Below are 83,855 nucleotides of genomic sequence, written 5' to 3'. Positions count from 1 at the left end.
GCACCGGCGTCCAGCGGCGCTTGGGAGTCGGCGGGCAGCGCCAGCTTTCGCCCGACGCCGGCGGCGGTCAGCGGTCTGGACTCCGGCCCGGGCCGGCGCGGGCCGCTGAACAGAGCGGAGGCCGGTGACGACCACTGTTCTGGCCGCGCTGGTCTCCCTGCACCACCCGCCAGCCTGGGGCCCAGTTCGAGGCAGACGGCCGAGCGGCGCTTCGAGCTCGGATGCTGAGTCGGTGGAGCCGCCCGCCGGTCAGCAGCGCCTGTGGACGCAGCGCCAGCGTCTTCTGGCCGTCACGACGTCGCCGGAACCGGTCGACGACCTCGCGCAACAGGGCGCCCCGCCCGGCGCCGGGCGTCGCGGAAGCGCATGGGAGCCCGAACTTCAGCCACAGGCGGTCGCCGAAGGCTGCAGGCATGCAGATCCGCATGGGGCGGCCGCCAGACGTCGATGTCGCCGCCGAATGTAGCGATCATCCAAGCGCCGGCTGGCGGAGACGCAGCGGCGTTGCCGTCGGCGGGGATCGAGACGGTATGGCCCGAGTTCGGCGAGGTCACCAGCGGCTTCAGCGAACAGGTGGGCGTTGGCCGGGCTGGTGGTAGCGCCTTTGATCGCCGGGCCATGCTGCTCGACCGCCACCCGTGGCGGAGAAGCGGCGTAGCGGTGGTTTCGTGGGGTCATGCACGGCATCGCCGCCGCAGCCAGAAGCTGGCTGTTGGTTTTACGTCGATGAGGGACACGATGTCGATACGCGGGGCGCTGGCCTCTCTCGGACGATTCGTTGATGCCCAGGTGCCGCCGACGACCGCGTCAGTCGGCGTTGACGACGTCCACCGACGCCAGCTTGCTCTCCGCGACGGAGTACGCAGTGCTCGATGGGTCTGAGCAAGCCTCTGACTGCTCTGGGTCAAGTCGAGAAGCCGATCCGGTCACGAGGTTGAACCCAGAGGCAGGCGGTCAGAACTGGCCAGCTGGCGGTGCGCAGGAACGCCGTCGCCGCCAAGACTATGATGATCTCGGAATGCGCGTGGCGTGCGCGTCGGCGTGGGCAATGGATTCTGGAGCGCCGGGCCGATGTGAAGCTGCGGTGCTTCGTCCGAGGTATTGATGTGCTGGCTCGGCAGCCGGGCAGTGGAGTTGCGGGCCAGCTGGACGACGTCGTGCCGGGCTGGTACGGTCAGCAGCATCGCCGTGGCTGCGGGCGGTGCCGCCCTCGCTGGTCGGACTCACCGCGGTCCCTCCTGGACTCGACGGACGTCGTGCTCCTGCACCGGCCCCGCGTCGCGGCGCAACCACAGGAAGAACTCCCGTTCCGGCCGGCCCGGGCAGCGGGCTGGCGACCATGCGCGTCCTCAGCAGCTCGGCCGCGCCACCTCGAGGACGGCCTGCACCCATGCTCGGTCCCGGACGACGCCGCCGGCGCCGGAGAGCCGTTCCGCCCGACCTCGAACTGCGGCTTCACCATCGGCAGCAGGTCGGCCCCGGGGCCGGCGCACGCGGTGGCGCGGGCAGCACCAGCCGCAGCGAAGCGTGAACGACAGGTCGGCAACGGTCGACGGGACCGTCGATCGCCTCGGGGGTCAGCGTCCGCACGTTGGTGCCGCTCGTGGACCCGGTGCACCCGGTCGTCGGTGCGCAGCGACCAGGCCAGCTCGCCGTAGCCGACGTCGACGGCGACCCTCGGCGGCACCGGCTGGTCGAAGCCCCCGGTGAGGCGCCGGCGTCCAGGGCGCGGCGGCCCTCGACGGCGACCAGGAACGCCTCGAGCTGCCGAGCAGCCGGTGTGCGCGCTGCGGAGACCCAGCTGGGCTGGCCGATCGGTGGGACCACGACGGGTTCGCCGCGTCCACGCTCGTGGCGGGCTTGGTAGCCGCGCGCCCGGAGACGGCGACGCGGCCCTCGGCGATGAGCGCGACCGCGTGCTCGCGAGGAGCGGGCCGGACCGCGGCGCACGAGCTCGGCATCGAGCCGGCGACGCACCATCAGAGCTGGTCGATCGTGCCGAGCTCGCGCTGCAGCCGGCCGTGCTCGGCCTCGAAGACGGCCACGTGCTCGGCGACGGGGCGCTGCTCGAGCTCGAAACCGGTCCGCCCCGGTGCGCTCCGCGTCGACCGCGGCCGGGCGCGGCGGACCCGGGACGGGGCGCTGCGTGCTCAACGGTCATCGTCATCGCTTCCCTGCGCTGGAGGTGGTGGCGGCTCCGTCGTCGGGGCGGACGCCGGACTGCGGCCGGGTGCCGTCGCACCGGCCGCGTGCCCGCCGAGGTTACCGGTCACCGGCGACGGGGCACGGCGCGACGGGGCAGGCGATAACGTCTGGCGCCCGGTACGTCCCGACATCGGCAGGAGAACCGCCCCGTGGCCACGATGGACGAATGCCTCACCGCCCTGCGGGGCATCCTCGGCGACCTCGCGGCGAACCCCGCGGCCGCCGGCCTCGACCGCAGCCTGTCGTGCCGGTTGACCGATCTGCAGCAGGTGGTCGTCGGACGGCTGAGCTCCGGCAGCGTCCGGGACCTCGAGGTGCTTCCCGACGGCCCCGCCGTGGAGAAGGCCGACATCCGGCTGACCATGACCAGCGACGACCTCGTCGCCCTGACCGGCGGCCGGCTGTCCTTCGGCTCGGCGTGGGCGTCGGGCCGGGTGAAGCTCGAGGCCGGCCTGCGCGACATGCTCCGGCTGCGCAAGCTGCTCTGACCGCGCTCGCACCGTCCGGGCCGCGCGCCCGACCCTGACCGCACGGCGTCCCGCCGCACGCCGGCACGCGTGGTCCGTCCCGTCCGCGTGGTCGCGCGCCGTCTCCCGTGGTCCTGTTCCGTCCGCGTGGCCGCGCGCCGTCTCCGTGGTCCCGGGCCGTCGTGGCCCAGTCAGCCGGTGCCGATGCCCCAGTTCCGCAGCGCGGTCGATGCCTCGACGCCCTCGCCGAGCACCCTGGCCGGGGCACCGCCGTCGGGGTGCCGGATCCAGTGCGCCACGCACAGCGCCCGCAACCCGTCCAGCCCGTCGAAACCCCGCACCGCGCCGTCGGACCCCTGAGCGGCCCCGTCCGGATCGCGCTCCGCGCCGTCGGCGCGCGCTCTCCGTCGCCGGCCGGCTCGTGCACCAGCAGGAGCCCGTCCGACTCGGCCGGCCGCACGACCCAGTCGCCGCACCGCCACCCCACCGCGTCAGCTTGCACCGACGGGTGCACGTCGAGCAGGGCGGCGAGCAGCGTCGCGGCATCGGTGACGCCGGAGAGCACGAGCAGGCTGGCCGCGCCCGCCGCTGCGCGCCCTCGATGTCGGTGTCCAGCCGGTCCCCGACGACCAGGGGCCGCTGCGCTCGGGTGCGCCGCACGCACTCGGCGTGCATGGCCGGGTCGGGCTTGCCGGTGACCAGCGGCGGACGCCCGGTGACCGCGCTGACGACCCCCACCATCGCCCCGTTGCCCGGCAGCGGACCGCGCGGGAGGGGATCGTGGCGTCGGCGTTGGTGGCCACGTGCCGCGCACCGTTGCGCACCGCGACGACCGCCTCGGCCAGCTGCGCCCAGCCGACCTCCCGGCCGTAGCCCTGCACGACGGCGTCCGGCTCGTCCTCGGCCCGCTCGACGACCTCCAGGCCGGCCGCGCGCACGGCGGCCGCCACCCCGGGCCCGCCCACGGGCAGGATCCGCGCCCCCGGCCCCAGGAGCTCGAGCACCACCGTCGCGGCCGCCTGGGAGCTGGTGATGACGTCGGCCGCGGCCGCCTCGACCCCCAGCTCGGTCAGGTGTGCGGCCACCTCCTCCGGCGTCCGGGCGGCGTTGTTGGTGACGAAGCCCAGCCGCATGCCGCTGCGGCGGACCTGCTGCAGCGCCCCGGGGACTCCGGGTACCGCCTCGGAGCCGACGTAGACCACGCCGTCGAGGTCCAGCAGCGCGACGTCGTGCTGTTGGGCGAGGGGGCCGGGCGAGCCGGCCGCGAGCGGGCTGCGGCGCGGGTCGGGCATCGCGTGGCCTCTCCTTCTCGATCTGCTGTCGTGGATGTGCTGTCCTGCGGGTCCGACGGCCGGTACCGCGGGCGCCACCGGCGCATCCGCGCGGCGCTCCTACGATTCCCTGGTGCCCTCGTCGTCGCCGGACCACCGCCCGTCCGATACCGCGACGGGCCTGGAGGTACGCCCCTTCCGGGCGCTGACCTACCGCGTGCACGACCCGGACCACCTGGCCCGGGTGAGCTCGCCCGCCTACGACCTGGTGACCGCCGCCGGCCGGGAGCGCCTGGCCGGCGCCGATCCGCACAACATCGTGCGGCTCATCCTGCCCGAGCCCGGCGTCCCCGCCGATCCCGCACCGGCGGGCGGAGCCGGGACGGCGCCGGCCTGGGCAACCCGGGCGGCGCGGATGCTCGCCGCGTGGGAGGACGAGGGCGTCCTGGAACGGGACGAGCGATCGGCGCTGTGGGTCTACGAGCTGCAGCCCGCCGACGGCGACGCCGCGACGGTGGGCTGGCTCGGCGCCGTCGGGTTGCCGGTGCCGGGCTCGACCGCGGTCCTCCCCCACGAGGACACCTTCCCCGACGCCGTCGAGGGCCGTCGCGCGCTGCTCGCCGCCACCCGCACCGACCTCGAGCCGATCGTGCTGGCCCACGACCCGGATCACGAGGTCGCCGTGCTCACCGACCGCGCCCGCCGGAGCGAGCCGACGCTGCAGGTGCTCGACGACGACGGCGTCCGCCACCGGCTGTGGCGGGTGACCGACCCCGCGCTGATCGGCGAGCTGGCCGGGGCGTTCGGGCGCACCGGCGCCGTCATCGCCGACGGCCACCACCGGTTCGCCGCCGCCCGTGCCCACCAGCGCACCGACCCCGGCTGCCCGGGGTGCGACGCCGTCCTCGCGCTGCTGACGCCGATGGGCCCGGGCGGGCTGCGCGTGGCCGCGATCCACCGGGTCCTACCGGACCTCCGCTCGACGACGCTGCCCGCCGGGCAGCGGTCGGCTTCGCCGTGAGCGAGCTCGCGCTGGACCCCGACCGGCCGGCGGCGGTCGCCATCACCGCGGCTGTCGACGCCTGGCTGGCCGAGCCGGACGCTCTGGGCTTCCTGGTCACCGACGGCTTCCGCCTGCTCTGCCTGCGCGATCCGGGAGCCCCCGTGCGCGACCGGGTGCCGGCCGAGGCACCGGCCGCCTGGCGCGGACTCGACGTCGTGCTGGCGCACAAGGGGCTGATCGAGGGGTTGTGGGCGCGGGCGGACGAGCCGGGCAGCGTGCTCATCGCGCACACCGTCGAGGAGGCGCTGCGGACGGCGGGCGAGCGCAACGGCGTCGCCCTCCTGCTCCGCCCGCCCTCCCCCGCCGACGTCGCCGCCGTGGCGCGCGCCGGGGCTCGGATGCCGCGCAAGTCCACCTTGTTCGTGCCCAAGCCGCGGACCGGCCTCGTGCTCCGGCCGCTGGACGACTGATCGCGCCTCACGCGATGCGCTCGGTCGCCGGCCCCGAGGCGCGGGGCACCTTGCGCCCACGCCGGCAGTTGACCTCGCACACCGAGGCGGTGCCGGATCCGGTGCGCCAGAACCGCTGCTGGAGCGCACCCTCGATCTCCACGACGTCACCGGGCTGCCAGGCCGCCACGCGCCGCTGCAGCGACTTGTCGTAGGTGATGCAACTGAGCACGTCGACCGTCTGACCGCGTGGCCGGGGCTCGGGCCGGCGCACCACCAGCCGGAAGGTCACCAGGGTGTCCCCGCTCGGCAGGGTGCGGACCTCTGCCGGTGCGGACAACCGTCCCCGTAGCACCACGTCGTTCCGGTCGATCACAGCCACGCTCATGCTCAGAGCCTGGATCGGCCGGGGGCCCCGGCACAGGGGCGTGCCCCATCTGTGGACGCGGGCGGCGGGTGTGGACACCCGCCGCCCGGTTGTCAGCTGTCCGTGCTGCCGGCTCCGGAGTCCGCGTCGTCACCGGTCTCACCCAGGAGCTCGGCCACCTCGGCCTCGACCTCGTCCTGGAACGACCGGCCGCCGGTCGGGAATGCGCCGGCGTCGGCTGCTGACTCCTCGGCTCCCGGCTCCTCGTCGTCGGACCGCTCGAACTCGGCCTCGATCGCTGCCTCGAGTGCCTCGGCGTCGTCGAGCTCGGCGTCCTCCGGGTCGATCGCCGCGTCGGTCTCCTCCGGCGCGGCGTCGCCACCTGACAGGGTCTGATCCTGGTCGGCGCCCTCGGTCTCGGCCTCGAGGTCGTCGTCCTCGTCGTCGTCGATGAGGTCGTCGAGGTCGGTGAACTCGACGGAGTCCGCGAGCGCCTCGGGGTCGAGTCCACCCAGCGCCGCCTCGAGGACGAGCCGGGCGGCGGCGTCCTCGCCGAGGTCGCGGCGCGCGCCGGCCTCGACCAGACGCAGCTCGGCCGTCTCCTCCTGGTCCGGCTCCTCCGTCAGCGCCTCGGCGACGAGCCGCAGGGCGACCTCGGGCCGACCGAGGGCCCGCTCGCAGTCCGCCAGCACCGCGCGGTAGCCGTGGTCGCCGCTCATCCGCCGGTAGGCACGGAGCTCGCGCGCCGCCTCGGCGTAGTCACCGGCGTGGGAGGCGGCCACGCCGACCGCCTCCCGGACGACGGCGACGCGGGAAGCCCGGTCGCGCGCCGCGCGGGCGTGCGCCAGGGCGGTCTCCGGGTCCTCGTCGATCAGCGAGCCGGCAGCGACGAGGTGCGCGGCGACCTTGTCCACGCCGCGGGGGTCGAGACCCTTCAGCGCGGTACGCACCGCGGGGTCGAGCTCGCGAGGGTCGGCCCACTCGGGGAGCTCGGGACCGGGCGGCAGCGGCGGACGACGGTCCTGCCGGTCGTCGGGACGCGGACCCCGCGCGGGGGCGCCGCGGCGGTCGTCGCCGGGACGGCGGTCCCGCCAGTTCCCGGCACCGCCCTCCGGACGGCCGGACCGCTGCGGCCGGTCGCCGGACGGGCGCCGGTCCTGCCAGTCGCCGCGCTGCGGGCGGTCACCGGAGGGGCGGTTCTGCCAACCACCACCCTGGGGACGGTCACGCTGGGGGCGGTCCCCGGCGGGGCGACGGTCCTGCCACTCGCCACGCTGCGGGCGGTCACCCGGGGGGCGACGGTCCTGCCAGTCCCCGCGCTGCGGGCGGTCGCCGGACGGACGGCGGTCCTGGTAGCCGCCACCCTCGCCGCGCTGCGGGCGGTCACCCGAGGGGCGACGGTCCTGCCAGTCCCCGCGCTGCGGGCGGCCACCGGACGGACGGCGGTCCTGGTAGCCGCCACCCTCGCCGCGCTGCGGGCGGTCACCCGAGGGACGACGGTCCTGCCACTCGCCACGCTGCGGACGGTCACCCGAGGGACGGCGGTCCTGCCAGCCGCCACCCTGCGGGCGGTCGCCTGCCGGACGACGGTCCTGCCAGCCACCACCCTGGGGGCGATCACGCTGCGGACGGTCACCCGAGGGACGACGGTCCTGCCAGCCACCACCCTGGGGACGGTCGCGCTGGGGACGGTCCCCGGACGGGCGGCGATCCTGATAGCTGCCACCCTGCGGGCGGTCAGTCGAGGGACGACGCTCCTGCCAGCCACCGCGGTCGTCACGTGACGACCCGGCGCCGCGAGCACCACCGCTCGTCGGCCGGCCACCCGGACGTCCGCGGGCATCGCCCCGGTCGTCTGCACCGCGACGCGGGCTCGAGTCGTTGCCGCGCTCGGCGAAGTAGCGGGCGTCCCGGTCGCTCTGCGGACGCGGAGGCCCGGCGCTCGCCGTCCCCGCCGTTCCCACCGCGGCCGCCGGCGACGTTGCGCGGGGCGCCGGGTCGACCGGAAGCGCCGGCCGGGCGCTGGGCGCGGGAGCCCGGGCGGCCGGAGCCGGCGCCGGAACGGCCGCTACCGGAGCCGCGCGGGCCGTCAGAACCGCGTCGCGGAGAAGTCATCGTCGGGGTACCTCATCACATAGCGGCGCACTCACAAGCCGCCGAAAGCTGAACAACGGACAACGCGAACGGGGGCCAGAGCACGTGGCTCTGACCCCCGTTCGTAATGGTTGTCCGGCGGCGTCCTACTCTCCCACCCCGTCTCCAGGGCAGTACCATCGGCGCTGAGAGGCTTAGCTTCCGGGTTCGGAATGTTGCCGGGCGTTTCCCTCTCGCCATGGCCGCCGTAACTCTGTGAACTTGAACCATGCCTGGTTCGTGCGTTCAGAACCGCACAGTGGACGCGAAGCAATCTTGTTATCCGGCTCTTACTCACACAGGCCCGAGTGGGTGTGTGTGGTCAAGCCCTCGGCCTATTAGTACCGGTCAGCTCCACACCTTGCGGTGCTTCCACTTCCGGCCTATCAACCCGCTGGTCTGGGCGGGGGCCTTACCCGGTTGACCCGGTGAGAGACCTCATCTTGAAGCGAGCTTCCCGCTTAGATGCTTTCAGCGGTTATCCCTGCCGAACGTAGCTAACCAGCAGTGCACCTGGCGGTACAACTGGCACACCAGAGGTTCGTCCGTCCCGGTCCTCTCGTACTAGGGACAGCTCTTCTCAAGTCTCTTACGCGCACGGCGGATAGGGACCGAACTGTCTCACGACGTTCTAAACCCAGCTCGCGTACCGCTTTAATGGGCGAACAGCCCAACCCTTGGGACCTACTCCAGCCCCAGGATGCGACGAGCCGACATCGAGGTGCCAAACCATCCCGTCGATATGGACTCTTGGGGAAGATCAGCCTGTTATCCCCGGGGTACCTTTTATCCGTTGAGCGACACCGCTTCCACATGCCGGTGCCGGGTCACTAGTCCCAGCTTTCGCTCCTGCTCGACCCGTCGGTCTCACAGTCAAGCTCCCTTGTGCACTTGCACTCGACACCTGATTGCCAACCAGGCTGAGGGAACCTTTGGGCGCCTCCGTTACATTTTGGGAGGCAACCGCCCCAGTTAAACTACCCACCTGACACTGTCCCTGATCCGGATCACGGACCGAAGTTAGACATCCAATTCGACCAGAGTGGTATTTCAACGATGACTCCACGAACACTGGCGTGCCCGCTTCACAGTCTCCCACCTATCCTACACAAGCCGAACCGAACACCAATATCAAGCTATAGTAAAGGTCCCGGGGTCTTTCCGTCCTGCCGCGCGTAACGAGCATCTTTACTCGTAGTGCAATTTCGCCGAGCCTGTGGTTGAGACAGCTGAGAAGTCGTTACGCCATTCGTGCAGGTCGGAACTTACCCGACAAGGAATTTCGCTACCTTAGGATGGTTATAGTTACCACCGCCGTTTACTGGCGCTTGAGTTCTGAGCTTCGCCTTACGGCTAACCCGTCCCCTTAACGTTCCAGCACCGGGCAGGCGTCAGTCCGTATACATCGTCTTACGACTTCGCACGGACCTGTGTTTTTAGTAAACAGTCGCTTCTCACTGGTCTCTGCGGCCACCCACCGCTACCCCGCGCAAGGCGGTTGACAGTAGATGGCCCCCCTTCTCCCGAAGTTACGGGGGCATTTTGCCGAGTTCCTTAACCACAGTTCGCTCGATCGCCTTGGTATTCTCTACCTGACCACCTGAGTTGGTTTGGGGTACGGGCCGCTCGGAACTCGCTAGAGGCTTTTCTCGGCAGCATAGGATCATCCAATTCGCCTCATTCGGCTATGCGTCAGGTCTCACCCTGTATGCGGGACGGATTTGCCTACCCCGCGGGCCACACCCTTGCACCGGTACTACCACTCACCGGTAGGACTACCTTCCTGCGTCACCCCATCGCTTGCCTACTACCAGTCCGGGTCCCAGCCTCCCCACACTCGCCTCACAAGTGAGGACCGGTGGATCGGGTGGTTAGCATCGCTGGGTTCAGCATGGGCGTTCCTTCGCGGGTACGGGAATATCAACCCGTTGTCCATCGACTACGCCTGTCGGCCTCGCCTTAGGTCCCGACTCACCCTGGGCGGATTAGCCTGGCCCAGGAACCCTTGGTCTTCCGGCGGGGGAGTTTCTCACTCCCCTCTCGCTACTCATGCCTGCATTCTCACTCGCGTGGCGTCCACGGCTGGATCACTCCGCCGCTTCGACCGCCACACGACGCTCCCCTACCCATCCACACACCTGGCCGGCCCACACAAGGACCGACAGGAAAAGCATGAATGCCACGGCTTCGGCGGTGTGCTTGAGCCCCGCTACATTGTCGGCGCGGAATCACTTGACCAGTGAGCTATTACGCACTCTTTCAAGGGTGGCTGCTTCTAAGCCAACCTCCTGGTTGTCTCTGCGACTCCACATCCTTTTCCACTTAGCACACGCTTAGGGGCCTTAGCCGATGATCTGGGCTGTTTCCCTCTCGACTACGAACCTTATCGCCCGCAGTCTCACTGCCACGCTCTCACTTACCGGCATTCGGAGTTTGGTTGACGTCAGTAACCTTGTGGGGCCCATTAGCCATCCAGTGCTCTACCTCCGGCAAGAAACACGTGACGCTGCACCTAAATGCATTTCGGGGAGAACCAGCTATCACCGAGTTTGATTGGCCTTTCACCCCTACCCACAGCTCATCCCCTCAGTTTTCAACCTAAGTGGGTTCGGTCCTCCACGCGGTCTTACCCGCGCTTCAACCTGGCCATGGGTAGATCACTCGGCTTCGGGTCTAGGGCACGCGACTGTATCGCCCTGTTCGGACTCGCTTTCGCTACGGCTACCCCCCACGGGTTAACCTCGCCACGTACCACTAACTCGCAGGCTCATTCTTCAAAAGGCACGCAATCACCCCGGACCGAAATCCTAAGGCTCTCACGGCTTGTAGGCACACGGTTTCAGGTACTATTTCACTCCCCTCCCGGGGTACTTTTCACCTTTCCCTCACGGTACTTGTCCGCTATCGGTCACCAGGGAGTATTCAGGCTTAGCGGGTGGTCCCGCCAGATTCACACCGAATTTCACGGGCTCGGTGCTACTTGGGATGACGCTCGGGAGAGCACATGTTTTCGTGTACGGGGCTCTCACCCTCTACGGCGACCCCTTCCAGAGGCCTTCCACTAACACGTGCTTTTCTCACTCCCTGAGTGCTCGGCAGAACACTCGGAACGGTCCCACGACCCCGACCACACAACGCCTGCCGGCTATCACATGCGATCGGTTTAGCCTCATCCGCTTTCGCTCGCCACTACTCACGGAATCACGGTTGTTTTCTCTTCCTGTGGGTACTGAGATGTTTCACTTCCCCACGTTCCCTCCACACGCCCTATGTGTTCAGGCGCGGGTCACACCACATGACTGGTGCGGGGTTCCCCCATTCGGAAATCCTCGGATCAACGCTCGGTTGACAGCTCCCCGAGGCTTATCGCAGCCTCCTACGTCCTTCATCGGCTCCTGGTGCCCAGGCATCCACCGTGTGCCCTTAACAACTTGGCCACACAAAAATCCCACACAACAGCGCCCGGAAGGACACCCGTCGTGCGGGCCTACAAGAACTCTCATGCAAATAAGAGTCAAAAAGATGCTCGCGTCCACTGTGCAGTTCTCAACGTACGACCAGACACCCTCCACACGACCCCGCCAGACCCGGCACCCCCACGAGGGGCCGGCGGTACGAGAAACAGGAAGGCCCTGACACGAGATCACGCCACACCCCCGCGCACGGGGATGGTCCGCTCCCTCAGGACCCAACAGCGTGCCTACGACCAACCCACCACCACCACCCCGTTCCCCACACCCCCCGAAGGAAGCGTCGTACTAGGAGCAGCACCAGCTGCCGGCCGAACTGGTCAGCGTTCCACCCTCGAGCACCACCCAGGCACGCCGCGCACCCCCCGAAACTGGAGGGCACATCCTGGCCTGGCATGGCTCTGCACCGACAAGCTGATGCTTGCCGGCGAGTTGCTCCTTAGAAAGGAGGTGATCCAGCCGCACCTTCCGGTACGGCTACCTTGTTACGACTTCGTCCCAATCGCCGATCCCGCCTTCGACGGCTCCCTCCACAAGGGTTGGGCCACCGGCTTCGGGCGTTACCGACTTTCGTGACGTGACGGGCGGTGTGTACAAGGCCCGGGAACGTATTCACCGCAGCATTGCTGATCTGCGATTACTAGCGACTCCAACTTCATGGGGTCGAGTTGCAGACCCCAATCCGAACTGAGACCGGCTTTTTGGGATTCGCTCCACCTCGCGGTATCGCAGCCCTTTGTACCGGCCATTGTAGCATGTTTGCAGCCCTAGACATAAGGGGCATGATGATTTGACGTCATCCCCACCTTCCTCCGAGTTGACCCCGGCAGTCTCCTATGAGTCCCCACCATGACGTGCTGGCAACATAGAACGAGGGTTGCGCTCGTTGCGGGACTTAACCCAACATCTCACGACACGAGCTGACGACAACCATGCACCACCTGTGCACGGCCCTTACGGACCCACCATCTCTGGAGGATTTCCGTGCATGTCAAGCCTAGGTAAGGTTCTTCGCGTTGCATCGAATTAAGCAACATGCTCCGCCGCTTGTGCGGGCCCCCGTCAATTCCTTTGAGTTTTAGCCTTGCGGCCGTACTCCCCAGGCGGGGCGCTTAATGCGTTAGCTGCGGCACGGAACTCGTGGAATGAGCCCCACACCTAGCGCCCAACGTTTACGGCGTGGACTACCAGGGTATCTAATCCTGTTCGCTCCCCACGCTTTCGCTCCTCAGCGTCAGTTGTTGCCCAGAGACCCGCCTTCGCCACCGGTGTTCCTCCTGATATCTGCGCATTTCACCGCTACACCAGGAATTCCAGTCTCCCCTGCAACACTCTAGTCTGCTCGTATCGACTGCAGGCCTGAGGTTGAGCCTCAGGTTTTCACAGCCGACGCAACAAACCGCCTACGAGCTCTTTACGCCCAATAATTCCGGACAACGCTTGCACCCTACGTATTACCGCGGCTGCTGGCACGTAGTTGGCCGGTGCTTCTTCTGCAGGTACCGTCACTTTCGCTTCGTCCCTGCTGAAAGAGGTTTACAACCCGAAGGCCGTCATCCCCCACGCGGCGTCGCTGCGTCAGGCTTTCGCCCATTGCGCAATATTCCCCACTGCTGCCTCCCGTAGGAGTCTGGGCCGTGTCTCAGTCCCAGTGTGGCCGGTCACCCTCTCAGGCCGGCTACCCGTCGTCGCCTTGGTAGGCCACTACCCCACCAACAAGCTGATAGGCCGCGGGCCCATCCTCAGCCGATAAATCTTTCCACCACCAGACCATGCGGTCAGCAGTCACATCCGGTATTAGCCCCAATTTCTTGGAGTTATCCCAGAGCTGAGGGCAGGTTGCCCACGTGTTACTCACCCGTTCGCCACTGATCCCCCACCGAAGCGGGTTCACCGTTCGACTTGCATGTGTTAAGCACGCCGCCAGCGTTCGTCCTGAGCCAGGATCAAACTCTCCGTAGATGAATTTGAACCGGCTGAGAACCGAGAGCTAGCACTCTCGATATCAATCAACCAAAGGAATCCCAGCCGGAAACACAAAGCCCCCGGCACGGGGTATTACTTGGCACTGACTTTCGGCACGCTGTTGAGTTCTCAAAGAGCGGACGCGCACAAACTCGACCCTTCCGGGCTCCGTCTGCGGCTGGATGTCCAACACTACGCCGGTTTCCGTTGCCCCCACCAGCGGCGGGTCCCGGTCCGGCGGCCCCTCAGGGCCGCGCGGCGCAAAGAGAAAGTTACGTGGCCGTGTCGGCCGTGTCAAACCCGGGGTGCGTGACGCCCGCCACCGGGTCGTCCCACCCGGCACATCCACGTCCACGTGGGCGCGGACGTGCAGGTCAGCGCCCCGTCAAGCGCCGCGCCGCACCCCGGCGATCGACCGCTTGCCCCGGCGCAGCACCAGCCAGCCCCCCGCCAGCCAGGCGTCGTCCCCCGGGACGGCGTCGGCGTCGGCCACCCGCTCGTTGTTCAGGTAGGCCCCGCCCTCCTTCACCGTGCGCCGGGCCTCGGACAGGCTGGCCACCAGACCGGTGCGCTGGAGCAGCACCGCGATCGACGGCACCTCCCCCTCGACGTCCACGCTGCCGGCCTCGCTCAGGGCCGCGCTCAGCGTTCCGGCGTCCAGGGAGGTCAGGTCGTCCCGGCCGAACAGCGCACGGCCGGCGGCCTCGGCCTGGCGCAGCTGCTCCGGGCCGTGCACCAGCAGGGTCAGCTCCTCCGCCAGCGCCCGTTGCAGGCCCCGCGCCGCCGGGCGCTCCACGCTCTCCGCGATCAGCGCCTCGACCTCCTCGGCCGGCCGCTCCGAGTACAGGGGCAGCCAGGCGCGGGCGTCGGCGTCGTCGGCGTTGAGCCAGAACTGGAAGAAGGCGTACGGCGAGGTGAGCGCGGGGTCCAGCCAGACCGCGCCGCCCTCGGACTTGCCGAACTTGGTGCCGTCGGACTTGGTCACCAGCGGCGTCGAGAGCGCGTGCACCCGCGCACCCGAGGTCCGCCGCACCAGGTCGATGCCGGCCGTGAGGTTGCCCCACTGGTCCGAGCCGCCGGTCTGCAGCGTCACCCCGTGCCGCTGGTGCAGCTCGCGGAAGTCGTTGGCCTGCAGGATCTGGTAGCTGAACTCGGTGTAGCTGATGCCGGCCTCGGAGTTCAGCCGGGCCGACACCGCCTCCTTGGCCAGCATCTGGCTCACCCGGAAGTGCTTGCCGATGTCGCGCAGGAAGTCGATGGCCGACACCGGTGCGGTCCAGTCCAGGTTGTTCACGTAGACCGGCGCCGGCAGGCCGTCCCGCTGGGCCGGCACGTCGAGGAACGGGGCCACCTGCTCGCGGATCCGGTCGACCCAGCCCGCGACGGTCCCCCGGTCGTTCAACTGCCGCTCGGCGGTCGGCCGGGGGTCACCGATCAGACCCGTCGCCCCGCCGACCAGCACCACGGGCTGGTGCCCGGCCCGCTGCAGGGCGCGCAGCACCATGAACTGCAGCAGGTGCCCGACGTGCAGGCTCTGCGCGGTCGGGTCGAACCCGGCGTAGTAGGCGACCGGCCCCTCAGCCAGGTGCGCGCGCAGCGCCTCCTCGTCCGTGCTCTGGGCGATCAGCCCGCGGCGGTGCAGCTCGGTGAGGACGTCGTTCGCAGTCACGGGGGACCATCCTGCCCGGTGCCCCGACGTCGCGACTTCCCGCCCGCCCGGAACGCGCTCACCGACGGCGCACCGGCCTCCCAGAACCGCCAGGGCAGCTCGGTGGCCACGCTGATGCCGACGCGTGGTCCGGCCGACACGGCGGACGGCGGCGCCCCCCGGTGCAGCCGGACCGGGGACGACGGGTCGAGCAGGTCGGCATCCCGGTCGTCGGGGCCGATCCCGAGCGCCTGGGTGAGCCGGGCCGGGCCGCGGGCGAGGTCGCGGGCAACGCGGGCGGCGGGTCGCCGGGTGCGGGCCAGCGGCTCCCCCACCACGACTTCACCGGCGCGCATCAGCACCGCCGAACCGCGCCCCTCGGGGCCGACGACGACGTTGGCGCACCAGTGCACGCCGTAGCTGAAGTAGACGTACAGCCGGCCGGGCGGGCCGAACATGATCGCCGCGCGTGGCGTCGGGCCGCGGTGCGCGTGCGAGGCGGGGTCCTCCCCCGCACCCGAGTAGGCCTCCACCTCGGTGAGCCGCAGCGCGACCTGCCCCTCGGGGCGGTCGGTCACCACCCAGCAGCCCAGCAGCGCGGGCGCCACGACGTCGACCGGCCCGAGCAGGTCCTCCGCGCGGACGAGGGGACCCGGCCCGGGCCGGTCGGGGTCGGGTGCGGTCAGAGCGCGCCCGCCACCGGTGAGGCCGTGGCCCAGTCGGCGTGCTGGCGGGCCAGCTCGGCCAGCGAGACCAGTTGCTCGGCGACCCGCTCGGGGGCGGTGCCGCCACGGGCCTTGCGGGCGGCCAGGGCGCCCCGGACGGAGAGGACCGCGCGGACGTCGGGGGTGAGCCGCTCGTCGATGCCGGCGAGCTGGTCGTCGTCGAGCTCGTCGAGCTCCAGGCCGGCGTCCTCGCAGAAGGCGACCATGGCGCCGCTGATCTCGTGCGCGGAGCGGAACGGCACCCCCTGGCGGACCAGCCACTCGGCGACGTCGGTGGCCAGCGCGAAGCCCTGCGGGGCGGCGGCCTCCAGCACCTCGGGGCGCAGGGTGAGCGTGGCGACCATGCCGGTGACGGCGGGCAGTAGCAGCATCAGCTGGGAAAGCGAGTCGAAGACCGGCTCCTTGTCCTCCTGCAGGTCGCGGTCGTAGGCCAGCGGCAGGCCCTTGAGCATGGTGAGCAGCCCGGTCAGGTTGCCGACGAAGCGGCCCGACTTGCCCCGCGCCAGCTCGGCGATGTCCGGGTTCTTCTTCTGCGGCATGATCGACGACCCGGTGGCCCAGGCGTCGTCCAGCCGCGCCCAGCCGAACTCGGTCGACGTCCAGAGCACGACCTCCTCCCCCAGCCGGGAGAGGTGCACGCCGATGAGCGCTGCGACGAAGCAGAACTCGGCGGCGAAGTCGCGGTCGCTGACGCCGTCGATCGAGTTGTCGGTGGCCCGGTCGAAGCCGAGCTCGGCGGCGACGGCGTCGGGGTCCAGCGGCAGCGACGAGCCGGCCAGCGCCCCCGATCCGTACGGGCTCACCGCGGTGCGGCGGTCCCAGTCGCGCAGCCGGTCGACGTCGCGGGCGAACGAGTGCGCGTGCGCCAGCAGTTGGTGGGCGATGAGCACCGGCTGGGCGTGCTGCAGGTGCGTCATGCCGGGCGCGGCGACGTCGGCGTACCGCTCGGCCAGGCCGACGATCGCGTACTCCAGCGACGAGAGCTCCCCGACCAGCGCGCGGACGTGGTGGCGCAGGTAGAGCCGCAGGTCGGTGGCGATCTGGTCGTTGCGGCTCCGGCCGGCCCGCAGCTTGCCGCCGAGCGCGCCGAGCTTCTCGGTGAGGCCGCGCTCGAGGGCCTCGTGCACGTCCTCGTCGCTGTCGATCGCGGTGAACGTGCCGGCCGCCACCTCGTCGGACAGCTCGCGGAGCGCGCCGAGCATCTGCTCGAGCTCGTCGTCGGCGAGCAGCCCGGCGCGGTGCAGCACGCGGGCGTGCGCGCGCGAGCCGGCCAGGTCGAAGGGGGCCAGCGCCCAGTCGAAGTGGGTCGACTTGGACAGCGCGGCCATGGCGGGCGACGGGCCGCCGCCGAAGCGGCCGCCCCAGAGCCGGGTCTGCGATCCAGGGGGCGTGGTGGTCACGGGCCGGCGTCCTCTTCCAGGTCGTCCTGCAGTTCGGGGTAGACGGCAGGGGTGCGCTCGGCGAGCGACCGCAGCCGGTCGGCCAGCGCGGCCCCGCCGTCGGGGTCGCGCGAGACGACCAGCAGAGTGTCGTCCCCGGCGATCGTGCCCAGGACGTCGGGGAGGCCGACCTTGTCCAGGGCCGAGGCCAGGAACTGGGCGGCACCGGGAGGGGTGCGCAGCACCGCCAGGTTGGCGCTGCCCTCGGCACCCGTCAGCAGGTCGGCCAGCAGGCGGGTCAGCCGGGCGGGCGCGGTCTGCGCCGGGCGCAGCGGGGCGTTCTCCGGCGGCAGCACGTAGGACGCCGGAGCGCCGTCCGAGCCCCGCATCTTGACCGCGCCGAGCTCGTCGAGGTCGCGGGAGAGCGTCGCCTGGGTGACCTCGATGCCGGAGCCGGCCAGCAGCGCGGCCAGGTGGGTCTGCGACGTCACCGACTGGGCCTCGATCAGCTGCCGGATCCGGGCCTGGCGCGCGCTGCGGCTCGGCGAGGTCATCGTCGCTCCGTCACGAGTGCTCCAGGAGCCACACCAGCAGAGCCTTCTGCGCGTGCAGCCGGTTCTCCGCCTCGTCCCACACCGCGCTCTGCGGGCCGTCGATCACGTCGGCGGCGATCTCCTTGCCGCGGTAGGCGGGCAGGCAGTGCAGGACGACGGCGTCGTCGGCGGCGCGGGCCAGTGCGGCGTCGTCGACGGCGTAGGGCAGGAACGGGGCGATGCGGGCGTCGTACTCGCCCTCCTGACCCATCGACACCCAGGTGTCGGTGACCAGGACGTCGGCGCCGTCGGCGGCAGCCGCGGCGTCGGCGGTCCAGGCGACCGAGCCGCCGGTCTCGGCGGCGATCTCCGCGGCCTTCTTCAGCACCCCCGGATCGGGCTGGAAACCCTCGGGCGAGCCGACCCGCACGTGCATGCCCGCGGTGGCGCCGCCGAGCAGGTAGGAGTGCGCCATGTTGTTGGCGCCGTCGCCCAGGTAGCTCAGCGACCGGCCGGCCAGCGAGCCCTTGCGCTCGATGACGGTCTGCAGGTCGGCCAGGATCTGGCAGGGGTGGAACTCGTCGGTGAGCGCGTTGACCACCGGCACCCGGCTGGTCGCGGCCATCTCCTCGATCCGCTCCTGGCCGAAGGTCCGCCACACGATCGCCGCGACCTGCCGGTCGAGCACGCGGGCGGTGTCCGCGATCGGCTCGCCGCGGCCCAGCTGGCTGGTCGCCGCGTCGATGACCAGCGGATAGCCGCCCAGCTCCGCGACGCCCACCGAGAAGGAGACGCGGGTGCGGGTGGAGGGCTTGTCGAACAGCACGGCGACCGCCCGCGGGACGCCGTTGGCCGCGCGCAGCGGCACCGGGGCCTCCGCGGTGTGCCGGGTGGCCTTGAGCGAGGCGGCGAGCGCCAGCACCTCGGCCTGCTCGGCCGGGCTGAGGTCGTCGTCCCGGAGGAAGTGGCGGGTCACGAGTCGGACTCCTGGAGTGCGGCGTCGAGGGCGGCGGGCAGCGCGGCGACGAAGGCGTCGATCTGGGCGTCGGTGAGCACCAGCGGCGGGGCGAGCCGGAGCACGCCCGGTGCCACGGCGTTGGTGAGGAAGCCGGCGGTGCGCAGGGAAGCCTCCAGCCCGGCGGCGACGTCGGCGGTGAGGACGACGCCCAGCAGCGCGCCCTTCCCCCGGACGCCGCTGATGCCGGCGTGGCCGAGGCCCTCGATGCCGGCGGTGAACCGGTGCTCGATCTCCTTCGCCCGCTCGAGCAGGCCCTCGTCGCGGATGGTGTCGAGGACGGCGAGCGCGGCGGCCGCGGCGATCGGGTTGCCCCCGAACGTCGAGCCGTGCGAGCCGGCGGTCATCAGCTCGGCGGTCTCGCCGAACGCGAGCATCGCGCCGATCGGCAGGCCACCGCCGAGCGCCTTGGCCAGCGTGATCACGTCGGGCTGCAAGCCGTCGGCCTGGTGGGCGAACCAGTGCCCGGTGCGGCCCATGCCGGTCTGCACCTCGTCGAGCGCGAACAGCGCGCCGGCACCGGCGGCGGCGTCGGCCGCGGCGGCCAGGTAGCCGGCCGGCGCGGGCAGCACGCCGCCCTCCCCCAGCATCGGCTCGAGCAGCACCATCGCGGTCTGCTCCGACACGGCGGCGGTCAGCGCGCCGGCGTCGCCGTAGGGCACGTAGGCCACGCCGCCGGGCAGCGGGGCGAACGCGGCGGCCTTGGACGGCTGGCCGGTGAGCGCCAGCGCGCCCATGGTCCGGCCGTGGAAGGCGCCCTCGGCGGTGATCACCTGCGGCCGGCCGGTGAGCCGGCTGACCTTGAACGCGGCCTCGTTGGCCTCGGCGCCGGAGTTGCAGAAGAAGACCCGGCCGGGCCGGCCCACGAGCTCCAGCAGCCGCTCGGCCAGCGCGACGCCGGGCTCGTGCATCGCCAGGTTGGAGACGTGCCCCAGCGTGGCCGCCTGGGTGCTGATCGCCTCGACGACCTTCGGGTGCGCGTGGCCCAGGATCGTCGTCGCGATGCCGCCCAGCAGGTCGGTGTACTCGACCCCGTCGACGTCGCGGACGACCGCGCCGGAGCCGGACGCCAGCGCGACCGGCGGCGTCCGGTAGTTCCCCATCATCACGGCCGACCAGCGGCGGGCCAGCTCCTCGGTGTGCGTCATGGTGCTCAGCCCTCCCCGGGGGTCGTGAGGTCGGGGACGACCATCGTCCCGGTGCCCTCGGTCGTGAACATCTCCAGCAGCAGGGCGTGCGGGGTCCGGCCGTCGACGACGGTCGCCCGCTTCACCCCGCCCTGGACCGCCCGCAGGCAGGCGGCCATCTTCGGTGCCATCCCGGCGTCCAGCTCGGGCAGGATCTCGGCCAGCTCGGCGGCGTCGATCTGCTGCACCAGGGAGTCGCGGTCGGGCCAGTCGGCGTAGAGCCCCTCGACGTCGGTGAGGACGACGAGCTTGACGGCGTCCAGCGCGACGGCGACCGCCGCGGCGGCGGTGTCGGCGTTGACGTTGTGCACGATGCCGTGCCGGTCGGGGGCGACGGTGGCGATGACCGGGATGTGCCCGGCCTCCAGGAGCGCCAGCACCGGCGCCGGGTCGACCGAGACGACGTCGCCGACCAGGCCGATGTCGACCGGCTCGCCGTCCACGACCGCGTGGGTGCGCTCGGCGGTGAACAGCCCGCCGTCCTCACCGGAGAGGCCGACGGCCAGCGGCCCGTGCTGGTTGATCAGCCCGACCACCTCGGGGGTGACCTGCCCGGTGAGCACCATGCGGACGACGCCGATCGTCTGCTCCGTGGTGACCCGCAGGCCGCCGCGGAACTCGCTCTCGATGCCCAGCCGACCCAGCATCTCGGTGATCTGCGGGCCGCCGCCGTGCACGACGACGGGCAGGATCCCGCAGGTCCGCAGGAACACCATGTCGTCGGCGAAGGCGCGCCGGCACTCGTCGTCGACCATCGCGTGGCCGCCGTACTTGATCACCACGACGTTGCCGTGGAACTCCTTGAGCCACGGCAGCGCCCCGGTGAGGACGGCGATCCGGCGGGCGTCGCCCTCGGGGTCGTGGGTGCGCATGACGCGGTGGGTGCCGATCCGCCGCGGCGGCACCGCCTGGTCGACGGCGACGTCCGGGGGCGTCGGGTCCTGGGCGTCGTCGTCGTGGACGGTGGTCACGTGCGGCTCCGGCTCGGTGGGGCTCACGTCGAGTACGCCGAGTTCTCGTGGACGTAGGCGATCGAGAGGTCGTTGGTCCAGATGGTGGCCTGCTCGGCGCCGGCCTTCAGGTCGACGTCGATGGTGATGGCCCGGCCGGTGAGGTCGACACCCTCCCGCGGGTCGCCGATCGCGCCGCCACGGCAGACCGTGACGCCGTTGATGGTGACGTCGACCTGGTCGGCCTCGAACGCGGCGTCGGTCGTGCCGATGGCCGCGAGCACCCGGCCCCAGTTGGGGTCGTTGCCGAACAGCGCCGTCTTGAGCAGGTTGTTGCGGGCGCACGCCCGGCCGGCGGTCAGGGCGTCCTCGACGGAGGCGGCGTTGCGGACGGTGATCGCGATGTCCTTGGTGGAGCCCTCGGCGTCGGCGAGCAGCTGCATCGCGAGGTCCGTGCACGCCGCGGTGAGCACCTCGGTGAGCTGCTCCTCGCTCGGGGTCACGCCGGTCGCGCCGTTGGCCAGGGCGATGACGGTGTCGTTGGTGGAGAGGCACCCGTCGGAGTCGACCCGCTCGAAGCTGACCCTCGTGGCCGCCGCCAGCGCGCGTTGCAGGACCTCGGGCTCGACGACGGCGTCGGTGGTGAGGACGACGAGCATCGTGGCCAGGCTCGGGGCGAGCATCCCGGCGCCCTTGGCCATGCCGCCCAGCGCGAAGCCCTCGCCCTGCTGCGCGGTGGTCTTGGGCACGCTGTCGGTGGTCATGATCGCCCGCGCAGCGTCCGCCCCGCCGTCTGCGGAGAGCGCCTGCGCCGCGGCGGTGACGCCGGCGGTCAGCTCGTCCATGGGCAGCCGCGTGCCGATCAGCCCGGTGCTGGCCACGGCGACGTCGATCGCGCCCAGGCCCAGCGCCTCGGCGACGTGCTCGGCGGTGCGGTGGGTGTCGGCGAAGCCGTCGGCGCCGGTGCACGCGTTGGCGCCGCCGGAGTTGAGGACGACGGCCCGGCAGCGCTGCCCGGCCAGCACCTGGCGGCTCCAGATGACCGGGGCGGCCGGGAACCGGTTGGTGGTGAAGACGGCGGCGGCGACGTCGTCGGGGCCGGTGTTGAGCACCAGCGCGACGTCGGGGTCGCCGCTGGACTTGAGCCCGGCGGCGACGCCCGCGGCGGTGAAGCCCTGCGGGGTGGTGACGCTCATGGTGCGACTCCTACGAGGGGGAGACCGGTGGTCTCCGGGAGGCCGAGGGCGAGGTTGGCGCACTGCAGCGCGGCTCCGCCGGTGCCCTTGGTGAGGTTGTCGACGGCGGCGACCACGACCAGCCGGCCGGCGTCGGGGTCGACCGCGATCTGCAGCGCGACGGTGTTGGCGCCCAGCACCTGCGCCGTCGTCGGCCACTGGCCCTCGGGCAGCAGGTGCACGAACGGCTCGTCGGCGTAGGCCTGCTCGTACGCGGCGCGGGCGGTCGCGGCGTCCGTGCCGGGCGCGAGCTTCGCCGAGCAGGTGGCGAGGATGCCCCGGCTCATCGGCACCAGGGTCGGGGTGAAGCTGACGCCGACCGGCGACCCGGCGGCCTGGGAGAGGTTCTGGATCATCTCCGGCGTGTGCCGGTGCACCCCGCCCACGCCGTAGGCGCTGACCGAGCCCATGACCTCGCTGCCGAGCAGGTGCGGCTTCGCCGACTTGCCCGCGCCGCTGGTCCCGCTGGCGGCGACGACCACGACCTCGGGCTCGACCAGGCCGGCGGCGAGCGCCGGTGCCATCGCGAGGGTGACCGAGGTCGGGTAGCAGCCGGGGACGGCGATCCGCCGCGCGCCGGCCAGCTGCTCCCGCTGGCCGGGCAGCTCGGGCAGGCCGTAGGGCCAGGTGCCGGCGTGCTCGCTGCCGTACCAGCGCTGCCACGCGGCCGGGTCGCTCAGCCGGTGGTCGGCGCCGCAGTCGATGACCAGGGTGTCGTCCGGGAGCTGGGCGGCCACCGCGGCGGACTCGCCGTGCGGCAGCGCGAGCACGACGACGTCGTAACCGGCGAGGTCCGCTGCATCGCTGGGCTGGACCACCATGTCGGCGTACGGCAGGAGGTGGGGCTGCAGCTCACCCAGGCGTCGGCCGGCGCTCGAGTTGGCATGCACCCCGGTCAGCCGCAGGTTCGGGTGCGCGGCCAACAGGCGGCACACCTCTCCCCCGGCGTACCCGGTGGCGCCGGTGACCCCGACCGTCCACGTCTGCCCTGTGCTCACGATGCATGACCATACACGCCCATGCATGACTGTTCACTCGGATACCCGGCTCCGGACTTTCGGTACCGAAAGTCCGCCGTCGCCCGGGACTTTCGGTACCGAAAGTCCCGGCTGGACGGGGACTTTCGTTACAGAAAGTTCCTGGGCGGGCAGACGATCGACGGCATGCGTGCCCGGCTGCACCACCTGGTCGTCGACTGCCGCCGCCCCGCACTGGACCGCGGAACCCGGCTGAGCGACGGGGTCAGGCGAGGGGGTCGGTGTCGCCGTAGGGGCGCAGGCGGAGCATCCGGGCGGCGTCGGCGGGTGTGGTGGCGCGGAGGACGTCGAGGTCGTCCGCGCCGGCCCGCACGAAGCGGCCCGTCCACTGGTCGAGCTCGCCGGCGGCGATCGCGGCGACCAGCGCGACGACCCGCTCCGGCGGCGTCCAGTCCTCGAAGCCCTGCCACACGCGCATGGCGCGGGTCATCGGGGTGTCGACGACGCCGGGCGCGACGTCGAAGGCGCGCACGTCGGTGCCCTCGAGCGCGCCGGCCAGCGACTCGGTGAGCCGCATGAGCCCGGTCTTCGCGACCGAGTAGGCCGAGTAGTCGGGCGCGCCGCGGGTGCCCATGCCGCTGGCGAGGTTCACGATCCGCCCGCTGTTGCGCAGCACCATCCAGGGCACGACGGTGCGCACGGTCAGCAGCGCGCCGCGCACGTGGCTGGAGACGACGTCCCACCACTGGTCGGGGTCGGCCTCCCAGACGGGCACCTCGAACTCGTCGATCAGGCCGGCGTTGTTCACCAGCAGGGCGATCGGGCCGAGCTCCTCGCGGACGAGCCCGACCGCCTCCTCCACCGAGGCGCGGTCGGTGACGTCGGCGGCCACGGCGAGGGTGCGCCCGCCGGTGGCGGCGGCGACCTCGTCCATCGCCGTCCGCAGCCGGTCCTCGGTGCGGGCGAGGCCGGCCACGGCCATGCCGCGGGCGGCCAGCCCCTCGACCAGGTGCCGCCCGATGCCCGAGGACGCCCCGGTGACCAGGGCGACGCCGGACAGCTCAGGCACGGAGCTCCGCCCCGGTCGCGGCCCGGGCGGCGGCGACGGCGGCGTCGCGCACGCCGGCCGCCTCCTCACCGGTGAGGGTCCGGTCCGGCGCCCGCAGCGTCAGCGCGAACGCCAGCGACCGCGACCCGGCCGGCACGGGGGCGCCTGGTGTAGACGTCGAACAGCCGCAGCGACTCCAGCAGCTCGCCGGCCCCCTCGCGCAGCGCCGCGGCGACCGCGGCGGAGGGGACGTCGTCCCGCACCACGAGCGCGAGGTCCTGGAGCACCGGCGGGAACGCCGAGATCGGCGGACCGACGGCGACCGGGGATGCGGGCAGCGCGTCGACGTCCAGCTCCATCACCGAGGTGCGGGCCGGCAGCTCCAGCGCGGCGCACACCCGGGGGTGCAGCTCACCGGCATGCCCGACGACGACGTCGCCGACCAGCAGCTCGGCGCAGCGGCCCGGGTGCCAGGGCGCCCGCTCCCCCGCCCGGACGGTCAGCTCGACACCGGCCGCCGCGGCGACCCGGCGCGCGGCCTCGACCGCGTCGGCCCAGGTCGCGGCGCGCCCGGCGCCCCACCAGCCGCGCGGCTCGCGGGAGCCGGTGAGCGCGACGGCGACGTGCCACGGCTGCGCCGGCACCGCGCCGAGCAGCGCGGCCAGGGTCTCGTCGTCCGGCCGGCCCTCGACGCCGGGGAGCGGCGCGGGGGTGCGCACCCCGCCGGGGAAGACCGCGCCGTGCTCGAACAGCGCCAGGTCGCGCTGCCCCCGGGAGAGGTTGCGGGCCAGCGTGGCGAGCAGGCCGGGCAGCAGCGTCGTCCGCAGCGCCGGCTCCTCCTCCGACAGCGGGTTGCGCACCAGCACGACCGCGCGGCGCTCGTCGTCCTCGGGCAGGCCGAGCGCGTCCAGGGCCGGCGTCCCGACGAACGGGTAGGACGGCGCCTCGACGTAGCCGGTCTCGGCCAGCGCGCGACCGATCGCGCGGCGCCGGCGCTGCACGTCGGTGAGCCCCCGGCCGGGCGGGGCCGTCGGCAGCACCGAGGGGATGTCGTCGTAGCCGGCGAGCCGCACGACCTCCTCGATCAGGTCCGCGGGGTCGGTGAGGTCCGGGCGCCAGGACGGCGGGGTCACCTGCAGGTCGGTGCCGTCGCCGTCGACCGAGCAGCCCACGGCGGTGAGCAGCTCGACCACCTGGCCGGGCGTGTAGGCGACGCCGGCCACGCGCGCGGGCCGGCCGGCGTCCAGCGGGATCTGCGGCCGCGGGCCCCGGGTGTCGAGGTCCACGACGCCGCCGACGACGCGCGCGCCGCCGTACTCGCAGAGCAGCTCGGCGGCGCGAGCCAGGGCGACGACGGTCAGCTCGGGGTCGACGCCGCGCTCGAAGCGCTTGGCCGCCTCGCTGGGCAGCCGGTGCCGGCGCGCCGTGCGGGCCACACCGGTGGGCTCCCAGTGCGCCGCCTCCAGCAGCACCGAGGTCGTGCCGTCACCGATCTCGGTCGTCGCGCCGCCCATGACCGCGGCCAGACCGATCGGCCCGGAGTCGTCGGTGATGAGCAGGTCGTCGCCGGCGGCGAGGGTGCGGGTGCTGCCGTCGAGGGTCTCCAGGCGCTCGCCCTCGCGGGCCAGCCGGACGGTGATCGGCCCGCTGACCTTCTCGCGGTCGAAGGCGTGCATCGGCTGGCCGAGCTCGAGCATCACGTAGTTGGTCACGTCGACGGCCAGCGAGATGCTGCGGATGCCGGCCTGGGTGAGCCGGCGCCGCAGCCACCACGGGCTGGGCGCGGTCGGGTCGAGACCCTCGAGGGCCAGCATGGAGAACCGGTCGCAGCGCTCGGGCGCGTCGACCCGCACGTCCCAGGCGGGGGCGCCGGACCACGCCGGCGGGGTGACCGCGCCCGGGTCGCGCCACGGCGCGGCCAGGCCGGTGCCCATCTCGCGGGCGATGCCGCGCATGGACAGGCAGTAGCCCCGGTCGGGGGTGACGGCCAGCTCGATGACGACGTCGTCCAGGCCGGTGACCGGGCCGGCGGGCGTGCCCGGCGGCGGGACGTCGGCGCCCTCGCTCCCCAGCACCAGGATGCCGGCGTGGTCCTCGCCGAGGCCGAGCTCGCGGACCGAGCAGATCATCCCGTCGGAGATCCGGTCGTAGGTCTTCCGGGAAGCGATCGCGAACCCGCCGGGCAGCACCGCGCCGGGCAGCGCGACGACGACGGTGTCGCCGACGGCGAAGTTGCGCGCGCCGCAGACGATGCCGCGCGGGGCCGCTTCCCCCACGTCGACCGAGCAGAACCGGATCGGCTTCTTGAACCCGGTGAGCTCCTCGATCCCGAGGACCTTCCCGACGACCAGCGGGCCCTCGACCGGCTCGGCGCGGTGGATCTCCTCGACCTCGAGGCCCAGCCGCACGGAGGCGGTGTCGAGGTCCTCGACCGTCGTCCCGGCGGGGACGTCGACGTACTCGGCCAGCCAGCCGATGGGGACTCTCACTGCTGGACCTGGGGGGCCACAGAGGTGACCTTCGGTGCCCGACCGGAACCAGTCACTGCTCGACTCCAAAAGCTGTAGTGAAGCGGACGTCGCCCTCGACGATGTCGCGCATGTCGCCGACGCCGGAGCGGAACTGCAGGGCGCGCTCGATGCCCATGCCGAACGCGAAGCCCGAGTACTCGTCGGGGTCGATGCCGCAGGCGACCAGGACCCGCGGGTTGACCATCCCGCAGCCGCCCCACTCGACCCAGCGCGGCCCGTCGCGGTGCTCGGGGAACCAGACGTCGAACTCCGCCGAGGGCTCGGTGAACGGGAAGTACGAGGGCCGCCAGCGGGTGATGGCGTCGGCGCCGAACAGCGAGCGCGCCAGGTGGTCCAGCGTGCCGCGCAGGTGCGCCATCGTCAGGCCGCGGTCGACCGCCAGCCCCTCCACCTGGTGGAAGACCGGGGTGTGCGTCGCGTCGAGCTCGTCGGTCCGGTAGACCCGGCCCGGGGCGACGACGTAGATCGGCGGCGTGCGCGCCAGCATCGTCCGGGCCTGCACGGGGCTGGTGTGCGTCCGCAGCACCAGTCCGGAGTCCTCCGGCGCCACGAAGAAGGTGTCCATCATCGTGCGCGCCGGGTGGTCGCGGCCGATGTTCAGCGCGTCGAAGTTCAGCCACTCGGCCTCGAGCTCCAGGGCCGTCGGCGACCTCGTAGCCCATGCCCACGAAGATGTCGGCGATCCGGTCGGTGAGCGTCGTCAGCGGGTGGCGGGCGCCGCGCGGCGTGCGGTCCCACGGCAGCGTGACGTCGACCCGCTCCTCGGCGAGCACCCGGGCGTCGCGCTCGGCCTCGAGCTCGGCGAGCCGGGCGTCGTAGGCCTCCTGCACGGCGACGCGGGCGGCGTTCACCCGCTTGCCGGCGTCGCTGCGGGCGGCCGGCGGCAGCGCGCCGAGCTCGCGGCGGGCCAGCAGCACCGGGGCGCGGTCGCCCAGGTGGGCCGGCCGCACGGCGGCCAGCGCCTCCAGGTCGGCCGCCCCGGCGAACGCCGTCCGGGCGGCGTCGACGGCGTCGTCGAGGGCCTCCGGGGAGAGGGCGGCGACCTGCTTGGGGTCGTAGGGATCGTTGGCGCCAGACACGGGAGGCCATTCTGCCCGCCGTCCGCCCCCGTCCGCGCCTGGGTTCGGTCGTGCGCCGCCGCGTCCCGCCCAGATCGGCGATGTGGGGCCCATGGGACGTCGGAGAACCCCACGTCGCCGATCTGGGCCCAAGGGCGCGACCTGACCCCTCGGGGTGACCCGGGCCGGATCGGCTCTCCGCCGGGGGCCGACCGGCCGATGCGGGAGCGTGGACCTCATCCCGGAGCACTCCGACAGCGATCTCGCCGCGGCTCTGAGCGACGGCGGCGTGCGCAGCGTCTTCCAGCCGATCGTGGAGCTGGACACCGGCCGGGTGGTCGCGTACGAGGCGCTCGCCCGCGGCCCGCAGGGCCCGCTCGAGCGGCCCGACCGGCTGTTCGCCGCGGCCCGGGCGGCCGGCCGGCTGGCCGAGCTCGACGAGCTGTGCCGGGCGGCGGCGTTCCGGGGCGCGGTGGAGCAGGGCCTGCTGGCGCCGCTCACCGTCTTCGTCAACGTCGAGCCCGAGGTGCTCGACAGCGCGCCGCTGGACGACCTGCTGGCCATCGCCGAGCGCGCACCGCGCGACCTGCGGGTGGTCCTGGAGATCACCGAGCGCGCGCTCGCGGCCCGCCCGGCCGAGCTGCTGCGCACCGTCGAGCGGGTCCGCAGCCTGGGCTGGGGCGTGGCCGTCGACGACGTCGGCGCGGACTCCATGTCGCTGGCCTTCCTGCCGCTGCTCTCCCCCGACGTCATCAAGCTGGACCTGCGCCTCGTGCAGGACCGCCCCGGCCCGGCGGTCGCCGAGATCATGAACGCGGTCAACGCCCACGCCGAGCGCACCGGCGCGCTGGTGCTCGCCGAGGGCATCGAGAACGAGGCGCACCTGGCGACGGCCCGGGCGCTCGGGGCCACCCTCGGCCAGGGCTGGATGTTCGGCCGTCCCGGCCCGGGCGCCGCCCCCGGCCTGCCCACCGGCGAGCTCGCGGTCGCCACGGTTCCGAACGCCGCCCTCGTGGACATCTCGCCCTTCGGCTGCCTGCCCGCGAGTGTCCCCCTGCGCCGCTCGGTCAAGTCGCTGCTGATCGAGCTGAGCAAGCAGCTCGAGCGCGAGGCGATGCGGCTGGGCGACACCTGCGTCGTCGCCTCCACCTTCCAGGAGGCGCGGCACTTCACGCCGTCGACCATCCAGCGCTACCGCGACCTCGTCGAGCGCACCGGCTTCGTCTGCGCGCTGGGCGAGGACCTGCCCGTCGAGCCGCTGCCGGGCGTCCGCGGCGCCGCGCTGGACCCAGCCGACCCGGTCCGCGGCGAGTGGGACGTCGTCGTCCTCAGCCCGCACTTCAGCGCCGCGCTGCTGGCCCGCGACCTCGGCGACGACGGCCCCGACCTGGAGCGCACCTTCGAGTACGCGCTCACCTACGACCGCGCGACGGTCACCCGGGCCGCGCACGCACTGCTGACCCGCGTGGTCCCCCGGAGCACCGCCGCGCTGCCGGCCGCGCCGCAGCGCCCGGCGCTGCCGGTGCCCGCCCCGGGCGTGGCGCCGGACGGGCTGCGCACCGGGCCGGACGGCGACGCGCTGCTGCGCAGCGCCCTGTCGGCCACGACCAGCGGCGTCGCCATCGCCGACATGCGGCTGCCCGACCAGCCGCTGATCTACGTCAACGACGCCTTCGAGGCCCTCGCCGGGCTGTCCCGCGAGGAGGTGCTCGGCCGCAACTGCCGGTTCCTCCAGTCGCCGGACACCGACCCCGCCGCGGTCGCCCGCATCCGCGCGGCCATCGACCGGGGCGAGGAGTGCCGGGAGACCGTCCTCAACCTGCGCGGCCCGGACCGCGAGCCGTGGTGGAACGAGATCCACCTGGCGCCGGTGTTCGACGCCGACGGCGTGCTCGCCCAGTACATCGGCGTGCAGCACGACGTCACCGCCCGGGTGACCGCCGAGCGCGCGCTGCTGCAGGAGCGCGACCGCAACCGCGCCTTCCTCGCCCGCATCGAGGAGCTCGCCTACACCGATCCGCTCACCGGGCTGCCCAACCGGCGGCGGCTGGAGGAGCAGGTGGAGGCGGCGCTGTGGACCGCGCGCACCGGCTCGGACACCGTCGCGCTGCTCTTCGTCGACCTCAACGGCTTCAAGGCGGTCAACGACGACCTCGGCCACGCCGCCGGCGACGAGGTGCTGCAGACCGTCGCCCGCACGCTGCGCGGCCGGCTGCGCCGCGGGGACCTGCTGGCCCGGCTGGGTGGGGACGAGTTCCTCGTCGCGCTGCCCGGCCTGGACCCTCGCGAGGCCGCCGGCGAGGCGCGGCGGGTGGCCGACGACCTGGCCGCGGCCGTCGCCGTGCCGACCGAGGCCGGCGGCCGGGAGGTCCGCATCGGCGCGAGCGTCGGCGTGGCGGTCTACCCGGCCGACGGCGAGGAGTTCGACGCGCTGCTGCACCGCGCCGACATGGACATGTACGCGCAGAAGACCGCGCGGCGGGGCCGGCTGGTCCCCCAGCGCTGAGCCGTCGACGGGATCTGCACACTCGGGGGTACCAGCGCCTGGAAGGCCCCGAGTGTGCAGATCTCGCGGACGGCGCGGGGCGACGGTCCGGAGGCTGACGTGGCGGTGCAGCTCGCGCTGGGTTCCGCGCTCGTCTACGGGGCCAGCGACTTCTGCGGCGGCCTCGCCAGCCGGCGGGCGCCGGCCTACGCGGTGGTCGCGGCCTCCCAGCTCGCCGGCTTCGCCCTGCTGGTCGTGCTGCTGCCCGCGCTCGGCGGGAACCCGAGCGCCGCCGCCCTCGGCTGGGGGGCCGCCGCCGGCACGGCGGGCACCGCCGGCATGGTGCTCTTCTACCGGGCGCTGGCCGTCGGCGTGATGAGCGTCGTCGCCCCGGTCACCGCGCTGGCCGGAGCCGCCGTGCCGGTGCTCGCCGGGCTCGCCCTGGGCGAGCGGGTCGGCGCGGCCGCCGCCGTCGGCATCGGCCTGGCGCTGGTCGCGGTGGTGCTGGTCGCCGCCGAGGGCGGGCCGCGCTCGCTGCGCGCCGTCAGCCTCGGCGCCTCCGCCCCCGCGCTCGCCGCCGGGGCGGGCTTCGGCGTCTTCTTCGTCCTCCTCGACCGCGCCCCGGCCGACGCCGGGCTCTGGCCGCTGGTCGGCGCCCGGGTGCTGTCGCTGGTCCTCGTGCTCGTCGTCGCCGTCTGCGCCGGCCGCTCGCTGCGCGTCCCCCGCGCCGGCCTGCCCGCGGTGCTGCTGGCGGGACTCGGCGACATGGCGGCCAACGCGCTGTTCCTGCTCGCCACCCAGCAGGACGGCCCGCTGGTCATCACCGCGGTGCTGGCCTCGCTCTACCCGGCGACGACGGTGCTGCTGGCCCAGCTGCTGCTGCGCGAGCGGCTGGTGCCCGCCCAGCTGGCCGGGGTGGGCGCGGCGGCCGCCGCCGTCGTCCTCATCGCGCTGCCGGGCTGAGCCTCCTCCCTTCGGGGCAGGACGGGTCGGCTCGGGTGTGGCGGCCGTGGTCGCGGGCCGATGGGACCAGGTGCTCCCCGACCTGCCCGCGCCCCTCGCCGCCGCCCTCGACCAGGTGCTCGACGGCGGCCTGCACAGCCTCTTCCAGCCGATCGTCGACCTCGACACCGACCGCGTCGTCGCCTACGAGGCGCTCGCCCGCGGGCCGGAGGGGCCGCTGGCCGCCCCCGACGCGATGTTCGCCGCGGCGCGGGCCGCCGGCCGGCTCGCCGAGCTCGACGGGGCCTGCCGGGCCGCGGCGTTCCGGGGCGCGGTCGACCAGGGCCTGCTGGCGCCGACGACGGTCTTCGTCAACGTCGAGCCCGAGGTCCTGGACACCGCGCCTCTGGCGGACCTGCTCGCGATCGCGGGCTCCGCGCCCGGCGAGCTGCGCGTGGTCCTCGAGGTCACCGAGCGCGCCCTCGCATCCCGCCCGGCCGAGCTGCTGCGCACGGTGGAGCGGGTGCGCCGGCTGGGCTGGGCCATCGCCCTGGACGACGTCGGCGCCGACCCGATGTCGCTGTCGTTCATGCCGCTGCTGCGCCCCGACGTGGTCAAGCTGGACCTGCGCCTGGTGCAGGGCCGCCCCGGCGCCGCCGTCGCCCGGATGATGAACGCGGTCAACGCCTACGCCGAGAGCACCGGCGCGCTGGTGCTGGCCGAGGGCATCGAGACCCCTGCGCACCTGGAGGCGGCGCTGTCGCTGGGCGCCGTCCTCGGGCAGGGCTGGTTCTTCGGCCGGCCGGCCGCGGGACGCGCCGCCGACCGCCCGGCCGGCGAGCTCGTGCTGCCCGCTCCCCAGGCCGGGACCCCGGTCGACGGCACCGACTCGCCGTTCGGCTGCCTGCCCGGCGGCACGCGGCTGCGGCGCTCGCCCAAGTCGCTGCTCGTCGAGCTCAGCAAGCAGCTCGAGCGCGAGGCCGTGGGAGTCGGCGAGACCTGCGTCGTCGCCGCCACCTTCCAGGAGGCCCGGCACGTCACGCCCTCCACCGAGCGCCGGTACGCCGAGCTGGCCGCCGCCACGGGGTTCGTGTGCGCCGTCGGGGAGGGGCTGGACGCCGAGCCGCTGCCCGGCATCCGCGGCGCCACCCTCGCCCCCTCCGACCCGGTCCGGGACGAGTGGGACGTCGTCGTCCTGGGGCCGCACTTCGCCGCGGCGCTGCTGGCCCGCGACCTCGGGTCGACCGGCCCGGACGCCGACCGGCAGTTCGAGTACGCGCTCACCTACGACCGGGCGACGGTCGTCGAGGCGGCCCGCGCGCTGCTCTCGCGGATCGCGCCCCGGCCGACCGTCCCTGCACCGGTCACCCTCCCGGCGACCGACCCGGCCATCCCGCAGCCGCGGACCCCGGCGAGCGAGCACCGGGCACACCTGGCCGAGCTCGCCGGCACCGATCCGGCGACCGGCCTGCCGGGCCGGGTGCGCACGCAGGAGGTCCTCGACGTCGCCGCGTGGAACGCGCGGACCGGCGGGGACGTGCTCGCCGTGCTCACCGTCGACCTCACCGGCGTCGGCGTGGTCGCCGAGCGGTTCGGCGAGCTGGCGGCCGACGACGTGCTGCGCGCCGCGGTCCACCGGCTGGGGCGCCGGCTGCGGCACGGCGACGTGCTCGGCCGGCTGGGCGCCACCCGCTTCGCCGTCGGCGTCCCGGGGCTGGCCCCGGCCACCGCGGCCCGGGAGGCCGCCCGCATCGCCGACGGGCTCGCCGACGCGCTGGGCACGCCGTTCGTCGTCGCGGGCGAGCAGCTCGTGCTGGGCGTGCGGGTCGGCTCGGCGCTGTGCCCGGACGACGCCGACGACGTGGCGGGCCTGCTCGGCATCGCGGCCGGCGGCGGGGGCGGCGTCCGGCGCTGAGCCGCGGTCAGACCCCGGCGGCGCCGTCGAGCAGCTCGACCGGGAACGGCGGCCGGTCCAGGCCGGTGACGCGGGTGTTCCCCCACGGATCGGTCTCGGTCGCCTCGGCGCGACCGCTGCCGTGCGGCGTCGTCAGCTCCAGGCGGGTGCGCGCGGGCAGCGTCAGCGCGATCCGGCCGGACCACACGACCGAGCCGGCGAGCGGGTCGAAGCGGGCGCCCAGGACGGCGCGCGCGGTCCGCGCGGGCTCGCCGTCGACGACGACGGTGACCTCGCCGTCGTAGCCCTCGGGCTCCTCGTGCTCGCTCATCGCTCCTCCTGGGTGGGTCGGTGGGTCAGCGCGTCGGGGGCAGCAGGGTGCCCAGCCCCCCGTGGGCGAGATCGGTCAGCTGGTCGACCAGCTGCGCGGCGGGGACGGTGCGCGCCGCCGACCACCAGTGCGCGGCCAGCTGGACCATCCCGACCACGCCGTAGGCCCAGGTGAGCGCGGCGTCGGGCGAGCGGCCCGCAACCGACAGCCGCTCCCCCATGAGCACGCCCAGCGACTCGGCGATCTCGCGCTCGGTGGCGGCCACCAGGTCGGCCCGTCCGGAGCGGCCGGCGTGCGCGTAGGCGAACCGGTAGAGCGCGGGCTCGTCCTCGATCAGGGCGACGAACGCGGCGATGACCGCGTGCAGCTGGGCCCGGTCGTCGGCCCGCTCCGCGGCGAGCTCGCCCATCAGCCGGGGCAGCAGGATCGCCTCGGAGATCCGGTTGAGGACGGCGTCGACCAGCTCGTCCTTGTCGCTGAAGTACCGGTAGATGACGGTCTTGGACACCCCGGCGCTGCGGGCGACGTCCTCGACCGCGAACTCGGGGCCGGCCAGCCGCACCGCCTCCACGGCGGCGGTGACCAGGTCCTCCCGGCGGGCGCGCCGGTGCTCGGTCCAGCGGGCACGGCGTCCGTCCGTCGGCGCCTCGGAGGCGGCGCCCGACGCGACGTCGAGCGCTGGGGGTTGCATGTGTTTCACCGTAACAGCTACCTTTCGGGACAGCCCCGCTCGACGTTCGAGGGAGACCGCTGATGACCGCCACCCTGCCCTCCGGCACCGCCGGCCACGAGTCCGCCACGCGCAAGGCGCCGGTCGACCGGCAGGCGCTCTCCGCGCGGCTGCTCGGCTCCGCGGCGAAGAAGTCCTACGACCCCGTCGTCGACATCGACTGGGACGCGCCCATCCCCGACTCCCTCTACGGCCTCTCGCCGGAGTGGTCCAGCCTCTACGGCACCCCGCTGTGGGAGGGGCTCAACGAGGAGCAGCGCGTCACGCTCACGATCCACGAGTACTGCTCCATCTCCGGCGTCGGCATCTGGTTCGAGTGCCTGCTGATGCAGCTCATCCTGCGCGATGTGTACGGCGACGACCCCGCCCAGCCGCACGTGCAGTGGGCGCTGACCGAGATCGCCGACGAGTGCCGCCATTCGGTGATGTTCGCCCGTACCGCGGAGACGTTCGGGGCGCCGTCCTACCAGCCGCCCGCGCGCATCCTGCGGCTCGGCAAGGCGTTCGCCGCGAAGGGCGGCGGGCCGGCGGCGTACGCGGCCATCCTCGTCGCCGAGGAGATCCTCGACATCTTCCAGCGCGACCTGATGAAGGACGACCGCGTCCAGCCGCTGACCCGGGCCACCAGCCAGATCCACGTCGTCGAGGAGGCCCGGCACATGCGCTTCGCGCGCGAGGAGGTCGCCCGGCGCACCCCCGAGCTCTCCCGGTGGCAGCTGCACCGGCACCGGACCGTCGTCGCGGCGGTGGCCGCGATCGTCGCGGAGAACCTGGTGCAGCCGGAGGTCTACGCCTCCGTCGGCCTGGACCCGGCGACGGCGAGGGCCGCGGCCCGGGCCAACGAGCACTACGCGGCCAAGCTGCGCGGGGCGTCGACCGGCCTGGTGGAGTTCCTCCGCGGCGTCGGCCTGATCGGCGGCTCGTCCGAGCGGCTCTGGAAGCGCGCCCAACTCCTCTAGGGACTTCCGGTACCGAAAGTCCCTCCTCGCCGCGAACTTTCGGTACCGGAAGTCCCTCCTCGCCCCGGACTTTCGGTACCGAAAGTCCCCGTCAGCGCTGGGCGAGCTGGGTCGTGTAGAGGCAGATCGCGGCGGCCGCGGCGAGGTTGAGGCTCTCGGCGCGGCCGCGCATCGGGATGCGCACCCGGGCGTCGACCAGCCCGGCGAGGTCGGCGGGGACGCCGCGGGCCTCGTTGGCCGAACAGCCACAGCACCGGCCCGTCGAGCCCGCCGGCGTCCGCGGCCTCGTCGAGGGCGACCTCTCCCCCGCCGTCGGCGGCCAGCACGGTGCCGCCGGCGGCGCGCCAGGCGGGCAGGAACTCCGCCAGCGGGACCCCCCGGACGACGTCGACGTGGAACAGGCTGCCCGCGCTCGAGCGCACCGCCTTGCCGCCGTAGGGGTCCGCGGACCCCGCGCCGAACACCACCGCGCCGGCGCCGCACGCGTCCGCCGTCCGCAGCACCGTGCCGGCGTTGCCGGGGTCGGCCAACTCGGCCAGCGCCACGGCCAGCGCCGGCGGTGCGGCGAGGACGTCACCGGCGGGCACGTCGCGCAGCGCGCAGACGGCTACCAGGCCTTGCGGCGTGACCGTCTCGGACAGCCCGGCCGCGGCCTTGTCCGTCACCAGCCGGACGGGGACGGCGGTGGCGGCCAGCAGGTCGCGGTGCGCGGTGGCGGCGGCCTCGGTGGCGAAGACCTCGACGGCGCCGTCGGGGTCGGCGAGCGCCTCGGCGACGGCCTGCCGCCCCTCGGCCAGGAACAGCCCGGCGGCGTCGCGGCCGGCCCGCCGCACCAGCTTGCGCGCCGCGGCGACCCGCCCCGACCGCTCGGTCAGCAGCTCGCTCATCCCGACTCCTCCTCGCGCCCACATCGGCGATCTGGCGGCTTCCCCGCCCCCATGGCGCCCACATCGGCGATGTGGGGCCGATCGTGGGCGCGCAGACGACGGCGCCGCCGCGGGGAGGTCTCCCCACGGCGGCGCCGGTCAGCCCTCCGGACGGAGGGCCCGTGCTCAGGCGGCCTGACCGGTCGCCTGCGGGTTCGCGGCGAGCGCGGCGCGGGCGGACTCGACGAGCGAGGCGAAGGCCGCCGGCTCGTTGACGGCCAGCTCGGCCAGGACGCGGCGGTCCAGCTCGATGCCGGCCAGCTTCAGACCCTGCATGAACCGGTTGTAGGTCATGTCGTTCTGACGCGCCGCGGCGTTGATGCGGGTGATCCACAGCTTGCGGAAGTCGCCCTTGCGGACCTTGCGGTCGCGGTAGTTGTAGGTGGCCGAGTGGAGGATCTGCTCCTTGGCCTTGCGGTACAGCCGCGAACGCTGACCGCGGTAGCCGCTGGCCTGCTCGAGGACTGTGCGGCGCTTCTTCTGGGCGTTGACCGCCCGCTTCACGCGTGCCACGTGAGTGCTCCTGTCTTTCTAAAGGGTGAGGGGGGAGGGGGCGCTCAGAGGCCCAGGAGCTTCTTCATCCGCGGCGCGTCGGCCGGGGACAGGACGCCGATCCCGCTCACGCGGCGCTTGCGGCTCGAGGACTTGACCTCGAACTTGTGCTGGTTGTTCGTGTGCTCGCGCACCAGCTTCCCGGAGCCGGTCACGCGCACGCGCTTGGCCGTGCCCTTGTGGGTCTTCTGCTTCGGCATGTCCCTCGTCCTGTTCGTCTGGATGTCGGTGCGTGCGGCAGCACGGAGCTGCCGCACGCGCCGGCCGTCTTCGGTCGTGCGGTCGATCGAGGCGAGCGATCAGGCCTGTGCGGTCTGCTCGTCGTTCGCCTGGTCGGACGCCGAGGCCTTCTCCGCCTTCGCCGAGCGTCGCGCGGCGTCGGTGGCGGCCTGGTTCCGGTGCGGTGCGATCACCATGACCATGTTCCGTCCGTCCTGCTTGGGGTTGGACTCGACGACGCCCAGCTCGCTGACGTCGGCGGCCAGCCGCTGGAGCAGCCGGTAGCCCATCTCCGGTCGCGACTGCTCGCGCCCACGGAACATCACGGTGATCTTGACCTTGTCGCCGCCCTTGAGGAAGCGCTCGACGTGGCCCTTCTTGGTCTCGTAGTCGTGCGGGTCGATCTTGAGGCGCAGCCGCATCTCCTTGATGACGGTGAGCGCCTGGTTCCGCCGGGCCTCGCGGGCCTTCTGAGCGGACTCGTACTTGAACTTCCCGTAGTCCATCAGCTTGGCGACGGGCGGCCGGGCCATGGGAGCGACCTCGACGAGGTCGAGCTCCGAGTCCTGGGCCAGGCGCAGCGCTTCGCCGATCGACACGACGCCGACCTGCTCGCCCTCGGGTCCGACGAGACGGACCTCGGGGACGCGGATGCGGTCGTTGATGCGGGGCTCGGTGATGGCCTCTCCTCTGCTCTTGCCTGTGAGGAGCTCACCCGATCCGGTCCGGGATGTCGAAGGCCCCGTGAGCGTCTGCTCACGGGGCCCACTCACCGGGGTCCGCAGCCGTCCGGGGGACGGTTGCGGGACGCGAGCGCCGGCAGGGCCGGTCCTCGCGATCCGGGGACCTGGTCGCCTGGACGGCGTCAGGTGGGAGCGGGCTCCTCTTGGATCAACGGCCCGGGGTGGGGCCGCTGGTTGGTTCGCGCGCCTCGTGTAGCGGGGGGAGGCACGCCCAGTCTACAGCGTCGTGCCTCCGCCGGTCATTCCCGGGCTGCGCGCCCCGTCCTCAGTTGTCGTAGAGCAGCGGCGGGGGCACCGGGTCGGTGGCCCGGGCGGCGGCGTGCAGTGCCCGCATCCCCTCCACGGCGCGGACCGCGTACTCGCCGTCCGCGGCCTGCAGACCCCAGACCGAGACCTCGTCGCCGTTCTCCAGGGCCAGCGACCCCCAGGCCGACTTCCGCTCGAACCGGACCGCCCGGACCGCCTGCCACGGCAGCACGTGCTGCACGAACAGGTTGCGCACCCGCACCCCCGAGGCGTCGGCGTCGACGCGGGACCGGCCGAGCAGCAGCACACCCGCGGCCAGCAGCACGCCCAGCCCGGCGAGCGCGACCTGGTCGACGACGCCGTACTCGACGACGGTGTTCGTCGTCGACGGCAGGGTCAGCACGACCACGGCGGCGACGACGAGCACGGCTCCGGCGAGGACGGCGAGCAGCAGCCGCAGCCGGCGCGGGACGGCCGAGACCGCGGCCGGGGTGGCGGTGGTGGGGCCGGACATGCCCCCATGGTGACAGCAGGTGCGGCGGCCGTGACCGGCGCGGCGGTCGTGGCTGGCAGAGTGCCGGGGCGTGGAGATCTCCGGCACCGCCCAGCACGCCGCGTGGCAGGCCCGCGCCCTGCCCCCCGTCGAGCAGTTGCGCGACGACCTCTGGTCGATCCCGGTCCCCATCCCGCACAACCCGCTCCGCTACAACAGCATCTACGCCTTCGCCCTCGACGGCGGCGGGCTCGGGCTGATCGACACCGGCTGGGGCAGCGACGAGTCCTGGGACGCGCTCACCGCGGGGCTGGCGGCGATCGGCGGCGACGTCTCCGACGTCCGCGGCGCCCTGGTCACCCACCTGCACTTCGACCACCTGGGCCTGGCCGGCCGGGTCCGCGAGGCCAGCGGCGCGTGGATCGCCATGCACCCGGCCGACGCCGGCGTCGTCCGGGAGCTGACGACGGCGGGCGCGCAGCACGCCGTCGACACCGAGGTGGAGTTCCTCGTCGGGCTGGGCGCCGACCGCGACGAGGCGGTGTCCGACGTCGGCGCCGCCGAGAACTTCGGCGCCTGGACCAGCATGGCGGTGCCCGACCGGATGCTCGAGGACGGCGACCACGCCGACTTCCCCGGCTGGCGGCTGCGCGCGGTGCACACCCCCGGGCACACCCCGGGCCACCTGTGCTTCGCGGAGCAGGAGACCCGGCTGTTCTTCTCCGGCGACCACGTCCTGCCCCGGATCAGCCCGAACATCTCCACCAACGCGCGCGGCGGCGATCCGCTGCGCGACTTCCTGGACTCGCTGGCCGCCGTCCGGGACCTGGACCCGGCCGAGGTGCTCCCGGCGCACGAGTGGCGCTTCCGCGGGCTGGCCGACCGCGTCGACTCGCTGACCGCGCACCACGAGCACCGGCTCGCCGAACTGCTCGCCGCGATCGCCGCGCACCCGCACTCGACGCCGTGGCAGCTGGCCGCGCACCTCACCTGGTCGCGGCCGTGGGAGCAGTACGAGCGGCGGATGCGGATCTTCGCCGTCACCGAGACCGACGCGCACCTGCGGCTGCTGGCCAGCCGCGGGCTGGTGGTCGGCAGCAGCGGGCCGGTGCCCACGTGGACGATCGCCGCCCGCTGACCGCCGCCGGCCTGGCCGCCGACCTGCTCACCGCTCCCCCGCTGCTGGGGGCGACGCGGCTGGTCTGCGTCGACGGGCCGGCCGGGTCCGGCAAGACGACCCTGGCCGGCCGGCTGGCCGCGGAGCTGGGCGCGGCCGCCGAGCTGGTGCACATGGACGACCTCTACGCCGGCTGGACGCTGACCGGCGCCGTCGCCCGCCTCGAGGCGGGGGTGCTGCGACCGCTGGCCGCGGGCCGGCCCGGCGCCTACCACCGCTTCGACTGGCACGCCGGCCGGTTCGCCGCGGAGCCGGTGCCGGTGCGCCCGGCACAGGTGCTGGTCGTGGAGGGCTGCGGCAGTGCGCCCCGCCGGCTGGACCCGTGGACGACGCTGCGGGTGTGGGTCGAGGCCCCGGGTCCGCTGCGGCTGGAACGCGGGCTGGCGCGGGACGGCGCGGCGATGACCGACCACTGGCTCCGCTGGCTGGCCACCGAGGCGGCCGAGTTCGCGCGGGAGGACACCCGCCGGCGCGCGCACCTGCGGGTCGACGGGGCGCCGGCGACCCCGGTCCCGCCCGGGGTCTTCCTGCCCCTGCCCGACACACAGCGGTAACGCGGAGCACGCACGATGGGCCGACCGCCGGCCACGAGGGGGACGACGTGAGCGACACCGGTACCGAGCCGGACGCCGGGCTGCCGCTGGCCGGCTACACCGTGGCGGTGACCGCCGCCCGCCGCAAGGAGGAGCTCGGCGCCCTGCTGGACCGCCGCGGCGCCCGGGTGGTCTACGCACCGGCCATCCGCATCGTGCCGCTGTCCGACGACACCGAGCTCGTCGCGGCCACGCGCCGGGTGCTGGCCGAGCCGGTCGACCTGGTCGTGGCGACCACCGGCGTCGGGTTCCGCGGGTGGCTCGAGGCGGCCGACGCGTGGGACCTGCCCCTGGTCGAGCACCTGCGGGGCGCCCGGGTGATGGCCCGCGGCCCCAAGGCGCGCGGCGCGATCCGCGGGGGCGGGCTGGTCGACGCGTGGTCGCCGGAGTCGGAGTCCTCCGCCGAGGTGCTCAGCCACCTGCTCTCCGGCGCGGAGGGCCCGCTGGAGGGACGGCGGATCGCCGTCCAGCTGCACGGCGACCCGCTGCCCGACCTGGTCGAGGGGCTGCGGGCGACCGGCGCCGAGGTGCTCACCGTGCCTGTCTACCGCTGGGTGCTGCCCGAGGACGTCGGCCCGGTACGCCGCCTGGTGGCGTCGGTCGTCGCCGGCGCGGTGGACGCGGTCACCTTCACCAGTGCCCCGGCGGCCGCGAGCCTGCTCGCCGTCGCCGGGGAGCTGGGCCGGCGCGAGGAGCTGGTCGCGGCGCTGCGGGACCGGGTGCTGGCGGTCGCCGTCGGCGCGGTGACCGCCGGTCCGCTGGAGGCCGAGGGCATCCCCACCCGCCAGCCCGAGCGGGCCCGGCTCGGCGCGCTGGCCCGCGAGGTGGTCGCCCGGCTGCCCGAGCGGGACCCGGTGCTGCAGGTGGGCGCGCACACGCTGCAGGTGCGCGGGTACGCCGCCGTCGTCGACGGGCGGGTGGTGGAGCTCCCGCCGGGGCCGATGGGGGTGCTGCGCGCGCTGGCCCGCCGGCCGGGCGACGTCGTCCCCCGCGCCGAGCTGGTCGACTGCCTGCCCGGCGGTGGGGACGGCCACGCCGTGGAGATGGCCGTCGCCCGCCTGCGCGCCGCCCTCGGAGCGCCGCTGGTGACCACCGTGGTGAAGCGCGGCTACCGGCTCGCGGTCTGAGCCCGGGTCACCGCAGGTCCAGCCGCATGAGCACCCGCGGGAAGCCGTTGAGGACCGACGTCGTGTCCGCTGCCTTGGTGAAGCCGGCCCGCTCGAACAGCGCGCGGGTACCGACGTAGGCCATCGTCAGGTCGACCTTCGCGCCGTCGTTGTCGACGGGGTAGGCCTCGACCGCCGGCGCGCCCGAGGCCCGCGCGTACTCGACGGCGCCGGCGACGAGTGCGTGGCTGATGCCCTGTCCGCGGTGGCCGGGGCGCACCCGGACGCACCACAGCGCCCACACGTCGAGGTCGTCGACGTGCGGGATCCGGCGGTTGGTGGCGAAGCTCGTGTCCGCCCGCGGGTGGACCGCCGCCCAGCCGACCACCTCGTCGCCGTCGTAGGCCAGCACGCCGGGCCGCGGCTCCTCCCGCACCAGCTCGCGCACCCGCTCGCCCCGCGCCGGCCCCACCAGCGCCTGGTTCTCCTTGGAGCCGAGCAGCCGGTAGCTCAGGCACCAGCAGGCCTGCGCGTCCGGGCGCTTCGGCCCGACCATCGTCGCGACGTCGTCGAACTCGCTCGCCGGTCGCACCTCGATGCCCATGACCGGATCCTGGCACCGCCCACCAACAACCCTCCGCGAGATCTGCACACTCGTGGCTTCCAGCGGCTCGAGAGCCCCGAATGTGCAGATCTCGCGGTCGGACGGAGTGCGCGCCGCTCGCGGGTCAGACGGAGTGCGCGGCCTGCGGGCGCAGGTAGACCACCCAGGTGACGGCGACGCAGACGACGTAGAACGCGATGAACACGAGGTAGGCCGAGTCGCCGGTGCCGGTGGTCATGAACGACTGACGGAAGGCCAGGTTCACCAGCACCCCGCCGAAGGCGCCCACCGCGCCGGCGATGCCGATCAGCGCACCGGACATCCGCAGCGCGTGCCGGTCGGCCGCCTCCGGGTCACCGCCCTCGGCGACCCGCTGCAGCGCCTGCGAGCGGAAGATCGCCGGGATCATCTTGTAGGTCGAGCCGTTGCCCACGCCGCTGAGCACGAACAGCAGCACGAAGCCGACGACGAACAGCGGCAGCGAGCCCACCTGGCTGGCCGTCCACACGACGCCGGCGCCCAGCGCCATCGCGACGAACGTCGCGCAGGTGATCAGCGCGCCGCCGAACCGGTCGGCCAACGCGCCGCCGAGCGGCCGGATGAGCGAGCCCAGCAGCGGTCCGAGCCAGGTGAGCGACGCGGCGGCCAGCGGCGTGGCGAACGAGCCGGTGAACTGGTTCTGCAGCACCTGACCGAACGCGAACCCGAAGCCGATGAACGAGCCGAAGGTGCCGATGTAGAGGAACGACATGATCCAGGTGTGCGGCTCGCGGGTCGCCTCGCGCATGGCCCGCGGCTGGTTGCGCGCCGTCGTCAGGTTGTCCATGACCAGGGCCGCGCCGACGGCGGCCACGACGATCAGCGGGATGTAGAGGGCCAGGATCAGCCGGGGGTGCGCCGCGCCCGCCGTGGCGAGCACGAGCAGGCCGACCAGCTGGACGACGGGGACGCCGAGGTTGCCGCCGCCGGCGTTGAGGCCGAGCGCCCAGCCCTTGAGCCGGTCGGGGTAGAAGGCGTTGATGTTCGCCATGGAGCTCGCGAAGTTGCCCCCGCCCACGCCGGCGAGGCAGGCGACCAGCAGCAGGGTGCCGTAGGAGACGCCGGGTTCGAGGACGACGGCGGTGGCGATCGTCGGCACCAGCAGCAGGGCGGCGCTGACGATCGTCCAGTTCCGGCCGCCGAAGCGGGCGACGGCGAACGTGTAGGGCAGCCGCACGAAGGCGCCGAGCGCCGTCGGCAGGGTGGTGAGCAGGAACTTGCCGGCCGGGTCGATGCCGAACACCGGCTCGGGCAGGAAGAGCACCAGCACCGACCACAGGCTCCAGATGGAGAAGCCCACGTGCTCGCTGAAGACGGAGAAGAACAGGTTGCGGCGGGCCACGGCCTTGCCGGTGGACTCCCAGAACTGCGGGTCCTCGGGGCGCCAGTCGTCGATCCACCGCCCGCCCCGCGGCGGGGGTGCGGCGACGGCGGTCGGGCGGGGCTGGGTGGGTGCGGCCATGCCGGGAACCGTGCCGTCGCCCGGTTTCCCCGGCGTCGCCCCGCGGCTGTTCTTCTGTTCCGTTTCGCTCACCGGCGCTGCCCCGCTGTGGTGAGGCCCGGGCCGCCGGCGTGCAGGACCAGCCCCCCGTTGGCGATGATCACTGCGTGAGCGCCCCCGAGGAGACCGCAGAGCTGCCCGGCCGCGCCCTCATCGAGCAGGGCGCCCCGGTGGCCGGCTCGATGAGCCGCGCCGCGGCCACCGTCGTGTTCGAGCCGTCGGCCGCGCTCGTGCAGATCGCCGCCCCGCTCGCCGCCTGCCTGCGCACCGCCGCGACCGAGGCCGCGGCCGTGCCCGTGCCGCGCGAGCAGGTCCGCGCCGGGGCCGCGCTGGCCTTCGCCGTCGAGTACGCCGCCACCCGGCACCGCGCCGGCCGCCCGGCCCGCGCCGACGGCTGGTTCGACGCCCGCCCCGGCGGACGCCCGGCGGCCGACGACCTCACCGAGGCCGTGGTGGCCGCAGCCCGCCGGTCGACCGACGAGCGGCGGGTGCGGCACCTCGGCTACCTGCTCGCCGAGGTCTCCTGCTCCCCCGACCTGGACGCCGAGGTGGCCGGCCGGGCCCTGCGGCTGGCCGACGAGCTGAGCTGGCGCCGGCTGGGGCTGCTCGCCGCCGTCGGCCGCCGCGACCGGGTGCCGCTGCCGATCGCCCCGCTGCCCGACGACCCGCGCCCCTGGTCGGAGTGGGCCGCCCGCGAGGACGTCGCCGACCTGCAGCGCGCCGGCCTGCTGGACCCGCCGGTCGACGTCCCCCGGCCCGGCGCCACGGTGCCCCGGCTGCGGGCGGCCGACCTGCGGCTCACCCGCCGCGGCGTCCTGCTGCACCGGCTGCTGGCCCTCGACCTGCTGCACGAGGACGCCGTCGCCGAGGCCCTCGCCGCCCTGGGCCTGCCCCGCTCCTGAGCTACCGGCGCCGGGCGACCAGCACGGTGTCGGGCACCGGGTTGCCGGTGCGGTGCGCGGCGCCCGGGTCGCGGTCGCGCGTCTCGGTGCTGACGTCGACCCAGTCCGCCGGGTCGAGCACCGCCGCGACGTCCTCGGCGGTGTAGAGCGCGCCGGCCTCGTGCGCGTGGCCGTGGCCCCAGGCCTCGCCGTGCTGGTGGCCCACCACGAGCAGCGTGCCGCCGGGTGCGACAGCGGCGGCCAGCCGGTGGAACATCGCCTCGCGGTCGGTCCAGGTGGCGTGCAGGTAGTGCGCGGTCACCAGGTCGAAGGCGCGTTCCGGGGGCCTCCAGGTGTCGAGGTCCTCGTGCCGCCACTCGACCCGGTCGGCCAGCCCCAGCTCGGCCGCCTGTGCCGCGCCCCGCTTCAGGGCCACCTCGGAGTAGTCGACGGCGGTGACCCGCCACCCCCGGGCGGCGAGCCAGAGAGCATCGCCGCCCTCGCCGGCACCGGCGTCCAGGGCGGTGCCCGGCGCCAGGTCGGTCGCCTCGGCGACCAACCGGCCGTTCGGCCGGCCGGTCCACACCGGCGCGGACCGGTACAGCTCGTCGTAGCCGGCGCGGGTGATCGCGGGCTCGCGCTGCGCGCCGTGCCGGTGCTGCGCGTCGTGCTGGTGCTGCGCGTCGTGCTGGTGCCCGCTCACGCCGCGCTCCGCCGCGCCGCCACCGCGCGTGCGGTGTCCTCCTCGATCAGGTCGGCGTTGATCATCGCCCCGGCCCGGAGCCCCTGCGCCGCCGCCACGACCACCTGCGCGCTCAGGTCACCGGCGTTGCCGGCCACCCAGACCCCGGGGACGTCGGTGCGCCCGGTCGGGTCGGCGGGCAGGTAGCTGCCCACGACCGCGCCGTTCACCTCCATCGGCGCCGGCGTCGCGCCCAGGCCCGTGACCAGCTCGGCGGTGCCGACCATCCGGGTGGTGACGACGACGGCGTCCCGCGCGACCAGCTCGCCGTCGGCCAGCCGGACGTCGGCGCCGCCCTCCAGGCCCTGGACCCGAGCCCGCACGACGCGGACGCCGCGGGCGGCCAGCCGCTGGAGCTCGGCGGCGGTCGGCTCCGCGCCGGTGTGCACGAAGAGGACGACGTCGTCGGTCCACTGCCGCCACAGGGTCGCGGCGTGCACGCCCATCGAGCCGGTGCTGACGATGCCCACCGCCCGGTCGCGCACCTCCCAGCCGTGGCAGTAGGGGCAGTGCACCACCGTGCTCCCCCACCGCTCGGCCACCCCGGGGAGGTCGGGCAGCTCGTCGACCAGGCCGGTCGCGAGCAGCAGGCGGCGCGCCCGCACCGGGCCGCCGTCCGCCAGGTCGACGCGGAACCCGTCGTCCTCCCGGCCCAGTCCGGTGACCCGGCCGGGCCGCACGGTGCCGCCGTACCCCGTGACCTCGTCCCGGCCGGTCGCGAGGAGCTCGGCCGGCGGGGTGCCCTCCCGGCCGAGGTAGCCGTGCACGTGCCCGGCCGGGGCGTTGCGGGGCTCGCCCGCGTCGACCACCAGCACGCTGCGCCGGGCGCGGGCAAGGGTGAGCGCTCCGCTCAACCCCGCCGCTCCGCCGCCGATGACCACCACGTCGTATCGCTCGTCCATGGCCACCACTGTCGACCGCGCCGCACGACTTCGGCAACCATCGTTGCTGTTGTGGCAAACTCTTCCCGTGACCGACGACGACGTCCTGCAGACCGTGGGCCCCCGGCTGCGGGCGCTGCGCACCGAGCACGGCTCGACCCTCGGCGAGATCGCCACCGCCACCGGCATCTCCGTGAGCACGCTGTCCCGGCTCGAGGCCGGTGGCCGTCGTCCCACCCTGGAGCTGCTGCTCCCGCTGGCCCGGGTGTACGGCGTGGCGCTGGACGACCTGGTCGACTCGCCGGCGCCGGCCGACCCCCGCGTGCACGGCCGGCCGATCGAGCGGGAGGACGGCATGACGATGGTGCCGCTCACCCGCCAGGCCGGCGGGTTGCAGGCGCACAAGATGCTGCTGCCGGCGCGCTGGCGGGTGGGCGAGACCGACCAGAAGACGCACGAGGGCTACGAGTGGCTCTACGTGCTCTCCGGCCGGATCCGGCTACTGCTCGGGCCGCGGGACTTCGTGCTCACCGGCCGGGGAGGTGGTCGAGTTCGACACCCGGGTGCCGCACACCTTCTCCAACCCGTTCCCCGAGCCCGCCGAGGGGCTGGTGCTGTTCGGCCCGCAGGGTGAGCGGATGCACGTCCGCGCCCGCCCCGCCTGACGGCACTTCCGGTACCGGAAGTCCCGCGCCAGGGTCAGGCGGTGACGAGGAGGTCGCCGTCGACGGCTCGGACCGGGTAGAGCCGCAGCGGACCGGCGGGGCCGGACGAGCCGCCGTCGGACCACCGGTAGGCGTACAGGTGCAGCGGGCAGACCAGCACGTCGACGTCGGTCTGCCCGTCGGCCAGCGGCCCGCCGGCGTGCGGGCAGGCCGCCTGGGTGGCGTGCAGCGAGCCGTCGCGCAGCCGGAACACCGCCACCTGCACCCCGGCGACGACGAAGGCCCGCCCCTCCCCCATGGGGATGTCGTCCAGCCGGCCGACGACGTGCTCGGTGGGCGTGCGCTCCGCGGCGGCGGTGGTCAGCTCGTGCGGTGAGGCTCATCGGACCGGCACCTGCGGCAGCGCGACCAGCGGCAGGGCCGGCCGGAACTGGCCCGGCGTCGCGGGTTCGGCGGCGTCCTGGCCCCACGGGTCGGTGTAGGCGTCGATCGAGCGCTGGATGCCGGCGTCGAGCTCGGCGCACGCCGCCTCGTCGTCCAGCACCTCGCGGATCGCCTCCAGCCCGACCCTGGGCACGAAGTCGTAGGTGCGCTCGAGCCAGTTGGCGTTCTCCCGGTAGTACTGCAGGAACCGGCCGGTCAGCGTCATGACCTCCTGCCCGGAGGAGACGGTGGCCAGCAGGTCGCCCTTGCGCACGGTCGCGCCCGCGGCGCCCCCGACGTAGATCTCCCAGCGCCCGGCGCCGACGGCGACGACCCCGACGTCCTTCACGTAGGCCTCCGCGCAGTTCCGCGGGCACCCGACGACGGCCATCTTGATCTTGGCCGGTGATTCGATGCCCTGGAAGCGGGTCTCCAGGTCGATGCCGAGCTGGGTGGAGTCGTCCAGGCCGAACCGGCAGAAGTCCGAGCCGACGCAGGTCTTCACCGTGCGCATGCTCTTGCCGTAGGCGTAGCCGCTGGGCATGCCGAGGTCGGACCACATCGCCGGCAGGTCCTCCTTGCGGACGCCGAGCAGGTCGATCCGCTGGCCACCGGTCACCTTCACCATCGGCACCTCGTACTTCTCGGCGACGTCGGCGATGCGGCGCAGCTGGGCCGGCGTGGTCACCCCGCCCTTCATCTGCGGGACGACGGAGAACGTGCCGTCACGCTGGATGTTGGCGTGCACGCGGTCGTTGATGAACTCGCCGTCCTTCTGCGGCACGAAGTCCGCACCCCAGATCAGCTTGAGCAGCGAGGTGAGGCCCATCTTGGAGCGGGCGTCCTCCGTGCCGCCGGGCGCCAGCGCGGCGAAGACGGCGGAGACGCTGCGCAGGTCCTGCTCGCGGATCGCCGCCATCAGAGCGGGCTTGGCCAGCGGGATGCCCGGCACGTACCAGGAGGCGGCGGGGTCCTCGGCGACGTCGCCGTCGGCGGCCCACTCGACGATCTGCTTCACCAGGGACTTGCAGGACCCACAGCCCTTCCCCGCACGGGTGCGGTCCATGACCGCACCGACGCTGCCGCAGCCGTCGGCGACCGCCCCGCAGATGTCGCCCTTGGAGACGCCGTTGCAGTTGCAGACCTGCGACCCGGCCGGCATCTCCGCGACGCCGACCTCCTCCGCGCCGTCGGAGAGGTCGACGAGCAGCCGGATCCGCTCCTCGGGCAGCGGGGCGCCGCGGTCGAAGGCCTGGGTCAGGAAGGCGACCTTGCGGGTGTCGCCGAGCAGCGTCGCCCCGACCAGCTTGTCGTCGCGGATGACCACCGACAGGTGCACGCCGCGCTTCGGCTCGGAGATCACCAGGAACTCGTCGTCGTCCCGCTCGGGGGTGCTCACCCCCATGACGGCGACGTCGACGCCGGCCACCTTCAGCTTCGTCGCGGTGCGGCTGCCGTGGTACTCGGCGTCCGGGTCGGTGCCGGTGAGGACGTCGGCGAGCACCTTCGCGTGCTCCCAGGCCGGCGCGACCAGGCCGTAGACCGAGCCGCGGTGCTGCGCGCACTCGCCGATGGCGTACACGTCGGGGTCGTCGGTGCGCAGCTGGTCGTCCACGACGATCGCCCGCTCCACCTCCAGCCCCGACCGGACGGCGACGTCGGTGTGCGGGCGCACGCCGGCGGCGACGACGAGCAGGTCGCAGTCCAGCCGCCGGCCGTCCTTGAGGACGACGCCCTCCACGTGCTCGTCGCCGAGCACCTCGGTCGCGAGGACGTCGAGGTGCACCGTGATGCCGAGCTGCTCGACGCTCTTCTCCAGGATGGCCCCCGCCTCGCGGGAGAGCTGCGCGTTCATCAGCCACGGCATCGCGTGCACCAGCTCCACCTGGAGCCCGTGCCCCTGCAGGGCGCGGGCCGCCTCCAGCCCGAGCAGCCCGCCGCCCATGACCACCGCGCGCCGGCACCGGCCGGTGGCCTCGAGCATCGCGCGGGTCTCGTCGATGGTGCGGAAGCCGTGCACGCCGGGCAGCAGCGAGCCGTCGTCCCGGCGCACCCCGGCCATCGGCGGGACCCACGAGTAGCTGCCGGTGGCCAGCACCAGGTGGTCGTAGGGGGTGACCGAGCCGTCGTCGGCGTGCACCTGCTTCGCCGCGGTGTCGATCCGCTCGACCCGGACGCCGGCCCGCAGGATGACCCCGTTGTCGGCGTACCAGTCGTGGCTGTTGAGGACGATCTCGTCCTCATCGGACTCCCCCGCCAGCACCGGGCTGAGCATGATCCGGTTGTAGTTGCCGTGCGGCTCGTCGCCGAACACGGTGAGGCAGAACTGCTCGTCCCCGCCGCGGTCGAGCACCTCCTCGACGAACCGCGCACCGGCCATGCCGTTGCCGACGACGACGATCCGGCTGCGCGTGTCGAGCTCGTCGTCCACGTGCAGCGAGGTCACGCCCTCCGGGCGCCCACCGAGCACACGCTGGTCTCCCCCACCCATCCCGGCCACTAGACCTCCACCAGCCCGAGGTCGAGCACGAGCTCACCGGTGACGCCCTCGGGCGCCGCGGCGTGCAGCTCGACGACCGAGCCGCCGGGCAGGTCCTCGACCACCCGCAGCGGCACGTGCGTGTCGCCGCGCGCCCCGATCGGGAACCAGCGCACCGGCTCGCCGTCGCGCAGCAGCAGCACGTAGACCAGCTCGCCGGTGGAGTTGCCCCCGCGGAAGTACAGCGCCTGCGCCGAGCACCCGGACGGCACGGTGTAGCGCAGGGCGGCGTCCACCGGGCCGGGCTTGGTCAGCCCCTCCCCGGTGATCGGGTAGACGCCTTGCAGGAAGCGGGGCGTGCTCTTCATGGACGGGCTCCTTCTGCTCCTGGCCGGAGGCCGGGGTCGGGCGGGCACGGCGGGTGCGGCGGCGCGGGGCTGCGGCTGGGTCGCGGGGGCGGGCGGGGCGATCCGCTCCTCCGGCCCGCCGACGCGGGTGACGGCGACGGCGCAGACCTTGAAGGCTGGCATCCGCGACGTCGGGTCGAGCGCCGGGTCGGTGAGCGCGTTCGCGCTGGAGCCGCCGCCCCAGTGGAAGGGCGCGAAGACGACGTCGGGACGGATCGCGTCGGTGACCGCGGCGTGGAAGCGCGCCCGGCCGCGGCGGGTGGCCAGCTCGACGACGTCGTCCTGCGCGATGCCGAGCCGCCGGGCCAGGTCGGGGTGCAGCTCGGCGCGCGGTGTGGGGGCGATCAGCTGGAGGCTGCGGGTCCGGCGGGTCTGCGTGCCCGACTGGTACTGCGCGAGCACCCGGCCGGTGGTGAGCACGTAGGGGTACTCGGCGTCGGTCGGCTCGTGGGCGTCGACGTGCTCGACCCGCAGGAACCGGGCGCGGCCGTCGGGGGTGGCGAACCGCTCGGTGAACAGCCGCGGGGTGCCCGGGTGGTCCGGCGCGCCGTCCTCGGCAGCGGGGCACGGCCAGAAGACGCCGTCCTCCGCGTCGATCCGGGCGTAGCTGATGCCGGCGTAGTCGGCCGCGCCGCCGGCGCTGGCGCGGCGGAGCTCCTCGAACACCGTCCGCGGGTCGCCGCTGAAGCCGCCGACGCCGAGCCGCTCGGCGAGGGTGGCCAGGAGCTGCAGGTCGTCGGGGACACCGGCCGGCGGGTCGAGCGCGCGGCGACGGCGGATGACCCGGCCCTCGAGGTTGGTCATCGTGCCCTCCTCCTCCGCCCACATGGCGCTGGGGAGGACGACGTCGGCGAGCTCGGCGGTCTCGGAGAGGAAGAAGTCGCTGACGGCGAGGAAGTCCAGGTCGCGCAGCCGGCTCATCACCCGGCGCGCGTCCGGCGCGCTCACCGCGACGTTGGACGCGAGCACCAGCAGGGTGCGCACTCCGCCGTCGGTGCCGAGCGCGTCGAGCAGCTCGAAGGCGCTGCGCCCGGGCTGCGGCAGGTCGTCCGGGTCGACGCCCCAGACGGCGGCGACGTGCGCGCGGGCGGCGGGGTCCGCCAGCGAGCGGTAGCCGGGCAGCTGGTCGGCCTTCTGCCCGTGCTCGCGACCGCCCTGGCCGTTGCCCTGGCCGGTGATCGTGCCCCAGCCGCTGCCCGGCCGGCCCGGCAGCCCGAGGGCGAGCGCCAGGTTGATCCACGCCTGCGCGGTGTCGGTGCCGCTGCGGTGCTGCTCGGCCCCGCGGGCGGTCAGCACGATCGCCTTCTCCGCCCGGGCGAGGGCGTGCACGGTGCGGCGCTGCTGCTCGACGGGCACGCCGGTGATCCGCTCGACGCGGTCGGGCCAGTACGCCGCGACCCCGGCGCGCACGTCGTCGAAGCCGGTGGTCCGCCCGGCGACGTACGCCTCGTCGACCAGCCCCTCGGCGATCGCGATGTTCAGAAGCCCGTTGGCCAGGGCGAGGTCGGTGCCCGGCAGCGGCTGCAGGTGCAGGGCGGCGTGCCGCGCGGTCGCGGTGCGCCGGGGGTCGACGACGACGTGCTGCGCGCCGCGCTCCCGTCCGGCGTCGAACCACTGCATCGCCGGCGGCATGGTGTCGGCGGGGTTGGCGCCGACCAGGACGACGACGTCGGCCTCGGCGACGTCGGACAGCGGGAACGGCATGCCGCGGTCGAGGCCGAACGCCCGGTTGGCCGCGCCCGCGGCGGAGCTCATGCAGAAGCGGCCGTTGTAGTCGATGGCGCTGGTCCGCAGCGCGACCCGGGCGAACTTGCCGAACTGGTAGGCCTGCTCGTTGGTCAGCGAGCCGCCGCCGAAGCAGCCCACTGCGTCGCGGCCGTGCGTGCGCTGGGTGCGGTGGATGGCGTCGACCAGCCGGCCCAGGGCGTCGTCCCAGGTGCTCTCGACCAGCGGGCTGGTCCGGTCGCCGGGCACCGCGCGGACCAGCGGCCGGAGCAGCCGCTCGGGGTGGTCGAGCAGCTCGGCCGACGACCAGCCCTTCGAGCACAGCCCGCCGCGGTTGGTGGGGAAGTCCAGCGGCACGAGGGTGGCCGGGCGGTCCCCGGCCGTGACCGCCATGCCGCACTGCAGCGAGCAGTAGGGGCAGTGCGTGTCCGTCGTCCGGACGCCGCCGGCACTCCGGGCGGCGGACTCGGGGGCGACGGCTGCGGGCACGGGAGGAGCCTGCGACCCGGTCGTTTCGAGGCGGGACCGCCGGCGTCAAGGTCGCGTTCCGGCTTTCTCACACCCGCCGCCGGGGCGTTGTGCGGTGCCCGGGTGGTCGAATGGGAGGCGTGACCGGACGCCGCCCCACCATCCAGCGGATCGACGACCCGGAGGAGGAAGGCCCCGACGTCCGGCCGGCCGAGAACCGCGACGTCCCCCGGATCGCCGCCACGCTGACCGTGGCCCTGGCCGACTCGCGCTGGACCCGCTGGGCGCTGCCCGACGACGGCCGCATGCAGCGGCTCACCCGCCTGCACGAGCTGGACGCCGGGCACCGCGGGGTGGCCACCGGCAGCACCTGGGTCACCGACGACGTGGACGCCGTCGCCGCCTGGCAGCCGCCGGCGGGCACCGCGCCGCTGCCGGCCGACGTCGCCGCCGCGCTGCGCTCCGAGCTGCCGCACATCCGCGGCGCTCGCGCCCGGATCGTGGCCGAGACCGACGCGCTGGTCGACGCCGCCCGGCCCTCGGTGCCGCACTGGTGGCTGGCGCACCTCGGGGTGCGACCCTCGGCCCGCCGCCAGGGGCTCGCGGCGGCCGTCCTCGCGCCGGTGGTCGTGCGCTGCGACGCCGAGCAGACGACGGCGGCCGCCGCGGTGTTCTCCTGGGCCAACGTGCGCTTCCTGCGCGGGTTCGGCTTCGAGCAGGTGGCCGAGCTGCGCACCGCGGACGACGAGCTGCCCGTGTGGGTGCTGGAGCGCCGCCCGCTGCCCCCGGCCTGACCCGCGCTCACCCCGGGGCGGACCGCACCCGGACGGCGAGCCCCGCGCACGCGACGACGGCGAGCCCGCCCAGCAACGTGCCCGCGGTGAGCCGCTCTCCCAGCAGCAGCCCGGCCCAGACGAGCGTCAGCACCGGCTGGACCAGCTGCATCTGGCTGACCCGTGCCATGGGGCCGATCGCCAGCCCGCGGTACCAGGCGAAGAAGCCCAGGAACATGCTGATGCAGGCGAGGTAAGCGAACGCCGCCCACTGGACCGGGGTGCCGTCCGGGGGGCGCTGCGCCACCGACACCAGGGTCAGCGCGCCGGTGAGCGGAGCGCCGAGCACCAGCGCCCACGAGATGGTCTGCCAGGCGCCGAGCTCGCGGGCCAGCAGGCCGCCCTCGGCGTACCCGGCGGCCGCGGCGAGGACGGCGCCGAACAGCAGCAGGTCGGCCCAGTGCAGCGAGCCGAGGCTGCCCGAGGAGGCCGACGCGAACCCGACGGCGACCAGCGCGCCCGCGGCGGTCGCCGTCCAGAACGCGGTCGGCGGCCGCTCGCCGGTGCGCAGCACGGCGACGACGGCGGTGGCGGCGGGCAGCAGCGCGATGACGACGGCGCCGTGCCCGGCGGGCGTGGTCTGCAGCGCGAACGAGGTGAGCAGCGGAAAGCCGGTGACGACGCCCCCGGCGACGACGGCGAGCCGCCACCACTGGCTGCCGCGGGGCCTCCGCTGGCGGGTGACCGCGAGCGCGGTCGCGGCCAGCGCGGCGGCGACGACCGCCCGCCCGGCACCGATGAACAGCGGGGAGAGCCCGTCGACGGCGACGCGGGTGAAGGGCACCGTGAAGGAGAAGGCCAGCACGCCCAGCAGCCCCCAGGCGAGGCCGACGTTCGCCGCCCGCGCGGGCGCCGATAGCGGTCGGTTGATCTGGGCGGTAGCGCTATCGTGTGCCGTCATGGCTGACGATAGCGGAGCGCGGATCATCGGCGCGCTCCGGGCGTGGATCGCCGGCGCGCCGCCGGGCGCGCAGCTGCCGCCCACCCGGGAGCTGGCCGCCCGGCACGGGGCCGGCCCGGTCACCGTGCAGAAGGCGCTGCGCGCCCTGGCCGGCCAGGGCCTCATCGAGACCCGGCCCGGCGTCGGCACCTTCGTGCGCGCCGTCCGCGCGGCCCGGCCCGCCGACTACGGCTGGCAGACCGCGGCGCTGCGCTCCCCCGCGGCACCGGCGCCCGGCATGCCGGCCGCGCTGCGCAGCACGCCGAACGACGTCATCGCCTTCCACTCCGGCTTCCCGGACCACGAGCTGCTGCCCGAGCGGCTGGTGCGGTCGGCGCTGGTCCGCGCGGCCCGCAGCGAGGCCGCGCTCTCCCGCCCGCCGGCCGCGGGCCTCCCCGAGCTGCAGTCGTGGTTCGCCGGCGAGCTGCGCGCGGTCACCCCGGCCGACGTGCCCCCGCCCACGCCGCGGGACGTGATCGTGCTGCCGGGCAGCCAGAGCGGGCTGAGCGCGGCGTTCCGGGCACTGGCCGGCGCCGGGCAGCCCGTGCTGCTGGAGTCGCCCACCTACTGGGGCGCGATCCAGGCCGCCACCCGCGCCGGCGTCCGGATCGTGCCGGTGCCCAGCGGCGGCGAGGGGCCCGATCCGGAGGAGGTCGACCGCGCCTTCGCCGAGTCCGGCGCCCGGCTGTTCTACGCCCAGCCCAGCTACGCCAACCCCACCGGCGCGCAGTGGTCGCCGGAGCGCGCGCGGCGGGTGCTCGACATCGTCCGCGCGCACGGCGCCTTCCTGCTCGAGGACGACTGGGCGCACGACTTCGGCATCACCACCGCGCCCGCTCCGCTGGCCGCCGCCGACGGGTCGGGGCACGTCGTCTACCTGCGGTCGCTCACCAAGAGCGTCTCCCCCGCCCTCCGGGTGGCCGCCGTCGTCGCCCGCGGCGCGGCCCGCGACCGGCTGCTCGCCGACCGGGCGGCGGAGTCGATGTACGTGAGCGGGCTGCTCCAGGCCGCCGTCCTCGACGTCGTCACCCAGCCCGGCTGGGAGCGGCACCTGCGCGGCCTGCGCACCCAGCTGCGGGCGCGCCGCGACCTGCTGCTGAGCAGCCTGGCCGAGCACGCGCCGCAGGTCGTCGTCGAGCAGGTCCCCGCCGGTGGGCTGCACCTGTGGGGGCGGCTGCCCGACGGCACGGACCTGCCCCGGGTGCTGGCCGAGTGCGAGGCCGCCGGCGTCGTCCTCGCGCCGGGCTCCGAGTGGTTCCCGGCCGAGCCGACCGCCCCGTTCGTCCGGCTCAGCTTCGCCGGGCCCCAGCCGGACCGCTTCCCCGAGGGCGCGCGGGTGCTCGGCGAGGTCCTCGCCCGCGGCTGAGAACGCCCCCGCGCGGTGTCGATCCGGGCAGGATCGGTTCGTACAGGAGGTGAGCAGCCGGCACCGGGCCGGCGCTCCTCCGAGGAGGCAGAGATGCCGCAGTACCTGCTCAACATCATCCAGCCCGTCGGCGTCGTCCCGCCGCCGGAGGACCTCGAGCCCGTCATGCGCGACCTCGACGCGCTCAACGAGGAGATGCGGACCGCCGGGGTCTGGGTGTTCGCCGCCGCCCTGCACCAGCCGGAGGCCACGACCGTCGTCCGCGCCGACGGGGACGGTGTCCTGATCACCGACGGGCCCTACGCAGAGGGCGCCGAGTTCGTCGGCGGCTTCACGATGATCTCCGCCGCCGACCTCGACGAGGCGCTCGCCTGGGCCGGGAAGCTGGCCGGCGTGCTCGGCCTGCCGGTGGAGGTCCGGCCGGTGTCGCAGGCTTTCTGACGGGATGGACGACGAGGCCACCGCCCGCGTCGAGCAGGTCTTCCGCGAGAGCTACGGCCGCGCCGTCGCCGTCCTCGTCCGCCTCCTCGGCGACATCGACGCCGCCGAGGAGGCGGTCCAGGACGCGTTCCTGACCGCCCTCTCCCGCTGGCCGGCCGACGGGATCCCGCCGAGCCCGCCGGGCTGGATCGTCACCACCGCCCGCAACCGGGCCATCGACCGGGTGCGCCGCGAGTCGCTGCGCCCCGGGAAGCACGTGCAGGCAGAGCTGCTGCGCGCGGAACCCGACCCGGTCGAGGAGGACGCCGTGCCCGACGACCGGCTGCGGCTGCTGTTCACCTGCTGCCACCCCGCGCTGGCCCGGCCGGCGCAGGTGGCGCTGACCCTGCGGCTGCTCGGCGGCCTGACCACCGCCGAGGTCGCGGCGGCCTTCCTCGTGCCCGAGCCGACGATGGCGCAGCGGCTGGTCCGGGCCAAGGCCAAGATCCGCGCCGCGCGCATCCCCTACCGGGTGCCGACCGAGGCCGAGCTGCCCGACCGGCTCCCCGCGGTGCTCGCCGTCGTCTACCTGGTCTTCACCGAGGGGTACGCGGCGACGTCGGGTCCGCAGCTGGTGCGTGGCGACCTGTGCGCCGAGGCGGTCCGGCTGGGCCGGGTGCTCGCCGAGCTGATGCCCGACGAACCGGAGGTGCTGGGCCTGCTGGCGCTGATGCTGCTCACCGAGGCCCGCCGCCCCGCCCGGACGTCGGCCGACGGCGAGCTGGTGCTGCTCGCCGACCAGGACCGGTCGCGGTGGGACCGCGCGCAGGTCGCCGAGGGGCAGGACCTGGTGCGCGCGTGCCTGCGCCGCGGCCGGCCCGGGCCCTACCAGCTCCAGGCGGCCATCGCCGCCGTCCACGCGGATGCCCGCACGGCGGCGGCCACCGACTGGCGGCAGGTGCTCGCGCTGTACGACCACCTGCTCGCGCTGGCACCGAGCCCGGTGGTCGCGCTGAACCGGGCGGTCGCCGTCGCCGAGGTCGACGGGCCGGCCGCCGGGCTGGCGCAGCTCGACGGGCTGGACCTGCCCCGCTCCCACCTGCTGCCCGCCGTGCGGGCCGACCTGCTGCGCCGGCTGGGCCGCACCTCCGAGGCGCTGGAGCAGTACCGGGCGGCGCTGGAGCTGGCGGGCAACGAGCGTGAACGCGCCTTCCTGCGGCGCCGGAGCGATGAGTTGTCGGCGCACGCGCGGTCGGACCGGGCATGACGTCCGCGCAGCACCTCGATCACACGTTCACCTCCCCGATCCCAGAAGGACGGCGCCTTCGCCACCTACCTCGTGGTCCCCGGTTCCGCCGAGCTCCTGGGCACCCGCCGCGCGGTGAAGGTGACCGGGACCGCCGACGGGCACGCCTTCGCCGCCACCCTCATGCCCTCGGGCACCGGCCCGCACTGGCTGCCGCTGCGCGCGGCGATCTGCACCGCGATCGGCAAGAGCCGCGCGGGCGAGGAGGTGACGGTGCACCTGCAGCAGCGGTTGAGCTAGTCCCAGCCGCCGCGCTGCTTCTTCAGCCGGCCGCGCTGCTTCTTCGCCTCGATCCGGCGCTCCTGCGAGCCGCGGGTGGGCTTGGTCCGGCGCCGGGACGGTGGCGGTGGGGCCAGGGCGGCGCGCAGCACCGCGGCCAGCCGCTCGCGGGCGGCCTGCCGGTTGCGCAGCTGCTGGCGGTGCTCGCTGGCCGCGACGGTCAGGACGCCGTCGACCAGCCGGCCGCCCAGCCGCTGCGCCAGCCGGGCGCGCTGCGGATCGGTGAGGCCGGGCAGCTCGAGCGGTGCGACGGAGAGCTCGACGCGGGAGTCCGCCGTGTTGACGCCCTGCCCGCCGGGCCCCGACGAGCGGGAGAACCGCCACGCCAGCGCGCCCGCGGGCACGACGAGGGACGCGGTGACCGGCAGGTCACCGGCGGCGTCGTCGACGGCGGGCATGGCCGACAGTCTGGCCGAGGGGCGCCCGGCACGGACCGGGACCGGTCAGGCGGGCACCGGGTCGGCGCCGCGGGACCCACCGGGGCGGCAGCGGGCCAGCCGGCGCACGTCAGCCACGCACCCCTCGCCGCGCCGTGCCGCTCCAGCGCCTCCACCGCGTACGCGGAGCAGGTGGGCTCGAAGCGGCAGCACGGCGGCTTCGTCGGGCTGACCTCGCGCTGGTACACGCGGACGGCGGCCACCATGCGCTCCGCGATCCGGCTGCCCCGCTCCCCGGCGTCGGACCTGCGGACCGCGCGGGCGGTCGCCGGCGCCACCAGGAAGGCGTCGCCGCCGCACCCGATCGCGTTGGCCAGGCAGCAGCCGGTGTTGAGGAAGAGCAGGTCGCGCAGACACGAATCGTTCCGCCGTCCGTAGCCCGGGCCGTAGCCATAGCCCTGGCCGTAGCCGTAGCCCGGCGGCGGCCCGTAGCCGTAGCCCCGGCCGTAGCCGGCCGGGCCGTACCCGCGACGGGGGCGCCGGCGGCGGGGACCCCAGCCACTGCTCCAGATGAAGACCATCAGAGGATCGGCTTGCCGCCGGTGACGGCGATGCGCGCCCCGGAGACGTAGGAGGACTCGTCGCTGGCCAGCAGCACGTACACCGGCGCGAGCTCGGCGGGCTGGCCCGGGCGGCCCATCGGCACCTGCTGGCCGAAGCTCTCCACCTTGTCCTCGGGCATGGTCGCCGGGATCAGCGGCGTCCAGATCGGGCCGGGCGCCACGCTGTTCGCGCGGATGCCCTTCTCGGCCAGCATCTGCGCCAGGGAGGCGGTGAAGTTGGCGATGCCGGCCTTGGTCATCGCGTAGGCGATCAGGTTCGGGCTGGGGTTGTCGCTGTTCACCGACGACGAGTTGATGATCGACCCGCCCGGCCCCATGTGCGGCAGCACGTCTTTGGTCAGGGTGAACATCGCCGAGAGGTTGGTCGCGACGGTGTGGTCCCACTCGGCGTCGCTGATCTCGTCGAGCGAGTCGTGGCTCATCTGGAACGCGGCGTTGTTGACCAGGACGTCGACCCGGCCGAACTCCTCGACCGCCTTGGGGATGATCGTCTTGGCGTGCGCACGGTCGGCGAGGTCGCCGGGCACCAGCACGCACTTCTGCCCGGCCTGCTCGACGTAGCGGGCGGTGTCCTGCGCGTCCTCGTGCTCGGACAGGTAGGAGATGAGGACGTCGGCACCCTCGCGGGCGAAGGCGATCGCGACGGCCCGGCCGATGCCGCTGTCGCCGCCGGTGATGACCGCCTTCTTGCCGGCCAGCCGGCCCGAGCCGCGGTAGGTCTCCTCGCCGTGGTCGGGCTTCGGGTCCATCTCCCCGAGCGTGCCGGGCGGCGTCTGCTGCTGGGCGGGCTGGGACTCGGGGCGGGGCGACGACATGGCTCTCCTCGGGTGCGTGGGGGGACGTGCTCACCGGGTCAGGCCTCCGCGCGCTACCCGCGGGGGCGGCCGCGGAACCCGTGCGACGCGCTCGGGCGGGCACGGGGTCGCGGGAACGTCCGGGGCGTCGGGCACGCTGATCCCCCTGATGACCACGACCACCGCTCCTCCCCTGCTCGACGACCCCGCCGACCTCTCCGCGCTGCGCGCCAGGGGCGGCGACCCGGACGAGCTGTTCGCCGACTTCGCCGCCTGGGCCGAGGCCGGGGGCACGACGCTGTACCCGGCGCAGGAGGAGGCGCTCATCGAGCTGGTCAGCGGGGCGAACGTGGTCCTCGCGACGCCGACCGGGTCGGGCAAGTCGCTGGTGGCCACCGGCGCGCAGTACGCGGCGCTGGCGGCGGGTCGGCGCAGCTACTACACCGCGCCGATCAAGGCACTGGTCAGCGAGAAGTTCTTCGCCCTGTGCGGGGTGTTCGGCGCCGCCAACGTCGGCATGCTGACCGGCGACGCCTCGGTCAACCCGGGCGCGCCGATCATCGCCTGCACCGCGGAGATCCTGGCCAACGTGGCGCTGCGCGAGGGCGGCGACGGCGTCGGCGACGCGCTGGTCGTCATGGACGAGTTCCACTACTACGGCGACCCCGACCGCGGCTGGGCCTGGCAGGTGCCGCTGCTGGAGCTGACGAAGGCGCAGTTCCTGCTGATGAGCGCCACGCTCGGCGACGTCACGACGCTGCGCGAGGACCTCACCCGCCGCACCGGCCGGCCCACCGCGCTGGTCGCCAACGCCGAGCGCCCGGTGCCGCTGCACCACTACTACGCGACGACGCCGATGCACGAGACGATCCAGGAGCTGCTGGACACCAAGCAGGCGCCCATCTACGTCGTCCACTTCACCCAGGCCTCGGCGCTGGAGCGGGCGCAGGCCCTGATGAGCGTCAACGTGTGCAGCAAGGAGGAGAAGGCGGCGATCGCCGACATGATCGGCGGCTTCCGCTTCACCTCCTCCTTCGGGACGACGCTGTCGCGGCTGGTCCGGCACGGGATCGGCGTCCACCACGCCGGGATGCTGCCCAAGTACCGGCGGCTGGTCGAGCAGCTGGCGCAGGCCGGGCTGCTCAAGGTCATCTGCGGCACCGACACCCTCGGCGTCGGCATCAACGTGCCGATCCGCACCGTCGTCTTCTCGGCGCTGTCGAAGTACGACGGCGTCCGCATGCGCCTGCTGCAGGTGCGCGAGTTCCACCAGATCGCCGGCCGCGCCGGGCGGGCCGGGTACGACACCGCCGGCACCGTCGTCGTCCAGGCGCCCGAGCACGAGGTGGAGAACCTCAAGCAGTTCGCCAAGGTCGCCGACGACCCGAAGAAGCGCCGCAAGCTGGTCCGCAAGAAGGTGCCCGACGGCATGGTGCCGTGGAGCGAGGCGACGATGAACCGGCTGGTCGAGGGCGAGCCGGAGAAGCTGACCAGCAACATGCGGGTGTCCACGGCGATGGTCCTCGACGTCGTCGACCGCCCCGGTGACCCGTTCGCCGCGATGCGCCGGCTGCTCACCGACAACCACGAGCCGCGGAAGAAGCAGCTGAGGCTGATCCGCGAGGCGATCGGCATCGCGCGCTCGCTGCTGCAGGCCGGCGTCCTGGAGCGGCTGCCCGAGCCCGAGCCGGACGGCCGCCGCTACGACCTGACGCTGGACCTGCCGCCGGACTTCGCGCTCAACCAGCCGCTGTCGACGTTCGCGCTGGCCGCGATCGACCTGCTGGACCCCGAGAGCGACACCTACGTGCTCGACGTCGTCAGCGTCATCGAGGCCACGCTGGACGACCCGCGGCAGATCCTCGCGGCGCAGCTGAACAAGGCCAAGGGCGAGGCCGTGGCGCAGATGAAGGCCGAGGGCATCGAGTACGACGAGCGGATGGAGCTGCTCGAGGAGGTCACCTACCCGAAGCCGCTGCAGGAGCTGCTGGACGCGGCGTTCGAGGTGTACGTCCGCACCAACCCGTGGGCGCGGGACGCGCACCTGTCGCCGAAGTCGATCGTCCGCGAGATGTGGGAGCGGGCCTTCACCTTCCGGGAGCTCGTGAACACCTACGGGCTGACCCGGTCCGAGGGCGCGGTGCTGCGCTACCTCTCCGACGCGTTCAAGGCACTGCGGTCGGGGGTGCCCGCGGACGCGCGCACCGAGGGCGTGACCGACCTGGTCGAGTGGCTGGGCGAGCTGGTGCGCCAGGTGGACTCCTCGCTGCTGGACGAGTGGGAGTCGCTGACCAACCCCGAGGACGACGGCCCGATCGCCGAGGTCGCCGTCCCCGCGCGGCCGCGGCCGCTCACCGGCAACGAGCGCGCGTTCACCGCGATGGTGCGCAACGCGCTGTTCCGCCGGGTGGAGCTGTTCGCGCTGCGCCGCTGGTACGACCTGGGCGAGCTGGACCGCGGCTCGGGCTGGGACGCCGACCGGTGGGAGACCGTCGTCCGCGCGTACTTCGAGGAGCACCCCGAGGTGCGCACCGGTGGCGACGCCCGCGGCCCGGCGATGCTGATCTGGGACAAAACCGAGCCCGGCGTCTGGCGGGTGCGGCAGATCCTCGACGACCCCGAGGAAGACCACGACTGGGGCTTCGACGTCGAGGTCGACCTGGAGGCCTCCGACGAGGAGGGCCACGCGGTCATCCGGCTCGTCGACGCCGGCCGCAAGGACTGAGGGCCGCCGGCAGGTGCAGGTGTCCCGCGCCGCGCCGTTCATGAGAAAAGCAGCGGCCAGGGCTTCCCCCGACTGACGACGGGTGCAGAGCGGCCGCCGGTCCGCCGCGTCACGATCGGGCATCGACGCTGGTCCGAGAGGTGATGGCGCCCTACGGTCCCGGCATGAGGCGCCTCCTCGGCAGCGCAGCCGTGACCCTGGCCCTGGTTCTGGTCGGCGGTTGCTCCGGCTCGTCCGGGAACGGGTCGAGCAGCAGCGCGGACGGCGGAGGCGCAGGGGCCGTCGCCGACGAGGCCGCCGACCCGGTCGGCGGCGATGCCGAGCGTCAGGTGATCACCAACGCCGACGCGTCGCTCGTCGTCGACGATCCCGCCGGCGCCGCTCAGGAGCTGAGCGAGCGGGTCGAGTCCGCCGGCGGGCGGGTCGACGAGCGCACCGAGTACGCCGCGACCGGGGACGACGAGGGCTCGTCCGCCGACCTCGTCGTGCGGGTTCCCTCGGATGCGCTGACGGACGTCCTCGCCGATCTCGAGGACCTCGGCGAGGTGGCCAGCGTGTCGGTGTCCCGCTCGGACGTGACCGGTGACGTCGTCGACCTGGACGCACGGATCTCGGCGCTGCAGACCTCGGTCGCCCGGCTGCAGGCCCTGCTGGACGAGGCGCCCTCGACCGAGGCGCTGCTCGCCGCCGAGGGTGCGCTCTCCGGGCGGCAGGAGCAGCTGGAGTCGTTGCAGTCGCAGCGCGCGTTCCTCGCCGACCAGGTGGAGCTGTCCACGCTGCGCCTGCACCTGCAGCAGCCCGGCGTCGCCCCGCCCGGCGGTCCGGACGGCTTCGTCGACGGGCTGGGCACCGGGTGGAACGCGCTGGTCTCCGCGGGCGGTGCGGCGGTCATCGCCCTCGGCGTCCTGCTGCCGTGGCTGGTGCTCGCCGCGGTGATCGCGGCCGCGGTGCTCGTCCCGCTCCGGCGGCGCCGCGCGGCGGCTGCGGCACCCGCCGCCGGCGACGCCGGGTGAGGCGGTCGGTCGCTGCCGCCACGTGCGTGCTCGTCCTCGCCGGGTGCACCGGCGAGCCCGAGGAGATCGTGCGGACGAGCGGACCGCTCGCCGTCGGCTTCGAGATCGAGCCGGGCTCTGGTCTGGTCGGGGCGGTGTTCCCCACCTTCGACGAGGGGCTGCACGCCTTCCTCCGGGTGGACGACGACCTGCCGGAGGTCTTCGCGGCCTACGCGCGGCAGGCCGAGGAGCTCGGCTTTCCGGTGGCGCCGCCCGCGTGGTGGCCGGACGGCGAGTGGTGCAACGACGACCCCGAGCTGTGGAACAGCTCCGTCACCGAGGACACGGCGTTCGCCGTCGAGTGCTCGGCGTACGGCTCCAGCATCAGCGAGAGGAACGGACCGCCCTACTGGTCCATGAGCCTGCGCGGCCTCGCCGAGGCGGACGGCGGCGGGTACCTGGAGATCTCGGGCGGCAGCTACTCCGGCGAGCCGGTCTCCCGCCCGCCCGTCGAGGACGGCCCGGTCGCCGAGGTCACGGACGACGACGTCGCTCCCGAGGACCTCGCGGTGTACGAGGACGACCAGCTCCGCATCGTCGCAGGCAGCGAGCTGGTCTTCGACCCGTTCCCCGCCACCTGCGCGACCGGCGGCTGGGTCGCGGTGCTGCGGGTCACCGGCGACCTGCTCCCGGTCATGCGTGGGTACGCCGAGCAGATCGACGCGATGCGTGCCTTCACCACTGAGGGGCTGGTCGGGGACGCCGAGCAGCCGAGCGTCTCTTCATGGGCCGCCGGCGGGGGCGACCTGTCCGTCGTCGGCCAGGCCGGCGACCCCGCGCACATCCTCATCAGCCGCTGCAACGACTGACCCGCCGCTCGCGATCGTCGTCGTCCCGGGTGCCGTGGGTCGGCTCGGCCGCCGGGGCGGAAGCCCTTGTCGCGCCCGTACGGCGGGCGGATCCTGCGTCGATGAGGCGGTTTCCCGGCCACGTGCACCTGCCCGGAGCGGCACAGGCGGCACCCGGGAGACGCCGTCTGCCGTTGCTGGGGGGTCTGCTGCTTGCCGGCGTCATGCTCGTCACCGGGTGCGGGCCCCAGGCCGGGTTGTCCGCGACTCCGGAGTCCAGCTCGGCACCGTCGACCGGCTCGTCGTCCCCCGCGTCGACCACGGCCGCGCCGGCGACGACGACCGCGGCAGCACCGTCACCCGAGACCCCGACCGCAGCCACCACCACCGCCGCCTTCGAGGACGTGGTCCAGGAGGTGATCTCCGGCGTGGTCCGCTTCGAGGTGGCCACGTGTGACGGCGGTGGGATCGGGTCGGGCTTCGTGGTGGCTCCGCACCACGTGCTCACCGTCGCGCACGTCGTCGACGGGGGCGAGGTCCTGCGTGTCGTCCAGGGCACGACCGCGACCGCTGCTCACGTGGCCGGAATCGACCAGGCCGCGGACGTGGCTCTCGTGGAGACGGTGGCCCCCCTGGAGGGGCACTTCTTCGAGATCGCCTCCGAGCCGCCTCGGGTCACCGACCGGATCGCCGTGCTCGGCTTCCCCGAGGGCGCACCGCTCACGGTCACGCAGGGAACGGTCAACGGCCTGGACCGCAAGGCCGTCATCGAGGGGATCGCCCGGCACAGCCTCATCGAGCACGACGCCGCCAGCACCGGGGGAAGCAGCGGCGGCCCGGTCATCAACACAGAGGGCGACGTCATCGGGCTGCACGACGCAGGGCCGACGAACGGCCGGGAAGGCGGCAACTGGGCCGTGTCGGGTCGCCTGGCGCAGGACCGGGTCGATGCATGGCTCGACACGCCGCAGCCGGTCCCACCCGTCGAGTGCCCCGACGCCGCGGGCCCCGGTGGTGCCACGGTGCCCGAAGCCGCACTCGATGCCGCGACCGCTGGGCACGTGGCCTCCACCCTGGAGGTCTACTTCCGGGCCATCAACAACGGGGACTTCACGACCGCCTTCGCCCAGCGCACGGCGCAGGACGACAGCTTCGAACGCTTCCGCGATGCGGTGCTGACCAGCCAGGACCACGGCTTCGTCGTCCAGGAGGCACGGCGCTCGGCGGACGAGGTCGTCGTCTGGCTCACCTTCACCAGCGAGCAGGAGGCCGGTGCCGGGCCGCGCGATCGCCCCGACGAGACCTGCACGGAGTGGTCCCTCGATTACACATTCCACGAGGTGAACGGCCTGTGGCTCATCGCCGGCTCGGCACCGCACGGGGGCGGCTCCGGCAGCGCGCCGTGCGGGGAGGACGGCGCGATGCCGTCCCCGACCGGTGCACCGGCTGAGGATCCCGACGGCGACTGAACCGCCCGGGGCCGGTCACGGCTCGACCGGCGTGGCTCCTGCTGCGGGCGGGAAGGCCCACGCGAGCAGGTCCGCCATCTCGGAGCCCCGGCAGTCGGTGAGGGGTCCGGTCCGGCCGAGCACCCAGGTGACGGTGTCCGGCGTCGTGAGCAGCACCTCCGTGGCGAACTGGACCCGCGTGGGCCGGGCTGTGCCGGTCAGGCAGAGCACCGACCGCACCGGGACGGCGATCCCGAGCTGACGCAGCGCGGCCGCGACCTCACCCGCTTGGCGCCGCACACCCTCCACGAGCCGGTCCTGGTTCCAGCCGCTGATGCGGAAGGTGCCGCCGGCCAGGGAGAACGAGCCGCTGAGGTTCTTGGCGTCGACGACGTAGACGGCGTCGGCGGCGACGACGAGGTGGTCGATGTTCGCCCGGGAGCCGGGCCGGAGCCGGCGGTCGTGCAGCACCGGCAGTCCGGTGGCGTCCAGTGCCGCGCCGACCGCGTGCTCGCCTCGGGCGCCCTTGATCCAGTCGTCCTCGGCGCCCGTCACACGCGGGTGCCTGTGTCCCCCAGCCCGGGACCGGGGCACGACCGGCACCTGGCTCGGCGCGGGCACCGCGCCCTGCCAGGAGCGCGTGCTCGGACCGCTGCGCGTCCAGCGCGAGCGAACTGCCGCGATCGGCCAGGCGGCCACCGAGATCCAGGAGAGGAGCCCCGCGGGGAAGCCGATCGCGATGGAGGCAGCCTGTCCGGTGGGGCCGGCCGAATGGAGCGTCGAGGCCACCACGAGGACAACCAGGCTGACCAGCGACAGCCGCCCCCACCGGAGCTTCCTACCGCTCGGTCCCACGGCGTCGGGTGCTGCATCCGGCCAGGCGCCGGGGGCTGGTGCTGCGTTCGGGGGCACCGCGTACGGCGCCGGAGCGTAGGGCGGGAGCGCGACGACCGGCTCCGATCGCATGCGGCGCATCGCCTCCCGCTCCGCCGATGCCCCTGCCCGTCCGACGGCGAGACCACGCCCGCACGCGAGGCACAGCCAGTGCCGAGCGCCTCCGGACCGGCTGACACGCCACGAGCGCGTGCTCACCGCGAGAGGGCTGCCGCACCCGTGGCAGCCCGACGGGGCGGTCATCACTGTCGGAGTCAGCATGGGGTGCATCCAGACGAGTCTTCGGTACCGGACCGGCTCGGTTCAGGTTCGAGGCGGCCGCCTCACCCCACGGAGGGTGGTTCGCCACCCGCGGCCCCCCGACGTTCCCGCGGGAACGTCACCGGTGATCACCACGCGTCCGAGGCGGTGCCGGCGACGCCCGGGACCGCCGTGGGTGTGAGGTGATCAACGGGCCGGCGGCAGCGGAGCCCCCCGCACCCGTGACAGGCTCGCCGGGATGCACGCATGAGCGGGTGGGAGATGGTCGCGGTCCTGGCGGCGGGGCTGGCGGCCGGCGGGATCAACGCCGTCGTCGGTTCGGGCACCCTGGTCTCCTTCCCCGTCCTGCTCGCCGTCGGCATCCCGCCGGTGCCGGCCACGATCAGCAACTCGCTAGGGCTCATCGCGGGTAACGCCTCGGGCGCCTTCGGCTACCGGCGCGAGCTGCGCGGTCAACGCCGCCGGCTGCTCACCCTGCTGCCCGCGTCGGTCCTCGGCGGGCTGACCGGTGCCTTCCTGCTGCTGCACTTGCCGGCGTCGACGTTCGAGGCGGTCGTCCCGGTGCTCATCGGGCTCGCCGTCACCCTGGTCGCCGTCCAGCCGCTGGTGCAGCGCGCCCTCAAGCGCCGGCGGTCAGCGGGCGAGGAGGAGCAGCGCGTCGGCCTCGGCCGCACGGCCGCGCTGTTCGGCGGCGCGTACCTGACCGGCACCTACGGCGGCTACTTCGCGGCCAGCCAGGGCGTGCTGCAGATCGGCATCTTCGGCCTGCTCCTGCGCGAGTCGCTCCAGCGGCTCAACGCGCTGAAGAACGTGCTCACCCTCGCGGTCAACACCGTCGCGGCCGGCGCGTACGTCGTCGTCGCCACCGACCGGGTGGACTGGGCGGCGGCGGGGCTGCTGGCCGTCGGCTCGCTGATCGGCGGCTACGTCAGCTCCCGCTACGGCCGGAAGCTCCCCGAACCGGTGCTGCGGACGGCGATCGTCGCCCTCGGCCTGGTCGCGATCGCAGTGCTGCTGAACCGATGACGCCCCTGGAGTTCGGCTTCCTCGTGCTCGCCGGCATCGGCGCAGGCCTGACCGGCAGCATCGCGGGCCTCGCCTCGCTGGTCAGCTACCCGGCGCTGCTGGCCACCGGCATCCCCCCGGTCACCGCCAACGTCACCAACACCGTCGCCCTGGTGCTCAACGCGGTCGGCTCGGTCAGCGCCTCACGCCCCGAGCTGCGCGGGCAGGGCCGTCGGCTGCGGCCGCTGCTGGTCGCCGCCGTCCTCGGCGGTGCCACCGGCATGGCGCTGCTGCTGCTCACCCCGACCGAGGCGTTCGAGCGGATCGTCCCGTGGCTGATCGCCGGCGCCTCCGCGGCGATCCTCGTGCAGCGCCCGCCGCGCGAGCTGGCCGCCGAGGGCGCCCAGCACCCCGCGCGCGATCCGCGGTGGCTGCCGCTGGGCACCTTCGCCGTCTGCATCTACGGCGGCTACTTCGGGGCGGCCGCCGGCGTGCTGCTCCTGGCGATGTACCTGCTGAGCACCGGCGAGGGCCTCCCCCGCGGCAACGCCATGAAGAACGTCGTCCTCGGCGTGGCCAACGGCGTCGCCGCGATCGGGTTCGTGGTGCTCGCCGACGTCGCGTGGTCGGCGGCGTTGCCCCTGGCGCTGGGCTTCCTCGCCGGCGGCCGGATCGGCCCCGGCGTGGTCCGGCGCGCGCCGCAGGGCGTCCTGCGCACGGTCATCGCCGTCGCCGGGCTCGGCCTCGCCGTCCACCTGGGCATCCAGGCCTACTCCTAGGCCCGGGTGTGCGCGCCGCGGGGTCCCGGGGTCAGGGGGACCCCGCGGGCGCACGCTCGGGACGGGTCAGCCCTGCCCCACCCAGGCGGCCAGGACCAGGACGACGACGCTGGCCAGCATCAGCAGCCGCGCCGGCGTCAGGCCGTTCACCAGGCCGGCGGTCGCCTCCACCCACTGCGGGCGGACGACGGCGTCGCGGGCCTGCTGCCGCACGATGCGCACCTCGTCGGCGAGCAGCGTGCCCGCGGTGCCGAGCATGCCGAGCCCGAGCACCACGAACACGACCGAGAGGCGCTGGTCGTAGCTCTCCGCCGATCCGCCGAGCACCGCGGCGACGATCCCGCCCAGCACCAGGCCGAGCAGCCCGCCGGCGACCGGCGCCCAGGGGCCCATCACCGTCAGCGGTCCGCGGCGCGGCATCCGCGGAGCCGGGCGCACGGTGACCGGCGCGGTCGGGTGCGCACCCGGCGCGGGCTCGGCCGCCTCGGGCGACGCCGGTTCCGCAGCCGGTTCGCCCACCGCGGCGGTCGCGCCGACGGCGGGCGCAGGGGCGGTCGCCGGGGGCTCGGGGGCCGCGCCGGTCGTCGGTGCCGCACCGGTCTTCGGGGCCTTGCCACCCCGTGGGCGGATCACCGGGATCTCGGCCGTGCCGGGTCCGGTGGGCGTGCTTCCGTTGCGTTCACTCATGACTGATCACCTCGCGCGCCACGCTAGGCGCAGCCGTCCCACCGGTCCGGGAGAACGCCCCGGCGGAGCGGTGACGCACAGTGATGCCGCGCCGGGCAGGTCGGGGCAGACTGCGGAGGTGCTCAGCATCCGGCCCGCCGTGACCGCCGACGGCCCGCGCCTGGTCGAACTCGACCGGGCGACCTGGTCCCCGGAGAACGCCGTCGCGCCGCTCCGGGACGACGCCGCCGACTTCTTCGAGCGCCGCCCGCCGGACGACGTCCTGGTCGCGGAGGACGACGGCGCGGTCGTCGGCTACACCCAGTTCGGCCGCCCCACGCCGCTGGCCTCCAACGAGCACGTGCTGCACATCCAGGGCCTGGCGGTCGCCCCCTCCGCGCGGCGGCAGGGCGTCGCACGGCAGCTGCTCGAAGCCGCCGCCGCGGAGGCCGCCCGGCGCGGCATCCGCAAGCTCGGCCTGCGCGTCCTCGGCGGGAACACCGCGGCCCGGACGCTCTACGAGTCGGCCGGCTTCGTCGTCGAGGGCGTGCTGCGCGAGGAGTTCTGGCTCGACGGTCGCTACGTCGACGACGTCCTCATGGCCCGCCGGCTGACCTGACCGGTCGGCTCAGACCAGCCGGCGGCTGTCCTGCGCGACCACCCGCAGCCACCGGTAGCCGTAGCCGTCCAGCTGCAGCTCCACCGACCCGTCGTCCCCCACCCCGGTCTGGCCGGGCTGCAGCAGGTCGACCAGGCGGTGGCTGGAGTCGCAGTCCGCCAGTCGCAGCGGCACGGTCCGCGGCTCGGGGCTCAGGTTGTGCAGCGCCACCAGCGCGCCGTCGTCCCAGCTGCAGAGGTGGGCCAGCACCTCGGGGCACGGGTGCTCGAGCACCGAGAAGCCGCCCCAGCCGAGCTCGGGTGACTCCCGGTACCGCCGGATCAGCAGCTTCATGAACGACAGCAGCGAGTCCGGGTCGTTGCGCTGGTCGGCGACGTTCACGTACTCGGGCGAGAAGCCGCCGGTGACCACCGGCCCGGGCAGCTTCCGCGGCGCGGCCGGCGAGAAGCCGCCGTTGCGCCCCGCCGTCCACTGCATGGGCGTGCGGACGGCGAGCCGGCCCTCGGCGTCGAGGTCCTCCCCCATCCCGATCTCCTCGCCGTAGAACAGCACCGGCGTCCCGGGCAGCGAGAACAGCAGGCTGTAGACCATGCGCACCCGCCGCGGGTCGCCGTCCAGCATCGGTGGGAGCCGGCGCCGCAGCCCCCGCCCGTACACCTGCATCGACTCCTCGGGACCGAACGCGGCGAACACCTCGGCGCGCTCGTCGTCGGTCAGCTTGTCCAGGGTCAGCTCGTCGTGGTTGCGCACGAAGGTGGCCCACTGCGAGTCGGGGTGCAGCTCCGGCCGCGCCTGCAACGCGGCGGCGATCGGGCCGGCGTCGCCGCGGGCCAGCGCCAGGTACAGCGCCTGCATGCCGAGGAAGTCGAACTGCATGGTCAGCTCGTCGCCGTCGGTGCCGCCGAAGAACTGCAGCTGCTCCTCGTAGGGCAGGTTCACCTCGCCCAGCAGCACCCCGCTGCCCGAACGCCGGCCGACCACCGAGCGCAGGTCGCGCAGGTAGGAGTGCGGGTCGGGCAGCGCATCCTCGTCGGCGCCCGCGGTCTCCAGGAAGAAGGGGACGGCGTCGACGCGGAAGCCCGCGAGGCCCACCTGCAGCCAGAAGCCCATGATCTTCGCGACCTCGTCCCGCACCTTCGGATTCGTCACGTCCAGGTCGGGCTGCTCCTTGTAGAACTTGTGCAGGTACCACTCGCCGGTCTTCTCCGACAGCGTCCAGATGCTGTCCTCCTGGTCGGGGAAGACGACCTGGTCGGAGGTGTCCGGCGGCGGGTCGGAGCGCCACACGTAGAAGTCGCGGTACGGCGAGTCCTTCGAGGACTCCGCCGACCGGAACCAGGGGTGCTTGCGCGAGGTGTGGTTGACGACGAGGTCGGCGATCACCCGCATGCCGCGGTCGTTCGCCGTCCGGATCACCTCGACGAGGTCGCCGTGGGTGCCGAGCCGCGGGTCGACGCCGTAGAAGTCGGTGATGTCGTAGCCGTCGTCGCGCTCGGCGGTCGGGTAGAAGGGCATCAGCCACAGGCAGGTGACGCCGAGGTCGGCGAGGTGGTCGATGCGCTGGGCCAGCCCCTCGAAGTCGCCGATCCCGTCGCCGTTCCAGTCCATGAACGTCTCGACGTCCAGGCAGTAGACGACGGCGTTCTTCCACCACAGGTCGCTGGTGTCGGTGATCCTCATGCCCGCACCGCCGCGACCGGGCCGGCGGCGGTGACGCCGAGCTGCGGGAGCACCTTCTCGCCGAAGGCGTCGAGGAAGGGCCGCTGCTCCTTGCCGACGTGGTGCAGGTAGATCTCGTCGAAGCCCAGGTCGAGGTACTCCTGCAGCCAGGCGGCGTGCTGCCCCAGGTCCGCCGACACCCGGACCGAGTCGGTGACCCCTTCCGGCCGGACGTGCGCGCTGGCCTGCTCGAACGCCTCCGGGCTGTCGAGGTCCCAGCACAGCGGAGGCGGGAAGACGTTGCTGCGCCACTGGTCGTGGGCGATGCCCAGCGCCCGGTCCGGGTCGGGGTCCCAGGAGACGTGCACCTGGATGATCAGCTTCCCCTGGCCGCCGGCGTCCCGGTAGGCGGCGATCATCTCGCGCAGGTGGTCGTGCGGCTGGTTGATGGTCACCAGCCCGTCGGCCCAGTCCGCGCCGTTGCGGGCGGTGGCCACGCTGACCGCCGGGGCGATGAGCGCGGGCTGGATCTCGGGGAGCGTGTAGACCCGCGCCCGGTCGACGGTGACCGACCCGTCGTGGCTGACCTCCTCGCCGGCCAGCAGCGCCCGGATGACGGCGACGCACTCGCGCAGCCGGGCGTCGCGCAGCTCCTTGCGCGGCCACGGATCGCCGGTGACGTGCTCGTTCATCGCCTCACCGCTGCCCAGCGCCACCCAGAACCGGCCGGGGAACATCGCGCCCAGCGTCGCGATCGCCTGCGCGACGATCACCGGGTGGTAGCGCTGCCCGGGGGCGTTCACCGCCCCGAACGGCAGCGACGTCGTCGCCATCGCCGCGCCCAGCCACGACCAGGCGAACCCCGACTCCCCCTGCCGGGGGTTCCAGGGCGTGAGGTGGTCGGAGCACATGGCTGCGGTGAACCCCACCTCCTCGGCGTGCTGCACCGCCTCCAGCAGCCGTGCGGGGTGGACCTGCTCGTGCGAGTTGTGGAACCCGATGACCGGCATCCGCGGCGACTACCCGCCGCGCGCGGATCCGAGACGTGCGCGCGGAACCCGGTGCATGGTGGCCGGGTGGACACGTTCGCCGAGATCGCCGACGAGCGCCGCGCCCTGGCCGCGCAGCTGTCCGGGTTGACCCCTGAGCAGCAGGCGGCGCAGAGCCTGTGCGGCGAGTGGAGCGTGCACGAGGTGGTCGGGCACCTGGTCGTGCCGCTGGAGGTCGGCGTCCCGCGCTTCCTGCGCGCGATGATCGCCGCACGGGGCAACTTCGACCGGGCGAACGTGCGGCTGGCCCGCGAGCAGGCGCGCCGACCTTTCGACGAGCTGCTCGGGGTGCTGCGCGACAAGGCGGAGTCGCGCTTCACGCCGCCGGGCTCGGGTCCCGAGGCCCCCCTCACCGACGTCCTGGTGCACGGCCTGGACATCCGGTGGCCGCTCGGGTTGGCGCGCGAGATCCCCCCGCACCGACTGCGCACGTCGCTCACCTGGCTGGTCGCCGGGGCCGTCGACGGCCTGGTGCCGAAGGGCGCCCTGGCGGGGCTGCGCGTCGAGGCCGACGACCTGGACTGGGCCCTCGGCGAGGGACCGGTGGTACGCGGCCCGGCCGACGCGCTGCTGCTCGGGGTCACCGGGCGCACCGCCGCGCTCGGTTCCCTGAGCGGGGACGGCGTGCCGGCGCTGCGGTCGCGGCTGGGCTGACCTCCCCGCGAGCGCCGGAACTGTCGTACCCCGCTCGTAGCGTGTGGGTGTGCCTCGGATCTCCGGCTCCTCGACCGTCGAGGGCGTGCTGATCGACTGGTCGCTCGACCAGCCGGTCCGGAACGGGCGGCTGCCCGTCGGGGTGCTGTCCAAGCGGCAGGTCGCCGAGGAGCTGCGCCGGCAGGACCGCCGCAGGGCGATGGACGCCGGCTACGAGGCCGAGCTGATCCTGCGGATGGCGGAGCTGACCTCCGACGAGGACGACCCGCCGGTGGGGACGCCCGGCGCACGCACCCCCGGGTGGGGCGCGGCTCGGGACCGGGACGGCGTGAGCGAGTTCTTCACCGGGGAGCTGGCGCTCGTGCTCAACCGCGGGCGGGGCACCGCGAGCCACCGCCACGCGCGGGCCCTGGCCTGGCAGGACAACCTGCCGGCCACGCTCGCCGCCCTGCACCGCGGCGAGCTCGACGAGGCCCGGGCCGCGGCGTTGGCCGACGTGCTCGGCGGCGCCGACCCGGAGCTGGCGCGCACCATCGAGGCGCGGCTGCTGCCCGGGGCGGTGGAACTGTCCGTGGCCCGGCTCCGCGCCCGCGCCCTCGAGCTGCTGCTCGAGCTGGACGCGGCCGCCGCCGACACCCGCCGGGAGGAGGCGGCCGAGTCCTCCGACGTCTTCCTCCAGCCCGGCGCCGACGGCCGGGCCACCCTGGGCGCGGAGCTGGACGCCGACGAGGCGGCCGAGGCCTACGCCGTGATCGACCAGCTGGCCCGGCTGGCGAAGGCCGACGGCGACGAGCGGCCGATCGCGCGGATCCGCACCGAGCTGTTCTCCCTGCTGCTGCGCCGACCCGGTGGCGCCGACCAGCCCGACGTCACCGCGCACCTGACCATCACGGCCACCCTGGACGGGCTGGGCGGCACCACGACCGAGGCCGGGTCGGTGAACGGACTGGTCATCACCGCCGCCCACGTGCGGGCGCTGCTCGCCCGGATCGCCGCGCTCGGCCTGCAGGCACCGGCCCGCGGCAGCCTCACCTTTGCGCTCACCGACGAGACCGGCCGCTTGCTGGCCACGACGACGGTGGCCGAGCTCCTCCGGGTGGCGACGCGCGGGTGCACCGAGCACCCCGGCGGCGACTGCGGCTGCCCCGCGCTCACCCCACCCGCGGCCACCGACCGGTACGCCCGCACCACCGGCCAGGAGCGCTTCGTCTCCACCCGCGACCGCACCTGCCGGATGCCCAACTGCGGGCAGCGCGTGGGCTGGACCGATCTGGACCACGTCGTGCCGCACGCCCAGGGCAGCTCGACCGGCTGCGCCAACCTCTGCTGCCCTGTGCCGCTCCCACCACCGGCTCAAAACCTTCGCCCGCGGCTGGGTCTTCCGCATGGAGGACGACGGCACCCTGCACGTCACCACGCCCAGCGGGGTCACCCGCACCACCCGGCCACCCGGGCTGCGCCGGCCACCACCCGAACCACCACCCGAACCGCCCCCGCCGTCCCCGTCGCCGTTGCCGGACGACGACCCACCGCCCTTCTAGGGCCGCGCGGCGCAGCAGACTGGGCACCGTGCTGCCACCGCCCGGGACGCCGGGGACCGACCTGCCGGTCCGCTCCGCGCTGCCCGCGCTCGCCGACGCCCTGGCCGCGCGGGGCAGTGCCGTGCTGGTCGCGCCGCCCGGCACCGGCAAGACGACGCTCGTCCCGCTCGCGCTGGCCGGCGCCCTGCCCGGCCGGATCGTGGTCGCCGAGCCGCGCCGCGTCGCCGCCCGGGCGGCCGCCCGCCGGATGGCCGCCCTGCTCGGCGAGCCCGTCGGCGGCCGGGTGGGCTTCAGCGTTCGCGGAGAGAGCCGGCGCAGCGCCGCCACCCGCGTCGAGGTGGTCACCACCGGGCTGCTCGTCCGCCGGCTGCAGGCCGATCCCGAGCTGACCGGGGTGTCCGCCGTCGTCCTCGACGAGTGCCACGAGCGGCACCTCGACACCGACCTTGCGCTCGCCTTCACCCTCGACGTCCGCGGCGCGCTGCGCCCCGACCTGCAGCTGCTGGCCATGTCGGCCACCGCGCAGGCCGAGCGCCTGGCCGCGCTCCTCGGCGGGGACGGCGCACCCGCACCCGTCGTCGAGGCGCCCGGCGCACTGCACGACGTCGACGTCCTCTGGGCACCACCGACCGGCCCGGTCGACCCGCCGCACGGCCTGCAGGTCGACCCGCGGCTGCTCACCCACGTCGCCGCCACCGTCCGCCGCGCGCTGGCCGAGCGCACCGGCGACGTCCTGGTCTTCGTGCCCGGCGCCGCCGAGATCGGCCGGGTGACCACCGAGCTGCGCGGGGTCGAGGCCGACGTCCTCCCCCTGCACGGGCGGCTGCCGGCCACCGCGCAGGACGCCGCGCTGCAGGCCGGCCCCCGGCGCCGCGTCGTCGTCGCCACCGCGCTGGCCGAGAGCAGCCTGACCGTGCCCGGCGTCCGCGTCGTCGTGGACGCGGGCCTGGCCCGCGTCCCGCGCGCTGACCTCGCCCGCGGGCTCGGTTCGCTGGTCACCGTGCGGGCGTCGCGCGCGGCGGTCACCCAGCGGGCCGGCCGGGCCGGGCGCGAGGCCCCGGGCGCGGTCTACCGCTGCTGGACCGCGGCCGAGCACGACCGGCTGCCCGCGCACGAGGAGCCGGAGGTCGCCGTCTCCGACCTCACCGCCTTCGCCCTCGAGCTCGCCTGCTGGGGCGCCCCGGGCGGCACCGGCCTGGGCCTGCCCGACCCGCCCCCGGAGGTGGCACTGCTGGTCGCGGACCGGACGCTGCGCACCCTCGGCGCGGTGGACGACTACGGCCGCGCGACCCCCCGCGGCCGAGCCCTGACCGCCGTCGGCGTGCACCCGCGCCTGGCGCGGGCGCTGCTCGACGGCGCCCCGCTCGTGGGCCGGCGCCGGGCCGCCGAGGTGGTGGCGCTGCTCTCCGCGGACCTGCCCACCCGCGGCGACGACCTGGTGGCGGGCTGGCGCGAGCTGCGCTCGGGCACCGACCGGGGTGCGACCGCGCGCTGGAAGGACGAGGTCGCCCGCCTCGAGCGCTCGGTGGCCGACGTCCCGCCGCCGCGCATACCGGACGACACCGCCGCCGGGCTGGTCGTCGGGCTCGCCCACCCCGAACGGCTGGCCCGCCGGCGACCGGACGGCACCGCCTACCTCATGGCCGCCGGCACCGGCGCCGAACTGCCCCCGGGTACGGCGCTCTCCGGCGCCCCGTGGCTGGCGGTCGCCGTCGCCGACCGCGCCCCCGGCCGCCGGGACGCCCGCGTCAGGTCGGCCGTCGCGATCGATGAGGCCACGGCCCTGGAGGCCGGCGGTCCGCTGCACACCGAGGGCGACGAGGTGGCCTGGCGCGACGGCGACGTCCGCAGCGCGCACCTCGAGCGGCTCGGCGCGATCGTGCTGGCCGAGCGCCCGGCCCGTGCACCGGACCCGGCCGCCGCGGCCGCCGCCGTCGCCGAGGGGCTGCGCCGCGAGGGGCTCGGCCTGCTCACCTGGACGCCGGCAGCCACCCGGCTGCGCGAGCGGCTGGCCGCGGCGCACGCCGGGCTCGGCGATCCCTGGCCCGCCGTCGACGACGCGGCCCTGCTCGCCGGCATCGACGTCTCCGGCGCCCGACGGCGCGCCGACCTGGCCCGCGTCGACGTCGTCGCGGCGCTGCGCGCGCTCGTGCCCTGGCAGCTCTCCGGCGACCTGGACGCCGTCGTCCCCGACGCGGTGACCGTGCCGACCGGCTCCCGGATCCGCGTCGACTACACCGACCCCGCCGTCCCCACCCTGGCGGTGCGTGTCCAGGAGGTGTTCGGCTGGGCGGCGGCGCCACGGGTGGCCGGCCGGCCGCTGCGGCTCGAGCTGCTCTCCCCCGCCCGTCGCGTCGTCGCGACGACCGCCGACCTCGCCGGCTTCTGGGTCACCGGCTACCCGGCCGTCCGCAGCGAGCTGCGCGGCCGCTACCCGCGCCACCCCTGGCCCGAGGACCCGGCCGCGGCGCCGGCCACGACGCGAGCTTCGCCACGCGCGCGCCGCTGAGACTGCGGGCTCCCGCCGGCCCGGCGAGGATCAGCCGGTGACACGCACCCCGACGACCGACGACCGCGGCATCGACACCAGCTGGCTGGACGCGCTGGACCAGGAGCACCAGGTCGCGCAGGAGACGATCGACCGGCTCCGCGAGATCATCGGCGAACCGCCGGCCGACCTGGAGGACCGGGCGCCGATCGTGGCCCGCCCCGGGGACGCCCTCGAGATCGACGAGATCGACGTCATCTGCGAGGACGGCGAGGTCCGGCACGTCGACGGCTCGCTGCCCGAGGACTTCCCGCTCGGCTACCACTGGTTCCAGTCCGCCGAGGGGCGCCGCCGCCGGCTGATCGTCACCCCCGGCCGCTGCTGGCTGCCCGAGCAGCGCAGCTGGGGCTGGGCCGTGCAGCTCTACGCCGCGCGCAGCCGGGAGAGCTGGGGCATCGGCGACCTCGGCGACCTGCGCAGCATCCGCCGGATGGCCGCCGAGCAGGGCGCCGGGTTCGTCCTCATCAACCCGCTGCACGCCGTCGCCCCCATCCCGCAGCAGGAGGCCAGCCCGTACCTCCCGGCCACGCGGCGCTTCCTCAACCCGATCTACCTGCGCGTCCCCGAGGTGCCCGGGGCCGAGACCGTCGACCTGGAGGAGGACGCCGGCCGCGCCCTGAACGACGGCGAGCTCATCGACCGCGACGCCGTCTGGGCCCGCAAGCGCGAGGTGCTCATGCGGATCTTCTTCGCCCACGGCGGCGGCGAGGCGTTCGGGCGCTGGCGGGAGGAGCAGGGGCAGACCCTGCAGGACTGGGCCACCTGGGCCGCGATCACCGAGGAGCACGGCGCCGACTGGCACACCTGGCCCGAGGATCTGCGCCGGCCCGGCAGCCCCGCGCTGGCGGAGTACGTCGAGCAGCACGGCGCCGTCGTCGGCTTCCACGCCTGGCTGCAGTGGGCGCTGGAGCTGCAGTTCACCGCCGCCACCGACGGCATGACCGTGATCCAGGACCTCCCGATCGGGTTCGCCGGCGGCGGCGCCGACGCCTGGACCTGGCAGGACGTCCTGGCCGACGGCGTGAGCGTCGGCGCGCCGCCGGACGCGTTCAACTCCGCCGGGCAGGACTGGGGCTCGCCGCCGCTGATCCCGTGGCGGCTCCGCGACGCCGACTACGAGCCGTTCATCCAGTCCATCCGCGCCACGATCGCCGGCGCCGGGGGCTTGAGGATCGACCACGTCATGGGCCTGTTCCGGCTCTGGTGGGTGCCCCGCGAGGGCACCGCCGCCGACGGCGCCTACGTGCGCTACCCCGCCGAGGACCTGCTCGGCATCGTCGCCCTGGAGAGCGCCCGCGCCCAGGCCCTCGTCGTCGGCGAGGACCTCGGCACCGTCGAGGACGGCGTGCGCGAGGCCATGGCCGAGCACGGGGTGCTCTCCTACCGGCTGCTGTGGTTCGAGGACGACGAGCCCGCGACCTGGCCGGCCGAGGCGATGGCCGCCATCACCACCCACGACCTGCCCACGGTCGCCGGGCTGGTCGGCGGCGCGGACCTGGACGAGCAGCGGGAGCAGGGCACCGGCACCGAGGAGGAGCTGCAACGCGGCCGCTCCTCGCTGCTCGAGCACCTGCCCGGCGTCGACGAGGGCTCCTCGCCCGAGCAGGCGGTCGAGCGGGCCCACGAGCGGCTGGCGCAGGCGCCGTCGCTGCTGCTCTCCGCGACCCTGGACGACGCCGTCGGCGAACCGCGGCGACCCAACATGCCCGGTGCGGCGGACCGCCCGAACTGGTCGTTGCCGCTGCCCGTCCTGGTCGAGGACCTGCCCGCCCACCCGCTGCTGCGGACGGTGGTCCGGACCCTGGCCGACGGCCTGGCGGGCGACCGCTCCTGAGGTACCCGGCGGGTCGGGCTCGACGGCCCCGACCCGCCGACACACCCCGGACCCGTCTCGAACGTCTGTTCGATCCGTGCGATCCTGTCCGGGTGGCCGGAGGGATGCAGCGGGGCGGGTCGGGGCGGTCGCTCGCCGAACGCGCGGCGCTGTCCGGCGCGGTCCCCACCACCCCTCCTCCGCCCGTGCCCGGGCGGGCCGCCGAGGGCCGGCACTGCTGGGTGCACGACCCGCCCGACGCCCCCGGCACCTGGCCGGGGCTGCTCGTCGAGTGGCGGCAACGGCACGGCACCTGGCAGGGCCGGGTGACCTACGCCGTGAGCGGCTCGGACGGGCCGGCGCTCATCGAGGCGTGGCTGCCGGCTGCGCGGCTCGAACCGCGCTGACCCGGTGGGTTAGGACCCCTGCCGAGCGGGCTATGGGTTCCGGGACCGCTCGAACCACCCCCGGAGGAGAGCTCCCATGACCGATCCCCAGGACGGCCCCACCCTCGACGACGTGATCACCCCCGAGGAGAACGTCACCCGGGACCGCACGCAGCACGCGAAGGACCCGCACCCCGACGAGGAGGTCCTCGAGCGCCGCACCGAGCTCGAGCGCCAGGCCGTCGGCTCCGACGACGCCGACCCGCTGGGCGCCGAGCGCCACCCGGCCACCGACTGACGCCGGGCCCCCGCCGGCTCGGGATGGGCCTCCGGACGGAGCCGGGCGCGCTGGCCGCCTGGCTGGTCAAGAGCAGCCGCCCACCGGAGCAGATCGAGCCGGGATGGACGCCGGGCGAGCAGCGGGAGCTGACCCGCTGCGTCCGGCGCTCCTACCGGCTCGGCCTGGTGGCGGCGGGCCAGCCGGTGCTGCTGTGGGTGAGCGGCCGGGTCACCCCGGGCGTGCACGCCGTCGGCATCGTCACCGGCCCGCCGCAGGAGCCCGCCGACCCCGGCCCGGACGGCGACGACCGCCCCGCCCTCCCCGTGCGCCTGACCCGGCTCGCCGACCCGGTCGATCGCGGCGAGCTGCTGCACGACCCGCGGTTCCGCGACGCCGAGGTGCTCCGCATGCCGGCCGGGAGCAACCCCTCCTGGCTCACCGCGGCGCAGCTCGCCGCAGTCCTCGAGCGGGCCGGCGCGCCGCTCCTGGGACCATGGGTGCCGTGACTTCCGACCGAATCCGCTGGGGCGCGCTCGCCTGGCTGCTGACGCTGCAGTTCTTCGTCGTCGAGACCGTGGTGCAGTTCCGCGGCGAGGGCTACTCCCGTGCCGACGACGTCATCAGCGACCTCGGCGCCACCACGTGGCCCGGCCACCAGGTGATGAACGCCTCCTTCGTCGTGCAGGCGGCGCTCATCCTGGGCGGCACCGTGCTGCTGCTGCCGGCGCTGGGGGCCGGCGCCGGCCGCGTCGCCGCCTACCTCTTCGGTCTGGCCGCCGTCGGTGTGCTGCTGGTCGGGGTGCTCCCCTCGGACCGCTCCGGCACCTGGCACGGCGTCGGCGCGACGATGTACCTGATCGGCAGCGCGCTCGGGCTCATCGCGCTCGCGTACGCGCTGCGTCCCCGCTCGGAGGTGCTGGGCACGGTGCTCGTGGTGCTCGGGCTGGTCGGCACCGCCGCCACGGTCTTCTTCCTCACCGAGGTCGCCGTCCTCGCCGAGGGCGCGACCGAGCGCGCCGCCGCCTACGTGCTGCCGATCGGGCTGGCCGTCGCGGGCCTCGCGTTGGGCAGGTCCGGCGCGGCCGCCGAGGTCGGGGACGGGGTTGGGGCCGGCACGAGGGACGACCCGCGGCCCTCCCGCCGCGAGGAGCGCGCCCGGGCCCGCGCAGCGGCCGCCGAGCGGGCCCGCGAGCGGGACGCCGCGCTGGAGGCCGCCGCCCAGCGCGCCGCGCAGCGGAGCGGACGCACCGGCACCGGGTCCGCGGACGCCGAGACCGGCGCAGGGTCCGCCGGCGCCGAGCCGGCCGACGACTTCGACGCCGACGACCCGTGGGCGCCCACCCGCCGCACCGACTGACCGGCCGGAGCCCCTCTGCGGATCGGGCTCAGGGCGCGACCGTGAGCACCTCGGCGACCGGACGCCGGCCGCTGACCGCGACCTCGCCCCCCTCGCGCGGGTAGCCCATCCGCAGCAGCATCTGCGGGTGCCCGACGAGCGAGAGCCGGGCGCGCAGCCGGGTGCGGGTGGCCGGCCAGTCCAGCGCCTGGGTCAGCGGCGAGGCCGCGACGCCGGCCGCCGTGGCGACCAGCAGCACCCGGGCCAGCGCCCGCCCCGCCTGCAGCCAGGCGTACCGGTCGTCGCCGTCGGTGCCCATGAGCACGACGGTGGGCCGCTCGACCTCGGGCGGCGGCGCGTCGGCGTCGACCGGCGCCCCCTCCCCCGCGCTCCGGGTGCCGACGACGAAGTCCCGGATGCTCCAGTTCGAGGGCCGCCCGTGGGGGTCCTCGGCCGGCACGGCACCCACCGGGACGCCGTCGACCGCGGCGGGGTCGGTGCGCACCCACTGCTGCAGCTCGGCGAGGTAGGCGGGGTCGCCCTGCTCCATCTCCTCGGCCCGGTCGATGAGGAAGACGGTGGCGACCTCCTCCTCCGACCGCGTCACCGGCTTGAACCAGGTGCCGAACGCGGCGGCCTCGGCCTGCAGCCGGTCCAGCAGGTCGACCGGGACGACGCGCGGCTGGAACGGGTCGCGGACGGTGTGCCGGCGGGCGATCGATGCGGCCAGCGCGGAGTCCTCGTCGGTCGCCACGATCGGGCCGATGACCCGCACCGTCGCCAGGTGGTCGGCGTCGTCGTCCGGCAGGAGCTCGACCTCGCTCAGCCAGCCCGCGGCGGCGAGCGCGACGACGGCGAACTCGACGGCGATCCCGCAGCTGATCACCTGCTGGCGACCGGTCGGGTCGAGCACCGGGAGCGCGCGCCCCGGGTCGAGGAACACGTCGAGCTGGTCGGCCGTGGCGGTGAACCGCCACGGCTGGGTGTTGTGGATCGAGGGCGCGCGCGTGGCCGCCTCCACCACCTGCGCCCACTGCTGCTGGTCCACGGTCCTACCTCCCGGTCGGGTGCCTGGGACCTGCCTACCCCATCGGCGGCCCGACCCCGCACGCGCGTCGCTCACGTGCCGGCGGGCACCGGCTCGGCCCGGGCCGCCGCCGACCGGCGGGGCGCACCCCGGCGGGAGAGCGCCACACCCGTCAGGCAGACCGCGCCGCCGACGACGGCGAGCGCCGGCGGCACCTCGTCGAGCAGGCCCCAGCCCAGCAGGATCACCAGCGGCGGCACGAGGTAGGTGGTGACGCCGAGCCGGCCGGCGTCCATCCGGGTGAGCGCGTAGGCCCAGGTGCTGAACGCCAGCGCCGTCGGCACCACCCCCAGGTAGACCATGCCGGCGATCGAGCCGGCCGGGGCGGTGCCGAGGTCGCGGGCGAGCGCGCCGGCCCACGGCAGGCAGCAGACCGCCCCGATGGCGCAGGCGGTGAAGGTCACCTGCAGGCCCGGGAGCCGGCGCAGCAGCGGCTTCTGCGCCACGACCCCGATGGCGTAGGTGACGGCGGCGACCACGCACAGCACGACGCCCAGCAGGTCGACGTCGGCACCGCGGGTGGCCAGGCCGATGAGCAGCACCCCGGCGAAGGCCACCGCCACGCCGACCACCAGCCAGCTCGGGAAGCCCTCGCCCAGCAGCCACCCGGCCAGGACGGCGATGAGGATCGGCCCGATGTTCACCAGCATCGCGGTGGTGCCGGCGTCCAGGTGCTGCTCGGCCGCGTTGAGCGCCAGGTTGTAGACGCCGAACCAGCCGACGCCGCACACCGCCAGCAGCACCCACTCCCGGCGGTCGGGCGCCACCCAGCCCCGGCCGGCCAGGAGCAGCCCGAGCACGGCGGTGCCGACGAGCAGCCGGCCGAGCGCCAGGGCGCCGGGCGAGAGGTCCTCCCCCACGCCCCGGATGGCGACGAACGCCGACGCCCAGGAGAGCACGGTGACGACGACCGCCAGGACGGTGCGGGCCGAGGGGGCGGCGGGAGAGCTCACGAGCGGACCGTAGGCGCGGGCACCGACAGGATCCGGCGGGAACCGGACACCGCACCGGTTCGCGTGGGCGACACGCGACGGTCCCGGCTCGTTATCTCACAGATGAGATAGCCTCGCCCGGTGACGGTGACCGAGCTGCCCCCCGACTCCGCGATGCGCCAGATCGGGGCGCTGGTCCGGGACGCCCGGCAGCACCGCGGCCTCACCCAGCAGCAGCTCGCCGACCGGCTGGGCACCAGCCAGAGCGCCGTCGCCCGCATCGAGCAGGGCAACCAGAACCTCACCCTCGAGCTGCTCGGCCGGCTCTCCGCCGCGCTGGAGAGCGAGCTGATCAGCGTCGGCCCCGCCGGGCCCACGCACCTGCGGGTCACCGGGGGCCGGCTGCTCAGCGGCAGCGTCGCGGTCAAGTCGTCGAAGAACGCCGCCGTCGCGCTGCTCTGCGCCGCCCTGCTCAACCGCGGCCGGACGACGCTGCGCAACGTGGCGCGCATCGTCGAGGTGGAGCGGATCCTCGACGTGCTGCGCTCGATCGGCGTCTCGGCGTCCTGGGACGAGGCCGGGCACGACCTCACCCTCGTCGTCCCGGACGAGCTGGACCTGGCCGGCATCGACGCCGACGCCGCCCGGCGCACCCGCAGCATCATCATGTTCCTGGGCCCGCTGCTGCACCGGGCACCGGAGTTCGAGCTGCCCTACGCCGGCGGCTGCGACCTGGGCACCCGCACCGTGCAGCCGCACATGATCGCGCTGCGCCCGTTCGGCCTGGAGGTCGAGGCGCGCGCCGGCGAGTACCACGCCACCGTCACCCCGACCGGGGCCACGAGCCGCACGATCGTGCTGACCGAGCGCGGGGACACCGTCACCGAGAACGCGCTGCTGGCCGCCGCCCGCGCCGAGGGCACGACCACCATCCGCAACGCCAGCTCCAACTACATGGTCCAGGACCTGGTCCTGTACCTGCAGCTGCTCGGGGTGGAGATCGAGGGCCTGGGGACGACGACGCTGACCGTGCACGGCCGCCCGGTGCTGGACGCCGACGTGGACTACACGATCAGCGAGGACCCGGTCGAGGCGATGAGCCTGCTCACCGCCGGCATCGTCACCGGCTCCGAGCTCACCGTGCGCCGGGCGCCGGTGGAGTTCCTCGAGATCGAGCTGGCGGTGCTGGCCGAGATGGGGCTGCGCTACGAGCTCTCGCCGGAGTACCTCGCGGCCAACGGGCACACCCGGCTGGCCGACGTCACGATCCACCCCTCGCAGCTGCGGGCGCCGATCGACAAGATCCACCCGATGCCGTTCCCGGGGCTCAACATCGACAACCTGCCGTTCTTCGCGGTCATCGCCGCCCACGCCGAGGGCTCGACGATGATCCACGACTGGGTTCTACGACAACCGGGCCATCCACCTGTCCGACCTGACCCGGCTGGGCGCCGACGTGCGGCTGCTCGACCCGCACCGCGTGCTGGTCGACGGCCCGACCCGCTGGTCCAGCGCCGAGGTGGTCTGCCCACCCGCGCTGCGCCCGGCGGTCTGCATCCTGCTGGCGA

72 protein-coding genes, 3 rRNA genes and 5 pseudogenes (1 of these 80 running past the window's edge) are annotated in these 83,855 nt (G+C 74.4%); 34 read left to right on the top strand and 46 right to left on the bottom strand.

From position 1 onward, the window contains the following. Positions 1 to 2,363: 2,363 nt before the first annotated feature. The gene (locus JKP75_RS08660; RefSeq protein ID WP_207147014.1) at positions 2,364 to 2,693 is read left to right on the top strand and encodes an alkyl sulfatase C-terminal domain-containing protein; all 330 of its coding nucleotides are present in this window, start codon (positions 2,364 to 2,366) and stop codon (positions 2,691 to 2,693) included. A gap of 170 nt (positions 2,694 to 2,863) precedes the next feature. Here the strand turns inward: JKP75_RS08660 and JKP75_RS23780 are convergent, their stop codons facing one another. Next, positions 2,864 to 3,013: a hypothetical protein gene (locus JKP75_RS23780; protein ID WP_309229667.1), complete on the bottom strand. Its 150-nt coding sequence runs from the start codon at positions 3,011 to 3,013 to the stop codon at positions 2,864 to 2,866. Positions 3,014 to 3,601: 588 nt separating this feature from the next. Then, positions 3,602 to 3,964: pseudogene (locus JKP75_RS20945) on the bottom strand (HAD family hydrolase); the annotation flags it as partial. A 112-nt stretch (positions 3,965 to 4,076) separates the two neighbouring features. On the opposite strand from JKP75_RS20945, the gene JKP75_RS08650 reads away from it, so the two are divergent. Together JKP75_RS08650 and JKP75_RS20940 are read left to right on the top strand one after the other, a co-directional pair. After that, positions 4,077 to 4,964 (top strand): DUF1015 domain-containing protein, encoded by an 888-nt coding sequence (locus tag JKP75_RS08650; RefSeq protein ID WP_309229666.1) that lies wholly within the window; start codon positions 4,077 to 4,079, stop codon positions 4,962 to 4,964. Next, complete coding sequence (locus tag JKP75_RS20940; protein WP_242472831.1) at positions 4,961 to 5,416, top strand: hypothetical protein; 456 nt, start codon at positions 4,961 to 4,963, stop codon at positions 5,414 to 5,416. The genes JKP75_RS08650 and JKP75_RS20940 overlap by 4 nt, the downstream gene beginning before the upstream one ends. Before the next feature lie 7 nt (positions 5,417 to 5,423). Here the strand turns inward: JKP75_RS20940 and JKP75_RS08645 are convergent, their stop codons facing one another. Further along, a complete protein-coding gene (locus JKP75_RS08645; protein WP_200492934.1) occupies positions 5,424 to 5,783 on the bottom strand; it encodes a single-stranded DNA-binding protein in 360 nt (119 codons plus the stop codon). A 92-nt stretch (positions 5,784 to 5,875) separates the two neighbouring features. Beyond that, positions 5,876 to 6,676: a tol-pal system YbgF family protein gene (locus tag JKP75_RS08640; protein ID WP_200492933.1), complete on the bottom strand. Its 801-nt coding sequence runs from the start codon at positions 6,674 to 6,676 to the stop codon at positions 5,876 to 5,878. Between JKP75_RS08640 and JKP75_RS08635 the strand changes: the two genes are divergently transcribed. Then, a complete protein-coding gene (locus tag JKP75_RS08635) occupies positions 6,656 to 7,546 on the top strand; it encodes a hypothetical protein (RefSeq protein WP_200491783.1) in 891 nt (296 codons plus the stop codon). The genes JKP75_RS08640 and JKP75_RS08635 overlap by 21 nt on opposite strands. A gap of 443 nt (positions 7,547 to 7,989) precedes the next feature. Here the strand turns inward: JKP75_RS08635 and rrf are convergent. The 17 genes and pseudogenes from rrf to JKP75_RS22625 all read right to left on the bottom strand — a co-directional run. Next, positions 7,990 to 8,106 (bottom strand): 5S ribosomal RNA (gene rrf / locus JKP75_RS08630). Positions 8,107 to 8,213: 107 nt separating this feature from the next. Continuing rightward, positions 8,214 to 11,332 (bottom strand): 23S ribosomal RNA (locus JKP75_RS08625). Positions 11,333 to 11,808: 476 nt separating this feature from the next. Next, positions 11,809 to 13,327, bottom strand: a 16S ribosomal RNA gene (locus JKP75_RS08620). The 16S, 23S and 5S rRNA genes sit together here, the layout of an rRNA operon. 388 nt (positions 13,328 to 13,715) lie before the next feature. Continuing rightward, on the bottom strand, positions 13,716 to 14,999 hold the full coding sequence (tyrS, locus tag JKP75_RS08615; RefSeq protein ID WP_200491784.1) for a tyrosine--tRNA ligase: 1,284 nt from the start codon (positions 14,997 to 14,999) through the stop codon (positions 13,716 to 13,718). Further along, positions 14,996 to 15,607: a DNA-3-methyladenine glycosylase gene (locus tag JKP75_RS08610; RefSeq protein ID WP_255523308.1), complete on the bottom strand. Its 612-nt coding sequence runs from the start codon at positions 15,605 to 15,607 to the stop codon at positions 14,996 to 14,998. Before JKP75_RS08610 ends, tyrS begins: the two co-directional genes overlap by 4 nt. Positions 15,608 to 15,660: 53 nt before the next feature. Next, positions 15,661 to 17,103 (bottom strand): argininosuccinate lyase, encoded by a 1,443-nt coding sequence (gene argH, locus JKP75_RS08605; RefSeq protein WP_200491785.1) that lies wholly within the window; start codon positions 17,101 to 17,103, stop codon positions 15,661 to 15,663. Next, complete coding sequence (locus JKP75_RS08600) at positions 17,100 to 17,636, bottom strand: arginine repressor (protein WP_200492932.1); 537 nt, start codon at positions 17,634 to 17,636, stop codon at positions 17,100 to 17,102. The genes argH and JKP75_RS08600 overlap by 4 nt, the downstream gene beginning before the upstream one ends. Positions 17,637 to 17,646: 10 nt before the next feature. Beyond that, entirely contained in the window at positions 17,647 to 18,591 is a 945-nt protein-coding gene (argF, locus tag JKP75_RS08595) for an ornithine carbamoyltransferase (protein WP_200491786.1), read from the bottom strand. Beyond that, entirely contained in the window at positions 18,588 to 19,778 is a 1,191-nt protein-coding gene (locus JKP75_RS08590) for an acetylornithine transaminase (protein WP_200491787.1), read from the bottom strand. The genes argF and JKP75_RS08590 overlap by 4 nt, the downstream gene beginning before the upstream one ends. 5 nt (positions 19,779 to 19,783) lie before the next feature. Further along, a complete protein-coding gene (argB, locus tag JKP75_RS08585) occupies positions 19,784 to 20,815 on the bottom strand; it encodes an acetylglutamate kinase (protein WP_309229665.1) in 1,032 nt (343 codons plus the stop codon). Further along, complete coding sequence (gene argJ / locus JKP75_RS08580; RefSeq protein WP_200491788.1) at positions 20,812 to 21,963, bottom strand: bifunctional glutamate N-acetyltransferase/amino-acid acetyltransferase ArgJ; 1,152 nt, start codon at positions 21,961 to 21,963, stop codon at positions 20,812 to 20,814. The genes argB and argJ overlap by 4 nt, the downstream gene beginning before the upstream one ends. Further along, positions 21,960 to 23,000: an N-acetyl-gamma-glutamyl-phosphate reductase gene (gene argC, locus JKP75_RS08575; protein WP_309229663.1), complete on the bottom strand. Its 1,041-nt coding sequence runs from the start codon at positions 22,998 to 23,000 to the stop codon at positions 21,960 to 21,962. The genes argJ and argC overlap by 4 nt, the downstream gene beginning before the upstream one ends. Positions 23,001 to 23,244: 244 nt before the next feature. After that, a complete protein-coding gene (locus JKP75_RS08570; protein ID WP_200491790.1) occupies positions 23,245 to 24,048 on the bottom strand; it encodes an SDR family oxidoreductase in 804 nt (267 codons plus the stop codon). Continuing rightward, positions 24,041 to 24,145: a hypothetical protein gene (locus JKP75_RS24460; protein WP_375539239.1), complete on the bottom strand. Its 105-nt coding sequence runs from the start codon at positions 24,143 to 24,145 to the stop codon at positions 24,041 to 24,043. Before JKP75_RS24460 ends, JKP75_RS08570 begins: the two co-directional genes overlap by 8 nt. Next, the gene (pheT, locus tag JKP75_RS08565; protein ID WP_309229662.1) at positions 24,114 to 26,516 is read right to left on the bottom strand and encodes a phenylalanine--tRNA ligase subunit beta; all 2,403 of its coding nucleotides are present in this window, start codon (positions 26,514 to 26,516) and stop codon (positions 24,114 to 24,116) included. The genes JKP75_RS24460 and pheT overlap by 32 nt, the downstream gene beginning before the upstream one ends. A 52-nt stretch (positions 26,517 to 26,568) precedes the next feature. Next, positions 26,569 to 27,153, bottom strand: a complete 585-nt coding sequence (locus JKP75_RS22630; RefSeq protein ID WP_309229692.1) for a phenylalanine--tRNA ligase subunit alpha — start codon at positions 27,151 to 27,153, stop codon at positions 26,569 to 26,571. Positions 27,154 to 27,250: 97 nt separating this feature from the next. Further along, positions 27,251 to 27,730 (bottom strand): annotated as a pseudogene (locus JKP75_RS22625) (hypothetical protein); the annotation flags it as partial. 115 nt (positions 27,731 to 27,845) lie between these two features. Between JKP75_RS22625 and JKP75_RS08555 the strand changes: the two are divergent. From JKP75_RS08555 to JKP75_RS08545, 3 genes are all read left to right on the top strand, one after another. Then, entirely contained in the window at positions 27,846 to 30,122 is a 2,277-nt protein-coding gene (locus JKP75_RS08555) for a diguanylate cyclase domain-containing protein (protein ID WP_309229661.1), read from the top strand. 99 nt (positions 30,123 to 30,221) lie between these two features. Next, on the top strand, positions 30,222 to 31,064 hold the full coding sequence (locus tag JKP75_RS08550; RefSeq protein ID WP_200492931.1) for an EamA family transporter: 843 nt from the start codon (positions 30,222 to 30,224) through the stop codon (positions 31,062 to 31,064). 46 nt (positions 31,065 to 31,110) lie between these two features. Further along, entirely contained in the window at positions 31,111 to 32,958 is a 1,848-nt protein-coding gene (locus JKP75_RS08545) for an EAL domain-containing protein (RefSeq protein ID WP_309229660.1), read from the top strand. A gap of 7 nt (positions 32,959 to 32,965) precedes the next feature. Here JKP75_RS08545 and JKP75_RS08540 read toward each other — a convergent pair whose 3' ends face one another. After that, positions 32,966 to 33,268, bottom strand: a complete 303-nt coding sequence (locus tag JKP75_RS08540) for a DUF4873 domain-containing protein (RefSeq protein ID WP_200491792.1) — start codon at positions 33,266 to 33,268, stop codon at positions 32,966 to 32,968. Between the two features lie 25 nt (positions 33,269 to 33,293). Continuing rightward, positions 33,294 to 33,959: a TetR family transcriptional regulator gene (locus tag JKP75_RS08535; protein ID WP_200491793.1), complete on the bottom strand. Its 666-nt coding sequence runs from the start codon at positions 33,957 to 33,959 to the stop codon at positions 33,294 to 33,296. A gap of 62 nt (positions 33,960 to 34,021) precedes the next feature. On the opposite strand from JKP75_RS08535, the gene JKP75_RS08530 reads away from it, so the two are divergent. Further along, positions 34,022 to 34,957, top strand: a complete 936-nt coding sequence (locus JKP75_RS08530) for a diiron oxygenase (protein WP_200491794.1) — start codon at positions 34,022 to 34,024, stop codon at positions 34,955 to 34,957. 91 nt (positions 34,958 to 35,048) lie between these two features. Here the strand turns inward: JKP75_RS08530 and JKP75_RS22615 are convergent, their stop codons facing one another. The 6 genes and pseudogenes from JKP75_RS22615 to JKP75_RS08505 all read right to left on the bottom strand — a co-directional run bounded on the left by JKP75_RS22615 (position 35,049) and on the right by JKP75_RS08505 (position 38,157). Next, entirely contained in the window at positions 35,049 to 35,141 is a 93-nt protein-coding gene (locus tag JKP75_RS22615; RefSeq protein ID WP_309229691.1) for a hypothetical protein, read from the bottom strand. A gap of 112 nt (positions 35,142 to 35,253) precedes the next feature. Then, a pseudogene (locus tag JKP75_RS08525) lies at positions 35,254 to 35,844 on the bottom strand (TrmH family RNA methyltransferase); the annotation flags it as partial. 165 nt (positions 35,845 to 36,009) lie between these two features. Next, positions 36,010 to 36,396 (bottom strand): 50S ribosomal protein L20, encoded by a 387-nt coding sequence (gene rplT, locus JKP75_RS08520; RefSeq protein ID WP_200491796.1) that lies wholly within the window; start codon positions 36,394 to 36,396, stop codon positions 36,010 to 36,012. A gap of 44 nt (positions 36,397 to 36,440) precedes the next feature. Continuing rightward, complete coding sequence (rpmI, locus tag JKP75_RS08515) at positions 36,441 to 36,635, bottom strand: 50S ribosomal protein L35 (RefSeq protein WP_040336545.1); 195 nt, start codon at positions 36,633 to 36,635, stop codon at positions 36,441 to 36,443. A 99-nt stretch (positions 36,636 to 36,734) separates the two neighbouring features. Next, positions 36,735 to 37,319 carry a translation initiation factor IF-3 gene (gene infC / locus JKP75_RS08510; RefSeq protein ID WP_309229690.1) on the bottom strand — a complete coding sequence of 195 codons (585 nt, stop codon included), beginning with the start codon at positions 37,317 to 37,319 and terminating at the stop codon, positions 36,735 to 36,737. Positions 37,320 to 37,662: 343 nt separating this feature from the next. Then, positions 37,663 to 38,157 carry a PH domain-containing protein gene (locus JKP75_RS08505; protein WP_200491797.1) on the bottom strand — a complete coding sequence of 165 codons (495 nt, stop codon included), beginning with the start codon at positions 38,155 to 38,157 and terminating at the stop codon, positions 37,663 to 37,665. A gap of 70 nt (positions 38,158 to 38,227) precedes the next feature. Between JKP75_RS08505 and JKP75_RS08500 the strand changes: the two genes are divergently transcribed. From JKP75_RS08500 to JKP75_RS08490, 3 genes are read left to right on the top strand one after another with little or no spacing between them, the layout of a single operon-like run. Then, a complete protein-coding gene (locus tag JKP75_RS08500; protein ID WP_200491798.1) occupies positions 38,228 to 39,274 on the top strand; it encodes an MBL fold metallo-hydrolase in 1,047 nt (348 codons plus the stop codon). Beyond that, positions 39,253 to 39,867: a uridine kinase gene (locus tag JKP75_RS08495; protein ID WP_200492930.1), complete on the top strand. Its 615-nt coding sequence runs from the start codon at positions 39,253 to 39,255 to the stop codon at positions 39,865 to 39,867. The genes JKP75_RS08500 and JKP75_RS08495 overlap by 22 nt, the downstream gene beginning before the upstream one ends. Before the next feature lie 47 nt (positions 39,868 to 39,914). Beyond that, positions 39,915 to 41,033: a uroporphyrinogen-III synthase gene (locus JKP75_RS08490; protein ID WP_200491799.1), complete on the top strand. Its 1,119-nt coding sequence runs from the start codon at positions 39,915 to 39,917 to the stop codon at positions 41,031 to 41,033. A 7-nt stretch (positions 41,034 to 41,040) separates the two neighbouring features. On the opposite strand, the gene JKP75_RS08485 is transcribed toward JKP75_RS08490, so the two are convergent. Together JKP75_RS08485 and JKP75_RS08480 are read right to left on the bottom strand one after the other, a co-directional pair. Further along, complete coding sequence (locus JKP75_RS08485) at positions 41,041 to 41,616, bottom strand: GNAT family N-acetyltransferase (protein ID WP_200491800.1); 576 nt, start codon at positions 41,614 to 41,616, stop codon at positions 41,041 to 41,043. Between the two features lie 124 nt (positions 41,617 to 41,740). Next, complete coding sequence (locus JKP75_RS08480) at positions 41,741 to 43,117, bottom strand: MFS transporter (protein ID WP_200491801.1); 1,377 nt, start codon at positions 43,115 to 43,117, stop codon at positions 41,741 to 41,743. 146 nt (positions 43,118 to 43,263) lie between these two features. Here JKP75_RS08480 and JKP75_RS08475 point away from each other — a divergent pair, with 146 nt between their 5' ends. Next, positions 43,264 to 44,058 (top strand): hypothetical protein, encoded by a 795-nt coding sequence (locus JKP75_RS08475; protein WP_200491802.1) that lies wholly within the window; start codon positions 43,264 to 43,266, stop codon positions 44,056 to 44,058. A 1-nt stretch (position 44,059) separates the two neighbouring features. Here the strand turns inward: JKP75_RS08475 and JKP75_RS08470 are convergent, their stop codons facing one another. Together JKP75_RS08470 and JKP75_RS08465 are read right to left on the bottom strand one after the other, a co-directional pair. Further along, a complete protein-coding gene (locus JKP75_RS08470; RefSeq protein ID WP_309229658.1) occupies positions 44,060 to 44,740 on the bottom strand; it encodes a class I SAM-dependent methyltransferase in 681 nt (226 codons plus the stop codon). Next, positions 44,737 to 45,681, bottom strand: coding sequence for an NAD(P)/FAD-dependent oxidoreductase (locus JKP75_RS08465; RefSeq protein WP_200491803.1), 945 nt, complete (start codon positions 45,679 to 45,681; stop codon positions 44,737 to 44,739). The genes JKP75_RS08470 and JKP75_RS08465 overlap by 4 nt, the downstream gene beginning before the upstream one ends. Positions 45,682 to 45,748: 67 nt before the next feature. Between JKP75_RS08465 and JKP75_RS08460 the strand changes: the two genes are divergently transcribed. Then, positions 45,749 to 46,294, top strand: a complete 546-nt coding sequence (locus JKP75_RS08460) for a helix-turn-helix domain-containing protein (protein ID WP_309229657.1) — start codon at positions 45,749 to 45,751, stop codon at positions 46,292 to 46,294. Positions 46,295 to 46,359: 65 nt separating this feature from the next. Here the strand turns inward: JKP75_RS08460 and JKP75_RS08455 are convergent, their stop codons facing one another. The 3 genes from JKP75_RS08455 to JKP75_RS23775 are packed head-to-tail and all read right to left on the bottom strand — an operon-like array spanning position 46,360 to position 51,848. Continuing rightward, positions 46,360 to 46,689 (bottom strand): Rieske (2Fe-2S) protein, encoded by a 330-nt coding sequence (locus tag JKP75_RS08455; protein WP_255523305.1) that lies wholly within the window; start codon positions 46,687 to 46,689, stop codon positions 46,360 to 46,362. A gap of 15 nt (positions 46,690 to 46,704) precedes the next feature. Next, positions 46,705 to 49,194 carry a nitrite reductase large subunit NirB gene (gene nirB / locus JKP75_RS08450; protein WP_309229656.1) on the bottom strand — a complete coding sequence of 830 codons (2,490 nt, stop codon included), beginning with the start codon at positions 49,192 to 49,194 and terminating at the stop codon, positions 46,705 to 46,707. Positions 49,195 to 49,247: 53 nt separating this feature from the next. Further along, positions 49,248 to 51,848 (bottom strand): molybdopterin oxidoreductase family protein, encoded by a 2,601-nt coding sequence (locus JKP75_RS23775; RefSeq protein ID WP_309229655.1) that lies wholly within the window; start codon positions 51,846 to 51,848, stop codon positions 49,248 to 49,250. A 119-nt stretch (positions 51,849 to 51,967) separates the two neighbouring features. On the opposite strand from JKP75_RS23775, the gene JKP75_RS08440 reads away from it, so the two are divergent. After that, a complete protein-coding gene (locus JKP75_RS08440; protein WP_309229654.1) occupies positions 51,968 to 52,621 on the top strand; it encodes a GNAT family N-acetyltransferase in 654 nt (217 codons plus the stop codon). 7 nt (positions 52,622 to 52,628) lie between these two features. Here JKP75_RS08440 and JKP75_RS08435 read toward each other — a convergent pair whose 3' ends face one another. Continuing rightward, positions 52,629 to 53,561 carry a DMT family transporter gene (locus tag JKP75_RS08435; RefSeq protein WP_200491807.1) on the bottom strand — a complete coding sequence of 311 codons (933 nt, stop codon included), beginning with the start codon at positions 53,559 to 53,561 and terminating at the stop codon, positions 52,629 to 52,631. Between JKP75_RS08435 and JKP75_RS08430 the strand changes: the two genes are divergently transcribed. From JKP75_RS08430 to JKP75_RS08415, 4 genes are all read left to right on the top strand, one after another. Then, entirely contained in the window at positions 53,560 to 54,966 is a 1,407-nt protein-coding gene (locus JKP75_RS08430) for a PLP-dependent aminotransferase family protein (protein WP_200492928.1), read from the top strand. The genes JKP75_RS08435 and JKP75_RS08430 overlap by 2 nt on opposite strands. A gap of 93 nt (positions 54,967 to 55,059) precedes the next feature. Beyond that, positions 55,060 to 55,407 (top strand): YciI family protein, encoded by a 348-nt coding sequence (locus JKP75_RS08425; protein ID WP_200491808.1) that lies wholly within the window; start codon positions 55,060 to 55,062, stop codon positions 55,405 to 55,407. Positions 55,408 to 55,411: 4 nt separating this feature from the next. Continuing rightward, positions 55,412 to 56,653 (top strand): RNA polymerase sigma factor, encoded by a 1,242-nt coding sequence (locus tag JKP75_RS08420; RefSeq protein ID WP_200491809.1) that lies wholly within the window; start codon positions 55,412 to 55,414, stop codon positions 56,651 to 56,653. A gap of 72 nt (positions 56,654 to 56,725) precedes the next feature. Then, on the top strand, positions 56,726 to 56,932 hold the full coding sequence (locus JKP75_RS08415) for a DUF1905 domain-containing protein (RefSeq protein ID WP_200492927.1): 207 nt from the start codon (positions 56,726 to 56,728) through the stop codon (positions 56,930 to 56,932). Here the strand turns inward: JKP75_RS08415 and arfB are convergent. From arfB to JKP75_RS08400, 3 genes and pseudogenes are all read right to left on the bottom strand, one after another. After that, positions 56,929 to 57,369 (bottom strand): alternative ribosome rescue aminoacyl-tRNA hydrolase ArfB, encoded by a 441-nt coding sequence (gene arfB, locus JKP75_RS08410; RefSeq protein WP_200491811.1) that lies wholly within the window; start codon positions 57,367 to 57,369, stop codon positions 56,929 to 56,931. The genes JKP75_RS08415 and arfB overlap by 4 nt on opposite strands. Positions 57,370 to 57,533: 164 nt before the next feature. After that, positions 57,534 to 57,614 (bottom strand): annotated as a pseudogene (yidD, locus tag JKP75_RS20935) (membrane protein insertion efficiency factor YidD); the annotation flags it as partial. A gap of 314 nt (positions 57,615 to 57,928) precedes the next feature. Continuing rightward, on the bottom strand, positions 57,929 to 58,786 hold the full coding sequence (locus JKP75_RS08400) for an SDR family oxidoreductase (protein ID WP_200492926.1): 858 nt from the start codon (positions 58,784 to 58,786) through the stop codon (positions 57,929 to 57,931). Positions 58,787 to 58,934: 148 nt separating this feature from the next. Between JKP75_RS08400 and JKP75_RS08395 the strand changes: the two genes are divergently transcribed. The 4 genes from JKP75_RS08395 to JKP75_RS08380 all read left to right on the top strand — a co-directional run bounded on the left by JKP75_RS08395 (position 58,935) and on the right by JKP75_RS08380 (position 64,799). Next, positions 58,935 to 61,490 carry an RNA helicase gene (locus JKP75_RS08395; protein WP_200491813.1) on the top strand — a complete coding sequence of 852 codons (2,556 nt, stop codon included), beginning with the start codon at positions 58,935 to 58,937 and terminating at the stop codon, positions 61,488 to 61,490. Between the two features lie 164 nt (positions 61,491 to 61,654). Then, entirely contained in the window at positions 61,655 to 62,503 is an 849-nt protein-coding gene (locus tag JKP75_RS08390) for a DUF4349 domain-containing protein (RefSeq protein ID WP_200491814.1), read from the top strand. A 26-nt stretch (positions 62,504 to 62,529) separates the two neighbouring features. After that, the gene (locus JKP75_RS08385) at positions 62,530 to 63,351 is read left to right on the top strand and encodes a hypothetical protein (RefSeq protein WP_200491815.1); all 822 of its coding nucleotides are present in this window, start codon (positions 62,530 to 62,532) and stop codon (positions 63,349 to 63,351) included. Between the two features lie 173 nt (positions 63,352 to 63,524). After that, a complete protein-coding gene (locus tag JKP75_RS08380) occupies positions 63,525 to 64,799 on the top strand; it encodes a S1C family serine protease (protein WP_200491816.1) in 1,275 nt (424 codons plus the stop codon). A gap of 15 nt (positions 64,800 to 64,814) precedes the next feature. Here the strand turns inward: JKP75_RS08380 and JKP75_RS23770 are convergent, their stop codons facing one another. After that, a complete protein-coding gene (locus JKP75_RS23770; RefSeq protein WP_200491817.1) occupies positions 64,815 to 65,333 on the bottom strand; it encodes a nuclease-related domain-containing protein in 519 nt (172 codons plus the stop codon). 846 nt (positions 65,334 to 66,179) lie between these two features. Here JKP75_RS23770 and JKP75_RS08370 point away from each other — a divergent pair. Together JKP75_RS08370 and JKP75_RS08365 are read left to right on the top strand one after the other, a co-directional pair. Continuing rightward, positions 66,180 to 66,959 carry a sulfite exporter TauE/SafE family protein gene (locus tag JKP75_RS08370; protein ID WP_200491818.1) on the top strand — a complete coding sequence of 260 codons (780 nt, stop codon included), beginning with the start codon at positions 66,180 to 66,182 and terminating at the stop codon, positions 66,957 to 66,959. Continuing rightward, on the top strand, positions 66,956 to 67,717 hold the full coding sequence (locus tag JKP75_RS08365) for a sulfite exporter TauE/SafE family protein (RefSeq protein ID WP_200491819.1): 762 nt from the start codon (positions 66,956 to 66,958) through the stop codon (positions 67,715 to 67,717). Before JKP75_RS08370 ends, JKP75_RS08365 begins: the two co-directional genes overlap by 4 nt. 66 nt (positions 67,718 to 67,783) lie before the next feature. Here the strand turns inward: JKP75_RS08365 and JKP75_RS08360 are convergent, their stop codons facing one another. Next, positions 67,784 to 68,404 carry a hypothetical protein gene (locus JKP75_RS08360; protein WP_200491820.1) on the bottom strand — a complete coding sequence of 207 codons (621 nt, stop codon included), beginning with the start codon at positions 68,402 to 68,404 and terminating at the stop codon, positions 67,784 to 67,786. A 118-nt stretch (positions 68,405 to 68,522) separates the two neighbouring features. Between JKP75_RS08360 and JKP75_RS08355 the strand changes: the two genes are divergently transcribed. Next, positions 68,523 to 69,002 (top strand): GNAT family N-acetyltransferase, encoded by a 480-nt coding sequence (locus JKP75_RS08355; RefSeq protein WP_200491821.1) that lies wholly within the window; start codon positions 68,523 to 68,525, stop codon positions 69,000 to 69,002. 9 nt (positions 69,003 to 69,011) lie between these two features. On the opposite strand, the gene JKP75_RS08350 is transcribed toward JKP75_RS08355, so the two are convergent. Then, positions 69,012 to 70,682 (bottom strand): alpha-amylase family protein, encoded by a 1,671-nt coding sequence (locus JKP75_RS08350; protein WP_200491822.1) that lies wholly within the window; start codon positions 70,680 to 70,682, stop codon positions 69,012 to 69,014. Beyond that, on the bottom strand, positions 70,679 to 71,671 hold the full coding sequence (locus JKP75_RS08345) for a TIGR03885 family FMN-dependent LLM class oxidoreductase (protein ID WP_200492925.1): 993 nt from the start codon (positions 71,669 to 71,671) through the stop codon (positions 70,679 to 70,681). Before JKP75_RS08345 ends, JKP75_RS08350 begins: the two co-directional genes overlap by 4 nt. Positions 71,672 to 71,737: 66 nt before the next feature. Here JKP75_RS08345 and JKP75_RS08340 point away from each other — a divergent pair, with 66 nt between their 5' ends. The 7 genes from JKP75_RS08340 to JKP75_RS08305 all read left to right on the top strand — a co-directional run bounded on the left by JKP75_RS08340 (position 71,738) and on the right by JKP75_RS08305 (position 80,289). Further along, positions 71,738 to 72,364, top strand: a complete 627-nt coding sequence (locus tag JKP75_RS08340; protein WP_200491823.1) for a maleylpyruvate isomerase family mycothiol-dependent enzyme — start codon at positions 71,738 to 71,740, stop codon at positions 72,362 to 72,364. Positions 72,365 to 73,933: 1,569 nt separating this feature from the next. Beyond that, positions 73,934 to 76,414 (top strand): ATP-dependent helicase HrpB, encoded by a 2,481-nt coding sequence (gene hrpB, locus JKP75_RS08330; protein WP_200491825.1) that lies wholly within the window; start codon positions 73,934 to 73,936, stop codon positions 76,412 to 76,414. Between the two features lie 37 nt (positions 76,415 to 76,451). After that, a complete protein-coding gene (gene malQ, locus JKP75_RS08325) occupies positions 76,452 to 78,287 on the top strand; it encodes a 4-alpha-glucanotransferase (RefSeq protein ID WP_200491826.1) in 1,836 nt (611 codons plus the stop codon). A gap of 92 nt (positions 78,288 to 78,379) precedes the next feature. Then, positions 78,380 to 78,673, top strand: coding sequence for a hypothetical protein (locus JKP75_RS08320; protein WP_309229652.1), 294 nt, complete (start codon positions 78,380 to 78,382; stop codon positions 78,671 to 78,673). Between the two features lie 76 nt (positions 78,674 to 78,749). After that, positions 78,750 to 78,950 (top strand): hypothetical protein, encoded by a 201-nt coding sequence (locus tag JKP75_RS08315; protein ID WP_200491827.1) that lies wholly within the window; start codon positions 78,750 to 78,752, stop codon positions 78,948 to 78,950. Positions 78,951 to 78,973: 23 nt separating this feature from the next. After that, complete coding sequence (locus tag JKP75_RS08310; RefSeq protein WP_200491828.1) at positions 78,974 to 79,438, top strand: hypothetical protein; 465 nt, start codon at positions 78,974 to 78,976, stop codon at positions 79,436 to 79,438. Next, complete coding sequence (locus JKP75_RS08305; protein WP_200491829.1) at positions 79,426 to 80,289, top strand: DUF998 domain-containing protein; 864 nt, start codon at positions 79,426 to 79,428, stop codon at positions 80,287 to 80,289. Before JKP75_RS08310 ends, JKP75_RS08305 begins: the two co-directional genes overlap by 13 nt. 28 nt (positions 80,290 to 80,317) lie before the next feature. Here JKP75_RS08305 and JKP75_RS20925 read toward each other — a convergent pair whose 3' ends face one another. Further along, a complete protein-coding gene (locus JKP75_RS20925; protein ID WP_200492924.1) occupies positions 80,318 to 81,316 on the bottom strand; it encodes an Acg family FMN-binding oxidoreductase in 999 nt (332 codons plus the stop codon). 71 nt (positions 81,317 to 81,387) lie between these two features. Beyond that, entirely contained in the window at positions 81,388 to 82,308 is a 921-nt protein-coding gene (locus JKP75_RS08295) for a DMT family transporter (protein WP_200492923.1), read from the bottom strand. A 153-nt stretch (positions 82,309 to 82,461) separates the two neighbouring features. Here JKP75_RS08295 and JKP75_RS08290 point away from each other — a divergent pair. Together JKP75_RS08290 and JKP75_RS22600 are read left to right on the top strand one after the other, a co-directional pair. Next, a pseudogene (locus JKP75_RS08290) lies at positions 82,462 to 83,619 on the top strand (helix-turn-helix domain-containing protein); the annotation flags it as partial. 124 nt (positions 83,620 to 83,743) lie between these two features. Further along, positions 83,744 to 83,855, top strand: the 5' portion of a protein-coding gene (locus JKP75_RS22600) for a hypothetical protein (RefSeq protein ID WP_309229689.1). Its footprint extends 119 nt past the window's final position; the window shows 112 of its 231 coding nt (coding positions 1–112); its start codon is at positions 83,744 to 83,746; its stop codon lies off the right edge, out of view.

Source organism: Blastococcus sp. TML/M2B (assembly GCF_016612865.1).
Classification (GTDB): Bacteria; Actinomycetota; Actinomycetes; order Mycobacteriales; family Geodermatophilaceae; genus Blastococcus.
Note: the sequence above shows the minus strand (reverse complement) of the source record. Positions and strands in the feature narration are given on the sequence as shown.

Coding starts and splice junctions, on each gene's coding strand:
- JKP75_RS08660 (WP_207147014.1), top strand. CDS start 2,364: ATGGACGAATGCCTCACCGCCCTGCGGGGCATCCTCGGCGACCTCGCG.
- JKP75_RS08645 (WP_200492934.1), bottom strand. CDS start 5,783: ATGAGCGTGGCTGTGATCGACCGGAACGACGTGGTGCTACGGGGACGG.
- JKP75_RS08600 (WP_200492932.1), bottom strand. CDS start 17,636: ATGACCTCGCCGAGCCGCAGCGCGCGCCAGGCCCGGATCCGGCAGCTG.
- JKP75_RS08590 (WP_200491787.1), bottom strand. CDS start 19,778: ATGACGCACACCGAGGAGCTGGCCCGCCGCTGGTCGGCCGTGATGATG.
- argJ (WP_200491788.1), bottom strand. CDS start 21,963: ATGAGCGTCACCACCCCGCAGGGCTTCACCGCCGCGGGCGTCGCCGCC.
- JKP75_RS08540 (WP_200491792.1), bottom strand. CDS start 33,268: ATGAGCGAGCACGAGGAGCCCGAGGGCTACGACGGCGAGGTCACCGTC.
- JKP75_RS08535 (WP_200491793.1), bottom strand. CDS start 33,959: ATGCAACCCCCAGCGCTCGACGTCGCGTCGGGCGCCGCCTCCGAGGCG.
- JKP75_RS08530 (WP_200491794.1), top strand. CDS start 34,022: ATGACCGCCACCCTGCCCTCCGGCACCGCCGGCCACGAGTCCGCCACG.
- rpmI (WP_040336545.1), bottom strand. CDS start 36,635: ATGCCGAAGCAGAAGACCCACAAGGGCACGGCCAAGCGCGTGCGCGTG.
- JKP75_RS08505 (WP_200491797.1), bottom strand. CDS start 38,157: ATGTCCGGCCCCACCACCGCCACCCCGGCCGCGGTCTCGGCCGTCCCG.
- JKP75_RS08485 (WP_200491800.1), bottom strand. CDS start 41,616: ATGGGCATCGAGGTGCGACCGGCGAGCGAGTTCGACGACGTCGCGACG.
- JKP75_RS08480 (WP_200491801.1), bottom strand. CDS start 43,117: ATGGCCGCACCCACCCAGCCCCGCCCGACCGCCGTCGCCGCACCCCCG.
- JKP75_RS08465 (WP_200491803.1), bottom strand. CDS start 45,681: ATGGACGAGCGATACGACGTGGTGGTCATCGGCGGCGGAGCGGCGGGG.
- JKP75_RS08430 (WP_200492928.1), top strand. CDS start 53,560: ATGGCTGACGATAGCGGAGCGCGGATCATCGGCGCGCTCCGGGCGTGG.
- JKP75_RS08435 (WP_200491807.1), bottom strand. CDS start 53,561: ATGACGGCACACGATAGCGCTACCGCCCAGATCAACCGACCGCTATCG.
- JKP75_RS08425 (WP_200491808.1), top strand. CDS start 55,060: ATGCCGCAGTACCTGCTCAACATCATCCAGCCCGTCGGCGTCGTCCCG.
- JKP75_RS08420 (WP_200491809.1), top strand. CDS start 55,412: ATGGACGACGAGGCCACCGCCCGCGTCGAGCAGGTCTTCCGCGAGAGC.
- arfB (WP_200491811.1), bottom strand. CDS start 57,369: ATGCCCGCCGTCGACGACGCCGCCGGTGACCTGCCGGTCACCGCGTCC.
- JKP75_RS08400 (WP_200492926.1), bottom strand. CDS start 58,786: ATGTCGTCGCCCCGCCCCGAGTCCCAGCCCGCCCAGCAGCAGACGCCG.
- JKP75_RS08395 (WP_200491813.1), top strand. CDS start 58,935: ATGACCACGACCACCGCTCCTCCCCTGCTCGACGACCCCGCCGACCTC.
- JKP75_RS08390 (WP_200491814.1), top strand. CDS start 61,655: ATGAGGCGCCTCCTCGGCAGCGCAGCCGTGACCCTGGCCCTGGTTCTG.
- JKP75_RS08370 (WP_200491818.1), top strand. CDS start 66,180: ATGAGCGGGTGGGAGATGGTCGCGGTCCTGGCGGCGGGGCTGGCGGCC.
- JKP75_RS08365 (WP_200491819.1), top strand. CDS start 66,956: ATGACGCCCCTGGAGTTCGGCTTCCTCGTGCTCGCCGGCATCGGCGCA.
- JKP75_RS08360 (WP_200491820.1), bottom strand. CDS start 68,404: ATGAGTGAACGCAACGGAAGCACGCCCACCGGACCCGGCACGGCCGAG.
- JKP75_RS08350 (WP_200491822.1), bottom strand. CDS start 70,682: ATGAGGATCACCGACACCAGCGACCTGTGGTGGAAGAACGCCGTCGTC.
- JKP75_RS08345 (WP_200492925.1), bottom strand. CDS start 71,671: ATGCCGGTCATCGGGTTCCACAACTCGCACGAGCAGGTCCACCCCGCA.
- JKP75_RS08315 (WP_200491827.1), top strand. CDS start 78,750: ATGACCGATCCCCAGGACGGCCCCACCCTCGACGACGTGATCACCCCC.
- JKP75_RS08310 (WP_200491828.1), top strand. CDS start 78,974: ATGGGCCTCCGGACGGAGCCGGGCGCGCTGGCCGCCTGGCTGGTCAAG.
- JKP75_RS08305 (WP_200491829.1), top strand. CDS start 79,426: ATGGGTGCCGTGACTTCCGACCGAATCCGCTGGGGCGCGCTCGCCTGG.